Origin of the sequence: Vibrio atlanticus (genome assembly GCF_024347315.1) — a bacterium.
GTDB classification, from domain to species: Bacteria; Pseudomonadota; Gammaproteobacteria; order Enterobacterales; family Vibrionaceae; genus Vibrio; species Vibrio atlanticus.
This window is the reverse complement of record NZ_AP025460.1, coordinates 2,076,176-2,191,518: the sequence shown is the minus strand read 5'-3', so window position 1 is coordinate 2,191,518 and position 115,343 is coordinate 2,076,176. Positions and strand designations below refer to the sequence as shown.

Below are 115,343 nucleotides of genomic sequence, written 5' to 3'. Positions count from 1 at the left end.
AATCTATTCAAACGAATTAAAAATACAAAAATAATATTGACTCAAACGCTCGAATCCGTAGAATGCATCCCGTACCCAAGAGGATGGCAATAAGCGATTCGATTGGAGTTACTAAGGCGCCTTGGCAGAGTGGCTATGCAGCGGATTGCAAATCCGTGGACCTCGGTTCGACTCCGGGAGGCGCCTCCATTATCTCTTTCGTAGAGTAATGAAAATGCGATACTAGCTCAGTTGGTAGAGCGCAACCTTGCCAAGGTTGAGGTCATCGGTTCGAACCCGATGTATCGCTCCAAAATTTGTAATGTTGATTGGCGTCAGCATTAAGATGGTGTTTTACTTTTCAGTAATCGGCATTGCAATAAAGAATTGCGTGCCCTGGTGGTGGAATTGGTAGACACAAGGGATTTAAAATCCCTCGGCGTTCGCGCTGTGCCGGTTCAAGTCCGGCCCGGGGCACCATCTATTAAAGTCTACGTCTTAACGGATGTAGCAAATGCGATACTAGCTCAGTTGGTAGAGCGCAACCTTGCCAAGGTTGAGGTCATCGGTTCGAACCCGATGTATCGCTCCAAATTAAAAAGCCCGAACAGAAATGTTCGGGCTTTTTGGTTTCTGCTGTTCTGATTTTTATGCGTTATTCCTCTTTCTGTTTGAACACACCCAAACTTCCTTTTCTATCTCAAAATGTTGCTATCAAGTTCGTTTACATTACTTAGCTTTTAAAAGCGAGATTCCCTATGAACTCGTTCCTCGTGCTAGGGAATGACGGAAAGGCGCCACAGCCTCAAAGCCCTCACTAACACCGCCTGTATACCCATGTCGTCATCCTCGGGCGCGAGGAACGAGCGAACCGGGGATCTCCTTATCTAAAGATTAACTTGTCGATATTTTCAGCAATTTGTCAGTCACCGCTCCTATTTATCAAGCGATTATTAAAAACTATTGATCGTTCATTTCACTTTATGTTACTTTTCCGCGCAATCTCGGAATGAACAATGTTCAAGAAGAGCAACGATTGCTTCTGGGGGATACGCGTAGTGACCATTCTTGCTGATTGGGACATTACGTAGGGTAGGTATCAGCTAGCCTTTAGCTGATAGACGGGATACTTATGGCGCAATTCGCCATGCTAATGGGAAACCCAACATTGAACACACTAATAACAACATTGCTAATCAGCTCTGCATTTCCAAAAGGGTCAGTTCTTCATAGCTGTCCGATACTGCACAAATGTCCAATTCTTCAAAACAGTAGCATTACTGAACCTTGAGCTCACGCTAACTAATTTTTGCTGTCCTAAGACGGCCTAATTTCGTATTCGTCATTTGACTTATGCGAGCGTACAGCTATATCTCATTTCTAGACAATACGCGTGTTTCACTATGAATTCTCTCTAAATCAATAGAGGGACGGTGTGCAATTGCGTCTGATGGAGGTGAGTATGAACACATTCAAGGGGACTTTTATGACTACCGCCTTTGAAGTCGATATTAATACTATCGCAAATTCATTTTCAACTATGGTTCCTATCGTAGAGGGAACTTACGACCTAACACCCGACGCTATTTTGCTTGAGCAAGAACAGCATGAATCGGATGTTCGTTCATACCCAAGACGCCTACCGATTGCTATTAAACGAGCATGTGGTGTTTTAGTTGAAGATACTCGTGGCCAACTCTTTCTCGATTGCTTGGCCGGTGCAGGTACACTTTCTCTGGGTTACAACCACCCTGAGATTAACCAAGCACTTAAAGACCAACTCGATTCAGGTTTGCCATACCAGACTCTTGATATTACGACTCAAGCAAAAGAGACGTTTATCAAGCGAGTGAAAGCTTTTCTCCCTCAAGACTTTTCAACGAACTCGGTTCTTCAATTCTGTGGCCCGTCTGGCGCTGATGCTGTGGAAGCAGCGATCAAGCTCGCCAAGCAAACTACAGGTCGTAACACCATGTTTGCTTTCCGTGGTGCTTACCACGGCATGACTAACGGCACCATGGGCATGATGGGTAACCTTGGCACTAAAGAACGTCGTAGTGGCTTAATGTCTGACGTACATTTCATGCCTTTCCCATACAACCTTCGTTGCCCGTTTGGCATTGGTGGTGAAGCGGGTGCTAACGCGAGCATTCGTTACATCGAGCGTATGTTGAATGACGATGAATCTGGCATCATGAAACCTGCAGCGATGATCGTCGAGCCTGTACAAGGTGAGGGCGGTGTGATTCCAGCTCCTGCATCTTGGTTACAAGGCCTACGTCGCATCTGTGATGAGCATGGCATCCTACTGATTTTTGATGAAATTCAGTGTGGCGTGGGTAAAACGGGTCATCGATTCGCGTTTGAAGAGTCAGGCGTTAACCCTGATATCTTATGTTTATCTAAAGCGATTGGTGGCGGACTGCCTATGTCGCTGCTTGTGTTCGATAAGAGCATTGATACATGGAAAGCGGGTGAGCACACCGGTACATTCCGTGGCAACCAATTAGCAATGGTGTCTGGCGCTAAGGCACTGGAAATCATCGAGCGTGATGGCTTGGTTGAGCACGCGAACATCGCAGGTCAATACTTACGTCACGGGCTTGAGAAGATTCAATCACGCGTTGGCTGTATTGCTGAAGTTCGCGGTAAAGGCTTGATGCTTGGCGCTGAGATCAAGCAACCAAACGGTGAGCTCAATAAATTTGGCGAGCCGCAATCAAACGGCGAACTGACTCTAGCGATTCAACGAGCAGCATTAGAGCGCGGTTTGATGGTTGAAAAGGGTGGTCGTGATGGTTCGGTCATTCGTTTCCTTCCGCCAATGATTATCTCTTTCGAGCAGATCGACTTTGCACTGCGTGTCATGGAAGAAGCGATCATCGCAGCGGGTGGCGGTTTACAACAAGACCCAGCTTCAAGCGAGCAAACTAACCAAGAATGGAATAAGCATTTCATCCAGACAGGTTTAGGCGGTAGCGACGAATTTGCTAGCGTGATGAACCAAACCACTCAAGCGATGAAAGCCGTTTTTGAACAGGTTGAAACCCCTTATTCGGGTTTAGATCCAAAAGTGTTAGAAGCAGCTATCAAAGCTGTCGACCTAGACAACAACCAACACGCTTTGGTTGATGTTGTAGATAGCACTGCAGACCTTGTCGCTGCAAACTCCATCTTCGTGCAACACCCTGACTGTATTGCACACCTTCATACTCCTCCTTTAATGGCATCGGTAGCGGCGGAATCCATTATTGCGGCACTGAATCAGTCAATGGATTCATGGGACCAAGCATCTGCTGCGACTTATGTTGAGCAGCGTGTGGTGGATTGGATGTGCGACAAATACCAACTTGGCGACCAAGCGGACGGTGTTTTCACCAGTGGCGGCACGCAAAGCAACCTAATGGGCTTATTGTTAGCGAGAGATTGGATTGCTGATAAACATGATGGTCACTCAATCCAAAAGCTAGGCTTACCAGATTACGCGAGCAAGCTTCGTATTTTGTGTTCAAACAAATCTCACTTCACGGTTCAAAAGTCTGCCTCGCTACTAGGGCTAGGTGAAGCGGCAGTGTGCTGTGTTGATACCAATGCCAATGGCACCATAAAGCCAGATTTGCTAGACGCAGAAGTCAAAGCGCTTAAAGCTCAAGGGTTGATTCCTTTTGCTGTTGTCGGTACGGCGGGCACAACCGATCACGGTGCTATTGATGATCTTGACGCGATTGCTGACATCGCCAACCAACAAGGCCTTTGGTTCCATGTTGACAGTGCTTACGGTGGTGCACTTATTTTAAGTAGCCACAAAGCTCGTTTGCAAGGTATCGAAAAAGCAGACTCTGTGAGTGTCGACTTCCATAAGCTTTTCTATCAAACAATCAGCTGCGGTGCGGTGTTGTTGAAAGACAAGGCGAACTTTAAGTACCTTCTGCATCACGCAGATTACCTAAACCGTGAACACGATGAGCTGCCGAACTTAGTCGACAAGTCTATCGCAACGACCAAGCGTTTTGATGCATTGAAAGTCTTCATGACTATGCAAAATGTTGGTCCAAAGCTGTTGGGTGATATGTATGACCACCTTCTTGAGCAAACGCTAGAAGTGGCAGACCTGATTCAAAACCAAGTTGACTTAGAGCTACTCGCGGAGCCTTCACTATCAACAGTGCTGTTCCGATTTAAGCCGAACAATAAGCAGTCAGCAAACGGTGAGCTAGATTTAGACAAACTGAATCAAACGTTAAGACTGGAGGCGCTGACTCGTGGCGTTGCAGTACTTGGTGAAACGGTCGTGGATGGTAAGAGTGCGCTTAAATTCACTATCTTGAATCCGTGCCTAAAGACGTCAGATTTCAAATCTCTAATTAACAAAATTCAAACTCTAGCCATTGAGCTAGCAGAACAACAAGGGTAATTAATACTATGGCTATTCTACAAATTGGTGCAGGCGGCGTGGGTTGGGTTGTTGCACATAAAGCAGCACAAAATAACGAAGTACTGGGTGATATCACAATCGCTTCGCGCACAATCGCGAAGTGTGAAAAAATCATCGAATCGATTAAAGGTAAAAACAACCTTAAAGATTCAACTAAAAAACTAGAAGCTCGCGCGGTAAACGCTGACGATGTTGATGCACTTGTTGCTCTGATTAACGAAGTGAAACCAGATCTAGTCATCAACGCTGGTCCTCCTTGGGTAAACATGGCGATCATGGAAGCGTGTTACCAAGCAAAAGTATCTTACTTAGATACATCGGTAGCGGTTGACCTATGTTCTGAAGGCCAACAAGTACCACAAGCTTACGATTGGCAGTGGGGTTACCGTGAGAAGTTTGCTGAAGCAGGCATCACAGGTATTCTTGGTGCGGGTTTTGATCCAGGTGTGGTTTCAGTATTTGCAGCGCACGCGGTTAAGCACTTGTTCGATGAGATTGACTCAATTGACGTAATGGACGTGAATGCTGGCGACCACGGTAAGAAGTTTGCGACAAACTTTGACCCAGAAACCAACATGCTTGAGATTCAAGGCGATTCTTTCTACTGGGAAAATGAAGAGTGGAAACAAGTACCTTGTCACTCTCGTATGCTTGAGTTTGAATTCCCAAACTGTGGTTCTCACAAAGTTTACTCAATGGCGCACGATGAAGTTCGTTCAATGAAAGAGTTCATCCCAGCTAAGCGCATCGAATTTTGGATGGGCTTTGGTGATGCATACCTGAATTACTTCAACTGCATGCGTGATATCGGTCTTCTTAGCCCAGATCCGCTAACACTGCACGATGGTACTGTGGTTCAGCCTCTACATGTTCTTAAAGCGCTGCTACCAGATCCAACATCTTTGGCTCCGGGTTACACAGGTTTAACGTGTATCGGTACTTGGGTTCAAGGTAAGAAAGACGGCAAAGAGCGCAGCGTATTCATCTACAATAACGCAGACCACGAAGTGGCTTACGAAGACGTAGAACACCAAGCAATCTCTTACACTACGGGTGTTCCAGCGATTACGGCTGCACTTCAGTTCTTCCGTGGCGAATGGGCTGATAAAGGCGTGTTTAACATGGAACAGCTAAACCCAGACCCGTTCCTAGCAACCATGCCTGAAATCGGTCTAGATTGGCACGTTCAAGAGCTAGAGCCGACACAAGGACTGCCTGTGATTCACAAATTGAAGTAATACATAGTTAGGTTCTTACCTCGCTTTGAATTACTGGGGGAATGACGAAGCTGATGGTTACTTCTTCCATGAGATGACTAAGAACATTGTCATTCCCTAAAGTGAGGGACGAGTGTAATAGGGAATCTCTAATACACTAAATATTTCCAATGTACTTACTTATATCGAGCCGATGCATTAGCGTCGGCTTTGTTCGATTATCATGTGCCCTCGTGAACTCGAGGGCCGCAAGGTATTAACATGCAAAACAACGAACTAAAAACGCCTTATTTCATGATCAACGAAGAGAAGTTGATTGCGAATCTAGAGAAAGCCAAGCAACTGAAAGAGATTTCAGGTGTGAAGCTGGTATTGGCACTCAAGTGTTTCTCGACATGGGGTGTGTTTGACATCATCAAACCTTACCTCGATGGCACGACAAGCTCTGGTCCATACGAAGTGAAGCTTGGTCACGAAACCTTTGGTGGTGAAACGCACGCTTACAGTGTCGGTTACAGCGAAGATGACGTGAGAGAAGTTGCCGATATCTGCGACAAGATGATCTTCAACTCGCAAAGCCAATTCGCAGCGTACCGTCATATTGTTGAAGGCAAAGCGTCGCTGGGTTTACGTCTGAATCCGGGCGTAAGCTACGCAGGGCAAGACTTGGCAAACCCTGCGCGTCAATTCTCGCGTTTGGGTGTGCAAGCTGACCACATCAAACCAGAAATCTTCGATGAGATTAATGGTGTAATGTTCCACATGAACTGCGAGAACAAAGACGTTGATGCGTTTATCGGCCTACTTGATTCAATCTCAGAACAGTTTGGTGAGCATTTAGATAAATTGGACTGGGTGAGCATGGGCGGTGGTGTGTTCTTCACATGGCCGGGCTATGACATTGAAAAGCTTGGTCTTGCGCTAAAAGCCTTCTCTGAAAAGCACGGCGTGCAGATGTACCTTGAGCCGGGTGAAGCCATCATCACTAAAACAACTGACTTGGTTGTGACAGTGGTTGATATCGTAGAGAACGTGAAGAAAACCGCTATTGTGGATTCAGCTACCGAGGCACATCGCCTTGATACGCTTATCTATAATGAACCAGCATCGGTATTAGAAGCCTCTGAAAACGGTAGCCATGACTATGTGATTGGTTCATGCTCATGTCTTGCTGGCGATCAGTTCTGCGAAGCTAGCTTTGACGAGCCACTTAAGATTGGTCAAAAGCTGCACCTGCTAGACAGTGCAGGTTACACCATGGTGAAACTGAACTGGTTCAACGGCCTTAAAATGCCTTCAATCTACTGCGAGCGCGCCAATGGCGACGTTCAAAAGCTGAATGAGTTTGGCTATGAAGACTTTAAACGTTCTCTGTCACAGTGGTCAGTTAAGTAACTGAGTCATAAGCTTCAGAACAATAAAAAGAGCAGCCGGTGAGCTGCTCTTTTTGTTTTTAGATAACTGTTACCAGAGAAAAGAGTAACGATAGAAGTGAAATGCTATCCGTTAGCTCTCAATCATCACTCGAGTATCTTCGCTGAGCGTTTCTAATTCATTCACGACATCATCAATCAAGACTTCAATTGGCAACTTCACGGCGATCTTGGAAGTAAATAGACTTGAGCTAACACCGCCACCACCAGCGATAAATACTCGGTGGCAATCCATATCTAGAATGCTAATCCCTTGTCTGTCTAGTACATGTGTCACTTCGTTGACGATACCCGCTCTGTCGTTAGAGTCGAGTCGTAAGTGATGTATTGTGTCTTGTGCGTTGTGAGTGTGGTCTGAATCAACAAACTGCACGATCAAGTCAGCATTGGCACTGAAAGCATCCTTAACAATTGATTCGTTGATGGCAGGAAGTTGAATCTTTAATACGCCTGCAACTTGATCTTCAATAAAGTTAACTTTACTGATGAGCCATTTTCCGTCGTTTTCGTGAGTAACCGCAGCAAGTTGCTTGATTGTTGCTGGTGATGCTTGTCCGATAAAGTTTACGATAAATGTACTGTTCATATCAGCCCCCAAAGTCTCAATTGTTCGTTGCTAATTAAATGTTTGATATCACGTGATAAAGTTCTTTAATTTCAGTGTAGAAGGTTACATCGAACAATGTTTGACCTGTGTCAATTTTTGAAACTAAGCTGTGATGCAAAAAAAGAGAATGAAGAGTAGGGCACAAAAAAAGCGGCTAGAGAGCCGCTTTTAGAAGAGTTGTCGCTTTTATTTGAAATGCAACAACTTAGAGTTCAGAGACTGGAAGCCGGTTTAAAACGTTACTTTAAAGTTCATACCAACAAACTGAGAGTCATATGTTGCCCCTGCATCGTAGGCGAATCGGGCTGCGTCTTTGTTATCCCACCAAGGGTTAGTATTCAGATTAACTTCTGCGTCACCACCCCATGCATCACTTACCCAGTAGTGGATATGGCCAACAGGGTTGAGGAAGAACAACGAAACATCACCCATGGTTTGAGAGCCCATCACTTCGCCACCTGAAGCAACAATGTCTTGCTCTGCTTCTAGCATCATTTCACCGACAACAGCCCCAAAGAATGGTGTAATAAAGATATCTTGCCATGACGGTACTTCAGCAAACGCTTCTACGCCGTATTCCCAGAAAAATGTCGACATTGTCCAAGAGTATAAGAAAGACTCAAACTCGTCATAACCAGCATGTCGAGCTGCGGTGTAGTAAACACCACCGAAATACGGATGCATTACGTAGTTTAGGAAGTGCTCATCACGGTCCCATACAGGGCCTTCAGAAACGTTATCTTTCCATTTTTTACCTAGTGCACTGATATCACGTTGGTCATCATCCCACTTAGTGATACTTTCAGGTAAAAGTGTCATTAGGCCAACGGTTGCGACACTTAAACCAAGAATGGTATAAGTTTGTCCCATGAGGTAATCCCAATCTTTGCCATCGCTAACGGTAAGGTAGAGTGGTTGTTTTTCGATCGTTAAATCATATTGGTCGCTTGTTTCGCTTAGCGCATAATTGTTACTAGGCTTATAGGTGTACAAGCTTTCATTAACACAGTAATCTTGAGCGCATTCATCCGAATAAGAAAGGTTGATTGGTTGGTCGAAGTCGTATTGGCTTGCAACCGAGTTAACTGACATTAGCATTGTAAATACAGCAGTAACCTTCGTTAGTAACGGTGATTTGGCCACAAGGGTCTCCATGAGAAGTTAATAATTGATCCGAGTCACAATTATCTATTAAATGCTTAGTTTAGGGAACTAATAATTTATTGCTTTTCCTAAGAAAACCTTAGATTAAGCATTAGTAATATTTGTGAAAAGGTGAATGACTCAAACTCAACCTTAGACTAGTTTGTAAATAATGCCGTGTCTTTTAATGGCCACAAGGGATATAAATATGACGAAAATCGCAATGTTAAGCACTGGTGAAGAAGTTCTTCATGGGGACATTGTCGACACAAACGCAGCTTGGATGTCTGCTGAGTTTTATCAGCACGGCTTTGCTTTGGCAAAGCGTTCAACTGTGGGCGACCAAATGAACGCTCTGATCGAAGAACTGCTGATGCTGAGCTTCAACTATGATGTGGTTATCGTCAATGGTGGTTTGGGGCCGACAACTGATGATATGAGTGCGGCCGCTGCGGCTGCGGCCTCAGATCAAAAGCTTGTCATGTTCCCTGAGTGGCTGACTCGTATGGAAGAGATGTTCTCTGGACGTGGTATGCCGATGCCTGACAGTAACCTTAAGCAAGCTTTATTACCCGCGAGTTCAGAGATTGTTGATAATCCTGTGGGTACGGCTTGCGGCTTCAAGCTGAAAATCAACGATGCGACTTTCTATTTCACCCCTGGTGTACCGAGTGAATTCAAACGTATGGTTACGTTTGAGATTCTTCCTGACTTGTCGCGTACCTACCCTCAAGTGGTTGCCTCTGAATGCAGTCGATTGTTTACGTTTGGTTTGTCTGAATCGGGCATATCGGATGTGTTAGACCAGCTTAAGCTTCCAGCAGGCTATGAACTTGGCTACCGCTCTTATCTGCCTTTTATTGAGGTCAAACTGTTTGGTCCTAAGGCAGACTTAGAAACTCGCGTTAAACTTCTGCAAATGGTTTACAAGCTCCTAGAGAGTAATGTCGTGAGCGTTGATGAGCCAATGATTGACCATATTGGACACATCATGGCGGAAAGAAAGAAGACATTATCTGTCTCTGAAGTGTCGACCAAAGGCGCCCTATCAGCGTGGCTGCAATTGAATGAGCAGGTTGAAGACTGCTTTGGGCATTCATGGGTCATGGCTGAGCCAAAAGAGAGCGAACTTGAAAAGAGTGATCCATTAGCCGCAACCTTTGCACTGGCTGGCGCTACAAGAGAGAAGTGCGGTACAGAACTGGCTTTGGTTACTGGTAAGTTAGAAGGCAATACTTTCAGCGTCGCATTATCGACTGAAGCCGGAGAGTGGGGACAGGTGCTTGAGTTTTATCGTCAGTACTCACGCGAAGACCAGCGTAACGTGATTAAAACTGTTGCCGCCGATATGCTGAGAAGACACTTAGACAACAAACCGATGTTTGGTCAATTCGCTTCACTTAAGCGAGTTAAAGAGCTGTTCATCCCTAAATCGGAGCTATAAACCAACTTGGCGCTTAAAACCAGCCCTGTACTATAAAACTAATTCGGTGCTATCAGCGAGTTGTCTGATTGAGCCAGCATGAAATACAAAAAGGGCCTGATAATGAAGATTATCGGGCCCTTAAATTTTTAAGCTTTCTGTTAACGATTCAACATTGTACTAATCGCGCTAAGTAGCTAAGTAGCTAAGTATAAGATCTAAGTACAAGCATCTAAGCACTTTTTTGCTTATTTCTGTGAATAACGTTACTCAGCGATAGTTCTGTTTTTGCTTTACAGATACAAGGCAAAATTTCATCGCCTTGTGTGTAAGCCATAGCAAAACCAACGTACTCGACTTCACCTGAATCCAACGTGCACCGACAAGCGCCACAGTGCCCATCTCGGCAGTTGTATTCTGGCTCTAACCCTGCTTGTTCCATTGTTTCCAATAGAGTATTTGAAGGGTTAGATTCAATAGAAGTCAGCTTGTTGATTTTGATTGTTGGCATTACAGCTCAAATCCTTCAAAGTCGTCAGCTTTTACTTCGTTGTCGATTTGGCCAACTAGGTAAGAACTGATTTCAGCTTCTTGTGGAGCAACTTGAACGTTATCTGAAGACAACCAAGCGTTGATCCATGGAATTGGGTTCGACGTTGCTTCTGGGTAAGCGGTACCTAGACCAACAGCCTGCATACGGATGTTAGTAATGTACTCAACGTATTGGCAAAGAATGTCTTTGTTTAGACCAATCATAGAGCCATCTTTGAATAGGTATTCTGCCCACTCTTTCTCTTGCTCAGCCGCTTCTTTAAACAGGTCGAAACACTCCTGCTTACACTCTTCAGCAATCTGCATGAATGCGAAGTCATCTTGGCCGTTACGTAGCAAGTTGATCATGTGCTGTGTACCAGTAAGGTGAAGTGCTTCATCACGAGCGATGAGCTTGATGATCTTCGCGTTACCTTCCATTAGCTCACGCTCAGCGAATGCAAATGAACATGCAAAACTCACGTAGAAACGAATCGCTTCCAGTGCGTTTACAGACATTAGACATACGTAAAGCTTCTTCTTCAGGTCGTGAAGTGAAATCTTAACGTCTTCGCCGTTGATGTTGTGGTTGCCTTCACCGTAGCGGTGGTAGTCAGCCGTCAGCTTGATCAAATCGTCGTAGTAAAATGCGATGTCTTTCGCACGCTTCAGGATCTCTTCGTTTTCAACGATGTCGTCGAATACTACGCCTGGATCATTTACGATGTTACGGATGATGTGCGTGTAAGAACGAGAGTGAATCGTTTCAGAGAATGACCATGTCTCAATCCAAGTTTCTACTTCTGGTAGAGATACCAATGGAAGTAGGGCAACGTTAGGGCTGCGGCCTTGGATCGAATCTAGAAGTGTTTGATACTTCAAGTTAGAGATGAAGATGTGCTTTTCATGCTCAGGAAGCTTGTTGTAGTCGATACGGTCGCTAGACACGTCTACTTCTTCTGGACGCCAGAAGAACGAAAGCTGCTTCTCGATAAGTTTTTCGAAGATTTCGAATTTTTGTTGGTCGTAACGTGCAACGTTTACCGACTGACCCAAGAACATTGGTTCTTTTAGTTGGTCATTTTTTTGCTGAGAAAAAGTACTGTAAGCCATAAATGCCTCAAATCCTTTAAAGACCCGTAATAAAACGGACCCTGTTAATGCTTTAAACCCAGAGAAGATAACTCTTCTCTGGGGTCTTAATGTTTATTGCGGTTTAGATCTTACAACCGCCGCCTTCACAATCTTCTTCCGGCACTTGAACTGCATCGCCTTGGTCGTCTTTAGCACCATCACGCGTGTTATGGTAGTAAAGCGTCTTAACACCGTACTTGTAAGCTGTTAGCAAGTCTTTAAGCAGCTGCTTCATTGGTACCTTACCGCTGTCGTAAACACTTGGATCATAGTTAGTGTTTGCAGAGATAGCTTGGTCAACGAATTTTTGCATGATACCCACTAAGTGCAAGTAACCATCGTTATTACCAATATTCCAAAGTAGCTCGTAGTTCTCTTTAAGATTTAGGAAGTCAGGAACTACTTGCTTCAGGATGCCATCTTTCGATGCTTTCACTGATACGTAACCACGTGGTGGTTCGATACCGTTAGTCGCGTTCGAGATTTGAGACGAAGTCTCAGAAGGCATAAGTGCAGTCAGCGTAGAGTTACGTAGGCCGTGCTCCATGATCTCTTCACGTAGCGTGTCCCAATCATAATGCAGTGGCTCTTCACATACTAAGTCGATATCTTTCTTGTAAGTATCGATTGGCAGTAGGCCTTTCGCGTAGTTGGTTTCGTGGAAAGATGGGCAACGGCCTTGCTCTTTCGCTAGTTCAACGGACGCTTTTAGCAAGTGGTATTGAATTGCTTCAAAAGTACGGTGAGTCAGGCCATTTGCGCTGCCATCTGAGTACTTAACACCATTCTTCGCTAGGTAGTATGCGTAGTTGATGACACCCACACCTAGAGTACGACGGTTCATTGTCGACTTACGTGCTGCTGGAAGCGGGTAGTCTTGGTAATCAAGTAGTGCATCTAGAGCACGAACAACCAATTCAGAAAGTTCTGCTAAGTCGTCAAGCTCGTTGATTGCGCCTAGGTTGAACGCAGACAGCGTACATAGTGCAATCTCACCTTCGTCATCTTCTACGTTAGAAAGCGGCTTAGTTGGTAGCGCGATTTCTAGACATAGGTTCGATTGGCGAACAGGTGCTACTTCAGAATCAAATGGGCTGTGTGTATTACAGTGGTCAACGTTCTGAATGTAGATACGACCAGTAGAAGCACGTTCCTGCATTAGTAGAGAGAACAGTTCAACCGCTTTCACAGTTTCACGCTTCACTGAAGGATCGTTTTCGTACTTAACGTAAAGCGCTTCAAAACGTTCTTGGTTTTCGAAGAACGCGTCGTAAAGTCCAGGTACATCTGAAGGGGAGAACAGGCTGATGTTGCCACCTTGAACTAGGCGAGAGTACATAAGCTTGTTCAGTTGTACGCCGTAATCCATGTGACGAACACGGTTCTCTTCAACGCCGCGGTTGTTTTTCAGTACTAATAGAGACTGAACTTCACCGTGCCATAGTGGGTAGAACACTGTTGCTGCACCGCCACGAACACCACCTTGAGAACAACATTTTACTGCTGTCTGGAAGTATTTGTAGAAAGGGATACAGCCCGTGTGGAACGCTTCACCATTACGGATTTCAGAACCAAGCGCACGGATACGACCTGCGTTGATACCAATACCAGCACGTTGAGATACGTAACGAACAATTGAGCTTGCTGTTGCGTTGATTGAATCAAGGCTGTCACCACACTCGATCAGTACACAAGAACTGAATTGACGAGTAGGCGTACGTACACCAGACATGATCGGTGTAGGTAGAGAAATCTTAAACGTAGACGATGCGTCGTAAAAACGTTTGATGTAGTCAAGACGAGTCGATTTCGGGTATTTAGCGAATAGACACGCAGCAACTAAAATGTAAAGGAACTGAGCACTCTCGTAGATTTCTTTCGTTACACGGTTTTGCACGAAGTATTTACCTTCGAGCTGCTTAACCGCTGCGTAAGAGAAGTCTAAGTCACGTTTGTGGTCGATGTACTCGTCAAGCTCTTCGAATTCAGCTTTCGTGTAGTCTTCCATAAGGTGGCTATCGTATTTACCCATATCAACCAGTTTTGCAACGTGGTCATACAGTGCAGGCGGCTCGTATTCGCCGTACGCTTTTTTACGTAGGTGGAATACAGACAGACGTGCTGCTAGATATTGGTAATCAGGAGTCTCTTCAGAGATTAAATCCGCTGCTGACTTGATGATAGTTTCATGAATATCAGTAGTGGTGATGCCATCGTAAAACTGAATGTGAGCTTTCAATTCTACTTGTGATACAGAAACATTGTGCAAGCCTTCAGCTGCCCAAGTGATCACTCGATGGATTTTCTCTAAATCGATTGTTTCTTTGCGCCCGTTACGTTTGGTAACAGTAAGTTGTTGGTTCATTCTGCTTAATTTCCCTAACAAAACTGAACAAAGCCGTGTTTTTGTGTATTTCTGTGTAATTTTTGTAAATTACGTTTCGGCTTTGTGATCTTGGTCTACCCATACATTGTAGTTCAAACACAACATATAGGGGTCATTTGTTTGTTGGGTTACAAGATAGTGCTACAGCTTATATTTTTCAAGGTAAAGAAATGGGAGTGCTTGTGGATAAGTGGTGGATTGAAAAAAAACTGTAAGTGACCACTAACTGACGAGGTTCGATGTGACTTGATTGTATAAAAATAGCCTTTTAAGGTTGCTTTATTTTTGCGCACACATAAAAAAAAATCCCTTGATCTTTGAGCAAAATGGGCAATGGATTTTGGATGATTAAAATTAAATCTAGGTGGTCAAAATGGAAGCGAGCGCACGAAATTTAGACTGAAAAAAGTCGTAAAGTTATGTTAATTACAACTCTTTTCAATCGTCTTTTTCTAAAAGATTTTAAGCTGGGGATATTAATAGTTATTGGGTGAGATTTTGCGTGTGGACTATGTAGTTAACATCTACATTTGTGCCCAAACGATAAGTGTCCGTTAACGGGTTGTAGTGTAGCCCTGTAATCCCCAATTCTTGCAGCGGAGTGTTGTCTATCATCTTGATAAGTTCCGCTGGGCGAATGAACTTTTCGTGGTCGTGAGTACCTTCTGGGACAATCTTAAGTAGCTTTTCTGCACCTACTATAGCGAATAGGTAAGACTTAAAGTTACGGTTCAATGTCGAGAAGAACACATGGCCGCCCGGTTTAACTAACTTTGAACAAGCCGAGATAACCGACTGTGGGTCTGGTACGTGCTCTAGCATTTCCATGCAGGTCACCACATCGTAAGTTTGTGGGTTTTGCTCAGCATGATCTTCAATGGTGCTTTGAATGTAATCAAGCTTGGTGCCGGTTTCTAATGCATGCAGACGAGCGACTTCTAGCGGTTCTTTACCCATATCTAAACCAGTGACTAGCGCACCTTCAACGGCCATGCTCTCAGCCAAAATACCGCCACCGCAGCCAACATCGAGAACTTTCTTGCCAAATAGGCCTTCGGTTTTCTCTAGAACGTAATTTAGGCGCAGTGGGTTGATTTGATGTAGTGGCTTAAACTCGCCTTCTAGATCCCACCAGCGCGACGCCATGTCTTCGAATTTTTTGATTTCTGCTGGGTCTACGTTTTGTGATTTAGTCATAATCGGCATTTCCAAGTTAAATAATGCATCCATGAAATTGCAGGCATTATAACTTGCCTTTTCCTGCTGACCAGAAGATCTACAATTTTGCTAGTTTATTGAGTGTAAAGTGACCATGTTTCAGCAAGATATGACGCTGAGGTGCAATTTCTCATCAATAGATTGGCTACAAGGGTCACAAGATGGTAAAAGGAGAGGGAAAGTGATGCCTCCGTAGGTAAATTTGTGTTATATTTTTCGGTCTTATACGTATTCAAAAATACGATCTGACTATAGAGGGAAAATGGCTCTATGAGCGATCTAGCGAAAGAGATCACGCCCGTAAATATTGAAGATGAGCTTAGAGGTTCATACCTAGACTACGCGATGTCCGTCATCGTTGGTCGTGCCCTTCCAGATGTGCGTGATGGCCTAAAACCAGTACACCGCCGCGTTTTGTTCGCGATGAATGTATTAGGTAATGATTGGAACAAAGCATATAAAAAGTCTGCTCGTGTAGTAGGCGATGTAATCGGTAAATATCACCCACACGGTGATAGTGCGGTATACGAGTCAATTGTTCGTATGGCTCAGCCGTTTTCACTACGCTATATGTTAGTCGATGGCCAAGGTAACTTTGGTTCGGTTGACGGCGATTCAGCTGCGGCAATGCGTTATACCGAAGTTCGTATGTCAAAAATAGCTGGTGAGCTATTAACGGATCTTGATAAAGATACGGTTGACTTCGTTCCTAACTATGATGGAACCGAGCAAATACCAGCAGTTTTACCAACAAAAATACCAAACCTATTGGTTAACGGTGCTTCTGGTATCGCAGTAGGTATGGCTACCAACATCCCGCCGCATAACCTTGGCGAAGTTGTTGATGGCTGTTTAGCATTTATCAATAATGAAGACATCACTATTGATGAGCTAATGGACTACATCCCGGGTCCAGACTTCCCGACAGCAGCATTAATCAGTGGCCGTAAGGGCATTGTCGATGCATATAAGACTGGCCGAGGCAAAGTCTACATGCGCTCGAGAGCTGAAATTGAAACGGAAAAGAACGGTAAAGAAACTATTATCGTTACTGAAATTCCGTATCAAGTGAACAAAGCTCGTCTGATCGAGAAGATTGCAGAACTTGTAAAAGACAAGAAAGTTGAAGGCATCAGTGCACTGCGTGACGAATCTGATAAAGATGGTATGCGTATTGTTATTGAATGTAAGCGTGATGCTGTCGGTGAAGTTGTACTAAACAACCTTTACTCACAAACTCAACTGCAAACAACTTTCGGCATCAACATGGTTGCTCTGAACAACGGCCAACCACAACTTTTCAACATTAAAGATATGTTGAAGTGTTTTGTTGATCACCGTCGTGAAGTTGTGACACGTCGTACTATCTTCGAATTGAAGAAAGCGCGCGACCGTGCACATATCTTGGAAGCTCTATCTTTAGCGCTTGCAAACATTGATGAAATCATTGAACTGATCAAGAACGCACCAACACCAGCAGAAGCTAAAGTTGGTCTAGTATCTCGTGGTTGGGATCTTGGTAATGTTGCATCAATGCTTGAACGTGCTGGTACTGATGCAGCTCGTCCAGATTGGCTTGAAGACCAATACGGTATCCGTGATGGTCAATACTTCCTAACGGAAACTCAAGCGCAAGCTATTCTAGAACTTCGTCTTCACCGCCTAACTGGCCTTGAGCACGAGAAGATTCTAGACGAATACAAAGCACTTCTAGAAGAGATCGCTGAGCTAATGCATATCCTTGCAAGCACTGAGCGTTTGATGGAAGTGATCCGTGAAGAACTTGAAGCGGTACGTGATATCTATGGCGACGAACGTCGTACAGAAATCACAGCAGCGGTTCATGACATCGACATGGAAGAGCTAATCGCTCAAGAAGACGTTGTAGTAACGCTTTCTAACGCAGGTTACGTTAAGTACCAAATCCTAAGCGACTACGAAGCTCAGCGTCGTGGTGGTAAAGGTAAGAGTGCAACTAAGATGAAAGATGAGGATTACATTGAGCGTCTGCTTGTTGCTAATACTCACGATAACATCTTATGTTTCTCTACTCGTGGTAAAACGTACCGCCTGAAAGTTTACCAACTGCCTCAAGCAAGCCGCACCGCTCGTGGTAAGCCTATCGTTAACATTCTTCCTCTAGAAGAGGGTGAGCGTATTACGGCTATCCTGCCTGTTTCTGAGTTCTCTAACGAGAAATTCATCTTCATGGCAACAGGCGACGGTACCGTTAAGAAGACATCACTGGATCAATTCGCAAACGTACGTGCTAACGGCCTAATCGCAGTTAACCTACGTGACGATGATTCACTGATTGGCGTTGATATTACTGACGGTAATAGCGACATCATGCTGTTCTCGAAGTCGGGCAAAGTTGTTCGCTTTAACGAGGACAAAGTACGTCCAATGGGTCGTACTGCCTCTGGTGTACGTGGTATGAAGCTAGCGGGTGACGACCAAGTGGTTTCACTGATTGTTCCTGTAGCATCTGTACCACAACCGAATAAAGTGAGTAACTTTAGTGGCACTAATGCTTTACTTACTCCAGCATTTAGAACACGAGTTGAAGGTGATGTATTGACTGTGACTGAAAACGGTTACGGTAAGCGTACTGAGCTGGCTGAATACCCAACGAAAGGCCGTGCAACGCAAGGTGTAGTATCTATCAAAGTCTCTGATCGTAATGGCCCAGTAGTTGGTGCTGTTCAGGTTGAAGAAGGCGATGAAATGATGATGATCACCGACGCAGGTACACTTGTACGTACTCGCGTAGCGGAAGTAAGCCAAGTTGGTCGTAACACTCAAGGTGTAACACTGATTCGTACTGCTGAAGACGAGAATGTTGTAGGTCTACAACGTATCGACGAAGTAGAAGAAGCGGAGATTGTTGAAGGCGAAGAAACTGAAGAAGCAAATGCTGACGCAGTAAACGCTGAAACGGCTGATGTTTCTGAATCAAGTGAAGAGCAAGCATCTGATGCTTCTGACTCTGAAAGTGATAGCGAGCAAGACACTGAGTAATCTCGATTACGTTAAGTAATTAAGCTTACCAATGAAAAAACCGAGCCTAAGTGCTCGGTTTTTTATTGCCTGTCATTCCACTTCACTTCTCTTCTCATGTGGCTTATGGTTTATGGCTTATGGCTTATGGCTTATGGCTTATGGCTTATGGCTTATGGCTTATGGCTTATGGTTTAGGTCTGAACACCAACCTTAACCCGTCGCTTTTATGCGAAAGTTTGAGCACTAAATCTCGAACGCTAAACTTTGATCAATAACGAGGCAGGGCGAAAACGATAGAGTAGGGGCAGATCTAAATAAAAGGGATGCGGAATGGATATCTGGTTGTTGGTTGCGTTGGTACTAATGAGTCTGTTTTTGATTGTGGTCGTTATTGCCGCGAGCAATAATGGCAGCCATCTAAAAGGCAATGTGGTGATTTCTCTTACTGCGGTGGCTTTGAGCGTGCTGGTTTGGTCTCAACTGAAACAAGAGTTACCTCAACTTCCTTTGGATGATAGCAATAACTACACGGCAACAGATTTCGAAGATGAGCTTCAACAAAGCCTCAAACAAGACCCGAATCAATCCGACTTGTGGTTTAAGCTTGGTGGTGTGTACATGCAGAGAGGGGAGTTTGATGCGGCATTCACTTGCTACGATTATGCGATTCGCTTAGATCCTCAAGCGCCTTCTGGCCTCTATGCTGCCAAAGCAACCGCACTTTATTATCTGAGCTCTCAAGCGATGAGTGATGATGTTAATGCGCTGTTGGAGCACTCAATGCAGCTTGATCCCAATGATCGTACGGCATTGATGTTGATTGCGACCGATCACTTCATCAGCATGCGCTATCAACAAGCGATCGATGCGTGGACTCAAATCTTAGATTCCAATCAAAAGGGCATTGATCGTGTCTCTATTATTCATTCGATCAACCAAGCCAAACAGATGATCCGTTAAGCTTGGCTAATTGCTAAAGAGGCGACCTTACTTAAGATCTCATTTCGAAGACTATTGGTTTTCCTGCATTTCGATTAAGCCACCAGCATTGTGGATTCGAGTAAACCCTTGAGCGCGCAAGAATTGATAAGCTTGCCCTGAACGATTGCCACTGCGGCAGTACAACACGATGGGTTGGTCTTTATCTATCTTAGCAAAGTGAGTAGCCACTTCAGAAAGAGGGTAGTTGATGGCGTTGTCTAGATGCCCTTGTTCGAACTCTGCAGGTGTTCTGACATCAACCACTAATGCGCCTTTCTCTATTAATTCCCACCCAGTCTCAGCACGCTCAGAGGCGTGAACGCTTGAACTGAGTAGTGCAATACATAATGCCGAAAGCGAAAGTAAGATTTTCATTGTTTATTCCTCGAATTGGCGAGTGGATCGGGGGTTTGATATTGATGTGTATTCCCCCAAAACCTAAAAAAACCAGCCACACAACAATAGTGTGACTGGTTTTTACTTAATGGTCTAATTGAAGAAACTAGTATTCGTAGTTGGCTTCACGCTTTTCAGCTTGCTCTTCCCATTTAGGAACAACCGTGTCTAAGAAGTGTTGTTTCTCAGCGTTCATCTTATCCATGTCCATTCCAAGGGCTTTTTGAGCTGCTTCTTTTGTCGAGATATCTGGAATCTCGATTGGATCGGTGATGCCTTTCTTCGCCAGTAGACGAACAATCTTAGTACGAGCATCCGCTGCGCGGTCAACGGCAGTACCTAGCACTTCTAGAGCGATTTCAGGTGCGTGCATGTGAATACCGTGAGACGCGATAGCGTAGTCCCAACGCCATTGAGCGTGACGGATATCGAGTAAGATAGGTTCCATCTCTTGCTCTGTCGCCCCCGCTTCCCATGCTGCGCCTGCCTCAAAGTGAGCAGCAACGATTTGTTTCTCTGCTGTCAGCTTCATGTTCAGTACTTGCGCTTTACGGCTTGAAACGATGTTACGCATGGTTTCTTTCGATTGAGTGTGACAGTTTGCACACGTATCTTCGAAGCGGTCGAATGGGTTACCCACTTTATGGTCGGTATAAACGGTGCCATCTTCTTTGGTCACTTTCGGCATATGACAGTCAGCACAAACGACTTTGTTCTTACCGTGGATGCCTTCGCGCCATGTTTCGAAACCTGGGTGCTGTGCTTTCAGCATGGGTGCTTTCGATACTTTATGCGTCCAATCTTTAAAGTTGATTGCATCATAGTAACGTTCCATGTCGCCAACGGTTGTACCTTGGTCCCAAGGGAATTTCACACCTTTGGTTGGCCCTGTGAAGTAGTATTCCACGTGGCACTGAGCACAAACAGAAGCTTGTTGGTCTAAGCGGCTTTGTTCATCAAACTTTTTACCAATCGTTTCAAATGCACGTTCAACATAAGGACGAGTCACCTTCAGTGCTGGCTCACCATTCTTAAAGCCTTCGCTTTGGGTGTCGTGACAGTCTGAACAGCCAATAGGGTTTATGATCTCGTTGCCAAGACGCGCCCATTTACCTTCAAAGTAACCATCTTCACCACGCTCTTCGATAACACGGGCGACATCTGGGCTCTTACAACTCCAACATGCCATTGGCATTGGGCCAGAGCTTTCGTCCGTTGGGCCGCCAGTACGAAGTGTTTGTCTTACATCGTCAATGGCATAAAAGTGGCCGCGTGCTTTGTTGTAATCTTTTGCGAAGCCGTAGCCAGCCCACATGATGACCATGTTTGGATCTTCTTTTAGTGCGTCTTCAATAACTTCGCTTTCTGAAGTTTGTCTCCATGAATGATATTGATCTGGGTGGTTTTGCTCGAACTGGTCGTTACGAGGGTCGCCAATTTCTTTTTGTTCAGACGCAGCAAAACTGGTCGCGCTTGCTAGTGATGCGCTAACCATTAATAGTGCTGTGACCGAATTACGTATCCAATGCTTTTTCACAGTGATATCTCCAATATACTGATTCTTATACCAAGCGTTGTGAGTTTGCTATTCAAATTAAGAACTGGAGAATTCCTGTTTATATTAATTCATAAACAAACACATTTTGTTACGTGTTGGATGTAGCTTGTCTTAGATCAATTAACGGTAGTGACTTCAATCACGTTGAAGTTTATATACCCCTAAAGTGGTATTGGTGGTTAGTTTAATTAGAATTTAACTGAGAATTATTATCATATATAACAACCGATTACCTAAATTGACCATGATATAAATAGGGTGATAGCGTTCACAGATTAACCTATCGAAATTTCGCATTACCTAATTAGAGGTATATTCTGATTATAGAAAGCGTTGTGGCTTATCCAAAATAAGAATTGATATCATTTAAGCGGTAATAATATCGTTTAAGGGTACTTTTGTTTAACCGGAATATTATTTAGTTGAGAGTTAAATAATACCGGTATAAGGAAAGGATAAAATGGGCAATATTAAATTGGCCATAGTCATAATGCTTAAATCCCTTCTAGCATTCTGCCTCTATGGTTATTCCATTCATGCTGTTGCTGAGCCTGCTGTTACGCCAGTAGGAGAATCAACAAGACATGAAGTCGAATTAATCCGCGACAAAGACTACAAGTGTGTTCAATGCCATAAAGATTCAAAAGAAACGGTATTGGGTTCACATGGTGAAAGTGCACACGCTTTACTTGGCCGTGAAGTAAATTGTACCGATTGTCATAGTTCAATTAGCCCCGATCACCGTGAAGGTGCACCTGAAGTGGTGAAGTATCGCGCGGCTCAATCACAACCAGGAACCGAAAAGGTTTTCCTCGATCCTAGCTTAATTTTAGATGCCAATAGCCAATGTATCGATTGTCACAAACCTGATGATCTGCGTGAAGCTAGCTGGACCCACGATGTTCACGCGCAAAACTTAACGTGTTCAAACTGCCATGATGTTCATGCGACTGAAGCAAAGGTGTTGGGCTTAGATAAAAAGCAAACCATTAAGCTGTGTGTGGATTGCCATTCAGACTTCAACCAGAAGAAAGAAGGGGAGTAATCTATGAGCTGCTCAAGAAGAAACTTTTTAGCAGGCGCTGGTGCCGTTATTTTTACCACGGGTGTAGCGGGAACTGCGGCGGTGACAAGTCGTAAAACGTTGGCCAATGTTCAAGAAGATGGTGCTAAACGTTATGGAATGATTCATGACGAAACCGCGTGTATTGGTTGTACTGCTTGTACAGAAGCATGTCGTGAAGTGAATAAAGTACCTGAAGGCGTGTCGCGCTTAGAAATTATTAAGAGTGAACCCCAAGGCGAATATCCAAATGTTGATTACCGTTTTACTCGTAACTCTTGCCAACATTGTGATAACGCGCCGTGTGTGATGGTTTGCCCAACAGGTGCTGCCTACAAAGATGAAAAAACGGGCATTGTTGATGTCCACAAAGAGAAGTGTGTCGGTTGTGGTTACTGTTTATTAGCGTGTCCATATCAAGTGCGCTTTTTCCATCCAGAGAACAAGTCAGCCGATAAATGTAACTTCTGTCGTGATACTAATCTAGCACAAGGAAAGTTGCCTGCTTGTGTCGAATCTTGCCCAACTAAAGCGCTGACATTCGGCGATTTAAATGACCCTAAGAGTGAGATAAACCAAGTACTTCAATCCGAGGTGGTTTACAGAGATAAAGCCTATCTAGGCACTCAACCAAAACTCTATAAAGTGCCACACCAAAAAGGGGAGATTTGATTATGAGTGCATGGGACGCAGCTTTTCAGTCTGGTACCGTGGTATGGGACTGGATTATAGCAATCTATTTATTCCTCGCGGGGATGTCGGCGGGTGCCGTAATGATCTCCATTTATCTTAAGCGCAAGGTTATTGAAGGCGATCCTGCTCATAATGGTGTGTTAAAGGCGACAGCTTTTCTTGCGCCATTTGGGATCATCTCAGGCTTGCTGATCTTGGTTTTCCACCTGACAAAACCGTTGTCATTTTGGAAGATCATGATCTTCTATAATCCAACGTCTGTGATGTCGATGGGTGTGATCTTATTCCAAGTGTATATGGTGATCTTGTTCCTTTGGATCGGCATTATATTTAGAGATCAAATTGTCGTGTTCTTGAATGACCAAACATGGTTAAAAGGACGACTCGACTTTGTCGGGAACTGGATTGGCAAATTAGAAGTGTTTGAGAATGCTCTGGAAATATTCCTAGCTGTTCTTGCTTTGATGCTTGCCGCTTATACCGGATTCTTGCTGTCAGCTTTAAATACCTTCCCACTATTGAATAACCCAGTACTGCCGATTTTATTCTTGTTCTCGAGTTTATCTTCGGGTGCGGCGGCGTGTATTTTATTCGGTGTGTTGGTCTTTAAAGAATCACCTCATAGCCCGAGTATTTCATGGATCCACGGATTTGAACGCCCGGTAGTGATGTTTGAGTTGTTTGTTCTTATCACTTTCTTTACTGGGCTGATCTTCGCTGGTGGTCAAAGTGAACAAGCAGTATGGAACGCAATTGGCAGTGGTTTCTGGGCGAGTTGGTTCTGGTATGGCGTCATCGGTGTTGGTATGGTTTTACCGTTGTTGTTGAATGCCGTCACACCAACCTCAATCCGCCATAGCTCGGTGTATATTTTCTCCGTGACTTCGCTAAGCCTAATGGGCGTATTAATGCTGCGGACTTTTGTCCTTTATGCAGGGCAGTTAACGATAGCTTAATTTCGCGCAAGTTTATTAGTGAGCAGATGTTGGATACTAGACATCTGCTTATTAATGAACATGCTTTTAGTAAACATGAGATGCGTGTTCAGATCGGCTCTGCTCTAGCGGAGCCTTATTGAGGTGATATGGTCGGTTCTTTGGGGCTGTTTAGTTTAGTGTTGGTTGCTGTACTCAGTAGCATTATTGGTGTGCATTCGTTTTATCAAATGCTAAACAAACGGACGCAAAATATAAGTTTAATCCGCAGTTTCTCTCTTTCAAGTGCATTGTTTTCTCTCACTTCTGTCGCATTGCTTGGTTATGCTTTTGTCAGTGATGACTTCTCTATTCTCTATGTCGCTGAACATTCAAATACTCAATTACCCTCATTTTTTAAGCTAGCAGCCGTATGGGCAGGCCATGAAGGTTCCTTGTTATTTTGGGTACTGACGATCAGCGTCTGGTCTGGCGTGATTGCCTTACAAAAACACTATTCGAATGAATACCAAAGCCGCGTGTTGTGGGTAATGAATCTACTGCTCGCGATATTTGCTTGGTTCACCTTATTCGCATCAAACCCATTTGAAATGAATTCGATCTTGCCGCTAGAAGGGCGTGACCTTAACCCAATGTTGCAAGATGTCGGCCTGATCTTTCACCCTCCATTACTTTACCTTGGCTATGTTGGTTTTTCTGTGGTGCTGGCATTTGCCGTTGCCGCTTTGCTGGTTGATCCTATTGAGTTTGATTGGGTTGCCCATTGTCGCAGTTGGTGTCTAGTCGCTTGGATCTTTTTAACCGCAGGGATCATTCTTGGCTCTTGGTGGGCGTATTACGAATTAGGCTGGGGCGGCTGGTGGTTCTGGGATCCTGTTGAAAATGCCAGCTTGTTGCCGTGGCTCACTTCGACAGCCTTGCTGCATTGTTTAGGTGTTGCCAAGGGCAAACAACAGCTTTTGAAGTGGTCTTTAAGCCTTGCTTTCATTACATTTTGTTTGAGTATCTTAGGCACCTTTATTGTTCGTTCTGGCGTACTTACGTCGGTGCACGCTTTTGCTGTCGACCCGACCAAAGGTATCGCACTACTACTTATATTGATGTTGGTGCTAGTGAGCTCTTTCTCTCTTCTTATCATCAGAGGGGAGTCTTTTGAATCTAACCCGATTACTAGCTTCGCCAGTAAGAGTTTTTTAAGTCTGGTCGCGGTGCTCATTTTTGTATTAGCGACCGCTGTTGTGGTGTTTGGTACATTTTATCCAATGGTCTTTGAGCTGCTTGGGCTGGGTAACATATCGGTCGGTGCGCCATACTTTAATCTGTTGATTGCGCCTTTGGCTTTGCTCGCACTTAGCGTGGTTGGCTTAGCTCCATTGCTTAGCATTAAACCCCAAGCAACCAAAGACGTTATTGCCTCGTTAGCTGTGGTGTCATTTGTGCTTGGGTACATTTGTTATTCATGGCAAGTGGAACAAGTCCAACGACAAGTGATGGTTCTGATGACATGGTCACTCGCATTTTGGGTTTTACTCACTCATGTTTATGGCTTAGCGGTAACGCGCAGTTCCAAGTTCCAACGAAAAGTCTGGGTGATGACATTTGCCCATGTTGGTGTCGCGATATTAGCGGTAGGTGCGGCAATGAATAGCTACCACTCGTTTGAGCGCAGCTATAAACTGAGCCCAGGAGCACAAGTAGAGTTCATGGATTGGACGCTTGCTCATGAAGATACAGAGCTTTATGTCGCCTCAAACTTTACCGCAGAGAAGGCGATACTTAAGCTAGAAACTGGTGAGCAAAGTTTTTCCATTACACCTGAAAGAAGACATTATCAAGTTCGAGTGATGAACATGAGCGAGCCCGCAATGAAATGGTTCTGGCATGGCGATGTGTATATCACCGTGGGTGAGAAAGTTGACGCTACCGCTTACGCCCTTCGAGTTCAATACAAAGCGTATGCTCGTTGGATATGGTTCGGTGGGCTGTTCTCAATTCTAGGTGCTGTGCTTTCACTGACCAATCGTAAAAAGAAAACCGTTAAGGCTGCACAGTATGCATACCAGCGTTCGTAATAAACTCATTGCTCTATTTTCAGTGGCTGTTGCTTTGGTCGTTGCATTTTCATATGCGCTCGACAGTAAGCAACAAACGACCAGCGTTTCAGAGCAAAAAAGGGCTTTCCCTGAATTTACGGCAGCAAAGCTCGTTACAAATGAACCATTCGATTCTGAAGCATTAAGTTCTGAAATATTAAGCTCTGAAACGGCTAAGCTTACGCTCGCTGATATTACTCAACACCCTTATCAACTGGTCAATGTATGGGCTTCATGGTGTGGAATATGTAAAACCGAGCATGCTTTTTTACTCGAACTGAAGAAGAAAGACATTCCAATTGTTGGTCTCAATTATCGAGATAACCCCGGTGCTGCGCTCAATGTATTGTCCAACGATGGCAACCCATACTCAACTGTGATCAGTGATCCTCAAGGGAAGTTGGCTTTAGAGCTGGGCGTAATCGGTACTCCTGAGACGTATTTAGTCGATGCTGAAGGCCAAATAGTGAAGAAGTTGCTAGGTGTGATTAATGAATCGGTTTGGCGTAAAGAACTCGCTCACTATTTTAAAGGTACAAATGGATGATGAAGTTCCTACTCAACATAGTGCTCATACTTAGCGCTGCTATTGTCGTCAACTTCCCTGTATTAGCTGAGGATTTGTTTACGGCGAGTGATAAAGATACAAGCATTCAGGTAGAGTTATTTGAGTTTGAAAGCCTTAATCAACAACAGCGTGCTATTAGTTTGGCAAAATCGCTGCGCTGCCCACAATGTCAGAATCAAAATCTGATTGAGTCGAACTCTCCCATAGCAAAAGATTTACGCCTTGTTGTATTCAATATGGTGAAAGCAGGGAAGAGCAACAATGAAATCACTCAGTACATGACAGAAAGGTTTGGTGAATTTGTGCTTTATAAGCCAGCAATGAGTGTTTCAAACATATTACTTTGGGTGTTACCGAGTCTATTATTTCTTTTGTTTGTATATTTATCAGTAGCGAGTGTTAGGAATGACTCATAAAAATTGTGTATTACTGTTTACCAATTGAGCTGTATTTTGTAATATTAACGGATTATAAAGGCTAAGCACTGTTATATAAGGATGTGTTTGTGGATAACGTAATCTCAAATTTAAAAAAAGAGTTCTATACTCATGTCCGTTCTGATAAATGGGCAGAAAAATACAGTGCAAAGTCGAGCATCTCTACACTGACACAAGAAGAGTTAAGTGAATTAGAAAATGCTTGGGTGCAGCTTGTTATCTGGAAGCAAACTCAACTAAGCTGATCGTTCCGCAAAAAGTGTAGTCTTAGCCGCAATTGATTGATTTATAACCCCATGTTGGTCATCCCAACGTGGGGTTTTTTGTTACCTAGAAAATTAATTGTTATAATATAACAATTTGTACGTGGTCGACCTTGAAAAAAATTGTTAACAGCCTCATAGTGTCTATCATTAGATAGTTAGCTACAAAATATTGCCTAGACATATAGTGTAGTGTTGTTAAATACATCGAATTTTCAAGTGAGTATAGCTATGGCGGAAGTGCGTGCCAGAATAGATTTCAAAGTAGGGGTAACAAGCAGTATTGATGCTGAACTTCTGTCTTTTCATGGATTGAAAACAGATAAAGAGCATGTTGCTGTGATATTTAAATCAGCGGATAAGACACAAGACATACCTCTTGTTCGTATGCACTCTGAGTGCCTGACTGGTGATGTTTTTCATTCTTCTCGCTGTGACTGTGGTGAGCAGTTAGATGAAACCATCAGAATTATGGGTGAGACGGGGGGAGTGATTCTTTACTTACGCCAAGAAGGTCGTGGTATTGGTTTGTATAACAAAATCGATGCGTACCGTCTGCAAAGCGAAGGCATGAACACCTATGAAGCGAATAACCACCTAGGTTTTGGTGATGATTTACGCGACTTTACCGAAGCGGCAGAAATGCTTCGCGCTTTAGGAACCACAAAAATTCGTTTGGTTACTAACAACCCTAAGAAAATCAATGAGCTGAAATCTTTCGGTATTGAGATTGAAGAAGTGGTGAATACTTCTGCACATATCAAGTCGGGAAATGAGAGTTACCTGAAGGCGAAAGTCTCACACGGTAAGCATAATCTGGATATTTGATAAGCTTCCTTTTATTGCTATAGCACAAAAGTATTTAAAGACCTCACAAATGTGAGGTTTTTTTGTATTTATCTTGCAATAAAATTGTAAGTTTGTATTATTCAAATCTGTAGTGTAAATGATAATGGTTTGCACTATTACTACGAATAATAATTCAAAGCTCAACAAGGATGCTTCATGACCATTAAATCTTTAGTGACAAAAGCCGTAACTTCGTCACTCATTTTTGCCTCTGCTTCTTCTTTTGCAGCAGTAACTCAAGATCAAGTTGTAGAACATTACGCCGATATTGCTCATGCAGTGTTTGCAGATTCAGTAATTACAGCAAAAGCGTTGAACTCTTCTATTGATACCTTCTTAGCTTCTCCTTCTGCTGGCAATTTCGAACAAGTAAAGCAAGCTTGGCTAGACTCTCGTGTACCTTACCAACAGTCTGAAGTATTTCGCTTTGGTAACGTTGTTGTAGATGATTGGGAAGGCCAATTAAATGCATGGCCGCTAGATGAAGGCCTTATCGATTACGTTTCGACTGATTACCAATATGAGCTTGGTAACGAAGGCGCTAGCGCAAACATCGTTGCAAATAAGACTTTCCAAATTGGTCAAACAACAGTAGACGCAACTAACATTACTCCAGAGCTAATTGCAGACCTGAACGAGATCGGTGGTTCTGAAGCGAACGTAGCGTCTGGTTACCACGCGATTGAATTCCTACTTTGGGGTCAAGACTTAAATGGCACAAACAGCGGTGCAGGTGAGCGTGCTTACACTGATTTTGTTGTTGGCGCTGAGTGTACAAATGGCAACTGTGACCGTCGTGGCGCATACCTAAAAGCATCAGCTGAACTCCTTATCCAAGACCTAGAGTGGATGGAAAAACAGTGGGCTGAAGGCGAAAAAGGCAACTACCGTCAAGAGCTACTTTCTGAATCTAGCGAGAACGGCCTACGTAAAATGCTATTTGGTATGGGCTCACTATCTCTAGGCGAACTAGCGGGTGAGCGTATGAAAGTTGCATTAGAAGCAAACTCGACTGAAGACGAGCATGATTGTTTCTCTGATAACACGCATAACTCTCACTACTACAACGAGCAAGGTATCTACAACGTATACACTGGCTTGTACAAGCGTGAAGATGGTTCTCTACTTTCAGGTCCTAGCCTGTTTGACCTCGTTGAGCAAAAAGACGAGCAAGCGGCGAAAGAGATTCAAAAGCAGTTTGACCTAGCACGTGCGCAAGTTGGTCAACTTGTTGTGTCAGCAGAGAAAAATAACCAGCACTTCGATCAGCTAATTGCTGCTGACAACGCTGCAGGTAACGCGCTAGTAAACAAAACAATTGTTGCGCTAGTGTCTCAAACCGCTGCAATCGAGCGTGCTGCTGGTGTTATTGGCATTGATAGCCTAAACCCAGACACAGCAGATCACGAGTTTTAAGAACCCGTGACGAAAATCATAAAGGGCTCTCATTGAGCCCTTAATTGTTTGTTATTCAAAAAAGTTACTCCCTAATAAAAACTAAAATCAAAAACACAGCAAGGCAATGTATGAAGTCGTATCTCTCAGCCTCACTATTAACCGCACTGTTTTTCTTATCTCCATTGCACGCCCATGAAACCTACTCTGGTGGAAAAACCACAGTAAAGAAAGAGGGAGCGAACGCTTTTTCTCTTCCTGCAGCCAACCTTCCAATGAGCAAACGCTTGGATTTCAGCGTAGGTAACAGCTTCTTTAGAAACCCTTGGGTTCCTGCGCCGTCATCAACCGATGCGCGTGATGGGTTAGGCCCACTATTCAATACTAACGGTTGTCAAAACTGTCACATCAAAGATGGTCGTGGTCATGCGCCTGAAAAAGATGACCAGAACGCGGTTTCATTGTTGGTCCGCTTAAGTATCCCTGCTGAAACGCCAGAACAGAGACAAGCCTTTATTCGTGATGGTGGTATTCCTGAACCAACTTACGGCGGCCAGTTACAAGATTTCGCGCTTCAACGTGTAAAACCCGAGGGCAAAGTGAACATCAGCTACACCGATGTTCCTGTTGAATTCAAAGACGGTACAGTCGTTACTTTGCGTAAACCAATTTTAAAGATTACTGATCTTGCCTTTGGCGAGATGCATCCTAAAACTGAGTTTTCAGCTCGTGTTGCGCCGCCAATGATTGGCCTTGGTTTACTTGAAAGCATCCCGCAAGAAACGATTCTCGGATTTGCTAAACAGCAGTTGGCCGACAAGCAAGGTGTTTCAGGCAAAGCGAACTACGTTCTTGATGTTCAAACTAACGAAATGGCGTTGGGTCGATTCGGTTGGAAAGCTGGCCAGCCAAACCTAATGCAGCAAAATGCGGCGGCGTTTAACGGTGATTTGGGCTTAACGAGTCGCTTATTCCCGAATGAAAACTGCACATCAGCACAATCAACCTGTGATGATTTTCCGAATGGAGGCGAGCCAGAAGTCAGCGACAATATTCTAGATTTTGTTGAGTTCTATTCGCAGCATCTAGCGGTCCCTATTCGTCGTAACGTAGACAACCCAGCCGTCGTGCAAGGTAAAAAATTGTTCAAAGACGTTGGTTGCCAGAGTTGCCACCAAGCCGAAATTCGCACAGCAGAGCGTGAAGGGTTACCTGCGTTGTCTAAGCAATTAATCAGCCCGTATACCGATATGTTGTTGCACGATATGGGGGAAGGCTTAGCCGACAATCGCCCTGAATATCTTGCCAACGGCCAAGAGTGGCGTACGACGCCATTATGGGGATTAGGCTATACCAAAGAAGTGAATGGTCATACATTCCTGCTTCATGACGGTCGCGCAAGAAATGTTATGGAAGCAGTGCTTTGGCATGGCGGTGAAGCAGAAATGGCGAAACAAAACGTTCTGTCTTTGAATGCCACTGAGCGTGAAGCACTACTGGCGTTTTTGAATTCGCTATAGTCGGTCTGAGATTCAGTCGTTCAACGATCGAGTTAACCCAAAGAACACAACCGCTGAATTTGTAGGAATACGAGGCCAGCGGTCGTTTGGTATTTGATGAACTCATATAATTAAAAGAAAAACTAGCAAGTAAGGTAACAGCATGACACATAAATTTTTGTTAATGCCTTTGTCGGTATTAATCATGGCAGGCTGCCAATCATCGGGTGAGCAAGTGGCTTCCTCTGAGGTTAACGGTGTGTCTTATCAAGCAGACACAACTGACCACATCAGTCGCAGTGTCTATCAACAAGAGTTTGATTCTGCAGTCCTATTCGCCAAGCAAGCCAACGAGCTAGAAGTCTTGATGCAGGGTTACTGCCAAACCAATGATGTTGAGTTAGATGCCTTGAAAAATCAGTGGCAGCTCACCATGAATAGTTGGATGGCACTGCAAGGCCAAGAAAGAGGCCCAACAGCGGCACTTGAAGAGAGCTGGAATATTCAATTTTGGCCAGATAAGAAGAACACCACCGGTCTTAAAATGCGTCAATTGACTCAGCAGGATAAAGTATGGTCTCAAAACGAAATCGCGCAGCAGAGTGTGACAGTACAAGGGTTAGGTGCGTTGGAGTGGTCGCTTTATGACGAGCAATCGCCACTGCTTCAAGACAAAGCACTAGGCTGCCAATCATCACAAGCGATTACTGAAAACTTAGCGGTTAAGTCATCTTCGATTGCACAGGCATGGCAGGTTAACCCTTGGTTAGAGTTAGACGAGACTCGTTGGGAGTCTGAATACATCGCTTTATTGACCAACCAACTTGATTACAGCATGAAAAAGCTGAGTCGCCCAATGGCTAAAATCGGTCATCCGCGTCCTTACTTCTCAGAATCATGGCGTGCACAAACTTCGATGACTCAACTAAAAGCGAATGTAGCAGCACTTCAGAATTTGTACTTAGCCGATGGTAATGGTCTTGATGGCTTGTTAAGAGAGAAGGGCTTAAATGACCTTGCTGACCGTGTTGCTGGCCAGTTCACGCTAACACTAGATACTTGGCCTACAGACTCAAGTTTGTTCGAGTTGCTGCAGAGCAAAGAGGGCTACCGAAATGTGCTGACTCAATACAACAAACTAGAACGTTTGAAGTACTTGATTCATGAAGAAGTGGCGATAGAGCTTGGCGTGGTAATAGGATTTAATGCTACCGATGGTGACTGATACTACACGAAGAACGCTACTCAAGGCTGCACTGGGTTGTGCAGCTGTACCTGTACTTCCGTTTGGCTGCGCTAGTCGCTCTGGCGCCGCAAGCACATCTAATGATCCTCAACTGATCGGCTGTGCGCTTAATGGTCGTGGCCAATATTCAGCGGTTGTGGCTGACGAATATGGTATGCCGCTGAGTCAACTGCCGATCCCCGATCGTGGGCATGGCGTCGCGATTTGCCCAATATCATCACATGCCGTGGTTTTTGCTCGTCGTCCTGGTGACTATTTTATGGTGTTTGACTATAAAAGCGGTGAGCAAATCAAGTTAGTTGTGAAAGGGAAAAATCGCCACTTTTATGGTCATGGCGTTTACTCATTAGATGGCAAGTTACTGTATGCCACGGAAGGGAAAACCGACAGCAGCCAAGGTGTGATTGGTGTTTACGATGTCGCACAAGGCTATCGTAAGGTCGAGGAGTTCACTGGCTTTGGTATTGGCCCTCATGAAGTGATCATCATGCCGGATGGAAATCTCGCGATTGGTGTTGGCGGCGTTCATACTGACGGTAGAACACCGAAAAACTTGAATTCAATGCAACCGAGTTTAAGTTATGTCTCACCTGAAGGTGCGCTGCTTGATCAGGTTGAATTGCTAGACAAGAAGCTGAGCATTCGACACTTAGCCCATGATGGTGCTGAAACCGTACTATGTGGTCAGCAATATCGTGGTGAACCAGATGAGTACCCTTCACTTTTGGCGATGCATACCAAAGGCGGGCAGTTTGAATCACTGAACGCAGAGCCTGAACAATGGGCAAGGTTCAATCACTATATCGCCAGTATTGCGGCGTCAGATGATTGGATTATTGCGACTTCGCCAAGAGGCAACTGTTATGGTATTTGGTCTAAAGAGACTAAAGAACTGGTGGAACTCTCTGCGCTGTCTGATGCTTCTGGTGCGGTGCTGCTTGATGGTGAGTTTCGACTCAGCTCTGGAGCGGGCAGTGTGGTGAGCCAACACAAGCCTTATGAGAAATCAACCCAGCAATCATCGGTCCAGTGGGATAACCACTGGAGTGCAATCTAATTCATAAAACTCCTTAAAAAATAACATGCTTACTCCTATTTCTTTGCCATACTTATGAGATGATTGGTGATGGGGTTAAGCATGTTAGCAAAATACTTCTGTGGATTATTGGTGTTAGTTTCTGTGCATGCATGGAGCTATACGAGTTCTGACGAGAGCCGATTTATTCCGGCTGATTCAGAGCTCTCTTTTATGCTGATTTATCCAGAGCTAACCCAGAGCATTTATCAAGACTCTTCTCTTCCTATTCTTTGGGATTCGCCTGAACTTGTTAAGGCGTTTGAATTCCAGTTGTCGCTTCTCGAACAAGCGCAAATGGCCCCGCTTTTTGAACGACAACTTAAGCAAATCCGCCACTATCAAACTCGTGGGCAATGGCAAGAGTTGGACATCTTATTAACCGATACCTTTATTTATTACCTAAGCTACGTTGAGAATGCACCACTTGCCGGTAAAGAGTGGTATTTCTCGGGCAAGCTGCATTCCAAGTTGCCTGCGCCTTCTCCACATATCCTGATGAGATTGAAAAGCAGTGTCACCAACGATTACTTATTAGAAATGGTATTGTCCTATGCGCCGCCTGTTGGGGATTTTGACCAATTCAAGGCGACCTACTCCGTGCTAGAAACTGCGTCTGAACTCAATATAGAGCGATACAGACAGAAAGGATTGAAACGCTTAGGTGATGAGCTTTCAGACAAAACTATTCTTGTTGAGCGCATTGCTTTGGTTGGTGTTGATACCTCGATGATCGCGGTCGATTTCCCTGTATTTGACCAAGATCTGCAAACAGCGATTAAGTCTTTTCAGCGAATGCACGGCCTTACAGACGATGGGATCGTTGGGCCGGATACGATCAAATGGATCAACATGAGCTTTGATGAACGATTGACTTCGCTGGCTCTCAATGCCGAACGTGTTCGTTTGTGGCCAAGAGACAGAGACTCTCTCATCGTCGTCAATGTTCCTAGTTTTGATATGAAGTATTGGGAAGATGGTGAAGAGGTCTTTGAGTCCAAAGTTGTCGTGGGCAGAAAGTCGCGAAAAACACCGCTTTTAGAGATAAACCTAGATTCGGTTATCTTAAATCCTACTTGGAACGTACCATGGAAAATCATGGTCAAAGACATCTTGCCTAAAGTAAAAGCGGATGAAAGCTACCTAGAGACACACAACTTCCAAGTGATTGATGGTTGGCGCACCATGGAAACCGTCGACACCACAGATATCGATTGGCAGACCATCAATTTCAATTCGTTCCCATATCGAATGCGTCAACAGGCAGGCTCACGTAATGCACTAGGTTTGTACAAGTTCAACACACCCAACAAGCGAGCTATCTATCTGCACGATACGCCAAGTAAAGGCCTGTTTAATGATGACTTCCGTGCTTACAGTTCAGGTTGTATACGTGTCGAACATGCAGAGGAATTGGCTGAATTGTTGTTTGCCACCAAGGTAAGGAAAGTACCTAACCAAAGTAACGATCTTGCTCCTAATACTAAGGTTCGCCTCAAGAAGCGAATCCCCGTGCATATCATCTATCAAACCGTGCTGTTTGAAGAAGGGGGCATACAGTATCGTGGTGACATCTACCAATATGATAAAGAGGGTGGTTAACCATCATTGAAGCCAATAAGGGTGATCTTGACCAAAAAATGACAACCAAGCTTCTATTGATAAAATTATAATGTGGATCAATAACTAACCGTGCAAAGGTTACAATTACTAACCTTTTGGGCGGTTTTTGTACGTTGACGCAGCAATTTCCATTATGTATCGTGCATTTTTCGTTCGATCTAATTGGTTTTTTTGCTGTATGTCTCAAAGTTTATTTTCACGCCGTCAGTTTCTGACTTACGCTGGTGGTACTGCTGTTGTCGCCTCAATTACTCCTTCTATCGCTTTTGCTTCATACCCTGATCAACCAAGAACGATTAGCATGAACAATCTTCACACAGGTGAACGATTAGAGACCTGTTATTTCGATGGTACTAACTATGTTGGTGATGAAATGGCTCGTCTAAGCAAACTGTGCCGTGATTTCCGTCGTAATGAGATTCATCCAATGGATAAGAACCTGTTTGATCAGATCACTCAGATTCAAAATGTACTGGGTATTCAAAAAGAAGTTCAAATCATCTCTGGTTACCGTTCTCCAGCGACCAATGAAGCACTGCGCTCAAAGTCGAGTGGCGTAGCCAAGAAGAGCTACCACATGTTAGGTAAAGCGATCGATTTCCGTATTGATGGCGTTAACCTAAAAGAATTAAGAGACGTTGCTAAAAGCTTGAATGCGGGTGGCGTCGGTTATTATGCACGTAGCAACTTTATCCATATTGATACAGGTCCAGCACGCAGTTGGTAGTGTTAAGCTGAATTTACGAGCGAATGCTAGGTACTTGTCAAAGTAGACATCCAATGTCATAGTTTGCCCAAATTTCAGTTTGCCCTCTAAGGTTTGTATATGTCTCTTAAGTATCAAGTTGTCCCTGTTACCTCGTTCTCTCAAAACTGCTCAATTGTGTGGTGTGATGAGACAATGGAAGGCATCGTTGTCGATCCGGGCGGTGATGTTCAGCAACTGGCTGCTATCATCGAAGAGTTAGGTGTTAAAGTGGTGAATTTGGTATTGACTCACGGTCACCTAGACCATGTGGGCGGAACAGTACCGCTTGCTGAAATCTTGAACGTGAACATTGTTGGCCCACATAAAGACGATAACTTTTGGCTTCAAGGTTTAGAGAATCAAAGCCAGATGTTCGGCTTCCCACTGTGTAAAGCCTTTGAACCAAACACTTGGTTAGAAGAGGGCGACAAAGTGACTTTTGGTAACCAAGTGATCGATGTGATTCACACGCCGGGTCATACTCCGGGTCACGTAGTGCTATTCAGTGAGCAAGCGCGTATGGCGTTTGTTGGTGATGTTTTATTTAACGGTGCTATTGGTCGCACGGATTTCCCGCAAGGCGACTTCAACACGCTAATTGCTTCAATCAAGACTAAACTTTGGCCGCTAGGCAGTGACGTGACATTTGTACCGGGCCATGGTCCAGAGTCTACATTTGGTCGTGAGCGCGCATCAAATCCATTCGTTGCCGACGAGATGCCTCTTTATTAATTAAATCTTTGATTTAATATAAGAACGATTGAAAATGAAGCTTAGCTTTTGTTATGGAAGCTAAGCTTTTTTATTGTGTTCGGTTTTACTTTAAACCAGTTTAATTTTAATCAGAAAGACGTTCGGTTGCCGCCAAGTAGCGTCGAGCCAGTCCAACAAACTCCTCCCCACTGATATTCAGATCATTGGTTGATATGAAAATGTCATACCCGTGGAAGCCTCTTTGATATTTCATTCTGTTGGCAAGCATCGCCTGTAATCCAGAATAGTCTTTAATCACCGCGTTGTGATTATTTGCTTTATCGGATGAATCCGCATCCATTTGCGTTTGTTGAGCGCTGAAACTCACTTCGTCGGTATTCTTTGACTCTTTATATTGGCTTAATTCCACACACCCGCTTTCGGTACAACGAGTGTGGTAGTGTGATGAGTCTAAAACCATATCTTCAAAGTTCGATTCTTTACCCGCTTGCTTCGCTCCCAAGTACAAAAGTGCTCGTTGGCTGAGCAATAATTCGCAGGTTATTTTTGGGCAAATAGAGTCAAGGTAGGGCGAGTAATCTTTCATTTTAATGCCGACCCAAGGGAGAGGTTGATGCCAACCCTCTTGTTCGTAGGTACACATGCCAATCTTTTCAATATTGCTCCACTTTAAAACCCATCCACCTTTATAAAAATGCTGTTGAAAGTGAGTGGGGGTGAGCGTGAACATCACTCTGCTACGAAGCATCAAATAATAGCCCGTGCCCAAAAGTGCGCTAATGCAAAATGCACCCACGATCAGTAATTTTGAGTTATCAATGTATAACGCCATGATTAGGCAAGCGAATCCTAAAATGATGGCGATAATTCGATATGATGGCGATAATTCGATATGATTGCGTAAATGCAGGCAAAGAGAAATTTGTAAGGTGACGAGTGTCCATAGGCAACACCAAGTTTTCATATTTTTGTCTGGATGGATAACCAGTGTATATGACCCTGAATTGATAAGTCGATGATTAAATAATAGACGCTAGTAGACAATATCGGTATTTTTCGTCGACTTTCGACGCTTCACTCTACAAATAGCTCCGGTTTTTTGGTATAAATCGCGCTTCAAATTTTCACCACTGCGAAAAGAGCAGTGAACTGGAGAAATATTCAATGAGACTTGCTCATAAGCGTAAGGTGCAGGCTAAACTGCAGAAACGCACTAAAGCGGCTGTAGTTAAAGCAGTGGCAACGCCGAAAAAAGCGAAGCCTGTCGCAGAGAAAGTTGTAGCAGAAAAAACTGTAGCAGCAAAACCAGCGGTAGAGAAAGCAGTAGCAGCAACTAAAGAAGTTGCAGTAGCACTGACTCCTAAGCAACAACAAGTTCTAGACATCGTTGTTAGCAATGCTGAAGGCATTAACCCTAAAGGTATCGGCCTAGCAGCTGGTCAAGAAGACGCGAAAGCAGCTTCATGGGCAACAGGCGCATTGAAAAAACTTCTTGAAGAAAACCTAGTAGCGAAAGAGCAACTTGCAGGTAACAAGGTTATCTACAAAGCTATGTAATCCCGCGGGATGACATTCGCTTCGTTAAAGTTTTTAAGCCTCGATTATCGAGGCTTTTTTGTATCTGGCGGATCATGATAACCCTAACCCTAACCCTAACCCTAACCCCATACACACATTCAAACCTAGCCCCAGAAGCCTTTTCCCAATCGGCTGGCCCCTTCCGTTATTCACCTGTCTTTCGCGTGTCCCATGTTTCGAATCAGTAGGTACCAAAGTAGGACGTCTAATTCTCTGAAACTTTGATTTATATGGATAAATGCATTTAAGTGCGTATTTGATGTGTGGCGAGAATAGAGCTTCCTCACGAAATGGAAATCAATTGTTAATGCAGTTTCACTATAACTACTTAGGTATTTATCAATACTAATTACCCTAATGAATCTCCCAGATCCTTTAAAATCGACATCGCTAAATTATCTCCTACGTAGTTCTACGTAATCCTTTGGTCTAATACGCAGTTTATGTGAGTCCGTCGTGCGTGCTCTCCCTGATATCTTGTTGCTACATCACGGTGCACTCTTATGTTGAATCATAAAAAATGCTCATAGAAAGAGTGTTAACCCAACAAAGGACGTGAACATGAGTCTCATTTCTAACTCCCTCACACGAGTTTTTAAAAACGTTGCAGTTACTGCAGTGGCTTGTTTAGCTTTGGTCGCTACTGGTGCAACTGCTGCTGATAAGGTTTATCGCTTGAAGCTTGCTGAAACATGGGGACCAAACTTCCCTGTATTCGGTGACGCGACGAAGAACATGGCTGCGATGGCTGAGAAAATGTCGAACGGTCGACTGCAAATCAGAATCGATTCTGCGAACAAACACAAAGCACCGCTTGGCGTTTTTGACATGGTTAAGTCTGGTCAATACGACATGGGGCACTCAGGCTCTTACTACTGGAAAGGTAAAGTTCCAAACACGCTTTACTTCACTTCTATGCCTTTCGGTATGACGCCTGCTGAACAATATGCGTGGTTCTATCACGGTGGTGGTATGGAGTTGATGGAGCAGGTTTACTCTCCACATAATTTGATGTCGTTCCCAGGTGGTAATACGGATATCCAGATGGGCGGTTGGTTTCAAAAAGAGATCAACAGTGTGGAAGACCTACAAGGTCTGAAAATGCGTATCCCTGGCTTTGCTGGTGAGATTCTAGCGGAGCTAGGCGCTAAACCTACCAATATTGCCCCAGGTGAGCTTTACACGTCTCTAGAGCGTCGCACAATCGATGCACTAGAGTGGGTAGGCCCATCACTTGATCTGCGTATGGGCTTCCACAAGATCGCGCCTTACTACTACACAGGTTGGCATGAGCCGGGTTCAGAGCTTCAATTCCTAGTGAACAAGCGTACATGGAACAAGCTTCCTGAAGACCTACAAGAAATCTTGCGTGTTGCAATGCGTACAGCGGCTTACGACATGTACACACAAGCAACGCACGAAAGTGGAAAGAACTGGGTTTCAATGAAAACAGAATACCCAGACGTACAAGTTAAAGATTTCCCACCAGAGGTTATGTCTGCACTGAAAGAAGCGAACGATCGCCTACTTGCTAAGCACGCTGAGAAAGATGCATTGGCAAAAGAGATTCAAGCTTCACAAGCAAGCTACCTAGAGCAAGTACGTTCATGGACAGATATTTCACACAGAGCTTATTTAAATAGCCAAGCGAAATAATCGACTGTTGTTGAACTGAAGTGAAATGAACCCAAAGCTTTTCTTATTGAGTATTTAAGAGTGAATAAGCTGAGGGTTCATTTTAAATATAATAATTAAATGCCCAAGAACCCTTTCTACGTCGTGCCTATTGCTAGCTATAAACTGAATCGTTTTTAGTTTGGGTTAGTTGTGCTGCGCGATGTCTTTTCAAATTCCATGGAGTCGGGAATGCGAAGTCTAATTTATATTGAACGCCTGTTTAATCGTATCGGTGATGCACTGGGATGGCTTTCCAGTATGTTGTTTATTCTACTTATCGCTAACGTTGTGTATGACGTTGTCATGAGATATGCCTTCAATGATGTCTCAATCGCCTTCCAAGAGATGGAGTGGCACCTCTTCTCAGCCGTTTTCCTATTAGGTGTTCCTTATGCCATCAAGGCTGGTGGTCATGTGCGAGTGGATGTGTTCTACGAGCAACTAAGCTTCAAGGCACAAGCGATTATTGACTTGCTCGGCACACTGATCTTTCTGATGCCTTTTTGTTTGCTGGTTGCTTGGTTTGGAATCGATGTTGCGAAAGAAAGTTATAACCTTGGTGAAACGTCGGGCGATCCCGGAGGCCTTCCTTATCGATGGATCATTAAAGCGATGATTCCACTTTCATTTTTCTTGATGGCACTCAGCGGAGTCGGTTTGATCCTGCACTCGTTGAATAAGATTTTTAATCCCCATCTCATCCATGCAAACAATACTCATACAAAGAATAAGTAGAGGCTGAACATGATTGGAATAGTAATGTTTTTCGTAGCCTTGTTTGCACTTTTACTTGGCTTCCCAGTGGCGTTCACCTTTGGTGGTATCGCGTTAATCTTTGGTGTTTGGGCTGAAGGCATCGAAATGTTTGCCTTCATGCCATATCGAATTCAATCAATCATGGAAAACACGGTGCTGATGGCCGTTCCATTGTTTGTCTTCATGGGGCTTGTTCTACAAAAGACCAAGCTTGCTGAGCAGTTGCTTGAGTCAATGGGGCGACTGTTTGGTGGTGTGCGTGGTGGTATCGCAATCTCGACAGTACTCGTAGGTTCACTGCTTGCCGCTTCAACCGGTGTGGTAGGCGCTTCTGTAGTTGCAATGGGGCTTATCTCGTTGCCCGTCATGCTCAAGTACAACTACGACAAAGGTTTAGCCTGCGGTACCATCTGTGCGTCTGGTACGTTAGGGCAAATCATTCCGCCATCCATCGTCTTGATTCTATTGGGGGACGTATTGGGTGTTCCGGTAGGTGACTTGTTCCAAGCCGCGATTTGGCCGGGCGTGATGTTAGTGGGGGCTTATATCGTTTATATCTTAATATACGCGAAGCTTAACCCTGAAGCCGCTCAACCAATTGAGCGTGATGATTCCATCAGCCGTAAACAAGAAGTCATCAACGCATTGAAAGCAATCATACCGCCACTCGCGCTGATTATTGTCGTATTGGGCTCTATCTTTGCGGGTGTTGCTACGCCGACAGAGTCTGCTGCTCTGGGTGGTGCGGGTGCGATGGTACTCGCTTTGCTCTACGGTCAGTTTAGTTGGTCGATGGTGTATGACGCCTCTAAAGAGACGGTCAAAGTAACGGCAATGGTATTTGCTATCTTGTTGGGTGCAACGGCATTCTCAATGGCGTTTACTTATACTGGCGGTGATTATCTGGTTGAAGAATGGATGCTGCAGTTGCCGGGTGAGAAGTGGGGTTTCTTGATCATTACCATGTTGGTGATTTTGATTCTGGGTTTCTTCATCGACTTCGTAGAAATCTGTTTCATCATTGTGCCGATTATTGCGCCTGTTGCTGAACTGATGGGAATCAACATGACTTGGTTCGCAATCCTTATCGCGATGAACCTTCAAACCTCATTCTTGACGCCACCGTTTGGCTTCAGTTTGTTCTATCTAAAAGGGGTGGCACCAAAAGGTGTGACTACCAAGGATATCTACCGAGGCGTGATGCCTTTCATTTTGATTCAAATCCTCGTACTTGGATCACTTCTCGCTTTCCCATCTTTCTATGGAATGTGAGTGAAGCCTAGAATGTGAATGATATGTTTCAACGGCTATCCATAAATTGATAAAGTAAAACGGCTTATTGATGTTCAATAAGCCGTTTTTTGTGAGGAAAAGGAATGCCTCTAAAAGTTAAGCTGATTTTGCTGACGCTACTCCCGTTGCTGATTGTAACGGCGAGCATTAGTTGGATCTCGTTACACCAAACTAAGACGTTGGGTGAGAAAGAGGTCGAAATCTTCCGAGACAGCTTAATTAAGTCGCGTGAAAACGCCCTCAAAGACACTGTTGATCTCGCATTTGATGCCATCGAACATATCTACAATGATCCCGATATCCAAGAAGCACAAGCCAAAAGAGAAGTTCGAACCATATTGTCTAAACTAAGGTATGGCTCTGACGGTTACTTCTTTGCGTATGATCGCCACGGAACCAATTTGGTTCATCCAATCCAGCCAGAGTTGATAGGGCAAAACTTACTTCAACTGCAAGATGAAGATGGCGATTTCCTAATCGAAGCGTTGTTGAAAGAAGCGCAAACCGGAGGAGGGTTTCACCAATACCTGTGGCAAAAGCCCTCGACCGGAGAGGTGGTGTCTAAGTTGAGCTATGCGGCTTGGTTAGAACGTTGGGATTGGATGATTGGCACGGGTTTGTATATTGAAGACGTGCATCAAGAAGTGGCTTCGATGCAGGCTGCGATCAACAAAAATATTGAAACCACGTTCTTTTCCATTGTGGTCATTTTAAGCGTGACCGTGGCGGTGATCATCGTGTTGACCTTAGCCATCAACATGCACGAGCATCGAATCGCGGATAACAATTTAAAAGAGCTCGCCCATAAAACGGTGATGTTTCAAGAAGACGAAAAGAAGCATCTAGCGCGTGAGTTGCATGATGGTATTAACCAGTTATTAGTATCAAGTCGTTGCCATTTAGAACTGCTTGGTAATAAGTTACAAAATGAAGACCTCAAGGCGCATTTGAATAAGTCGCAGCATTCACTGATGCGGGCAATCGAAGAGGTGAGGCATATTTCGCATCAACTTCGACCAAGTTCATTGGATGATATCGGCTTAGAAGCGGCGTTGTCTTCGCTGTTATTAGACTTTCAGGCGCACTCGAGCATTGAAGTGGAAACCTTGTTTAATACGCAGCCGGGAAAGTTGAAATCAGAAGCTGCGACGACTTTATATCGAGTGGTGCAAGAGTCACTGAATAATATAGAGAAACACGCACAAGCGACCAAAGTAACGGTTATCGCACAGCAAATTGGAAATGTGTTGCAGTTGCTCATCCAAGACGATGGAGTCGGTTTCAATACCTATAAAGCAATGGAAAAGCGAGGTATTGGGTTACGTAACATGAGAGAACGGGTGGAGTTCATCGGTGGTGACTTTGAATTGATGAGTGAGGTTGGCTTTGGAACGGAAATTACAGTGTTACTGACACTAGAGGGATTAGTGAATGAGTGAAGTTATTCGAGTTGTGATTGCAGATGATCACCAAGTGGTACTGGATGGCTTTATGGCGAGATTAGAACTCGAGCCTGATATTAGCGTGATAGGTACAGCCAGCAATGGATTAGAAGCCGTTGAAGTGGTTAAAGACTTGCGCCCTGATGTGGTGTTGATGGATATCAGCATGCCTATCATGAATGGTATTGATGCCACTCACCTGATTAAAGAGGAAGATCCTCAAGCTAAGGTGCTGATGCTGACCATGCATAACAACCGTGAATACATCATGAAGGTGATGCAATCGGGTGCTGTCGGCTATATGTTGAAAGAAATTTCGGCTGAAAAAATGGTGCAGGCAATCAAGACGGTCAATCAAGGCTCAACCTATTTCTGTGAAAAAGTGACTCAGAACTTGTTTACTCAGCCTATTACTCCCACACAATCTGTGAAGAACCCATTGAGTAGGCGTGAGGAAGCTGTGTTGAAATTAGTGGCTAAAGGGGAGAGCAGTAAAGAGATCGCGAAGGGATTAAATATCAGTTACCGAACGGTTGAAACCCATAGACAAAATATCAAGCATAAGCTCGACATTCACTCTACGGCAGAGCTTGCCAAGTATGCTGTTAGCTCTGGGCTTGTTGAGTGATGTTACGCTAAATTACAGTGAATGTGTAATTTAATTACCAAATGTGCCGTTTACACCCGTTTTTTGATGGTTTTTTTAGTATTTTTGCGACGAGTTGTTATTCTTCCTTTCGAAATTTAAGTGCCAAATGCAATGTTGCAAATTGTGCGCTACTAATTAGAGAGGATGCATGGAGCCTGTAAAGGATAGGTATAGTATTGATAATACTGATTATACCGTAGGACAAGATAATGTTCAGAAATGGGGTTTTGATGTTCATAACCCTGTATTTGGAATCAGCGCTGGGGCGATAATTGCTTTCCTGATTGCGCTTTTGGTTGCAGAACCTGAAACAGCTAAAGCGGCACTTGATGGCGTTAAGTGGAAAGTCATCGGTAACTTCGATGGTTTCTTTATGTGGGCTGCGAACCTTTTCGTATTTTTCTGTTTTGTCCTCATTATCTCCCCTTACGGAAAGATACGTATAGGTGGCGATGATGCTAAAGCAGAGCACTCTAACCTATCTTGGATGTCGATGTTATTCGCCGCGGGAATGGGTATTGGTTTGATGTTCTGGGGTGTGGCAGAGCCAGTAGCTTACTTTACCGGTTGGTATGAAACACCGCTCGGTGTTGAAGCGTATTCTCCTGAAGCGGCTAAGTTGGCACTAGGTGCAACCATCTACAACTGGGGCTTGCACGGTTGGGCAATCTACGCCGTTGTTGCTTTGTCTCTTGCCTTCTTTACTTTCAATAAAGGCTTACCGCTTTCTATTCGCTCAATCTTTTACCCGCTACTCGGTGACAGAACTTGGGGGTGGTTTGGTCATATCGTTGACATTGTCGCAGTACTTGCAACATTGTTTGGCCTTGCAACATCACTTGGCCTAGGTGCACAGCAAGCCGCAAGCGGTATTAACCATGTATTTGGTACCCATGGCGGTATTGGTATGCAGCTTATTGTTATTGCAGTGGTAACACTGTTGGCAACAATGTCGGTGATTCGCGGTATTAACGGTGGTGTTAAGGTTCTCAGCAACGTCAACATGGTTGTTGCGTTAGGCTTGCTGATCTTCGTAACTATCGCGGGTGGCATGGCGGGTATTAAGGCGATACCAACCGCGCTAATGGGCTACATTGAGAACTTTATTCCTCTTAGCAACCCTCATGGTCGTGATGATGAAACATGGATGCAAGGTTGGACGGTATTTTACTGGGCTTGGTGGATTTCATGGTCACCATTCGTAGGCATGTTCATCGCTCGTATCTCTAAAGGTCGTACAATTCGTGAATTTATCGTTGCAGTCTTATTTATCCCGACGTCTGTCATTATCATTTGGATGGCTATTTTCGGTGGTATTGCGATTGACCAGGTGGCGAATAAAGTGGGTGAGATTGGTATAAATGGTCTGCAAGATATTACACTTTCTCTATTCCATACTTACGATGCGTTGCCAATGAGCTCAGTCCTTTCCGTGGTATCGATTGGTTTGATTATGGTGTTCTTCATCACCTCATCAGACTCAGGTTCATTGGTTATTGATAGCATTACTTCTGGCGGTAAAGTCGATGCACCTGTTCCACAGCGTGTATTTTGGGCATTGATGGGCGGTGCGATTGCGGCGGTTCTACTGTGGGTTGGTGGTACTGAATCTATTCAGGCATTACAAGCTGGAACAGTCTCAATGGCATTACCATTTGCCTTCATATTATTGCTTATGTGCCTAAGTTTGTTTCTTGGTTTACGTACAGAGAATCAATTGGTTAAGCAGCAAAGTGCTTTGAGCTAAAAGTATTTTTCAAATAGAGGCCGACTTAGTCGGCCTTTTTTTCGCCGCAAACATAAGTGATTATCTATATTTTGTTTGAAAATCCATCGAACTGATTCTAGTTTACTGAAAACAATAAGTTAACCTGCTAAACTTCAGACATCCAAGTATTTGAATTATCGTGACAACAGCTTGTACTACTTGGATCGTATGTTCGAGTTTGTGATTCAGTCACAGGAAAGTAAGGGATATGAGGTCAACAGACCTTATAAGTATTCCGTAGAGAGGAATAATGACTAAAGGTATAGATAAATACAGTATCGACAGTACGGATTACACTGTTGGTCAAGATAACGTCCAAAAATGGGGTTTTGACGTTCATAACCCAGTGTTTGGTATCAGTGCGGGACTCATCACTTTGTTCTTGATCGGTGTGCTGCTTACAGATACCGCTTCAGCGAAGTCAGCATTGGATGGTGTTAAATGGCAAATTATCAATTCATTTGATTGGTTGTTCATTTGGTCCGGTAATATTTTCGTTATTTTTTGCTTAGGCTTGATTGTTTCTCCGTTTGGTAAAATCCGCCTTGGTGGTGTTGATGCAACGGCAGATTACTCATTCATGTCTTGGTTATCGATGCTGTTTGCTGCAGGTATGGGTATTGGCTTGATGTTCTGGAGTGTTGCAGAACCAGCGGCTTACTACACAGGTTGGTATGAAACGCCACTTGGTGTAGAGGCAAATACACCAGAAGCTGCAAAATTAGCACTCGGTGCAACCATGTATCACTGGGGCCTACACCCTTGGGCGATTTATGGCGTAGTAGCGCTTTCACTGGCTTTCTTCTCTTACAACAAGGGATTACCGCTTTCTATTCGTTCTATCTTCTACCCAATTTTAGGTGATAGAGCGTGGGGCTGGGCTGGTCACATCGTTGATATTCTTGCTGTACTTGCAACCCTGTTTGGTTTGGCGACATCGCTTGGCCTTGGTGCGCAACAAGCGGCAAGTGGTATTCAGCATGTATTCGGCATTGAGGCAGGCTTAGGGTTACAAGTCATTGTTATTACCGTAGTAACTTTGCTAGCGGTCGTATCCGTACTTCGTGGTATTGATGGTGGCGTTAAAGTTATCAGTAACATCAACATGTTGGTTGCTTTCCTACTGCTTATCCTAGTAGCTCTAATCGGCTACGCAGTGACTCTAGGTTCAATCCCTACAACATTGATGGCATACATTGAGAACATCATTCCGTTGAGTAACCCTCACGGTCGTGAAGATGAAGCTTGGTTACATGGTTGGACTGTATTCTACTGGGCTTGGTGGATTTCATGGTCTCCATTTGTCGGTATGTTTATCGCGCGTGTTTCTAAAGGTCGTACTGTTCGTGAGTTCATTACAGCGGTACTGATTGTTCCAACGACAGTGACTATCATTTGGATGTCAGTGTTTGGTGGTATGGCAATTGATCAAATCGTGAATGAGGTTGGTACCCTAGGTCAAAATGGCTTAACTGATGTATCACTGGCAATGTTCCAGATGTTTGATGTATTGCCGTTTGGTACTCTGCTTTCAATCATCGCAGTTGTACTGGTTCTTGTATTCTTTATTACATCGTCTGACTCGGGCTCTTTAGTTATCGACAGCATTACTGCTGGTGGTAAAGTTGATACGCCTGTGCCTCAACGAGTGTTCTGGGCGTTCCTTGAAGGTGCGATTGCAGTAGCTTTATTGTGGGTTGGCGGTACTGAAGCCGTTCAAGCTCTGCAAGCGGGTGCAATCTCAACCGCATTGCCGTTCACCATCATCCTATTATTGATGTGTGTGAGCCTACTAATGGGTATGCGAACAGAGAAAAGATAGACTAGCTACTATTCGATTTTTCATTTTTTGATGTTGAATACAAAGTAAAACAAAAGGCAGAAGAGGAAACTCTCCTGTCTTTTTTTATCCATTTTACAGCCTGTAACACTGTATATATCGTAGGAATCGTCGTTGAAATGGCGCCTTGAATTTGGCGAAAAGCCAAGTAATTGGCGAAAGATAAGTTTTTGGTTTTATTGCAAATATAATGTGATGTGAAACTGTGAAATAGCTCGAATCGTTTACTTAAATTGGGTAGTATTCGCTAGATTTTCCATCACTCGTGAAACTTACTAATGAAATTAACACTTAAGCAGAAGTTGATAGGTGCTAGCCTATCTGCTGTTATCGTCATGGCAACAGCCTTGACTTGGTTATCAGCAAACCAATTATTTGAAGAGACTCGTAATGGTGTATACCAACGAGCTGAAAGCGTATCTGAAGCAGCATCTGAAGGGATTAAAAACTGGATTGATATTCGCACGGATATCGCATCAGCATTTAATGACTTTTCACGAGAGGATGATGTTGTTCCTTTCCTTAAGCAAGCTCGTGTAGCGGGTGGCTTTGACGATATCTTTTTAGGTACTCCAGAAGGCGGAATGTACCGTTCACATCCTGAACGTAATCGTGCAGATTACGACCCTCGTCAACGCCCTTGGTACCAGGAAGCAAACGCAGCCGGTAAGCAAATTATTACAACCGCTTATCAAGATGCGATTACCCAAGCGCTTCTAGTTACGATTGCTGAACCTGTTCGTCATAACGGTAAGCTTGTTGGTGTTGTTGGTGCGGATGTACTTATTGATCAACTAGTCAACGATGTTATCAGCTTAGATGTTGGTGACAACGCTTACGCAATGCTCATTGATGCCTCTGACGGCACATTCCTAGCACACCCAGACTCAGCACTGAGCCTTAAGCCTGTAAGTCAGCTTTCAAACGACATTTCTATGCCTATCATCGAAAACGCAGTGCGTACGGGTAGCATCGAGATCATCAAAGAGCGCGGTGCTGAGAAGCTGCTTTACTTCACTAATGTGCCTAACACGAACTGGATTTTCGCAGTTCAGATGGACAAAGCAACAGAAGAAGCGAATCACTCAATACTTCTTACGCAACTCATTACTACAGCGGTTGTAATTACTCTGATCGTTATCGTGTTGGTTTCTATGTTGGTTAGTTTCCTATTCCGCGACTTAAACCGCGTTTCAGCGGCACTTGAAGAAATTGCTTCAGGCGAGGGCGACTTGACTCAACGTCTTGAGCTTAAAAGTGATGACGAAATTGGTAAACTTGCGGCAAATTTCAATCATTTTGTGGGCAACATGCACACCATGGTACTCAAGCTAAGTGAAGTGTCTGCTGCATTGGGTAACCAAGCACGTCAAACAGCTTCTCAAGCTGAAGAGCGTAGTGCTCGCATTCAGATGCAACAAGACGAAATCAATATGGTAGCAACAGCCGTGAACGAAATGGCTGCAGCAACACAAGAGATTGCGGGTAACGCTGATCAAACTGCACAGAATTCATCTGAAGCTGTTGGCGCTTGTGAACACGGTACGGGTCAAGTTACACAGACTCAAAGCTCAATTCAAAATCTTGCACAAGAAGTTCAAATTGCAACAAACGTGATTCTTGAGCTGGAAGAGCACGGCAATAGCATCAACGCTATCTTGTCTAACATTCAAGGCATTGCTGAACAAACTAACTTACTTGCACTTAACGCGGCGATTGAAGCTGCCCGTGCTGGCGAACAAGGTCGCGGTTTTGCGGTTGTTGCTGATGAAGTGAGAGTTTTGAGCCAACGTACACACGGTTCAACTCAAGAAATTCAACAAACGATTGAATTACTGCAAGGTACAACGGGCAAAGCGGTAAGTATCATGAACGATAGCCGAACGCTTGCTGAAACCAGTGTTGATGACTCAAACTCAGCGGCCGCTAGCTTAACGCAAATTCATGCTGCTGTTGAACGTATCAGTGATATGGCGACTCAAATCGCTTCTGCTGCAGAAGAGCAAGCGTCAGTAACGTCTGAGATTACTCGTAACACTGAAGGAATCCGTGACGTATCTAACGAGCTAGCAGGTGAAGCGCACCAAGCTGCAGAACAAGCTGCTCAGCTTTCTGAACTGTCTAATGAACTAGAAAATGAAATCAGCCGTTTTAAGCTGTAATTATAGATAGTTAGTTAGATAGATAGATAGATAGAACGAAGCCCCAACTTAGGTTGGGGCTTTTTTATGTTCGCTTTTTAGAAGAAGCAAAATGTCGTGATCTAATCATGCTGGGCTATTGTTTATTGAAGGTTAAACAGCCCGAGCGTGACACCGAATATGTTTTATTATGGCTTCTAAACCTTGACTCCGACTGGCGCTAAGCTGAGATTTTAGGTCTAGCTGGCGGAACCAGTCTTTAATATCGAATTCTAGAACGCTCGCGGGTTGTTGGTTGTTATAGGCGATCAACACCAATGCCAGCAAACCTTTAACTAATGAAGAATCGCTGGTCGCTTGTATCGACATTTTGTTCTGTTGACTGATGGAAAGATCTAGCCATACATTACTTTGGCAGCCTGCGATAAGATGTGTTTTATTCATCTTTGTCACAGGGAAGGGCTCTAATCGGTCCCCCAATTCTATCAAATACATATAACGTTCTTCCCAGTCAGCGCATCGTTCGAAGTTTTTCTGGAGCTTTTCAGGGGACATAAGCTACCTTAACAGTTGGTGGATTCGTTTTAGTGATTGGCACAAGGCGTCTATGTCTTTGGGCCTTGTGTACATGCCAATCGATGCGCGACACAGCGAGTTTTGACCGAGTCGTTTTATAAGGGGCATTGCGCAGAGATGTCCGGTACGAATCGCAATACCATATCTATCTAAGAATGAACCCACATCAAAAGAGTGTTGATTTTTCATATTAAAAGCCAAAACGCCCGTGCGGTTATCATCATCGCCATAGAGCTCTATTTCTGGTATCTGTCTAATACTCTCCACCAAATAATTCATTACATTTTTTTCATAGTCAGAGATCTCTTTGAAGCCGATAGTTTCTATGTAGTCTAGAGCGGCGCCTAAACCTAAAATGCCTGCAATATTCGGAGTGCCCGCTTCGAACTTCCACGGAGCTTGGCCAAACGAGGTTCCCAAAGGCAGTGTCACTTGATCGATCATGGCTCCGCCGCCTTCCCATGGCACCATGTTGTCGAGGTGTGTTTTTTTTGCGTAAAGCACGCCGATGCCTGTCGGGCCATACAGTTTGTGCCCAGAGAAGGCGTAGAAATCACAATCGAGGTCCGTCACATTGACTTCATCGTGCATGACAGCTTGAGCACCGTCGACTAACACGGGGACTTTTGCTTTATGTGCAGCTTTGACTATCGTTTTAATTGGGTTTATGCGGCCTAGAACATTCGATACGTGGCTAATCGCCAGCAGTTTTGTCTTTGTATTCATTAACGAGACAAGGTCGTTGAGATTCAAATAGCCATTTTTTGCCATTGGCCAAACACGAATGTTGACATTATAAATTTCAGAAAGCATCTGCCAAGGAACAAGGTTGGCGTGATGCTCCATTTCCGTCACGATGATTTCGTCACCCGCTTTTAACCTAGGGCGCAAATAGCTATTCGCAACGAGATTGATGGCCTCTGTCGTCCCTTTGGTAAAAACAATAGTTTCTCTGGATTTAGCTGAAATGAACTGAGCAAGTTTTTCTCTTACTTGTTCCATTTCTTCGGTTGCTTTAGAGCTTAGGTAATGGACACCGCGATGAACACTCGCATAATCATGTTGATAAAACTGAGTCATGCGGTCGATAACGACTTGAGGGGTTTGGGCCGTTGCAGCACTGTCTAAATAGACCAAAGGCTTGTCGTAAACTTGAGTTCTTAGAGCTGGGAAGTCATTAAACCAAGGGCTTGTCTTTTCGCTCGAATCAATCATTTGGACATCCTTTATTGAGTGACGCATTGATTTTATCTATCGCAGATTGTCTTAGGGCGGGGTGTTTAATTCTCTCGGTAACGTCAATGACAAACGCAGAGGTAATCATGTGTTCGGCTCGTTCTTTTGGGATACCTCTAGAGCGTAAATAATTGATTTGGGTTGGGTCTATTTGCCCTGTTGTTGCACCATGGCTGCATTTGACATCATCGGCATAAATCTCTAATTGAGGTTTAGAGTTTACTTGGGCGTCATCGCCTAGAATCAGACTGTGGGTGTCCATTTGCCCGTCTGTTTTTTGCGCAGCAGGGTCAACATAGATCATGCCGTCGAAAACAGACTTAGATTGGTTTCGAGCGATGGTTTTATGATTTTGCTCACTTTGGCAGTGGGGAGAGTTGTGCTTCAAATAGGTGCGAGTATCAAAAACTGACTCACCTTGAGGTAGGGAAATACTGTCCATAGCGACAAAACCTTGTTCGCCAGTCAGTTCTGAACTTACTTGATGTCGTATCAATTGGCCGGAGTAGAGCAAGCAACAAGAGTAGGCGCTAGCATGCGCATTAACTATCAAATCGTTGTGACCGAAGTGATGTTGGTTTAAGGCCTCTTCGACAATTTTAGTGTGATGATAGTGAGCACCACAACCAACGTGTTGTGTTAAGCGAGATAATGTTACGCCTCTACCACTACCTTGTGAAACATGGTGTTCGATGACGGTGACTTCCGCATGATCTGCGACTTCAATATGGCTTCTGTAGCTTGATACATCACCTTGTTTTCCGGAATTGATATGCAGAAGATAAATAGGTTTCGATACCTGCGTATTCGCTTCGACTTCGATTAATATGCCACTTGAAGCGGTAGCATCAGTAATATAGGTAAAAGCGTCTGGCTTTATTGAACGAGACAGCTCATCGATTTCAATTGGAGAGAGCGCGCAGATGGGAGTCACTCGAACTTTTGGAATCCAGTCGGAGTATCGAGCTAAAAAGAAGCCGTCGACGAAGACTAATCGATAAGCATCAATGTCTAAACTGAATTTATTGTATGGCGTGTTAGCTGTCGACTGCTGTGGTGCGCTGCTTAGCTCTAGTTCGTTTAATCGGTCAAGAGACGTGTATTTCCAGTCCTCATGTTGAGGGGACGGTAGCTCAACCCCAAGCAATTTAGACCATTGTTTTTTTTGCCACTCATGCGGTCGAACAAGGGTTTCAAATGAATCAAGCAATGAATGTTTATTGTTCATCAATGATCCACCCATAGCCTTTCTCTTCTAATTCTTGAGCTAACGTGTGGTCACCAGATTTTACAATCTTTCCTTGGTACAACACGTGCACGAAATCTGGCTTGATGTAATTGAGGATACGTTGATAGTGCGTGACTAAAATGAAAGCTCGTTGTTCATTCTGGAGCGCGTTTACACCTTCAGAGACGGCTTTAAGGGCATCAATATCTAGACCTGAGTCAGTCTCGTCTAGTATACAAAGATCAGGTGAGAGCACCGCCATTTGTAGAATGTCATTGCGCTTTTTCTCTCCACCAGAGAATCCCTCATTGACAGAGCGTTGGAGTAAATTTGCTGGCATCTTCAACAATTGCGCTTTTTCTTCCAATAGATCTTCAAAGTCAAAACGATCGATCGGTTCTAATCCTCGATATTCACGAACCTCGTTGAGAGCTGTATTTAGAAAGAGTTTGTTACTGACACCTGGAATTTCGACAGGGTACTGAAAGGCTAAAAATACCCCTTCACCGGCTCTTTGTTCTGGATCTAGCTCTGTAAGATCTTGACCTTTGAAAACAATCTCACCACTGACGACCTCGTAATCATCCTTGCCTGCCAGTGTGGCGGATAGGGTACTTTTTCCTGAACCGTTCGGTCCCATAATTGCGTGAACTTCACCAGGTTTAACGGTTAGGTTAATACCTTTTAGGATAGTATTTTCTTCAACGCTGACATGTAAATTTTTAATTTCTAACATTTTATCCCACACTATGCTCGAGGCTGATTGATAGAAGTTTTTGCGCTTCAACAGCGAATTCGAGTGGTAATTCTGAAAATACGTCTTTACAAAAACCATTGACGATCATGGATATGGCGTTGTCTTCACTGATCCCTCTTTGGGTGCAGTAAAACAGTTGATCTTGGCCAATTCGAGAGGTCGTTGCTTCGTGTTCAACGTGAGCAGACGGGTTTTTGACTTCGATATAAGGAAAAGTGTGAGCCCCACATTCGGCGCCGATTAACATTGAATCGCACTGAGTGAAGTTTCTCGCACCTTCTGCGTTGGGGGTGACTTTAACCAGCCCTCGGTAACTGTTCTGGCTTTTGCCTGCTGAAATCCCTTTTGAAATGATGGTAGAGCGAGAGTGTTTTCCTATATGAACCATCTTAGTGCCGGTGTCGGCTTGTTGAGCGCCATTCGTTAAAGCGACGGAGAAAAACTCACCGACTGAGTAGTCTCCTTTGAGAATCACGCTTGGGTACTTCCACGTTATCGCAGAGCCTGTTTCTGATTGAGTCCAAGACATTTTGCTGTACTCGCCTTCGCAAACCGCACGTTTGGTTACGAAGTTGAGTATGCCGCCTTGTGAATCCTCTGCTCCCGAGAACCAGTTTTGCACAGTGGAATATTTAACTTCAGCACGCTTGTGAATGATGACTTCTACGACGGCGGCGTGAAGTTGATAAGTATCTCTCATCGGGGCAGAGCAACCTTCAATGTAGCTGACGTATGAGTCCTCATCAGCCACTAAGATTGTTCTTTCAAACTGGCCTGTTTTTGCTTGGTTTATTCGAAAGTAGGTAGAGAGTTCTCTTGGGCATCTCACACCTTTAGGGATGTAAACAAAAGTGCCATCAGAGGCAACAGAGGCATTCAAAGCCGCAAAGAAGTTATCTTCAGGTGGAACAACGGTGCCTAAGTATTGCTGCACAAGTTCAGGGTATTCTTGGATAGCTTCGCTGAATGAACAGAAGATGATCCCGAGTTCTTTCAGTTCGTTTTGATAGGTAGTGGTGACGGAAACTGAATCGAAGATTGCATCAACAGCAATTTCTGAACCTTCTCTAACTGGAATCCCCAGTGTTTCAAAGGCTGTCTCGACTTCTTCGGTTAAAAATTCATTCGAGCCATCATCACTATCTTTGTCACAACTATCTTTGTCGCAGCTAGAGCAACTTGGGGCGGAGTAGTAACTGTAATCTTGGTAATTCAGGTCTGGATAATCGGCTTTTAACCAATGCGGTTCCTCCATTGTTCGCCATTTACGGAATGCTTTGAGGCGAAACTCCAACATCCATTCGGGTTCGTTACGTTTTGCGGAGATTGCTCGAACGACTTGTTCGTTGATTCCCTTCGACAAAGTATCTGAAGATAACTCAGTGTAGAAACCTTCACGATAGTGATTGCTATGCAGTAACTCTGTAACTTCAGGCTGCGTGTCAATTTCAGGTCGCGTTTTAGCTTCAGACTGCATTTCTAATGCGCACATGGTTAAACTCCAAAACTCTCGCCACATCCACAAAGGTTCTTCACTTTGGGATTGTTGTATACAAAATTACTGTTTAAACCCTGACGCACAAAGTCGATCTCTGTGCCATCGATCATAGGTAGGGCTTTGAGCGCAATATAGAAAATGACGTCATGTGATTCGTACTTGATGTCGTCATCGGATGGCGAATCGATCAGCGCCACTTCATATGTAAACCCCGTACAGCCAGAGGACTTAACCGTGAGGTGGAAGTGCTTTTGCCCATGTGATAACTGGGAAATTCTGTTTGCGGCACTTTCACTTAACGTAACGCCTTGCCACTCCATATCATGTATGGATATGTCATTAGAACCGGAACTCGAAATACTCACCTTACTGCTCCATATTTGACTGGTGATAATAGATGATATTGATTATCATTTGCATATCAACCATGTATTGTCTATGGTCTTTAGATCGGGGATCAATATGTTGACAAAACATAAATCCCAAATACTATATGTGCCATTATTTATTAATAATGATTATCATTAAGATTTAGTTGAGGTTGTATAATATGGATGTCATCGTTTATTCCAAGCCACAGTGTGTGCAATGCACAGCAACGGTTAAGGCGTTACAGAGCAAAGGTATTGAGCATACAGTTGTTGATTTAACGTGCGACGAAATCGCAATGGAAAGAGTTCAATCAATGGGTTATCGACAAGCTCCCGTGGTTGTGGCCAATGACCGCCACTGGTCTGGTTTTAGACCTGACATGATCAGCGCGTTGGGTTAATGATTGTTTATTACTCTAGCGCTTCGGGGAATACGAAGCGGTTTGTCGAACAGCTAGGATTACCTGCGATTAGGCTTCCTACTGAGGCCAATGGAAGGACGCTAGAGATTGAGCAACCATTCGTACTCATATGCCCGACTTATGCCGATGGTGAGGGGCGAGGAGCTGTGCCTAACTCTGTTATAAGTCTATTGAATAACCCGAATAATCGAGCATTGATTAAAGGTGTGATTGCATCGGGAAATCGAAACTTTGGAGCTCTTTTTGCTCGCGGAGGTGCCATTGTCGCTGAAAAATGCAATGTGCCGCTGTTGTACCGTTTCGAACTATCTGGAATCCAGAGCGATATTGATATCGTGACAAATGGGTTAGAACAATTTTGGAAACATCATGAATAACCACTTTGAGAACGAGTCCCTTGACTACCATGCTTTAAACGCAATGTTGAATCTACTTGATGAACAAGGGACGATTCAGTTTGAGGCAGACAAGCAAGCGGCTCGACAGTTTTTCTTACAACACGTTAATCAAAATACCGTTTTCTTTCATAATTTAGACGAGAAGATCGACTATTTGCTCAGAGAGGGATATTACGAGGCTCAAGTTATTGAGCAATATGATCGCAGTTTTCTTCATCAAATCTGGGCAAACGCCTATCAAGCCAAATTTCGATTCCGAACGTTCTTAGGTGCTTATAAGTTTTTTACTTCCTATGCACTGAAAACTCGTGATGGTAAGCGATATTTAGAAAGGTTCGAAGACCGAGTGGTTATGACTGCACTGTTACTGGCTCGTGGTGACTGTGAATTTGCACTGGCACTAATGGAAGAAATCATTCATCAGCGCTTTCAACCGGCTACGCCCACTTTTATTAACTCCGGCAAAAAGAGCCGTGGTGAATTGATCTCCTGCTTTTTGTTGAGAATTGAAGACAATATGGAGAGCATCGGTCGTGCGATTAACTCATCGTTGCAACTCTCACGTCGTGGCGGTGGTGTAGCTTTACTTCTGACGAATTTAAGAGAGCAAGGTGCGCCCATTAAGGGGATCTTAAATCAAAGTTCAGGTGTCGTCCCTGTGATGAAATTGCTTGAAGACAGTTTCTCGTATGCAAACCAATTGGGGTCTAGGCAAGGCGCGGGTGCTGTCTATCTCAATGTTCACCATCCAGACATCATGCAATTTCTTGATACAAAAAGAGAAAATGCAGATGAAAAAATCAGAATTAAGACCTTGAGCCTTGGTGTTGTCATTCCCGATATTACTCTGGAATTAGCCAAGCAAAACAAAGATATGTACTTGTTTTCTCCCCATGATGTTGAGCGAGTGTATGGCGTACCTTTCTCTGAAATTAGCGTGACGGAGAAGTACCATGAAATGGTGGACGACCCGAGGATCCGCAAAGGGAAAATGAGTGCAAGAGGGCTTTTCCAAACGCTTGCCGAGATCCAATTTGAGTCGGGCTATCCATACATTATGTTCGAAGATACGGTTAATCAGGCTAACCCCATTCAGGGGCGTGTAAATATGTCTAACTTGTGTTCGGAAATATTGCAGGTCAACGAGGCGTCAAATTATGATGATGACTTGAACTATAGTCATGTAGGGCGAGATATTTCGTGCAATTTAGGCTCGATCAATATTGCTAAAGCCTTGGATGGAGGTCGACTATCTCAAACCGTTGATACCGCAATTCGAGCATTAAATGCAGTGTCAGAGATGAGCGCAATCAACAGTGTTCCTTCGATAAGAAAGGGCAACGATGAAAGTCATGCTATTGGTTTAGGTCAGATGAACTTGCATGGTTTTTTGGCTCGAGAACGCATTCACTATGATTCACCAGAGGCCATTGATTTCACCAGCAGTTATTTTGCCTGTGTTTTATATCACTGTCTCGTGGCTTCCAATAAGTTGGCACAAGAGAAAAAGAGTACGTTCAAAGGGTTCGAAGATTCTAGTTACAGTGATGGGTCTTTCTTCGACAAATATTTGCAGCAGGATTTCTCGCCAAAATTGGACGTGGTCCAAGATCTCTTTAGCCGTTTAGATATACGAATACCCACAGTGTCTGAGTGGAGCGAATTGAAACAACTCGTCATGAGCTCAGGGCTATACAACCGATACTTGCAGGCCATTCCTCCTACAGGCTCAATTAGCTATATCAACGACTCTACCGCTTCTATTCATCCCGTTACCGCTAAAGTGGAGATAAGAAAAGAGGGTAAAATTGGGCGAGTTTACTTCCCTGCGCCGTATTTGAATAACTCCAATTTAGAGTACTTCCGTGATGCCTTTTCCATAGGCCCTAAGGCAATAATCGATGTCTATGCGGCGGCCACTGAACATGTTGATCAAGGCCTTTCATTAACTTTGTTTTTTGACGATGAGGTAACGACGAGAGATATCAACAAAGCTCAGATCTACGCATGGAAAAAGAAAATTAAAACGCTTTACTACATCCGAATGCGACAGAAAGCATTAGAAGGTACTCAAGTCGAAGGGTGCGTGTCGTGCTCACTGTAATAAAGGGATAAACGCAATGAAAAAGATGGAATCCGGCCCCGTTCAAGCGATTAACTGGAATCGTATGATTGATGGCAAAGATCTAGAGATTTGGAATCGCCTGACGGTTAATTTTTGGCTGCCTGAAAAGGTACCTTTATCCAATGATATTCAAACATGGAAGCAACTAACTGAAGAAGAGCAAACGCTAACGATTAGAGTTTTTACCGGTTTAACGTTACTCGACACGATTCAGAATACGGTGGGTGCGCCAGCCTTGATGGAAGATGCGAGAACGCCTCATGAAGAAGCGGTATTAACCAATATCGCTTTTATGGAAGCCGTTCATGCTCGTAGTTACTCTTCTGTCTTCTCAACTTTGTGTACTACGCCGCAAATTGATGAAGCGTTTCGCTGGGCTGAAGAGAACCCTCTGTTACAGAAAAAAGCACAGATTATCCTCGACGATTATTTGGCTGAAGGCGACTCGTTAAAGAAAAAAGTGGCCAGTGTTTTTCTAGAGAGTTTCTTATTCTATTCTGGGTTTTATCTACCCATGCATTGGTCGAGTCGGGCAAAACTGACCAATACAGCGGATTTGATCCGTCTGATTATTCGTGATGAGGCGATTCATGGTTACTACATTGGATACAAATTTCAACTCGCTTACCAATCTCTTAGTGAGGAAGAACAGGCGAGAGTTAAGGATGAAGCTTATTCATTAATGTTCTCTCTTTATGAAATCGAAACACAATATACCGAATCGCTTTATGATCCTGTTGGCTTAACTGAAGATGTGAAGCATTTTCTACATTACAATGCCAACAAAGCATTGATGAATCTCGGGTTTGAAGCATTGTTCCCGGATGAGTTGTGTCAGGTTAACCCTGCTATCATGGCCGCCCTGTCGCCAAATGCTGACGAAAATCATGACTTCTTTTCTGGTTCTGGATCTTCTTATGTCATAGGTAAAGCTGTCGCGACCGAAGACGATGACTGGGATTTTTGAACGAATAGCCCGAGTATGAACTCGGGCTTGAAAGAGGATTACTTACCCTTGAATCGACATCATCGTTCTAAGGCTTGCCGTTTGAAAATTAGGTCACTCAGACGGCAGATTTTGCTTTAACTCTAAAAGCATTTTATAAGCACTTTCGCCAGACATTTCGTATGGGTTAAATTGATCCGAAGTCGAAAATTGTAAGTTCAACAGTTCAGTCAAATTAGACTGCGGAATGTCTCCCATTGACCAATCTCCAAACTCTCGACAATCAACTTCCTTAAAATACAGTATGGTCACTCTCTCGTGCCGCTTATCGTTTAGGATGTGATTGTAGGTATGGTTTACCGCCTCCCTAGAGCCTTCAATGCATTGAAGAAAGTACTTTTGATTATGACTGAGAAGCCCTGTTAGATGGCTCTGCCGATTGTGGTCTCGTGAGATAGTGAGTATTTCATCCAGTGCTTTGGAATCACAACATTCGGAAAGTGTACTGACATAAATTAACCGAGTTAGGAACATAGGCATCATTTCGAATTTTTGTTCAAAGGGTATTAATAAATATAAGCCAAGCTCATGGAATTGCGAGTTATTGGCCTAATTGTCACTCGGTGGCTTTTGGAAGAGAGGATGGTGATGAAGTAGCAAAGGACAGCTAGCAAGATGCGCTAAAATGAGCCGAATGTTGTTCATTCAATCATTCTAGCGACCTGCTTGCATCGAGTCTCTCGTTAGTCGTTAAGAACCGAAATCGATTCGACGTTGGAAGATGCATCGAATCGAACATTGACCAATACGCTTTCACGTTCAAAAGTCACATCATCAAAATCAGTGGCTGCGATCTTAAATCCATTCCTTGCGAATAAACTGGTCACTGTTGTTCGTTGTTTCTGTTCCATGGCGCTTGTCAGTAGTTCGTTCATTGTGATCTCCATTAAGTAACCGTGTGCATAGTGTAAGCGTACAGGGTCTAGGTTATGAGTTCAATTGCTTAATTAATAAGCTGTGTTGATGAGTTCAATTGAATGATTTTGGTATTCCAAAATGTGATAAATAAGAGGGTGGATGGCCGTATTACCTATGATAAGTATGGTGTAATGTGACCACCGTTCAGTAGACTTTTGGGTAGGGGTTTATTTAAAAAAATTCAATGTAATAAGTGGTTACAAATCGAACTAGTGTGGTTTGTGGTTTTACGTTTTTTCGAAATTACTTTGTATTGGTTCAGGTTATTGCGATGTCGCATCTTCGGCATCCTGTTTTAATCTTTAGCCATAAACGGACTTGATGACTTGATGGATTAGTAATTCTGCCGTTGCTTTTTGGATGTTGGGGTTTTTCAATTTAAGCGATAAGTCTTTGATCTAATGAGCAAGAAGGAACGTATTTCTGTTCATTTAATTGAAGATGAGTAGGCAAAGATGTTATCTAAAGAGACTGAATCAAGAATTATTGAAATGGCGTGGGAAGACAGAACGCCGTTTGAAGCAATAGAACTGCAATTTGGTTTAAATGAATCAGAGGTGATTCGCTTGATGCGCAGTCGTTTGAAGCTTGGCAGTTTCAAGTTGTGGCGTACTCGCGTTTCTGGTCGCTCTACCAAGCACGTAAAACTTCGTAGCTCAGATGTATCTAGAGGTTATTGCCCTACTCAGTATAAGCATCGTTAAATTGATACTTACGTAGATTTGTAGCCTCAATGGATATCCCTGTATGGAAAAGAAAGGAATAAAAGGAATGAAAAAGTTTATTACTCTATTTTTGGTATTGCTCTGCTTTGGTGTCAGCCATGTTCAGGCCAATGATGCGCGACTTAAGCAAGCTTACCAAAATCACCAAAGTGATGTTCAAGTACGTGGTTCGGGTTTAGTTTCACGATTGCTTCCAGACGATAATAAAGGCTCTCGACATCAGAAGTTTATCTTAAGACTCGACAGCGGACAAACTTTGCTGGTGGCACATAATATTGATTTAGCTCCTCGTATTCAGGGATTGAGAAAGGGCGATAGAGTTGAATTTTATGGGGAGTATGAATGGAACAAGAAAGGTGGGGTGATGCACTGGACCCACAAAGATCCTCGGAATCACCATGCTCATGGCTGGCTAAAGCATAATGGGAAAATATACGAGTAGACGCACTTGGCATGGCATCTCTGCCATTAAAGAGTATCTATAGAGTGTTAGAGATAGGCGGTGGAAAGCATGTCTCTCACTGGGTTTTGTTGTAACTTGGTTTTTAGTGATTTAATAATTTGAGGCTTTATGATTGAAGTGAATTATTTAGTTCAAGTCGTGAGTATTCCTGATGATCTCATTGAAGCATCACAGAAAGCGGGTTCAGACTTGTATATGACCTACAAGCTTTATCAGCTGCTTGTACAGTCTAATCTTTTTGTGGCGAGTTTGGTATATCGATGAATTTGGCAAAGTTTGGCTTGAAGTCAATTTGGTTAATGATGTGGGTGACCCAGAATTTCATACGATAGCTTTAGATCAAGGTACTTATCTGAAAATAGACACTGAATGCTATGAAGTGTTGGATGAGTTGAAATAGACGAAAAAGCCGATGGTTCGGCTTTATCATTGGCTCTCGATAGGTCTATTTGTAAGCTAACTTCGCTTGGTTATTTTTACATTAAACCCAACAGGAGACATCGTGAACGCAAACTGTTCAACCACAGCTTCAGGGGCTTGTTGTGGCTCGATGCTGAATTCTTTAAACAATGTATGAAAGGCGAGTTTTATTTCCATCATGGCCAATGAGCGTCCAGGGCATAGCCTTGCTCCTCCACCAAACGGCTGAAGGTTAGAGAAGGAAGCGCCATCTTTTTCTACCCAACGATTCGGGTTAAACGTTGTTGGATCTTCAAATAAATCAGGGTCAAAACCATTCGCGTGTAGCATTACAAAAACAGGTGTGTCTTTTTTTACTTCGATGTCACCAATCTGAGTGTCTCGTGTGGGTTCCAAATAAAGTTGTGGTGCTACCGGCTTTAATCGCATGGCTTCATACATCACCGCTGTCATATAAGGTGTTCGAGGAAGCGGCCATTCTAAGACCTTTCTCTTCCCTAGGGCGTCAAGTTCATCTTGTAAGGCCAACTCACTACTGCGATTGCCGCTGACTAAGAACGCCATCCATGCCAGTGTATTCGCTGTGGTATCTTCACCCGCTAATAGAAGGGTAATCGCATTAGCCATAATATCTTGGTCAGTTAATGAGGAATCTTGTTCTTGTTCCAATAACATGATTTGCAGCATGTTCTCTGGTGAATCTTTAAGGACTGGTTCGTGAACCAGACGAGCGCGTTGTTTTTCAATACACCCATAAACGAAATGCCCAATGTCTTCCAAACTGGTATCAAACAGCTTGTCTTTTTTCGTTTTGAAAAAACGCCACAATGGAATTGGAGAACTACAGCGTTGATTTATTACCGGAAATACGTTTTGTAAGCTTTTACTTAGTGGCACCGTTGTTTGTTCTATAGAGTTAAAGTCTTCCCCGAACGCTAGCAGAGATGTTACATCGACAGTGTATTTTTTAAATTCAGAGACTAATTCGACCACTTCTCCTGATTCCGCTAGCATTTCAAGGTGCTTTCCCAAACGCTCTGTAATCACGCTTAACTGAGGGTGAAAATGTTTAAGGTGACTCGGTTGAAACATCGGTTCTGTTAATTTTCGTTGATGCTTCCAACGTTCCTCTTCAGCAGAGAATACGCCATTAAGACCGATTTCATCAAAGACACTCTCGATATTCTTTAGGCGGCGAAACTCATCCGGTCTCGATTTCAACACTGATTTGATTTGAGCTGCATCAGACAATACAAGTACATCTTTCATGCCTAGTTTTAAACGAAAATGAGCACCGTACTCTTTAATCCAACACAACATTTGTTGATGAACATTGGACTTTTTTAAATAGCTCACATGTCCTAAAACACCAGAAGTGGGTGGCATTGGTAGTTGCTCAATTCGCTTCATTTGCATTTCCTTATGTATATCATTGATGGCGCGTAACAATACGGAAGTTACGGCTAGAGCGATAAGTAAAAGTCACCATTTAATTTAGCAAGTTTCCTGGTTTGTTAAGTAAAGGTATGTAAGTGAGTGGTTAGCCGCTAAGTTTACGAAACCTCGGAACCCGAGATTCCCCGACAATTACTTAACGAATATTCTTGATAGTGGACTAATTACGCCGTTGGCTCCTCTATCTATGATGTGAGTATATATTTGCGTTGTTTTTAGATCGGTATGTCCAAGCTGTTCTTGAACTGTTCTAATATCAGCACCGCTTTGAAGAAGGTGCGTCGCAAATGAATGCCTTAAAGTGTGGCAGGAAATGTTTTTCTCAATGTCGGATTTTTGGCTAGCGACCTTAATGTGTTTTTGTAGCGCTGTTGGATGAATATGATGCCTACGTAATTCACCTGTTCGTAAATCGGGGGCCAGACGAGCAGAAGGAAAAAGAAATTGCCAATTTAAGCTTCTTTCTGCACTCGGGTATTTTTTAGCTAGAGAGTCGGGCAGGTATACGCCAGAAAAAGCTTTATCATGTATATCTTGCTGATAGTATTCTGCGGATTTCTGTTGTTGTAACTTGATTGCGGGAAAAAGCTCGGGGGCTATTGTCACTATACGGTTCTTTCCTCCTTTTCCTTGCCACACTCGCACTGATTTGTAGTCATAGTCGATGTCTTGCATTCGTAAGCGTAGACACTCCATCAACCGTAGGCCTGACCCATACATTAATTGGTAAGGTAATTTGAAGTTAGGTGAGCAGTGGTTAAAGAACCTGCCAATTTCTTCTGGAGTCATAACCGTTGGCAACTTTCGGGATTTGTCTGAACGGCGAAACTGCATATCAAGTTCAATGGGTTCTTGGATGATTTCTTTGTATAAAAAGACTATCGCATTGAGGGCTAGGCTCTGCGTTTTCTGTGCTGACTTCCTATCAACAACTAAGTGCGTCAAGAAGTCTTCTACATGCCTTGAAGTCAAACTTCTGGGATGCTTTTTATTATGATAAAGAATGTACTGGTGAATCCAATAAATGTACGCCTGTGTAGTACGAAGAGCATAGTGTCTCCCCAACATATACTCTTGTATGTAGGCTAGAAATGGTGATTTTTGCATTTTAATTTTAACTGGTTATATATACATGAGTTTCAGTTTGGCACATCAATTCATTCTATATAGAAAAAATCTGTATTTTGGGATTCAGGCAGATGCTCGTAGTGCTTAAGTTGCTGTTAGTTTTCATAAAAACGGGGTATGGTTAACTTCATCAAGATACTAGATAGAAAAATTCTACATTTAAATGCAGAATTTTTCTGTCTAAGAGCTGTTAACTGGCATTAATAATTTTGAGGTGATTGTGAAACAAGCAGATCAAATAATAGAGTTATTGAGTGATACGTCTTTTCCTCAAGTAGTTTTGCTAGATGGAGGATGGGGTAGTGGCAAGACGCATTTTATACGTAATCACTTAATCGAAAGAATTGAACAAACCTTTTCACAAAAAGTTTATTTCTTTTCTCTGTATGGGATTTCAAGTATTGATGACTTTAGAGATAAAATAATTTCGTTGTCGCTGACAGATCAAGAAGAAGCGTCCGTATTTGCTAAATTCTTCGCCAAGGGGATTGATGGTGCGGCAAACAACTTAGGTGAAAGAGGTGTTGGAGCTGTTATAAGTGGTGCTGCAGGTGCATACAAGTATAAATTGTATGGTGAGCTTAATAATTGTGTCTTAATCTTAGATGATTTAGAGCGTGTAGCCGATGAGAAATTGGTTAAAAATATTTTAGGGGAGTGTTTAAGTTTAGCTGAGTCAAAAGACATCAGAGTTGTGTGTGTAGCTAATGAAGACAAACTAGATTGTAAAAGTGACGTAGAGAAAGTGTTTGCTGATAAGTACAAATTTAGTTTTACTCACGAAGAAGTGGTCGACATCCTAAAAAATACTTATGAAAGTATTGATGAACAATTAGCTAATGAACTTCTTTTAAATATAACATCTATTGATTCAAGAAATATTCGTGTTTTAAAACGAGCTATTGCAAAATTCACCCGTATTAAAAGCGAGATTGAAAATATTGATAATTTTATTTTAGACCAAGCACTATCGAGGGTATTGGGGGAGATCATTAGAATTTGTTGTGCGAAATTTGAATATGGATTTTCTAAAGAGCAAATTATTGATGCTATTGATACCCGAATTATTCGTCAAATGGCCGAAAATACTGAAGAATCTGAAAATAGTAAATATGAAAGGCTAGACAATATTTTTAGTGATAACTTCTATGGTGTAAATAAAAAATTAATTTCTTATTGTTGTGATGGGCTTTTTGAGTTTGATTCTTTAAAAGAAGAGCTTAATTTACCAATAAAACAAACACTTCTTGATTCAATGAAATCAATATGGGCACAAAATCAACTGTCAGTGGATGAATTTACAGCAGGTGTTACGTTACTTGAAGAGAATATGTCAACTGTAACTGATATTGATTCTTATCAGTGGTTTAGCATGTGTGATATATACCTTTATATGCTAGATAATAAAATTATAGAGTCGTCTAAATATTCTAAAGAAGAATTATTGGATATATGCAAAAGTGTCGAAATCAGTCGTTTTACTGTGCCAATTGAAAATGGCACATTCGATCATGATTACAGAACTAATTTTTATAATGAAGAAGTAAGTAAGGCATATTATGCAAAAAAAGATGAGATTGATATCTTATCTCGGAATAATAAGTACACAGATTTTTCTCAAAGATTTATTAAGTCGTGGTCTAGTGTTCAAAATGAAGCCCATCAAAGCTTAATGCATACAGCTATCTATCAAGATATTGGCGTTGAAGTAATTAGGGATGCCATCCTTTGTTGGTCTAATGAAGAGTTGTTCCAGTTCGTTAGGTTTAATCGACATCGGTACAGGTTTGCTAATATTCAAGACTTTTTTCAACTTGAGATTGAGACTCTTAAGGAGATATCTGCAATGCTTGTTGTCTTAAGTGGTGAGCTAGGTTTTGGGCTTAAGGTTGCTAGCATAGAAGAACTTCATACTTGTTTTGTAGACGCGTGTAGACGAATGGAAACTAATCTAGGTATAGCAACGGTTCAATCGTAGAAAATGCCAGTTAACAAATGCATCAACACGATTTACTACACTCGACAATCTCAGTTTGCCGAGTGTTTCTCGTTTTAAGCCGTCAATATTAAGTATAATTGCTTAGTAGTAAACGTGTTATGCAGGCGTTAGCACTCACAACAAATCGATAGTTTAGGAGCAAATTTAGAATGTATAAAAATTTGATGTGATATAATATTCTGATTTATAAGAAATTAAGAGTTGTTCCACAAAGGTTAGGTATTTTGAAAACAGATCAAGAATTAAAAGAGGCTGGTTTCACACTGTCAGGAGTTAAGCGATATCAGTCCACCGTAGGTGACTATGCAAATGTGCTCTATAAAAAATCACTTAATTTTGGTGATGCAGCAAAAGCAGAAGATATGCCAAGAGAAGTTACACATGATCACGTAAGGTCTTCAGCCAATGTCATAAGCAATACATTTGGAACAGAAAAGACGTCAAAATGGTGGATTTTGTGTCAAGTTTCAGAGTATGTCCTTACAGCTATTTCTGCCTACGCTGCTGCTAATTTGTCTAAAGATTGGGGAACTCCGGTTTTTGTCGTTGCAGTTGTCCTAGCTGGCGTTTTGGTAGCAACCCGTATTTCCAATGCAAAGTCGAAGTAGAGTAAATATAAAATGAAAGTTATTTATACAGAATCTGGCTCTCAAGCACTAGAAAACTATCAGTTATTACGTAAGCGAGAACTTGAAGAGTTTCTTCGAAAGAGGAAGTATGTGTTTGGTGACGACTTTGTTGAAATTACAGCGACGGATATCAAAAATGCTGAAAAGGAAATAACCTACGTTAAGCCAAATAGAAGAACATCTCTGCCAATGACTGCGACTTTGCTCAAGGTATATATGTTTGTAGGGCTTATCATGGTTGTTGTTGGTGTGTTTTATGAACAAATCATGGAGCTTATTTATGGTGGTGCTACCCAACAAATGTTGTTTATTTTTGGTGGTATAGCTTTAAGTTTAGTATCAGGGCTAGCTCACTATTATATTCAAAAAAGAGATGAAAGAAGAGCCATGCAAAAAGCTCTTGAAATTAAAGCTAAGAAGTTCGAAATATCGGAAGACTGAGTGCTAACTAATAAGGATTAAGGTGTTGCGTAGCCAACACTAAATCCCAAGTGTTGAACAAGCCCGAAGCCACTTTATTAAGTAAATTGTACGATTGAACTTGAAGGGCACATCGCTTTGAGGCTTTTCTCAAGGCGAGCGAGGTCAAGATAAGGTTGCGATAGCAATCTTATCAACCAGTTAGCTGTTTTTCGTTTCTTTCGTTGTCACATCTCCTCTGTTTTCGTCAATGCCATTCTCCTTATTATCAAATGCCTTTCGGCTACATGGGTCGGCTTACTCCAACGCACGCCATCTCATGTGCACAGCAAGGGCAGGTTCGTATCGCTTTGCTCCTTACCGGTGCTGGCACTGGCGGCATCCTATAGACCAAGTTCAACAGCAACAGCTGAATACGAACTCTTAAGGCTTGTGCTTGACCACGTAAAAATCCGTAGTCTCGAACTCGTTGTAGCCCTTTGGGGAGCGCGTGCTGCAAAATGAGCAGCAAGAACTTAAGGATGGGCAAAGTGCGCGTTCGCCATGCATTGGTCTGGCTCTCTTTATAGCGGAACGTGACCGTATCATCGGTGATATGGATGATGTCTTCATCAGGCAACACGCCACGATAGAGATAGCGAGCTAAATAACTCAGTGCAGCCTGACCATAACCAACCTGCCTACAATCGACCACCCATTGCTTGGGTATGCCACTCGGCAGCCACAACGTTGTATGCTGATTAATGGCCTCTAGCATTCTTGCTCGCCATACTTTGGCCAAAGCAAACGCGTTAAAAAGGTAATGCTTGTTGCCTTTGTGCCACGTTCGCCTTGATGGGTCGTATTGACCTGCCGCCACAATAATGTGCAGGTGTGGATGCAAGTTTCGTTGTCGGCTGTGGGTATGCAGCACGGCGGTAAAACCAAGTTCACCTTGCATCTGTCTTTTCGCAAAGTCCTTTAAAACCCCCGATGCCACCTTAAACATACCGTTATATGTCGCTCTAGGTTGATGTCTTGCTAAGACTCTTAGTTGATACGGCAAAGTGAAGGTCACCATGAAATAGTGAACAGGTAACCGCTTTTGCTGCTGACGTTGTAGCCAGTCAGAAGTGGTGCGTTGTTGGCATTGAGGGCAGTGTCGGTGACCACAAGAAAGCGGTAATCGGTCGTCGTGATGGCAGTGGCTGCAAAACCACTGTGACCGACCTTGTTGCTCTGTTTTGCAACGGAGCATCGCCGCAATGGCCCGATGCATATCGCCATTGAGCTGCGCATGATAGTGACGCTTAAGCGTAGAGTGGTGTTGGCGAAGCAGTTCAATAAAGGTACTCATGTAATGCTCCCCGTTAAGTCTAGAGCGTCAGTTAAATGGTTGATGGCCATCGCAGCATCGCGTTGTTTTAGCGCAGTCATTCGGGTGTAACGGGCTGTGGTATTAAGGCTTGCGTGACCCAGCAGCGTTTGCAGTGAACGCAGGTCAAGCCCTTGCTCAAGCAAGTGCGTTGCAAAGCAGTGTCTGAGAGAGTGGGGGCTGGCGTGTTTTTGGATGTCACACTCTTTGAGCACAAGCTTCATGGTTTTTTGAATACCGCCTCTGTCCATCGGTGCGTCGTCACCTTTTCCAAGCCCGGGAAACAGTAAGTGAGGGTGCTTGTGGCTGAGCCAGTGTGTGCGGAGTGCCTTAAGCGTTCGCAGAGGAAGCGGCACCATTCGGTCTTTGCCGCCTTTTCCTTCGCGTATGTGAACCCGCATCGTTTGGCTGTCGATATCGTGAACCGTGAGGTTGAGCCCTTCACCAAGGCGTAATCCCATGCTGTAAAGAGTTAAGAAGAAGACTTGATAACGGGCTTGTCGCGTGTGGTTAATCAGTGAGCTGACTTGTTGCGGTGTGAGTATGTCGGGCAGTCGTTTCACTTGTGGCGGCTTCACGATATTGAGCCACTCCCACTGTTTACCCAGTGTGTAGCGATAGAAAAACTGCAAGCCATTACGATCGAGTTTAATGGTGCTCCACGAGTGGGTTTGGATAAGAGACGCGAAGAACTGTTTGAGATCGGCCGTGGTTAATGTGTCAGGGACGCGATCGAAATGAGCGGTGATCCGACGAACCGCACGAGAATAGGCATCAATGGTCGCGGGTCGTTTACCTTGCAGCTTTAGGTTGGTAAGGTGTTGTTCATAAAGGGTGTTGTAGCGTTCTAAGTCGGTGGCATTCATAAGTTACTCCTGTCAACGACCATCAATATGATGGTGTTACAAGAGTATGGCTTGCACTCGCTTTACTCTGCCGCGCAGCGGCTTCGTTCAACAAATTGCTAAAGACGGACAGCCAACGCGTGGCATTTTCAGTTCCAATTGGATTTGTGTTTAAGGTGCGTTGCTTTAGGTTAAGTGTTGCGTTGTCTGCCACTTAGCAAAGCGTTATATTTTTCTGAGGTTTCGATGGAACAAATAATTTCTAGATCATTTGATGAAATGGTAGCGACTTACACCCGAACGCTAACAAATTTTTATCCAGCGCGAGGGAGTACTGGTTTCACAGAAGCCAACCAAGTTCATATCTACGTAAATGCCCTAATGAAATGTCTCGATGATGATCGAGCTGTATCATGGCTTGAGTTTCCGTGGGTTGAGAAAAAGCAGCACATTGATGGTTTTGTTTTTTCTCCTAAGCACAAAGCTGTTTTTTTCATTGAGGCAAAACGTTTATCTCACACAAAGAAAAAACAAGAAATTATAAACGATATTGAGCGTCTACATCATCGAGACAAAAAGTTCCTTCATGACAATGGGGTTACCGGTTTCGAAAGTGAATACGTAGTTGCTTTATCTGATGTCTGGCTTGAGACAAAGTGGAAACGTTCGATGCCTGAATGGTGGTGTGGACTAAACAATGTACCAGCGCAAGTTGTGGCACATGGTTCACTTAGTACTCCAGATAGTACAATTCACAATAGCTTGGTTGATCTAAATTGGCACCGAAGTACCCCATTTGCATACTGGATGGGTGAGCATTGTGAAAGCGTAAAAAACTACTGTTTACTGATGGCGGCATCAAAAATATAACAAATAAGGATTAAGGTGTTGCGTAGCCAACACTAAATCCCGAGTGTTGAACAAGCCCGAAGCCACTTTATTAAGTAAATTGTACGATTGCATTTGAAGGGCACATCGCTTTGAGGCTTTTCTCAATGCGAGCGAGGTCAAGGTAAGGTTGCGATAACAATCTTATCAACCAGTTAGCTGTTTTTCGTTTCTTTCGTCGTCACATCTCCTCTGTTTTCGTCAATGCCATTCTCCTTATTATCCAATGCCTTTCGACGAACCGCACGAGAATAGGCATCAATAGTTGCAGGTGGTTTACCTTGCAGTTTAAGGTTAGTAAGGTGTTGTTCATAAGGAGAGTTATAGCGTTACAAGAGTATGGATGGTAGCTGTTTTACTCTGCCGCGTAGCGGCTTCGTTCAGCAAACGAGTATGGCTCAGACGGGCAAGGATATTTTCGATCACATTGAATCAATATATTTTCTTCATATCTCGATAAAAATTTTCGTGCGAGCCGAGAGCTATTAGTTCGAGAGTTACAGTACCATCTTCATAGCTATAACCGAGCAATGTTAATTGCTTAACCATCTTAAATTTATGCACTCTCAAGAAAAACAGGTCACCTTTCTTCTGCTCACCAAGATGCGGATCTTCCATAAGGGCTCGAATAGCATTATCTAGATCCGTTTTTTGGTTCTTGTGTAATTTCTTGACCGCCTTCTTAAAAGTAGGTGTCTGAAGAATGTTGGTAATCTTAGTCAAAAGAGTAAGCCTCTAATTTACCTGCTTCCTTCTCAGCTTTTGCTATGACTGCTTGCTTTACGAACTCATAAGGTAGATCAGGGTTGTCTTCCATCATTTTCCCGATTTTAGCCCAGTGCTCAATTTGTTTTGGTGTAGTGCGGTTTAGTGCTTTAGCCATTATCGCAGCCTTATCAAAAAGATCTTGGTCAATACGTACACTTGCAGTAGCCATAATATGTCTCCTAATTTAGTTTGTATTTATATTGTAGTAAATCGCCACAGGTGTTGCAAATTGCGCCATGACAAGCATTTAAGCAGACTGTTACGCTTGTAATTTTCTACTAGGATTAGTTTCAGTGATTTCGGTCGTAGGTTTGAGTGTATAGGTAGTGTTGTCAGCGACTCAATTAGGCATTATGTGCTTCAGGCAAATTATCTTATGGAGGCAATAGTGAAAGATCCAGATGTCGAATTTTCCAAGTGGAAGCTAGAGAGGAAGAAAGGGAGTCTCAGATTTACTGCTCGTACATCATTTCCAGCAATCTTAGGCGTGATGGTAGGTCGAAGTATTGAACCGTTGTTTATGTCAGAAAGTGTTTGGGGCTGGGCGCAAACTACCGATGTATTGATGAGTGGTTTTTGGGGGTCGATAGGTGCTATCCCGTTAAGTTATGCAATATGGTGTTGGCGTGAGAAGAAGTATAAACATCATGTCGCTAATCTTCAGCAACGCAGATAACAAGCATTTAAGGCGGATTCTTATATGTACCTCTGGCCAAATTTTATGCCTGTATTTCTTAGCATCAAGTGAAATCGAAATTACCAGAACAAGGGTATTGGAAGTCGGCTACTAGTTACAGCTATTGAACACTCAGAGCTAACCTTTGCACTCAAATGAAAGAATAGATTTCGTGTTAACAGCGCTCTGTTTACTATTGGGTAATCGTGTCGTTCACGTTTTTTAAACGCCGTAATGTTCTACCCTAAGAAGTAACACTTTGTGGAGGTCTGTATGAATATCAAAGAGTCTGATTGGAAAATCTTTTGCGAGATAAAGAGTGAAGCTGCGCAACTATTTTGTACTCGTCAGCTAAATGAAGCCATCAAAACGATCACTGATGAATCAGAATCTGTAGGGGAAAGGTTTCACTTTATGTGCGAGTACTCTAAAGAATCTCAAAAGCAAATGAAGCTTATTTTTGATGGCCATTCTCGAAGCCGAGCATTTATCCAACTCATGCAAATGTGCGAGGAAGGTTTGGTTGTACCAAAACAATTCGAACGCCTTTCAGAGGAGCTCAAAAAAGACATTACGAACGCTCTAGAAAGAAGATCCTAAGGAAAGTCGGGTAATCAGGCCGCTTGACCTAGTAAATGTACGATAACCTTCCAAGATAAACTGCTACAACCATCCTAATATTACTCCTCTTTATTCGCTAATTCGGAATCGAATCCATGACTTTTGGCCAGGGAGGCTCAGTGTTATGTTTTGAAAAGTGAGTGTGCGAGCCTAGCGAAAAAGCGGTCTAGTCTTTGTGTTAGAAAAACTACTGTATAAGTCCACCTTTCGTCCACCCTTAATCCACCCAAGCAAGGCTGGGATAAAGTGGGGAGAGGAAAAGTTGATTATTTTCAGTGTATTGCGCGAGATTTGAGGCGTTTTTGAGGGCTCAGAAACGGTGAAACCCCGATGTTGGTAGCATCGGGGTTTCGAATTTCTAGATTTCTCGACTGGTAAGATCGATTATCTTTTCTATGCAGAAGGCTGGATTAATCCAATCTTATTCCTTGGTAGGGAACTAGATACGGATGAAGTCCATGTGCTCAACTTTAGGCTTGAACGCGTGACGTTGAACGTCTTGCGGCTTAACCTTAACTTCTGCGCCGTCAATCACTAGAGTGATTGTTTCGTAGAATTCAGGCTTATCCATTTGGTTGATCACGTCAGCGTGAACAAGTTCGATAGCTACAGCTGCTGCTTCGCCACCGTAGATTACAGCTGGGAATTTACCAGCGTGACGTAGGCGGCGGCTCGCACCTTTACCTAGTTCAGTACGTACTACTGCTTCAAATTTCATAGTTTTACTCTCAAATTAGTAAAAATTAACTTCACACCTCAATGCGACCTTGAGTATGTGGTAAAGCTTAGGCATAAACGAGTTCATGCTTAAGCGAGCGCGGATACTAACATCACATTCAAATCTGAGCAAGTCAGAAGCCCATCTCAAAGTGAATTTCCTTCGATAAATGATTCGTTTGGAGATAAAACGTTCACTAGCGCTTATTTACCCCATTTTATCGTCTTTTACATTGCCTATCTTATCTATTTATAGCGTTGCTAAATCATCAAGTTAATGAACGGAAAATGAATGTTTGCCTAAGACTTGGTTAAGGCTTGGTTGGTTAATCTTAGTGTTAATTAAACAGCAGAATGAATAGGTGAAAATATGGAACCGGTAAGCATTGTCGTAATTACGCTAAACGAAGAGAAACGCATCAGCCGCTTAATGGAAGAGTTGAGTGTGCAAACCCATCAAGAATTTGAGGTGATTGTTGTCGACTCGAACAGTGAAGACAACACAAGGGACGTTGCGCAAGCCTATGAAAACGCGTTGCCAAAATTAACGGTTCATCATATGGAAAATCGTGGTGTGAGCCTTGGACGAAACACAGGTGCTTCATTGGCGCAATACAACCGAATCCTTTTCTTAGATGCTGACGTGAGTTTGCCTCGAAACTTCCTTGCGAAAGCGCTTTATGAATTGGAGGAGAAGAAGCTTGAAGTGGCGGGTGTGTACATGAGTTCCAAAGGTCTGCCGCTTGTACACAAGTTTGGTTACGGGCTATTTAACGCAGGCTTATTTACTACCCAGTTCTTTTTCCCGACGGCGATTGGCGCCTGTATTTTTTCGACTAAACGAGCGCATGATGAGATCGGCGGTTTCGATGAAGAGATCGTCCTGTGTGAAGACTGTGACTACGTAAAACGTGCGAGCAAAACATGGCGATTTAGATTCCTGAATATGACCTTTGGTTTTGACCCACGTCGTTTAGACCAAGATGGCGTTGTGAAGACAGGCTCAACTTATCTTAAAGCCAATGTAAGACGCTTCTTCAAAGGCGAAATGCGTAACAACGAGATGAACTACAAGTTTGGTCACTACAAAGAACAGTAAGTATTGAGGTTGTTATGTTTGATGGACTAGGGCTGTTTCTGGGGGCATTGGGTGATGCTCTCATTGGCCCAAACCTATTTGTACCGGGAGAGCCCTTTTTTGTTGCAGCGGGCTTTCAACTGTATTCAGGAGCATGGATGGCGTTGGTTTTGGTCATGTTAGGTGGTTTGCTTGGTGACCAACTCAGTTATTTCATTGGCTATAAATACGGTGCGAAAGCACAGCGAAGGCTCATTAAGTTTCGTCCCAAAACCAAAAGATTAATTGCGCGCTGCCGTTACCTAATTGCTCGCAAAGGCACATACATCATTCTTTTTGCTCGCTTATTAGGGCCTATCGCTTGGGTTGTGCCATTTATAGCGGGCTCACATCGTGTACGGTGGCGCAATTTCAGTGTGTTGGCGTTTATCGGCTTGGCTCTTGGTGGTGGACAGTTCATTGCTTGGGGCATGTTACTGGCGCACGGCGTTGAAAACTTCCCGTGGCTTAATAGCCTTAAGATATTTATCTCTGAGCATAATAGTTTGATCGCCGGTGTGTTCACGGTATTGGTTTTCACCATTATTGGTTATCGAATGAAGTGGCGACGCTTGGTGCTTAAATCCAGTGCGTTGCTGTTGGCGTGGGTATTGTTTGCGAACTACGCACACTTTTTCTGGAAAGCGGATGATTTTAAGAATCAACCAGAGACGGCTCAAATTGACAAAGTCGACTGGAATTCGGTTACCTATAAAGCGTTCCCAGGCAAATCTTCATTCTACTCGGCACAAGCTATCAACGTACTATATGTTGGAGCAACCCCAAGAGACTTAATGAAACAATTGGGCTGGATAGAAAATCAAACTTTCTCTCGAAATGAGATTGAATGGGCTGGCTATCTCGCATTGCTTAGAGACAAAACGCCGCCAGTGTCCGATTTGTATTGGCGAGACAAGCCACAAGATATGGCGTTTCAGTTGCCGGGTAATTTGATGAAGCGCAGCCACATTCGCTGGTGGCGCGCTGGTGTTGATGTTCAAACTAACCAGCCTCAGTGGTTAGGTGCAATCAGCTATGATGATGGCCTTAAAGTCACCCCTTACTCAGGCATTGTGACCATACTGCATAACATTGACCCTAATGTTGATGAAGAACGAGATAGGCTTGCTAATCAGATACGAACGTCACTGCCAGATATTGATCTAGACAAGTACCCATTAGCTACGGTGGAAGTGATCGATGACGATCATGACTATTATACTGATGGCAGGATTTTGATGATCGGAGTAGCAACCTACCGCGATGATTCACAAGCTTTGGATGTTGCTGTGAACGATATATAGGGTCGTATGTAAGGTCGATTGAACTAAGCCCTAGCGTTGTGCTAGGGCTTATCGTGTTTACTTGGTTTACTTAGCGCGTTTAGCTTACTTAACCTTTGCTTAGTTTTAGCACCAGAGAGGCTCTTAATCCGCCCATTGAACTCTTGCTGAGCGTTAGGCTGCCTCGGTAGCTGTGCGCCATTTCATTCACGATGTTAAGCCCTAAGCCTGTTCCTGGCGTGGTTTCATCAAGTCGAACGCCACGTTTGGTCACTTGCTCAAGTTTCTCTTCAGGAATGCCTTGGCCATCATCTTCAATCACCAATTCAATGTTGCCATCGTCGAGTTCATTCGAATGGACTCGGATAATGCTGCTCGCCCATTTGTAACTGTTCTCGAGTAGGTTGCCGACCATTTCATCAAGGTCGGTTTTTTCTACTGCTACTTCAATCTCAGAGTCTAACTCGTTAATCATGGTGACTTCGTTGGCAGCGTAGACTTTATCAAACGCCATTGAGATAGCTTCAACACGCTCACAAGGTGATGACTTCACCGAAAGAATGTTCATTGCACCTGCCATGCGTGCACGGCCAAGATGATAATCTATTTGGTTCTGAATCTGATGAATGGGTTGTTGTAACAAGGTCTTATCATCATCTGGAAGTCGCTCTATCTCATTTTTCAAAACCGACAGCGGTGTTTTCAAAGCGTGAGATAAGTTTCCAGCGTGGTTACGCGCTCGCTCCAATAACTCTTGATAGTGGAAGAGTAGGGCATTGAGGTCAGAAACTAATGGAGAAACTTCTTTCGGGTAGTTGTCGCTTAACCCTTGTTGCTCGCCGTTTCTTAACATCACCAGTTCACGTTGCATCTTACTCAGTGGCAATAGTGACCAGCTGACTTGAATACCAATCAACATCAGCACCCCCACAAACAGCAACATCAGAATCAACCAGACTTGACCTGTAAGTTCGGTCAGTGTGGATTCTAATGGGTCTTCATCAATACCAATGGTGATCGTGACAGGATCGTTCAGTTCAGGCAGATAGATATCCTGCTCGATGTAAATCAGCTTTTCTTTCTCAGGCCCTTTGATTGAAGTATGAATCGGCGAACGCTTGATGGTGAGGTCTTTGTCCCATAGAGATCGAGATCGAATAATCTGGTCTTGGGTAGCAGCTCGCCAATAAATACCACTGTAGGGTTGGTTAAACCTAGGGTCAGACAGACGCTCTGCCATGATGAGGTTACCACTGTCGTTGGTTTCTATGTTGGCGGTTAACTCGTCCATGGTTAGGCTGAGCTGTTGCTTGACGTCATCGACCAAGTAATCGTTAACCAACTTAGGTATTCCGACGCCTGCCGCTAATATCATCGCACCTAGCCAAAAAGCCGCGGCGAGGAGCAAGCGGCTTTTTAGACTGACGTTTTTAAGTGTTCGTTTTTTTAGATTCATACGTTACCAGCCTGTCTTTGCTCATCTTGCTATGAGAACAACGACGATCAGCACAGGCTGTCCACTAATTGGAGATTGCTCTTAGCTTAATTAAATACAGCATTATTCAGCATTCAGTTGGTAGCCAAGGCCACGAACAGTTTTGATGATCTTTGGTGCGATTTTCTTACGAATACGACCGATGAACACTTCAACCGTGTTTGAGTCGCGGTCGAAGTCTTGCTTGTAGATGTGCTCGACCAACTCAGTGCGCGAGATAACCTTGTTTTGGTTATGCATGAAGTACGCGACAACTTTATATTCTAGCGCCGTGAGGCTAACCGCTTGACCTTGCCACAACACTTTAGAGCTGCGTGTGTCTAGGCTTAAATCACCAATTTGAAGTATAGGAGCAGCACTGCCTGACGCTCGGCGTAGTTGAGCACGAATGCGGGCTATCAGCTCGACCATTTCGAATGGTTTAGTTAGGTAATCATCAGCGCCTGCATTCAAGCCTTCTACACGTTGGGTCAGCGTGTCACGCGCACTTAATATAATCACTGGCGTGTTAATGTTTTCGTCTCGAATGCCTTTTAATACGGTTAGGCCGTCAAGCTTAGGTAGACCTAAATCGAGAACGATGGCATCCCACTCTTCTGATGTTGCACGGTAGAGTGCGTCGATACCGTCTTGAGAAAGTTCTGGAACCCAGTCGGCTCCCTCAAGGGTTTCTAGAATTTGTTGGCCCAAGCGAGGTTCGTCTTCAACGACTAAAATTTTCATAATTGTTCTTCTTAATTCTTGTAATGACTGTTCGTTGTGCTTAGCTCTTCGTCGTACGTAACTAGTCGCCGTGTTTAATTGCGTCTTTAAAGTTGCGGCCTTTAATCATGAGCATTTCTAACGTCTCAGCGTTGTATTCGACTTTGATGATGTTGTTTTGGTAATTGATTTTTAGTTCATACACCCAAATATCATCGTCTTCTTCTAGCTCTACTTTAATGATTCTGCCATGAAGATCGTTCTCAACGGCCGCATACATTTCTGAGAAAGGGCGAATATAGCCTTCGCGTACGGCTTCGTAGACTTCGTCTTGATCTTCTTCAAATTCGATACGGGTTCCCGCTTTATGGACATCTTGTACAAGATCATGACCGTTATGATCTGAGTCAGCCCACGCACTAGCGGCGACACATAAGCCTAAGCTTAAAGAAAACATAGAAATCATAACTTTACTAAACATAGCGAATCCTAGAGAAGGTTGATAGCGTTCAGTATAAAAAAGTAATTCTGAACAGAAAGTGAACCTGATGAATAATGAGATTTAGGTTCTCAAAAAATGAGATGTTAACGTTGCTGAAGCTCGTCTTCGAATATTTTGTCTCTCATTTTCCAAAAGCGCCCGACTTTACGTGCAATCACGAATTGAGGTGGGCGGAATCTATGTTGGTGAGCAACCACTTTCGTTGGTGAGGCTTCCTCAAAAGGGCGGTGTCTGTCGGCAAGGTGAGGGCGAACAAACTGGTCTTTAAAGTTCTGCTTTTGTTTCTTGGTGGTTAATGACCAAAACTCATGCACCTGTGCTTGGTTTTCACCACGGTAGGTTACTTTAAGTTGCGATTTGCCTTTGTCGTCCTTGAGAACGTTAAGGTCCATCTCTAAACACTCAAATACCAACGCATCTTTTAAGTTCAGTGCTTCTTTCAGTTTTTTATCTGGGTCGACTAAGGTGGCATCGCATTCGTGGCAAATACGTGCGGCAATGTCGTTGTCAGCGCCGCATTCACCGCAGTATTTGGCTCGGAAGCGATAATTACAGTGTTCGCGTTCGCCCGTGTCTTCATCGGTAAAGTAGCCTTGGCATTTACGGCCAAAGTGCTCTGCCAAGAAGCCATTGCTGTCTAGCTTGCCCCAGAAGTTATTGTTGAAGCCGCATGCTGGGCAGGGGATGGTGATGATTTCACTGTCTGAGTCGGGTTTAGGGTCGCCCACTTCAGGTTGGTAAAGATCATAACTGTTGCCAGCATAGTCGAGCACTAAACACTCTTTTTTACCCGGCGATAAGCGTAAGCCACGGCCAACGATTTGTTGATACAAACTGATGGACTCTGTCGGACGCAAAATCGCGATTAAATCGACATGAGGGGCATCAAAACCTGTGGTTAATACCGATACGTTAACCAAGAACTTGATTTTACGTTCTTTGAAGTCACTGATGATTTGGTCACGTTCGAGAGTTGGTGTGTCGCCAATTACGATTGACGATTCACCTTCAGGCAGTAAGCCAAGGATCTCTTGTGCGTGTCTAACAGTGGCAGCAAATACCATGATCCCTAACTTGTCTTTGGCCAGTTCAATGATCTGGTCGACAATTTGTGGGGTCGCACGTTTAGATTGCTCGATCACCATATCGAGTTCGGCTTCTTTGTAACGGCCTGTACTTGCAGGTTTTAGCTGTGAGAAGTCATAGCTCAATACTGGCGCATCGATCATGCGTGCTGGTGTTAGAAAGCCTTCGTCCAACAAGTAGCGAATCGGTAACTCGAAAATACAATCTCTGAAAAACCTAGGCTCTTCAGATCGTACTTGTCCACGCGTGTGATACTGATAAAGCCAACCCATACCAAGACGATAGGGGGTCGCGGTCAGTCCAAGCACCTTGATGCCCGAATTATTCTCGCGCAAGTGGGTGATCACTTTTTGGTAGCTACTGGTCTTTTCATCTGGCACACGGTGGCATTCGTCGATAACCAACAGTGAAAATTGGTTAGAGAATGAATCGAGGTTGCGAACCACAGATTGAACCGAAGCAAACACCACTTGTTGGTCTGTCTCTTTTCGCCCTAAACCCGCAGAGAAAATTGAGCCTTTTAGCCCATAACCTTCATACTTTTCATGGTTTTGTTCGACCAACTCCTTAACGTGAGCGAGTACCAGCACTCGACCTTTCGCAAGCCTTGCTAGCTCTGCAATCACAAGGCTTTTCCCTGCGCCTGTAGGCAACACAAGAACAGCCGGAGTTTGGTGTTTTCTGAAGTAATGAATCACTGATTTTACAGAATCAGCTTGGTACGGGCGGAGTGTATACATATCGCGTCTTGTAGGGTAGAAAACAAATAGTGTGAAATAGCTCAACTAATTGAGCAAAGGTGACTATAATACCCGACTTAGATTAGTTGAGGTATTCATGCGTTTAGATAAATTTCTGTGCGATGCGTTAGGCGTCACTCGAAGAGAAGCAACACACTTATTAAAATCCAAGGCAGTGACAGTAAATGATGTCATTCAAAAAAGCGGGTCACTCAAGGTAACTGAAGAGTGCGTTGTGGAATGGCAAGGCAATGAACTGAATGTTCACGGCCCGCGTTACATCATGCTTTACAAGCCAGAAGGCTTTGTTTGTTCGCATGAAGATGGTTCAAATCGCACTGCGTTTGAATTACTCGATGAAATCAAAATGGACAAGCTGCACTTTGCAGGTCGTTTAGATGTTGATACAACGGGTCTTGTCTTAATGACAGACGACGGTAAGTGGTCTCACCGCATCACATCGCCAAAGCACAAGTGCGAGAAGATGTACCGAGTGTGGTTGGTTGAACCTGTTGAAGACGATTACGTTGAAAAGTTCAAAGAGGGCATCCAGCTTAAGAGCGAAGACGGCCTAACACTTCCAGCACACCTTGAAGTACGTGCAGAGCGTGAAGTGTTGCTAACGATTCACGAAGGCAAATACCACCAAGTAAAACGCATGTTTGCAGCACTTGGTAACAAGGTAGAAGCACTGCACCGTGAACGTATTGGTGAAATTGAGATGGACGAGTCTTTAGAGTTGGGTGAATACCGTTACCTAACACAAGAAGAAGTAGACTCTATCTGGAAGTAATCTTTTCTACCGTAGATGTGGCCGACCAAGGATAGCGTCGGCTGATTATTTTGACTGGTACTAGGACAGTTTCAGCCATTATTACTATATGTTCATGTATGTGTGCGCATATTCGTGTATCACTGTGCGTATTCGTGTATTGCTATGTGTATATTCGTATATTGCTGCCTGCATGCTCGTGTTCACATAGAACTTAGTACTTAGTCGGAGAGTTATGCAAACGTCTACCTCACAGACCCCAAGCTCACAATCACAAACGCCTCAGTTAGGTTGGATGCTATTTTTGGTTCTGGGCGCTATTGGTGCTTTAACACCACTCGCCATCGATATGTACCTACCTGCAATGCCAACGATCGCCAAAGATCTTGGTGTGACAGCAGGGGAAGTGCAAATCACACTTACCGCGTACACCGCAGGTTTCGCTTTAGGTCAGTTGTTACATGGTCCGTTAGCCGACAGTTATGGTCGCAAGCCAGTTCTACTGATTGGTGTGCTCTTCTTTGCGATAGCGTCTGTCGTGAGTGCGACGACTCATGGTATTGAAGCGTTAACGTTAGTTCGTACGGCTCAAGGTTTTGCAGGTGCTGCCGCAGCGGTTATTATCCAAGCGGTTGTGCGCGATATGTTCGACCGTGAAGATTTCGCAAGAACCATGTCGTTCGTTACCTTAGTGATGACGGTTGCGCCATTAATTGCCCCTATGATTGGTGGTTATTTGGCATTGTGGTTCGGTTGGCGTTCAATCTTTTGGGTGTTGGCTATTTTTGCGGTTATCGTGATTCTTGCGGTTATCATTAAGATCCCTGAAACACTGCCTGTTGAAAATCGTCAGCCATTGCGCTTTAAAACCACGATTCGCAATTACGCTCGTTTATGTAAAAACTCGACCGCTATGGGCCTAATTTTCTCGGGTGCGTTCTCGTTCTCTGGGATGTTTGCATTCTTAACCGCAGGCTCTTTTGTCTACATTGATGTCTATGGAGTACGTCCTGACCTGTTTGGTTACCTGTTTGGTCTGAACATCGTTGCGATGATTCTGATGACGACAATTAATGGTCGAATTGTTAAGAAGGTTGGCTCTCATACCATGCTGAGAGCCGCGCTGGTCATTCAATTATTAGCTGGCGTCGGTTTACTGGTTGGTTGGTTATTGGATCTCGGGCTTTGGGGTATTGTGCCGTTTGTGATGCTATTTATTGGCACCATTTCTACTATCGGCAGTAACTCTATGGGTCTATTGCTCAGTGGTTATCCAAACATGGCCGGTACGGCTTCATCGCTTGCGGGAACGTTAAGATTTGGTACTGGTTCTGTCGTTGGAGCTATCGTTGCGATGCTGCCAAGTGACAGTGCTGGGTCTATGGCTATGGTAATGGCTGCGTGTGCAGTAATGTCAGCATTACTATATTGGACATTAGGAAAGAAGGCATAATGTCAAAATACTATATTGAAATTCAGAAGTTAGTGAATGATGCATTGGGAGAGCTTTACGCTCTGCACAAAGCAGGCAAAGCGATTGATGCGCCTATTGCGAACAACCTTTATTTAGTTCGTTGGGTAACGAAGGCGATTAAGGCTCAGTCTTATGATCGTGTGATTGTGCCTGACTTGGTTCGCTGGCAGAAACAGGGCCGTTCAAAGGGCAATAACTCTGATTTAACTTTTACCTTTAAACGTATCTCTGCGTTTTACGGACGTTTTTTCCCTGAAGGCGAAGAGCCTAAAGCGCTAAAAGACAGTGATGTTGAAGCGTTCATGGACAAAATGTACGAGATGGGTTGGAGTGTATCAAGTGAAGACGAGCTAACGACTGGCGGCAAAATTCAGTTCTTCACTGATGGTGAGCACTCTTTTGCACTTTGTGGCAAACAGTGTGATGACTCGTTCGACGGTGAGTTGATGGTAAAACCAATGAACTGGTTTGTTCGTGGTAACCACGCTGAGTTTATTCAAGCAGCGATGGAAGCGGGTTTCATGCTTCACAAAGTCACTGACTACAAGTCAGCGGTGAAGTATCACGGTGAATACATCGTGTATCCTGCTAACCAAGGCAACCAGCTTGCTGAGATCCCAATTAGCGTTATTGGCTAATCTCGTGACAGTTAAAAATATAAAGACCGCCTAAATGGCCAACACCTATCATTTAAGGTGTTTAGATCGCACAGTGTAGCGAGTCTTACTAAAACGAACGGTCCTATCTTTGGGCCGTTTTTGTTTTTCGGGCAAAATATAACGTTTCACTCGCTCTCTCATAGCTCGCAGCTTTTTGGGAACCGAACCTGGGGAGGCGATAGCACACCACATTAGCTCATCTTGAATATCTCGAAGTGCCATCGTAAAGCTTATCCTAAGTGGTGAGACTTCAGCCTCTTTTGCTATTCGGCTAATCTCCAGGCGGATTAAGTTATACGCGATAAGGATACCCCATATCTCTTGCTCTACACCCTCTACAGATTGACTGCGGAGCAGAATTTCATCGTCAAGCATGTCATGCTTAATCTCGCCATAACTATTCTCGATTTCCCACCTTTCGAAGTACACATCTAATAATGATTTTAAACTGTATTTTCTATCTGTTAGAGAAGTCAGCAGCCCTTGTATATGATTGGGTTGTTGTTCACCATCATCGGGGTATAGAGCCAGCCTAGCTTTCCACGTTTCCGGGAGGCTCGGGTCTTGCTTTCTAGCTTGTGGAGAGACTTTCATCTCTACAATCAGATCTCGCCCATCATCATCGAGTTGCTCGATGGTTTCATATTTCACATTCGACTTTATTGGCGTCATCCAGTGACTTGTCCCATGCTCTTGTTGCCAGTTAAGCATAAGTTCTGCGCTCAAGTAGCAACGGTCAAAAATGGTCAATGAATTCGGGACTGCTGATGAAATTAAATCTTTTGCATAGCTGATTTCACCTTTAGAACTTTCCCCAAAAGCCACATCATGAATAAGTCGACTCCGTAGTGATGTGAGTGCGCACATTCGAACGATTGGATATTCAGTGTGCCTGTCTTTTCGGTAGTAAACATATTGATAATGCTCAGCTAAGCTTGGATTGTCGTGAGTTCTAAACTGTGTGCCATCGATTGAAAATAGGCTCAAACCATTCCATTTATCACCCGCATCTTCCGACTGTGTCCAGTGCTTTGCTGTGATTGAGAATAATGACTTTAAAGGCTTAGCGGTGAGGCGTTTTCTTGCCTGAGGAATTGCACTAGGTGCAATTGTTTCACCCAATGAATTAGACAATTTGAGGTCGAGTTTATCGAGTACATCAGTAATCGGTCTATCTCGATATAGACCAATACCAACGACTAACCATACAACAAGTTCGGCAGGTAACTTTCTACGGCGCATGCTCGCTTTGTTCGTTTCAGATAAAGCTTGGTTTATCCAATCTAGCGGAAGGTCTTTTTGGAACAAAGAAAGAGATTCTGGATTAGCAAAATCGTCAACATCGATTAACCAGTGTGACAGCATAAAAAAATACCCTTAAACAAAAGTGCTTAAGGGTATTGTTAACCATCTGTAGGATCGTTCAACTGATCAGGAAAATGCTTAAATGATCAGTGTTAGCCTAAATGGCGGTCTTTTTCTAGCAAGAAGGTGTGGAGGGAGTCTCATCTATAGCTCTTAATTTCTTCGCATCTCGTTGCCCGAATCTCGAATCTGCTTTAATCCTTCATCTGATCTTTAGCTTGCTTCTCAATCGCCTTCACCATGCCTTTAAAGATAAATAGGTGAGCTGGCATCATCGCGAACCAATACAGTAAGCCTAAAAAGCCTTTTGGATGCCACCAAGCTGAAATGTTCAGTTCACGAGAATCACCGAGGTCAGAGACGGTAATCTCGAGTCGCCCTAAACCGGGGCCTTTCATACCGAAAAGCAGGGATAAAAACTGATTCTCTTCACAGCGAATGACCTTCCATGAATCGATTTTGTCACCGACTTTTAGGTTGGGCCCTTCTGGCATTTGTCGAACCGGTACACCTCCACCGAAAAGAACATCCAACCATTCGCGTGTGCGCCATAAAGTGTTAGCAAAGAAGTAACCTTGCTTCGGGCTTCCGATTTGCTGAGCAACATGCCAAAGCGATTCCAATGAAGCGCTTGAGGTGATACTTGCGCCTGTTTTCTTCGGGTAATAGCCATACCCAGCTTGCCAGCGTTTGAATGCGGTTTTGTCAAAGCCCCAAACATTACTTTTTACGAAGTTGCCTTCAGAATGAATCGCTTGCTCAACCATACTTTCGAATGAGATAAGTTTCTGAGGGTACTTTTCTCTAATGATGGTCGAACTGGAGATGAAGTCGTGCTTTAAGCCCGCGAGAAGCGCTCTGCCTATGTTGGACGGAACAGAAGTCACCACGCCCAACCAATAAGACGCCATTGAAGGTGTGAGAAGTGATGTCGCCCACAGCCTGAGTGGACGATCGGCTGTTTTGGCAATGTGAGCAAATTGATTTCGATAAGAGACAATATCTGGCCCGCCAACCTCGAAAGTTTGGCTTTCGCTAGGCGTGTCTTGTGCGAGTTTGAGCAAGTAGTGGTTCAGGTTCTGCAAGGCAATAGGGTTGGCTTTAGAGTCGACCCATTTTGGCGCAATCATAATAGGCAAGTTGTACACAAAGTCTCGCATGATCTCGAACGCTGCAGAGCCGGGGCCAATGATGACGCCTGCTTGAAGTTCGGTTACCGGTACTGGTCCTTTACGAAGCAGTTGTCCGGTTTGTTTTCTCGCTTGAAGGTGCTCTGAATCACCAGTTTGGGGCTGAAGCGAACTGAGGTAGATGACGTGTTGGTTTTTTGGCCCAAGAGCCGAAACAAAGTTACGAGCCAAGTTGAGTTCGTAATCAATGAAATCATGGCCTTCAGCCATTCCATGTACAAGAAAGAAAATAAGGTCAAAGTCAGGGACGAGCGCTTGTGTCGCAGCTTGATCGGCAAGATCTAGATACACGAGCGATAGGTTATCGTGAGGCTCTGTTCGTGCTTTTAAATAGTCGATATGCCTTGCTGCAGCTGTGACTTGATAGCCTTGCTCAAGCAAGAGAGGGAGGAGCTGCGAACCAACGTATCCAGAAGCGCCTAAAACCAGTACTTTCTTCATTGTTACTCCATTTATCTCTGTGGTTAAAAACCGAACATTGATATAATAGCGCGATATTTATCTTTATTCATCAATACGTTCCGTTTAGGTATCTCTATGTTGCTCTCTTCAATTATTCATCACACTCGAGGTGATTTTGTTCGTAGGCTTATTGCGATTGCTTTGCCTATTACTTTGCAGAGCATTATGTTTTCAAGCCGAGGCTTAGTGGATGTGTTGATGTTAGGTCAGCTTGGTGAAGCGGATATTGCGGCTGTAGGTGTTGCGAGCCGTGCGATGTTTGTGACGACCATTATGCTGGTGGGTGTCACCACGGGTGGTGCACTTCTTACTGCTCAATATTGGGGCGCAGGTAACAAACAAGGTGTGCGAGAAAGTACCGCGCTTACATGGTTGGTTTCGACACTATTTGCGTTACTAACCATTGTTTTCTTCGTTTCATTTCCCGCACAAATCATGGGTGTGACGACTGACTCCCAAGAAGTGATCAACCTTGGTGTTGACTACATTGTTATCACCTCGTTTAGCATGCTAGCAGTATCGTGCGTTAGCAGTATGGCTGTAGGTTTGAGAGCGATGCACAAACCCGGACTAAGCACCTTCTTCAGCGGTATCGGCATCCTGTCTAACGTGTTCTTAAACTGGGTGCTGATCTTCGGTAACTTAGGCTTTCCTGCGCTTGGAATCAAAGGTGCGGCGATTGCGACGGTACTGAGTGGTGCGATTGAAGTGGCAACTTTGTTTGGTTATCTCTATTTCTCTAAGCATTTATTAGCCTTTAAGTTCTGCGATATAAAAGCAGCAGCTTCGATTGAAAAAGTGGTTCGCTTCTTAAAGTTATCGCTGCCGACGACGTTTAACTTTTTGGCATGGGCGGGTGGCTTGTTTGCTTACCACGCGATCATGGGGCAATCGGGTGTCCAAGGTCTGGCTGCACTTTCAGTGATGACGCCGGTTGAATCTATTTCATTGAGTTTATTGATTGGGATGTCGAATGCGGCTTCTGTTTTGGTTGGAAATCAACTTGGCGCAAAGAATAATGAAGCGGTTTATTACCAAGCGTTAGGCTTAACGATTTTGTGTTTCTTGACCAGTATCGCTGTGGCCGTTTTTCTTTACTTCGTACAAACGCCAATACTGAATGCTTTTAGTGCACTGACGGAAGAAACCAGAGCCCTCTCAGAAAAGTTCATTCTAATTTTAAGCGTGGGTATTGTTATCCGATCGGTACCGATGACTGTGATCGTTGGTGTGTTGAGAGCGGGCGGTGATGTGAAGTTCTGCCTTTATCAAGACCTGATTGCCCAATGGGTGATCGGTATTCCGCTCGCCGCGATTGCCGCTATCTATCTGAAGTTTCCACCTGAGTGGATATATCTACTTTTCCTCACTGAAGAAGTGCTTAAGTGGGGTGGGTCGCTCTATCGCATGAAAACAAGAAAATGGATTAAAAACTTGATAGGAAATTGAAGTAGAGCGCATCAACCCCATCACTTTATCGTTGGTGTGTGATCTATCTTTCAAAATACTTCCTCCTAACAGGGAATTAGTGTAGATTCTCATTCCAAATTCTAACTAATGTGAGCTGTTTAATGTTAAAGCTGTCAGACCTGTGTAAAGGCTATGTTGATGGGGGGGAGTTTCACCCTGTTTTGCAAGGTGCTGAATTAACATTAAATCAAGGTGATCAGCTGGCATTAATGGGAGAAAGTGGCTCAGGTAAGAGTACTTTACTGAATCTTATCGCGGGTTTAGACCTCGCCGATTCAGGTGAAATCGCTTTCCCTCACTTCGATATGCACGACTCGACCGAGCGTGACCGCACCGCTTATCGTAGAAACAACATCGGTCATATCTTTCAGCAATTCAATTTGCTGCCGACGCTTAACATTGCCGACAACATCCGTTTTTGCCGCCAGTTAAAAGGTTTACCTGAAGATAAGGGACTCTGGAGACAGATTCTTTCTGCTTTAGACCTTATGCCTTTGCTTGGTCGTTACCCTGAAGAAGCGTCTGGTGGCCAGCAACAACGTGCTGCGATTGCTCGTGCCTTGTATATGGAACCGAAAATTTTGTTGGCCGATGAACCAACGGGAAGCCTTGATGAGCGTAATGCAGAAGCGGTAATGCGTTTGCTGACCTCTTTGGCCCGCCAGTTAGAATGTACCTTATTGCTGGTGACACACAGTGAGAAAGTTGCATTGCATATGGATGGCAGAATTCGCCTACAAGGAGGGCAACTGCATGTTATGGCCCGTAGTTAAAGCGCTACTTGGTCACTATCGACGTTACCCACTTCAGATTATCTTGGTATGGCTTGGTTTAACCCTAGGCGTATCGCTTTTGGTTGGTGTTACCGCTATCAACCAACACGCCAAGCAAAGTTATACGCATGGCGAAAAACTCTTTTCGAATCCTCTTCCTTACCGTATTCGACCAAAACATAACGCGAATAAGATCCCGCAAGGTTTTTACATTCAGCTTCGTCGTGAAGGCTTTCAGCAGTGTTCTCCTTTTGACCACCATAGTATCACTGATGAAAATGGTGCAAACTTTATGCTTATTGGCATAGACCCGGTTTCTATGCTTCAGCTTCAGCCTGGTGCTGCCCTAAAAGAACTCACCACGTTAGATCTTATGAAACCACCATATCCGATCCTAGTGAGTGATGATCTTGCTGAACATATGGAATGGAAGGATGGGGACTACATCCCACTTATGGATGGTTCTGAGCTTGGTCCTGTGGTAGTTGACCAAAATAACCTGATTAATGGTACAAGGTTGATTGCGGATATCTCCTTGCTCCGAATGCTTAAACGCAGTGCAGGGCTTTCCGTGATTGCGTGTTCAGACATGTCTCCCGAGAAGTTTGAACGTCTTAAAAACATGTTGCCCAATGGTTTGACAATCTCTCGCAGCTCTAAAGCTGAGCTTGAGTCATTGACTAGCGCTTTCCACTTAAATCTAAAAGCGATGGGCATGCTGTCGTTTGTCGTTGGCTTGTTTATTTTCTATCAAGCGATGTCGCTGTCTTTCATTCAGCGCCAACCACTCGTCGGAATCTTGAGACAAACAGGTGTGTCTGGTTGGCAACTGACTAAAGCGCTTTGCTTAGAGTTATTGTTATTGGTTCTACTGAGCTGGATCTGCGGCAATGTATTCGGTGTCATGTTGGCAAACCAGCTGTTACCTGCCGTTTCTTCGAGTTTAGGTGATCTTTACGATGCGAATGTGGGCTTAACCCTTAGCTGGAGTTGGCGTTGGAGTGGTTATAGCTTATTAATGGCGTTGCTTGGTGCATTCCTAGCGTGTGCATGGCCATTGGTTCGTTTGCTGAGGTCGCAACCGATTCGTTTGTCATCTCGTTTATCTTTGATGCGTTTTGCTGGCACTGAGTTTACTTGGCAAGCATTGATTGGTTGTGGTTTCTTGGTTGCAGCTGTCGCTGTGTATCAAGCCCCACAAACGCAAGAATCTGGTTTTGCGATTATTGCCCTGATGCTCGTCAGTGTGGCTTTGTTTACGCCTTTCTTGATGTGGAAGCTGTTCAACAGTTTGTCTTATTCACTGCGTTGGGTTCGTGCTCGCTGGTTCTTTGCGGATGCCGCTTCAAGCATGAGTTATCGTGGTGTGGCGACAATGGCGTTCATGCTAGCCTTAACAGCGAATATTGGTGTAGAAACCATGGTGGGCAGCTTTAGGGATACCACAGATAAATGGCTAACACAGCGTTTGGCTGCAGACCTGTACATCTACCCAACCAACAACGCCGCTGCTCGTATGAGTAATTGGCTGTCAGAACAGCCTGAAGTCGATTCAGTTTGGTGGCGTTGGGAGAAAGATGTCGCTTCCCCTGTCGGAAGTACCCAGGTGGTCAGTACTGGTCCTTCTGAAGGCGAATTAGAAGCGCTGACGATCAAGTTAGGTATTCCGAATTACTGGTACCACCTGCATCATTCGAAAGGTGTGTTGATCAGTGAATCGATGTCTCTCAAGTTAGGGATTCGCCCAGGCGACTATATAGACCTTTATGACAGTCTTGGCTCTGGTTGGCAGGTTGTCGGTGTTTATTACGATTATGGCAACCCTTACCATCAAGTCATGATGTCACATCGAAACTGGCTATCTGGGTTTGCTGGACGCGGAAATGTCGGTCTAGGCGTCATACTCAAAGATGATGTCAATTCGGTAGGACTTCGAAGTCGATTGGAAAGCGTATTCAGGCTTGGATCTGAGCGTATTTTTGATAATAACAATATTCACAGTCAGGCGATGAGAGTGTTTGATAGAACATTCGCGATAGCTGATACATTGGGTAACATCACTTTGGTCATCGCGGTCTTCGGCATCTTTTTCGCGACGGTTGCGGGTGAAGTGTCTCGACAAAGGCATATTTCATTGCAACGTTGCTTAGGGGTCTCGGCAAAAGAGCTGATTTTTACAGGCAGCTTGCAGTTGTTTGTGTTCGGACTTATTTCTTCCTTGATTGCTATCCCGCTCGGATTGGCGTTAGCCAGCTTGATCGTCGATATTGTCATTAAGCAGTCTTTTGGGTGGTCACTCGAATTACAAGTGATTCCTTGGGACTATTTGCAGACATTTGCGTGGGCCATGGCAGCATTAATGTTAGCTGGTGCATTGCCAGTGATGAGAATGATTCGGAACACACCGATGAAATCACTGAGGGATGCGCTTTAATATGCTTCAACGAAATGGCTCAAAAAAACTCAGACACCGATTTGTTTCTGCTCTATTACTGATTGGCTTCTTTGGCACTATTTTAGCTGTATGGGCTTACTATTCCTATTTTGTCGATGTTGGCGATAAGGGCGAGAATGAGGTTAATTCAGTACTTGTCAGTGAGCACTTCAATGTGTTTGAACCTGTATTGCCAGACCGAGGCGTTTCGTTGCCTCGTGATTTCCAGTTCCACCCAGAATTCCAGCATGAGTGGTGGCATTATTTTGCGTCTCTAAAAGGGGATGATGGGAAAAAGTACTCGGTACAGTGGAGCTTCTTTCGTATAGCAACTGACGAGAGAGAAACTCGGGGGTGGCAAAGCCCGCAGGTTTATATTTCAAATGTGGTAATTTCGTCTGAATCTAAGGTTTGGAAAGAGCAACGTTTGGCGCGTGGCGGCATTGGACAGGCGGGTATGACCAGTCATCCATTTAGAATTTGGATTGATAACTGGAACTGGCGTGCTCTGGGTAACACACCGTTTCCAGGTCGCCTTCAAGTACAAACCGATACGTTTGGCCTTGAACTCGACACTATTGCGAAAGGGCCATACGTGCTCAACGGCGATAACGGCTATCAGAAAAAGCACGACTTATTGCCTGTCGCGTCTTATAACTTCAGCGCTCCGTTTTTATCTTTGAGTGGGGTTTTGAATCTCGACGGTGTAACGAAAGAAGTCGAAGGTACTGCGTGGGTGCATAAAGAGTGGGGCAGTGGTTTACTCGGAGTCGGTCAGCAAGGCTGGGATTGGTTCGTGTTTAATCTCGATGACGGTACTGCACTGAGCATTAACCGCTATCGCCACAATCAACAATTGCCTTATGTTTTTGGAACATTAGCAACTCGTTCTGGCAAAGTGTATCAGCTAACGGACTCCAACATTTCTATCAAGCCATTACAGAATACGACGCTAATGAATGGTAGAAGAATGCCGCTCCAATGGATTATTAACGTGCCACAACACGATATCAATCTCACTACGCGTATCAAACGTAGGGATATGTGGCTGCCTTTTGTCATACCCTATTGGGAAGGGCCAATTATGGCGAGCGGAAGCCATGAAGCAACAGGCTTTATGCAGTTAACTGGCTACTAAAAAACACCTAAGGCTATCATTTGATAGCCTTTTTTTATGTTTGATATTCCGACAACCCTCGAATTATTTGTGCATACAGCCTTGGTGAACTCATCTATACTTAATTCATGGTGCATAACAACATTATGGAATATACGACGTATTGTTTAGTATTTGTAGGAAAAACCGAAGTTAAACATCCGAAGAAGTGATTATCTATCGATAGAGCTTGGATATAAACTCGTGGTTATTCTTTGTTATTCGTTTATTTAAATAATAAATATAAGGGCGAAATCATGACCGACGTCATCCGTGACTTCTTTAAATTGGAATCTGCTGGCGGCATCATACTAGTCATCGCTGCGGCGATCGCAATGTTTGTAGCAAACTCACCATTGAACGAAATGTACCAAGGGGTACTGCACAGCTATGTTCTTGGTATGTCTGTATCACACTGGATTAACGATGGCTTAATGGCTGTCTTCTTCCTTCTAATTGGCTTAGAAGTTAAGCGCGAACTGTTAGAAGGCGCATTAAAGTCTAAAGAGACAGCAATCTTCCCAGCTATCGCAGCGGTGGGTGGTATGCTAGCTCCTGCACTTATTTACGTGCTATTCAATTCAAGTAACCCTGAAGCGCTTCAAGGTTGGGCTATCCCAGCGGCAACTGATATCGCTTTCGCATTGGGCATCATGGCTCTTCTTGGTAACCGTGTACCGGTAAGCTTGAAGGTATTCCTACTAGCGTTGGCAATTATCGATGATCTAGGGGTTGTTGTTATCATTGCACTGTTCTACTCAGGTGATCTATCGACGCTTGCACTAACGGTTGGCTTCATTGCAACTGGTGTGCTGTTCATGCTAAACAACAAGCATGTAACTAAGCTGAGTGTTTACCTTATTGTTGGTGCAATTCTGTGGTTCGCAGTATTGAAGTCAGGTGTTCACGCAACATTGGCTGGTGTAGTCATTGGTTTTGCTATCCCACTGAAAGGCAATAAAGGAGAGCGTTCTCCGCTGAAACATCTAGAACATGCTCTGCACCCATACGTCGCTTTTGCAATTTTGCCAATCTTCGCATTTGCAAACGCAGGTATCTCACTAGAAGGCATCTCAATTTCAAACCTTACAGGCATGCTACCTCTTGGTATTGCTATGGGTCTATTGGTTGGTAAGCCTCTGGGTATCTTCCTATTCAGCTGGGGTGCTGTGAAAACGGGCATCGCTAAGCTTCCTGAAGGTGTGAACTTCATGAACATCTTCGCGGTATCTGTGTTGTGTGGTATTGGCTTTACGATGTCTATCTTTATTTCATCGCTAGCATTTGGTCCAACGAACGCAGATTTTGATACGCTTGCTCGATTAGGTATCCTGATGGGCTCAACGACCGCAGCTATCTTAGGTTACTTCCTGCTAAGTATTTCTCTACCGAAAACTAAGCATCAAGAAGTAAAGCTATAATTGGTAGGTAAAAGCATAATTGGTAGTAGGTTCGCTTAAGAGGGAGCCTACTCACTGAGTAACAAGTCAATTTCTGAGTAGCAAGAAGAGTCACAGAATCACCTTTACGATTCATGTGACGACAAAGAACAAAAAGCCGTGATGGGTAACCCTATCACGGCTTTATTGATCTTGAAGCTAAGCTGTATTTGTAAGCGAATTTACCTTACATCTTGCGCTTTCAGTGATGATGTCACGTTACTTTTCTAGTGTGGTAAAAATGGTCCACTCTTCAACGATCTGCTCACTTAACCCAACTACGGTCGCGGTTACCTTACGATTCAGTGCGTGTGAAGTAGGATCGTCACCATCGTTTTCTAAGCGTTCTTCACCATAGCCAACAATTCTCACGCGCTCTGGTTCTATACCATTCGAAAGTAACTCATCTTGTACATTGTTTGCTCGTTTCTTTGACAAGTCTAAGTTGTATTCGTTGGAGCCCACTTTACTGGCGTAACCTTGGATTTCAATTGAAGCGCTTTTGTAGTTTTCGAGAAACTCTGCCATGGTGCTAATTTGGCTAGAAAATATTGGGTTTACTTCAAATGAGTCATGAGCAAAGAGTATTTTTAGTTGTCGTACTTCTTCTGCTCGAATTGTTTCACCACAGCCATCATTGTCGACTTGTGATGTTTCTGGTGTACCAGGGCAGGTATCTCGCGCGTTTACTACACCATCTCTATCATCGTCTTGCAGATCGGAAATTTGTTCAGCTTCGGGCGTCTCGATGTAGGCTTCTCGTTGCTGGTTAGAGCAGGCAAATAAAGTCATCGTTAATACGGGAAGTAATAAGTAAGTTATTTTCATCATTAATACTCCACGGCCGTTGTCCACTCTTCCGGTATATCAACCAGCAGAGCATTCAATAAAGAACCTGTAGCGTTCATCACTCGGTATTTAGCGTACTGCTCCGAATAATGGGCATCCAAATAATCTTTGCGTGCTTCAAACAGTTCGTTTTCAGTATTGAGCAGGTCAAGCAGAGTACGTTTACCTATTCGGTATTGTTTTTCATAGGCGATAACGGTTTCTGAAGCTGAATCAACATGGTCGGACAAAAAGTTTTTCTGTTGCAGTGTGAGATCTAAGGCGCTCCATGAGAGGCGAAGTCCTTCTTCGACTTGGCGATAAGCACGATCTCTAAGATCTTTCGCTTTATTTAGTTGGTAAGCAGAAGCTTCTGAATTGGCGCTGTCTGTACCACCATTGTACAAGTTATACCGCATTCTCAGCATTGCGAGCGTTTCTTGACTTGAACCTTCATCGCCTCCTGCATCATCACGCCATGACTGAGACGCTTCTATAGAGAATGTAGGGTAGTTTACGCCTTTGGACTGTTTGTATTGAAAATGTGCTGCGTCGACATCTGCCGCCGCTATTTTAATCACAGGGTGTTTATCTAAAGCATCAACTAGGGCATCTGACAATGACAGTGGAATCCAAGATATATCGGCCCTTGGGTAAATCAGACCTAGCGGTTCTTGTCCTACAACTCTTCTAAATTGGGTATGTGTGTCGATCAAATTATTCTGGGCGGCCAATAAGTTACCATGAGCTTTTGCAATCCTAGCTTCTACTTGCGAAACGTCTGCGGTAGAACCTATGCCTGAACTCGCTCGTTTTTTTATGTCTTTATAGATTTTCTTGTGTATCGCAAGGTTACTTTCTGACAGCGCCAGTACCTCAGTCGCTTTTACTGCGTCGAGATATATTTGTGTTACCTCCAGTGCTTTGTCTTCGGCATCTGCTATCAATTGCAAACGAACTGATTCAGCTTCTGCAGCGGTACGGTCAATATCGTTCAGAGTCGAAGAACCATCCCACAGCAATTGAGTGAGGGAAATCGTTGCTTCCTTTCTTGTTAGATCCGTGTCCGGACCGTTATTTGGTGCAGGGTTTATACCTTCATAACCAATACCGGCATCAAGGTCGATACTCGGCCTGTATGCCCCACCAGAGGCGTCATTACGCTTTCTAACGCTCACATATTCGTTAAAGATGCTTTTTATCTCTGGATTCGTTGCCAGGGTAATAGCCACAGACTGTTCCAGAGTTTGAGCGGCGAGTGGTGCTGCAGCAACTAAGCAACACATTATGGATAATTTAAACAATTTCAAAGTAGCTCTCCTTCTACTTTCAATGCCTCATCCGCTTCCCAACCTACGTTTACCGTTGAATTGAGTGAATGGTATTAAACGAAGCTTAGGACATTTGCAAAAAAATGCGAAGTTTGTTGGTTTTTTTTTGAATGTAAGTCGCTATTGCCATTGACTAATTTAAAAAGCATCGCATTCCCATGCTTTTAGTGAGTTGATTATCAATAATGCCACTACTAAATTTATTGTAGGAAATAGCCACAGCGCAGAGTGGGATTGGATCCGCGTTTGGTGTGTTCTGGGCAGAAGTGGGAATATGGATATGGGAAATATCAACCTAAATATACTAGGTCTTGCGAACGGCGTTATAGTGCTCGACGCTCAAGGCCAAGTTAGACGTTTGTCTCCGGGCGAGCAACCAGCTGCTAGCGACGTCATTGTCACTGTCGAAACAACTGAAGAGAGCGTGCCAAACGTTTCTGCACGGTTTGTCGATGACCAAGGTCAGCAAAACGTGATAGACACTGATGATGCGATCGCTCAAGTTCAACGTGCTATTGAAGAAGGGTTTGATCCAACAGAATTGGGTGAAGAGTTTGATGCCGCCGCGGGTGAGCAAGGCTCAAGTCTAACCAACAGCGGTAGGATTGAACGTACAGGGGCTGAAACTCTGGCTTCAACAAACTTTGAAACTGACGGACTTGAATCTCAAGGGTTGTCCGAAACTCAAAGTATTGCTCTTTTCGATATCATTGCTCTTGCGCTTGTTTCAGGTGAAACCAACGTTATTGAGTTTGAACAGGATGAGCCTATTGAAACCGGGGGCGCTTTAACCATTGACGATCCGGACGTTACCTTTATCGCCAAAGATGCGGAAGGCGAAAATGGGTTCGGGTCTTTTGTTGTTAATGAGGATGGCTCGTGGACATTCGTGGCCAACAGTCCATTTGATGAACTTGCTGATGGCGAGCAAATTCAAGATACGACGACAGTGCAAACCTCTGACGGTGGCGAACAAGTCATCACCGTCACCATCATTGGTACTGATGATGCGGCAGTCGCAACCGATGACTCGGGCAGTGTGACTGAGGACATTGATGTAGATGACATCACCAATCAATTAGTGACGTCTGGTCAGATCGTAATTACAGATGTAGACAGCGACACTCCTACCTTTTCAGCTGACGGTGAGTTTAACCTCGTAGGTTCAACAAACGAATCACAGCTAGGCGTATTGAGCATCGACCCTGATGGTGCTTGGACTTACGTAGTTAACAACGACGATGTTCAGTACTTGGATGACGATGAATTCGTTACTGAGGTTTATACCGTGACAGCCAGTGACGGTACCACTAGCGAAGTGACTATCACTATTAACGGTGCCGATGATCCATCTGACATAACTGTTGGTGAAGGTGATTCAGACACAGGAGAAGTGACTGAGGATGTGGATGTTGATCAAGAGAGCAACAACTTAGCGACGTCAGGGACGCTAACCATCACCGATGTCGACGATAACGACGTCGCTGCTTTCGAACCAAACGGTGTGTTTAACCCAGAAGGTTCGACCAATGATACCGCGTTGGGTTTTTTGACCATTACCGATAGTGGCGAATGGACTTACGTCGTCAACAATGATGATGTGCAATACCTTGACGACGATGAGTTTGTCACCGAGGTTTACACCGTTACTGCGATTGATGGAACCACAAGTGAAGTAATCATCACCATCAACGGTGCTGATGATCCATCCGAAATTACTGTCGGGGAAGGTGACTCAGACATGGGTGAGGTGACGGAAGATGTAGATGTTGACCCGGAGAGTAACGACTTGATGGCGACGGGAACACTGACGATTACCGATGTTGATGCTAATGATGTGGCGGCTTTTCAACCTAACGGAACGTTTAATCCTGAAGGTTCGACCAATGATACCGCTCTGGGTTTTTTGACCATTACCGATGGTGGTGAATGGACTTACGTCGTAGACAACGACGATGTGCAATATCTCGATGACGATGAATTTGTCATCGAGGTTTACACGGTGACTGCGATTGACGGAACCACAAGTGAAGTAACTGTCACCATCAATGGTGCTGATGATCCATCCGAAATTACTGTCGGAGAAGGTGACTCAGACATGGGGGAGGTGACGGAAGATGTCGATGTTGACCCGGAGAGTAACGACTTGATGGCGACGGGAACACTGACGATTACCGATGTTGATGCTAACGATGTCGCGGCTTTTCAACCTAACGGAACGTTTAATCCTGAAGGTTCGACCAATGATACTGCGTTGGGTATGTTGACCATTACCGACGATGGCGAATGGACTTACGTCGTGGACAACGATGATGTGCAATATCTCGATGACGATGAATTTGTCACCGAGGTTTACACGGTTACTGCGATTGACGGAACCACAAGTGAAGTGACCATCACCATCAACGGTGCCGATGACCCATCTGAGATTACGGTTGGGGAAGGTGACTCTGACGTGGGAGAAGTGACAGAGGACGTCGATGTCAATGAAGATACCAACGAACTCTCGGTGTCTGGTACTTTAACGATTACTGACGTCGACACGAGTGACATGCCTGCATTTAAACCTAATGGCGTGTTTACCCCTGTTGGATCTACTTATGCACTTGCACTAGGAATGTTAACGATTACTCCTGAAGGGGCATGGAGTTATGTCGTTGATAACGATGCGGTTCAATACTTGAACGATGACGACACGGTTATTGAGCGATATGTAGTTACCGCCATCGATGGTGTAGAGCATGTTATCGAGATAACAATCAATGGTGTCAATGACGCCCCTGAAGCGACCAGCTTTACGGTCGTTAATGATGAGGACGCGATTATACCTATCCTCTTCGATTCTGAAGATGGCGGCATGCCAGATTATATCTCAGATATAGAAGATGATCATGACGACATTCCACTTAATATTCGGATAGAAAGTTTGCCAACCAACGGCAGCCTTTTGTATACCGATGAAAATGGCGTCACGCGAGAAATTTTGCAGTCTGACGTCGACAACGGTGTGTTGTTTGTCCCAAACAGTATCAGCTTCGTTGCCGGGCCAGGAGAAATGTTTGAAATGGGCTTCAGTGGTGACCCTGACGATATGCCAGAGCTCGTTGATGGTTTCTATAATTGGGGCGTCGCGGTGTCACCAACCGAGAGACTTATTACCCTAGATAACGGCAATACGATTACGGTTACGATTGAAGACAACAATAATAAACCTTTGAAACAGTATCAAGGTGAACAGTCTCATGTCGGTTTTGGTATTGGTGATACCGATGGTAGAGGTATGAACAAACAGGAGACCTTAGTCCTCGATTTTACGAATAATCCATTAGGGGTCGTTGATTTTGGTTTAGATGGTTTGGGTGGTTCATTTAACACCAATAGTAATGTTTATGTTGAAGTACTCTATACCTTTGCTGATGGTACAACGCATACAGAGCAGTATCAGAAAGACCCCGGAGACACCGGAAATAGCCAACTTCTTTATGATTTTAGTTATTCATCACCAGATAATCTGATCGTTGGAATGGAGTTGTCATCGACAGGGGGCAGTTGGGAGTTACGCTATGTCCAAGGTAACGAGGCGGTAACTGAAGACCCGCAGTTTGATTATGTCGCGGTCGACTCTAATGGCGCAGAAAGCACGGTAGAGACGGTCACCATAGATATCGAAGAACCGCAGCAATATAACGTTATTAGTGCAGCGAGTAATGAACCTTTGTATGCCGAGTCAGGCAACGATCTGCTGATTGGAGATAGCGGAGACAACATCTTCACTTGGCTAGACTCTACGCTCGACAATGGGACCGATATCATTAAAGACTTTGAGCTTTATACGGAGGGCGCCGGTGATCTGATTGACCTCAATGATCTACTTGAAGACACACAAGATGAAACTCAAATGGCCGAGCTGCTTGGCATGATTGAAGTGTCTGTTGATGGAGACGATATCGCACTATCGATTCCAATCAATGGCGGCAGTGATACTCAAACCATAGTGGTTGAAGGTATTGCAACGGAAATGGGAGCTTCGGTTGATCTCGGCAATGATCTTTCGGTGCTAGCCGAGTTAATCAAAAATGATGCTGCCTAGTAGGATCGTGAAATGCTTTGAACTTTAATGTAATGAAAGCCTTCGGTTTCGAGGGCTTTTTTGTGTCTACTATTAACCTAAAAAAAACACCGTGATCTTAGACAAAAAAAAGCCCAAACCAACGCGGTTTGGGCGGATACAAGTATAGGAGTTAATAAGGAAAATGCAGTAATTAAGAAAACAGTGAGAAACAAGTTTGACGGCCTGTTAAACATCTAAATACTCTGTTTTCTACTTAATTTATGACTCTCGATTACCATTTCAGTTCCCCAAAAATTCATTAATTTTCTCTTTTTAATTAAACGCGTCTCTATTCAATCGCTTAGAACGTAATGCTTATAACTGGTACGACCAATTTGTGAAAATGTGATGTTGCTTGCTTGTTAAATAAATGTTCTAAGCGTATATTTCAAACAGTTGTTTAATACGAGTGATTGAAATGGCACCAAGAAGTACAACCAAAGACAAAATCTTAGATGTGGCTGAAGGCTTATTTGCTGAGCACGGTTTTAATGACACCTCTTTACGCACGATTACGAGTAAAGCCAATGTCAATCTTGCTTCAGTGAACTACCACTTTGGCGATAAGAAGACTCTGGTTCGTGCGGTACTCAATCGTTACTTAGAAGCATTTATGCCAGCATTGCAAGATGCACTAGTGAACTTAAATTTGAACGAAACGTATTCTATGAGTGACGTGTTTGAGTCTTTAAGACAGCCACTAAGGGCACTCAATGATGTAAGGCCAAATGGTACGAGCCGATTTATGTTACTCATTGGTCGAGGCTATACAGATGTGCAAGGTCATTTGCGTTGGTTCATTACTACTCGTTATAGCGAAGTACTGACTTTGTTTACCAACTCAGTAATGAAAGCTAACCCAAACCTCACTCAAGAACAGTTATTTTGGCGATTGCACTTCACCCTAGGGACTTGTGTATTCACCATGGCATCTAGCCAGGCTCTAATAGAAATTGCAGAGAATGACTATGACAGAAAGATAGATGCTAAGGCAGTGGTCGATATTCTTATTCCATATCTGGCCGCTGGCATGTCAGCAAAAGAATAAAACAATAAAAAGCAAAATATTCACAAACAATATAGTGAACAAAAGGATCTGAACTATGAGCTCTCTAAGACAAAAATGGGTAAGTGACCCAGCTTTTAAACTCTTTAAAAAAGTACTACCACCCCTATCTAGCACCGAGAAAGAAGCGATGGAAGCGGGTAGCGTGTGGTGGGACGGAGAGCTGTTTTCTGGTAAACCAGATTTCACTAAGCTACACCAATATCCAAAGCCACAGCTGACAGCAGAAGAGCAATCGTTCATGGACAATGAACTTGAAACTCTACTCGCTATGCTTGATGACCACAAAATTGTGAAAGAAGACCGGGACCTTCCTGAAGAGGTGTGGAACTTCTTACGCAAAGAGCGTTTCTTCTCGCTAATTATCGCGAAAGGGTACGGCGGCCGTGAATTTTCGGCGCACGCCAACTCTACAATCGTAACTAAGATTGCAACGCGTAGTATCAGTACCGCGGTTTCGGTAATGGTTCCAAACTCTCTTGGCCCTGGTGAGCTACTGTCTCACTACGGAACTCAAGATCAAAAAGACTACTGGCTTCCACGTCTAGCTGACGGTACAGATATCCCTTGTTTCGCACTAACAGGCCCTGAAGCAGGTTCTGATGCGGGTGGTATCCCTGATGTCGGCACTGTGTGTATGGGCATGCACGAAGGTAAAGAGACACTAGGCATCAAGCTTAACTGGAACAAGCGTTACATTACGCTTGCACCAGTGGCAACGGTACTTGGTTTGGCTTTCAAACTGCACGATCCAGAAAAGCTACTGGGTGACAAAGAAGACATTGGTATCACTTGTGCGCTTATCCCGGCAGACCACGAAGGTGTTGTGATCGGTGAGCGTCATGATCCACTTGGTCTTGCGTTTATGAATGGCCCAACACGCGGTCACGATGTATTTATTCCTATGGAATGGCTAATCGGTGGCGCAGATTACGCAGGTAAAGGCTGGCGTATGCTGGTGGAATGTTTGTCTGCAGGTCGTGGTATCTCATTACCCGCACTTGGTACGGCGATGGGCCACCTAACAGCGAAAACGACCGGCGCATACGCTTATGTTCGTAAGCAGTTCGGTATGTCGATTGGTAAATTTGAAGGTGTTGCAGAGAGCTTAGGCCGTATTGGTGGTTTAACGTATCTATTAGAAGCGACTCGTACACTGACAACCACTTCACTTGATATGAAAGAGAAGCCGGGTATCGTAACGGCTATCGCGAAGTATCACATGACAGAGATGGCTCGTACTATTCTGAATGACTCAATGGATATCCATTCAGGTCGTGCAATTCAAGATGGCCCAATGAACTACTTGGCTGCGCCTTACCTAGGTATTCCAGTTGCTATCACAGTAGAAGGTGCGAACATTCTAACTCGTAACCTGATGATCTTCGGTCAAGGTGCGACACGTTGTCACCCATACGTATTGAGCGAAATGGAAGCGGCAGCGAACCCAGACGAGAAGCAAGGTGCAAAAGACTTTGATAGCTTGTTGTTCAAGCACATCTCTCACGCAACTAAGAACACGTTCGGCGCGTTTGGCGCAGCACTAACTGGCTCTAAGTTCATTAAAGCCGACATGAGCGGTCCAACTAAGCCTTACTACCAAGATTTGACTCGTTTGAGCCGTGCGCTTGCAGTGAGTGCGGATTTCGCAATGCTGACGCTAGGTGGTGAACTGAAACGTAAAGAGCTTATCTCTGCACGTTTAGGTGATGGTCTAAGTTACCTATACATGGCGTCTGCTGCGCTTAAGAAGTATGAAGACGAAGGTCGTCAACAAGCTGACCTAGACTACGTCCACTACGCGGTTCAACACTGTTTCCACAATGCGGCTAAGTCGTTACAAGAAGCGTACCGTAACTTCCCGAACAAGATGGTTGGTAAAGTACTTAAAGGTCTAGTTTTCCCTGTAGGTAACCACTTCGAAAAACCAAGTGATAACCTAACAGTTCAACTAGCAGAAAGCTTGATGACTCCGGGAGCACACCGTGAACGTCTGACTCACCTTTGCTACATCGGCAAGGAAGAGGATGATAGTGTTGGCCTTATGGAGAACGCGTTCAATGCGATGTACAGCATCAAGCCTCTGGAGCGTAAAATCTTCAAAGCAGTGAAAGAGGGCAAAGTGGCTCGTAAAGGCTTGTTGGCAGACAAACTGGCTCAAGCACTTGCTGCTGACGTTCTGACACAAGAAGAAGTCGACCAAATTGTTGCTGCTGATAAACTACGCTATACAGCGATTCAAGTTGACCACTTCAGTCATGATTTTAGCGAAACTTTGACGCGAAAAGAGTTAAAACCTAAGCTAAATAGCGTTGCTTAGATAAGGAAATGATAAAAGGCACCTAATAAGGCTGTCTCTTGATCACAAGTCTGGTTAATCAAGAGACTTAGCGAGTTCATACCCTTCAAGGATGGTTTGTAACCTAAGCCATCCTTGCCATAACGTCTTTATAGAAGCGCGACCTGTTCGCTTGGTATTCTTCCAACCACCTAACCGAGCAATACCGTTGTAAGCCCATGATATATTAGGCGCTTCTTTCGGTAGTTTTTTGCTCTCCAACTTGAGCCACATTAACTTCCACGCTTTGCCTTTTAATACCTGCTCACAACTGCTCTTAGATAACTCGTCTGATTCATTCATAAACCTCAACTGGAGTAACCGAGTCGCGATAAAAGCCAAAACGACGCTGAGCCTTTCTAAGTTATCCTTACTTTGCATTCTCAGTTGCTCAACTTCAGTCCCTTCACTTTTCCAGACTTTATGAAAATCTTCTATTAGCCAGCGCCGCTCATAATAACTGACGATTTTGAGTGCCTCTTCCTTGCTCGTTATCGGCTCTGAAGTCAGTAAGTGCCATGCGAGCTTATTACCACTCTCTCCTTGTTCTATACATCCCACGTAGTAAAGCGGAATGTTATCGAACTCTTTCTTGTTAGCAGGAGACTTGAGTGTCACGGGGGCATATTTGATATCTAAATGAGCCTTGCGAGCTTTACGACCGCCTTTTTGCGGTATTTCGAGCACTTTCTCTCCGGCTGATAACAGGGTAGAGGCATAGCTATAAAGACGATTATCATGCTCTTCAATACAGCGGCTTTGCATTGAGCGAACGAGGAACCTTTGTTGTTGCTCTCGCTTGTAAGTGAGGTATTCAAATAGGTCGGCTTCTCTATCGCACACAGAAATGACATCCGAAATTTTATCGCCAAGTCGCTCAGCGACATGGCGAGAGGCTTGTTCCCACTTATAACTTTCTTTCTCTTTGTATGGTCGAGTCGCATGCTGGTGCCTTTGACCTCGCTTTTCTATATCACGAGTCCAGCGCTGTTGTTCAATTAAACCAATAACAGATTGAGTGTCGGGAGCAAAAAGTAAGGTTGAGTGTACGAACATGGCGCGATGTCGATTGCCTTGATTGGAGTGCCCGAGTTCATCTCGAATGCTGCGATGGGAGTAACTGAGAGAAGTGGTGTCTTCTAAGGCAAGAAGTGTTTGTTGCTCTAATGCTTCTTGTGCGGTGACATAAAAACCCGCTTCTGCGATATCTTCTGCTTTGATTTGCTCATTACGGATGAAGCGATAAGCCCCTTCCATTTCAGCAGGGGAGATAATGAGTTTCGAGACGGGTACGCCAGGCTGCTCGGCCAGTGAGGCTGCGAGAGCAACGAGTCTTTGAGTGCGTCTAGGGTCATTAAGGTGGGCTTGACCGAACTGTTTTTGTGCCCAAAGGGTTGGCTCTATATAGGTCATGATAATCATCCTTGTCATTGCTTAGATGATCAGATCATGAAACCTAAAAATAGTTCAAAAAAAATCCCCAAGCGTGGCTTAGGGATTTGTGTATAAGAGACAGCCTAATAAGGTGCCTTTTTTAGTTTTTGTCGTAGAAGTCTCAATACATGCGTTAACAAATGGTGACTTAGTCAGCAAATATCAGTTGAGTGCTCCAACCACTTGCATTTTCACCACATTTTTACAGAAATTAGATGCCATTTGCGCACGAAACTCTTATCCTTAACCTGATTTTTTAAGGAAGTTGAATATGATCATCAAACCTCGAATTCGCGGATTCATCTGTACTACAACACATCCAGTCGGTTGTGAAGCTAATGTAAAAGAACAAATTGCTTACACAAAAGCTCAAGGCCCAATCGCAAATGCACCTAAACGTGTACTCGTTGTTGGCTCTTCAAGTGGCTACGGCTTGTCTTCACGTATTGCGGCTGCATTTGGTGGCGGCGCTTCAACTATCGGTGTTTTCTTCGAGAAAGCCGGTACTGAGAAAAAGCCGGGCACAGCTGGTTTTTACAACTCAGCAGCGTTCGATAAGCTAGCTAAAGAAGAAGGCCTGTATTCAAAAAGCCTTAACGGCGATGCTTTCTCTAACGAAGCTAAACAGAAAACAATTGACCTGATCAAAGAAGATCTAGGTCAAATCGATATGGTTGTGTACTCACTGGCATCTCCAGTGCGTAAAATGCCAGAGACTGGCGAAGTGATTCGTTCATCTCTTAAACCTATCGGTGAGACTTACACATCTACAGCGGTAGATACAAACAAAGATGCGATCATTGAAGCAAGCGTTGAGCCTGCTACTGAAGAAGAGATCAAAGACACTGTTACTGTAATGGGCGGTGAAGATTGGGAACTTTGGATCAACGCACTTTCTGAAGCGGGTGTTCTAGCTGACGGTTGTAAGACTGTTGCTTACAGCTACATCGGTACTGAGCTAACGTGGCCAATCTACTGGGATGGCGCGCTAGGTAAAGCTAAGATGGATCTAGACCGTGCAGCGTCAGCGCTTAACGAGAAACTAGGCCAAACTGGTGGTACTGCAAACGTTGCTGTTCTTAAGTCTGTTGTGACTCAAGCAAGTTCTGCAATCCCTGTTATGCCTCTTTACATCGCTATGGTGTTCAAGAAAATGCGTGAAGAAGGCATTCACGAAGGTTGTATGGAACAGATCTTCCGTATGTTCAGCCAACGTTTATACAAAGAAGATGGTAGCGCAGCAGAAGTTGACGAAGTGAACCGTCTACGTCTAGACGACCTAGAACTTCGTGACGACATTCAAGAGCATTGTCGTAACCTATGGCCTCAAATCACAACTGAAAACCTGAAAGAACTGACTGACTACGTAGAGTACAAAGAAGAGTTCTTGAAGTTGTTCGGTTTCGGTGTTGATGGTGTTGATTACGAAGCTGACGTTGAGACAGCTGTTGAATTTGATGTAGCTGACATCTAATTCAAACAATCGAATCAAAACGAAATAGGCGCTCATTGAGCGCCTATTTTTTTGTCTGTAGTTTGAGGGAAGTAGTATAGAGATGTGGGATGAGAAAAGAGATTAAGTAATAAAAAATGCACTAACTCAAAGATGAATTAGTGCATTTAAAATATCTAATCTAAAGCGTTATAACGCTGAATAAACTAGCTAATGATAATGATAAAGGTACCCGCTAAGGTCATCAATATATTGGCTATTGCGTACGTACCCGCGTACCCCAGTGCTGGGATAGTTGAACGAGCGTGGTCATTCACTATGTCCATCGCCGGAGCACAGGTTCGTGCGCCAATGATGGCTCCAAAAAGAAGAGCTCGATTCATTTTCAGTGCGTAAGCGCCGACTAAGTAAGCGAAGAATACCGGCAGTACACTCACGATAAGTGCTATCCCGATAACTTGCGGACCCACTTGGGTCAAATGCTCAAATATCTTACCCCCGGCGCTCAAGCCGATACCGACCATAAAGAACATCAAACCGAGATCTTTAACCATATTCAACGCCCCTTGAGGAACGTAACCGAAGGTAGGGTGGTTCGCTCGTAAGAAGCCAAGCATGATGCCTGATAAAAGAAGACCAACCGCATTACCTAAACCAAATGAGACTTGTCCGAATGTCATGGTGATCAAACCAAACAAAATACCCAGAATGAAGAAGCTACAGAAAGCCGTCAAATCGGCCATTTGGCTGTGAATCGAGATGAAACCAATTTTTTCTGCAAGGCCGTGAACACGGCTCTTTTCACCACTGACTTGTAGTACATCACCTTTAGAAAGTACGATGTTTAAGTCCATCGGCATTTCAATTTGAGCTCTTACTACGCGGTTAAGGAAACAGCCGTATTCGGATAAGTTTAAGTCAGATAAACGCTTACCCGCGATGTTGTCACTTTTAACGACGATCTCTTCTTCAACGATTCGTAGATCGAGAAGATTACGGTCAAAAACTTCTTTGCCGTTTCGGAAACTTGGATCAAGACGAGCGTGGCTGTCAGGGAAGCCAACTAATGCGATTTCATCACCTTCTTGCAGAATGGCATCGCCATCAGGGTGGGCAAGAATACCATTACGTCGGATCCGCTCGATGTAGCAACCAGTTTGGCGATAGATGCCAAGCTCACGAAGGTTCTTGCCATCAGTCCAGGTAATGAGTTCTGGTCCCACACGATAAGCTCGGATAATAGGTAAGTAAACCTTACGCTGGCCAGAGGTGCCTAGGCCACGCTCTTGAGCTATTTGTTCTGCAGAGTCGTGTAGGTTTACTTTCTGAAGCTTTGGAATAAGGCGGGCAAACATAATCATACTGATTAAGCCGACTAAATAAGCCATCGCGTAACCTACAGAGAGGTTTTCTATGACCAGACCCAGGTCCATGTTTCTTGGCACTTCAGCTAAACCTGAATTGAGTGCATCTTGCGCACCAACTAATATTGGTGTTGCAGTTAGTGCTCCCGCCATCATGCCGGCGGAAAGTCCGAAACCAAGACCTAAATATTCGCTGCAAAAATAAGTAAGGGCAATAGCCGTAGAAAGTACAACGAGGCTAAGAATGAGGTAATGCTTACCGTCTCTGAAGAATATACCGAAGAAGTTGGGGCCAGCTTCAATACCTACACAGTAAATGAAGAGCATGAAACCAATCGTGAGAGCGTCGGCGTTAAAGGAAAAGCCAAGATGTCCCATGATAAGAGAAGTAATCAGAACACCGATTGAATTTCCTAGTTGGAGACTACCGAAACGAATTTTACCAATGGCGAGGCCAATAGATAACACAACAAAAATGAGAAGGATGGGGTTTTGTTTTAACAGCAAGACAACGTCGATATTCACAGTGATTGCTCAATAATTAGCGTGAAACACAGGATCAGTTTGAGGAATGAATTGTATCTAAATATAAATAAATTATAAGTGCTATTTTCAATTTTATTCGATATTGACCTTAATCTTACTCCGGTTGAAAAATTGTCATAAAAAAGCCCGCTACAATGAGCGGGCTTTATATCAATCATACAGTCTAACTGTTTTATCTATCAGCTGTTTAGGCTTTAGCCTCGATTTTCGTTTGAGAAATCCCAGTTTAGTCGAAAAGACCTAGGTTTTCTTTTGCGTATGCTTCAAATTCTGTGCAGCCGCCAATGTGATCTTGGTCGATGAAGATTTGTGGAACTGTGTCTACAGGTTTACCAACAGTCTTCTCTAGGTCAGCTTTGCTGATGCCTTCAGCGTGGATGTCAACGTAACGGTAGTTGAAGTCATCGCGTTTAGCTTTAAGAGTTTCAGCATGCTCTTTTGCGCGAACACAGAATGGACAAGCAGGGCGACCAAAAATAACTACAAACATTTAATTTCTCCTAAATACGGGATGAGGCTCGTTAACTCATTTATGTTAACTATTCTATTATGAATGCCACTCAAAATTTCTTAAAACCAACTATGCCTCAATGGCATGGGGAAATAAAGATGGAATTGCCTCTTAATACGATAGGTTTTGCCTATCAGCGCAAATATTAATCATAAAAGGCTAGAGTCTTGTTTACTGGCCACTGTCATCGTGAATTCCCCTCAATATTAGTATGTGAATTCCCCCTAAGATTGCAACTTTAGTCGATATTTAGTGCGACAAGTTGCACCTTGTCAAAAAAATCAAACGCAGAACGAGGCATCCTTTATCTAGGTATGGAACCATATTCTGTAAGCTGTCTGAAGTAATGATGTTTTAGTGCATTCGTATTTTTTTTGGGGGGGGCGAGATTGTGTTGTAAATACGAAAATCAAATTCCAAATGTAAAATCCAAGAGACCAATTTCCAGAAATCAATTTTCTAAAAACCAAGAGTTCGCAGTTTTGTTCGGTCATAGGCGCAGGAGGCACCATGTTTCAATTTATGACATCTACAAAGATCATCTTTGGTGATGGAGCACTCTCCGCTTCATTGTCTCTCTTTAATCAATACGGTTACAGCGTGCTATTGGTGACTGGCAATACATTAGAGCGCACTTCAATAGTTACTGACTATCTCGATGCACAGAGTATGCGCTATCAACACATTGCCGTATCCGGTGAACCTAATATCAAAATGGTTGAGGAGGCTGCTATTTCTGCACGTCGATTTAAGCCAGATATGGTTGTCGCTATGGGGGGCGGTAGCGCCATCGATATGGGCAAAGCGTTAGCCGCGGTTTTACCTAACCAAGGTAGTTTGTATGACTATGTTGAAGTCGTTGGGCGTAATGTCCCTCTTAAAACCAAACCACTTCCGTTCATTGCGATTCCAACCACAGCGAGTACAGGTGCAGAAGTCACTAAAAACGCGGTGCTGAAATCAGGGCAAGACCAAGTGAAAATCAGCCTTAGAAACCCAGACATGCTGGCTGACGTTGCGATTGTTGACCCAACCCTAACTCATGGTACGAATCTGTATTTGTCGGGGCGAGGTGCTATGGACGCATTTACCCATCTAATGGAAGCCTATGTGTGCGGTGAACCGAACCCACTGACTGATATGATCTGTGAAGAAGGCTTACGTAAGCTGAGTGGCTCTGTCATTCAGGCGTGTATCTACGATGAACCTCAAGCGCGTTCTGATCTCGCGTTTTCCTCTATGTTAGGGGGAATAGCGATAACTAACGCCAAACTTGGTGCTGCGCATGGTTTGGCTTCTGCGTTAGGTGGCAAGATATCTGCACCACACAGTGTTATAACAGCGCGCATAGCGCCATTTGTGATGATGGAGAACATCGCTGTTGCGAAAGAACAGCAGAGGAGTGACATCCTAGCGCGTTATCAGCGAATTTCTCAGATAGTGACAGGTAACGTAGAAGCAACAGAGGAAGAGGCAATTTCTTGGTTGTCTGAAGTGTTGGATACGCTCAAGCTTCCAAGCTTACTGGAATTTGGTGTCTGTGAAGCCCAGTTTGATGAGGTGTCTGCCGACGCGCTCAAATCGGTGGCGATTAAAGGGAACCCTTTACCGCTGAACCAAGAACGACTCGTACGTATTCTGAAGAAGGTTTGCGAGAAGTGCGGTTGTGTAGAAGGGCGTCATGAGGGAGCTTCAATGAATCAAATTGAGCAAGAGCCTGCCGCCGAGTCGAACTTTACCATTATCAACTCTTATGCGTCCGAGAACAGCGTGGTTGAGAAGGGCAATAGCTGGACTATCTAACAGTCTTCAATCTGTTCTCGGCATAACCAGACACACTATAATCAATCACAGCACAAACCCATTTAAACAGACAAATAAAAACGGAGCTCTAGGCTCCGTTTTTCAATTGAATTTAATTCTTAAGCTCACATCTTAACAGATTAGAACTGAGAGTACTTTTCGTAACGTGAATCACGAAGTGACTCTTTTACTCGTTTCAGGTTCTCTCGGAAGCCAGAACCACGACGAAGCGTAAAGCCTGTTGCTAACACATCGATAACCGTCATCTGAACAACACGACTTGCCATTGGCATGTAAACGTCAGTGTCTTCCGGTACATCCAATGAGATAGACAGAGAACTCGCTTTATCTAGCGGAGAGTCTTTTGCTGTGATAGCGATAACTGTCGCGCCGTTTTCACGAGCTAAGTTCGCAATCTCTACTTGGCTTTTAGTGCGGCCAGTGTGAGAGATCAGAACAATAACATCGTTATCACTGCAGTTAATGCAGCTCATGCGTTGCATCACGATGTCTTCGAAACAAGTGATTGGGATATTGAAACGAATGAATTTGTTTTGAGCATCTTTGGCTACAGCAGAAGAGGCACCCAGTCCGAAGAACGAAATGCGTTTTGCTTGAGTCAGTAAGTCAACCGCTCGATTTACTTGCATCGCGTCTAAACTGTTTTTAGCAACATCTAGACAAGCCATAGTTGATTCAAAAATCTTATGCGTGTAAGCATCTGGGCCGTCATCTTCTTCAACATTACGGTTCACGTAAGGTGTACCGTTCGCCAAGCTTTGAGCTAGGTGAAGTTTAAAGTCAGGGAAGCCCTTTGTGTCTAAACGACGACAGAAGCGGTTAACTGTAGGCTCACTCACGTCAGCCATTTTCGCTAAGGTAGCAATGCTAGAATGAATTGCAGTTTGAGGGGAAGCCATGATTACTTCGGCTACCTTACGCTCAGACTTGCTGAAGTTTTCCAGGTTTTTTTGTATTTTTTCTAATGTATTCATAGTGTTCACAAGGGTATAGAGAACAACTTGCTAGTTAATATCTTTTACCAGGGGGTATGGCTGAAACAAATATAAGAAAATACAAAACCAAACTTATATTCGGTATTGTAAATTCTACTGCATCAAATAGATATCAAGCTAACTAGCACCATAGAGTCAGTATAAACCCAACATACTATTCACTAATACAAAAACACGGCATCAATGCTTAAGAATATGACAAACCTCAACAAAATTTTAGAAAACTACAGAATTGGAAGAGGGTTTGAGCAAAAAGAATGCAAATTGAGTATGAACTGACAGCTAAGTTACATCAAAAAGAAAGAAATTTTCAATTTGATGCAACTAAAATTGAATGGCTAGGCGTTGATTAGCTTAACCAATTTGGTGATTTTACTCATCAAGTTGGGTGCTAGTTTAGAGATTTCACGCTGTTCTTCAAGCACTGAAGAGAGAATATCGTTGCCCGTCAGTGGGTTTGCTAATACTACACGGAAAACGATGATTGGCTGATGCGCCCATATTTCGGGGTTTAAGCGGGTGCGCGATACGAAAGACTTGCCCGTTTCACGTTGCTTCTTCTGAATAAACTTGGTCAGTTCATTCAGTAGCTCATTCAGTTCAACACGCTCTGGTGCTTTAGCCTTGAGTAGTGCTGCTTTGACTGATTCAGGCACATAGCGATAGGTCAGTAGGCAAAGCTCAGGCTCTGAAACCAGTTCGAAGTCGTTTTGATCTTTAATCAGGTCAGCAAAGTAGCGCGCTTTATTGATGCTCTGGTCGATCAGCAGTTCATACCCAGGGCGACTGATGATGTGCATTGAGGCGTAGACTAACATTGCCATACCTGAACGAGAGCCTTCTAACGTATGGCTACCTAAGTCTTTTGAGCCTTTGCGAAGGATGTATTGAGCATGATGTTCGATTGCGGTCATCGCATCTGGCTTCTTAAACAAAACCATGCCAGCACCCATAGGGATATAAAGCTGTTTATGTGCATCAATCGTAACTGAATCAGCCAATTCAATACCATCAAGTAGGTGACGATGGTTGTTCGACATTAGAGTCGCACCGCCCCAAGCGGCATCAACATGGAAATGACAATCGGATTCAGCACACACTTCTGCAATGTCTCTTAGAGGGTCGATATTACCGGTTTCGGTTGTACCAGCCACACCAATGACAGCGAAAGGCTTTATCTTATTCTGCTTGAGCTGTTCAATCTTGAGTCTTAGATCGTCAGTACAAATGCGGTTGTCGTTATCCGTTTTAACAGACACTAGACCTTCTTGACCAATACCAAGGACATCCGCTGCTTTTTTCAGAGAGTAGTGACCACGTTCAGAAACCAAGATAGCAAGGCCTTCGTAGCCGTAGTGCTTCATGGCTTTAAATAAGCCTTCTTTTTCCACACCTTTGAACGAACCTTGTGCTTTTAGCGCATTGTTACGAGCAACCCAAAGCGCAGTAATATTCGCGATGGTACCGCCAGAACAAAACGCTCCTAAAGAGTGGTTGGCACTGTGCATCCAGCGAGAATAAAACTGGTCGCTATCCTGATAAATCAGGCGATGTAACATACCCAGAACTTGACGTTCTAGGGGAGTGAAAGCTTTTGAGGTCTCGATTTTTACTAGATTCTGATTTAGCGCAATCATGATTTTAGACAGCGGCATCAGGAAATAGGGTAGCGCAGACGTCATGTGACCAATAAAACTTGGCGACGACGTATGTACAGAATGAGATACAAGAGAATCGAGGAGATGCTCGGTATGTTCTGAAACAAACTCAGGCTGCTCTGGGATATGAGCATTCGAAAAATCTTTCTCAATCTCACGTAATGGCTTTTCTTCAGCCACAATGTGTTCACGTAAGAATTGATTCAGGTTTCGTGAAAGTTTGTCTTCGATTTGAGTGAGTGTTGAGTCTGGGCCTTCTGGTACTGTAAAGATACGTAGAAGACTGTCAAAGCTAACATCTGCTGTTTTTTGTTCCGTAACCATAGCAAGCGAGTTATTTTTCTTATATTGACGCGAGCGGGATAATCTAAACGAAAACGGGAACAATGTCCCGTCTTAATTATGAAATCCAACTTCCCATAAAAGCATAGTAAATTAAGGGTTATTTACACTTGATCGCTTCTAGTTTGGCGATCGACTGGTTGTAACGCTGCAGTGCTGTATCGATTTGCTTAGGGTGACTAAGCAGCTCAGCAAAGGCGGAACGTAGCTCGTAGTTTTGAGCGTGAGGTGTTGATTGGCGGTCGTCGAACGTTGTTTTCGCAATTCTACCAAGCTCATCATCACGTGTTGATAACGTCTTAATGTCGTGTTGTTCCAGTTGCAGCCAGCCTTCTACCGGTTGCTCTGTTGCCACTTTGCTTGAATCGTTCACAAGGTAGTAGTTTACCGCAGCGCGATTAAGCTCGAAGTGGTGCTTACGACCTTCTAGGAACCACTCGCTTACTTCTGTCAATTCTGGGTATTGCTCAGAAGTTAATGTAGCGAGGTCAGCATACCAACCTAAAGAGGCGTCGATGTACGCATCATATTTTTTTGCTTGGCACTGATTTGTCTCAGACATTGAATCTGCTGCAAAAGAGAAAGTCGAAGTTGAAGCTAGCAGTAATGCGACGCAAAGGCGTTTCATAGCGGTTCCTTTTGTAAGTTTATTCTTTTTATAACGGTGTCGTTACAGATTACCGTGATCATTATTTGTTGAGCAATGACACTTAGTGTCTTTTTATTTCGGTAACTGTATCGGTGTCTTGGGCATCGGTATTCGAGTTGCATTCTAATCTAAAACAAACGCTATTCCTGCGATCTAGTTAGCAAGAGATACAAAGAACAACATCAATATCGGGACAAGCAAGCTGAGGATAAAGCCACTGACTATGGCGACTGGCACGCACCGAACGCCACCTGTGGTTTGAATGACAGGTAATGTGAAATCCATCGCTGTTGCGCCTGCATAACCAATCGATGTGCATGGGTAGCTTCGGATCAGCACAGGAATAAGTATTAAAGCAACTAACTCCCTCAGCAGTTCGAGCATGAACGAAGCACCACCATAAATAGGACCAAAGGCGTCGCCCATCAAGATACCGGCTAAAGAATACCAGCCAAACCCTGAAGACATTGCCAAGGCTCTGAACAAAGGAATATCAAGGATATAAGCCGCAATAATACCACCAAGCATTGAGGTGGTGATGATTGCGATTGCGATTACCATACCGTGCTTGTTGAGTAAGATTTGACGAAGTGTTAGTCCGCTATTGCGTAACTGAATGCCAATAAAGAACAGTAGAACAAACAGAATCCATTCACTCGCGGTATCAACCCAATCAAGTCCAATAGGCAGAACTAAACCCGCAATAAGGCCGGAACCGACCACTAAGATGAGTTTGGCAGACTCCATCGCCATAGAAGACAGGGGGAGTTTCTTATTACAGCTGTCTGTCTGGAGTGGCAGTAACTTATCAATAGCAGGTAGCGCCATTAGATTACAAACGCTTAAGCAGACGAAGAAAGTGGCCGTGTATAGAAGAATTGTCTGCAGGTTACTGCCTAGGTTATCGAGTGCGGCTAAGCTAAGTCCCATTAACGCGAGAATCACGTAGATCAACCGCGAAGTAGAGCGGTTGATAAATTCTAGCGTCTGAGCGTTCGAAATTGAAAAAAGATACCCCACGACGAGTGGCGCAAATATAAAGATCACCCCTGTAAACATGCTTTCCCCATTGCATTGACTTCATATTGCATTTACTAGCAATTTAACAGTAACTTAGAAGCCGCTAGTATTGATCACGTCACTTAGCTTTGCATTAAAATCCTGTTTGCTCAAGTTGCTTAATTTATAAAGTACTTCCGCTCCTGTCACGTTTAGTTCTACTTCGTGCTCATCAATGTTCTCATCCTTGTTTCTAAACATCAGTAGGTGGTTAGCTATTCGCGCAATATCAAGGTAAGACACCTCGCGCTCTTCGTGATTATTAATGGTGTTGCTGCACACA

Annotated in this window: 97 protein-coding genes, 4 tRNA genes and 2 pseudogenes (1 of these 103 cut by a window edge); 62 read left to right on the top strand and 41 right to left on the bottom strand. The window is 43.8% G+C overall.

The features are described from left to right. Nucleotides 1-115: 115 nt before the first annotated feature. The 7 genes from OCV30_RS09735 (at nucleotide 116) to nspC (ending at nucleotide 7,026) form a co-directional block, all read left to right on the top strand. Nucleotides 116-189 (top strand) — tRNA-Cys (locus OCV30_RS09735). Between the two features lie 27 nt (nucleotides 190-216). Then, a tRNA-Gly gene (locus OCV30_RS09730) sits at nucleotides 217-292 on the top strand. Between the two features lie 80 nt (nucleotides 293-372). Continuing rightward, nucleotides 373-459, top strand: a tRNA-Leu gene (locus OCV30_RS09725). Between the two features lie 36 nt (nucleotides 460-495). Next, nucleotides 496-571 (top strand) — tRNA-Gly (locus OCV30_RS09720). Nucleotides 572-1,441: 870 nt separating this feature from the next. Next, the gene (locus tag OCV30_RS09715) at nucleotides 1,442-4,393 is read left to right on the top strand and encodes a pyridoxal phosphate-dependent class III aminotransferase (RefSeq protein WP_209439713.1); all 2,952 of its coding nucleotides are present in this window, start codon (nucleotides 1,442-1,444) and stop codon (nucleotides 4,391-4,393) included. An 8-nt stretch (nucleotides 4,394-4,401) separates the two neighbouring features. Then, entirely contained in the window at nucleotides 4,402-5,652 is a 1,251-nt protein-coding gene (locus OCV30_RS09710) for a carboxynorspermidine synthase (RefSeq protein ID WP_065680464.1), read from the top strand. A 240-nt stretch (nucleotides 5,653-5,892) separates the two neighbouring features. Then, on the top strand, nucleotides 5,893-7,026 hold the full coding sequence (nspC, locus tag OCV30_RS09705) for a carboxynorspermidine decarboxylase (protein WP_065680463.1): 1,134 nt from the start codon (nucleotides 5,893-5,895) through the stop codon (nucleotides 7,024-7,026). A gap of 111 nt (nucleotides 7,027-7,137) precedes the next feature. Here nspC and OCV30_RS09700 read toward each other — a convergent pair whose 3' ends face one another. Beyond that, a complete protein-coding gene (locus OCV30_RS09700) occupies nucleotides 7,138-7,650 on the bottom strand; it encodes a glycine cleavage system transcriptional repressor (RefSeq protein ID WP_009848853.1) in 513 nt (170 codons plus the stop codon). 252 nt (nucleotides 7,651-7,902) lie between these two features. Then, on the bottom strand, nucleotides 7,903-8,814 hold the full coding sequence (locus OCV30_RS09695) for a DUF3943 domain-containing protein (RefSeq protein ID WP_065680462.1): 912 nt from the start codon (nucleotides 8,812-8,814) through the stop codon (nucleotides 7,903-7,905). Between the two features lie 208 nt (nucleotides 8,815-9,022). Here OCV30_RS09695 and OCV30_RS09690 point away from each other — a divergent pair, with 208 nt between their 5' ends. Then, a complete protein-coding gene (locus OCV30_RS09690) occupies nucleotides 9,023-10,258 on the top strand; it encodes a CinA family nicotinamide mononucleotide deamidase-related protein (RefSeq protein ID WP_065680461.1) in 1,236 nt (411 codons plus the stop codon). A gap of 211 nt (nucleotides 10,259-10,469) precedes the next feature. Here the strand turns inward: OCV30_RS09690 and yfaE are convergent, their stop codons facing one another. The 4 genes from yfaE to ubiG form a co-directional block, all read right to left on the bottom strand. Beyond that, complete coding sequence (gene yfaE, locus OCV30_RS09685; RefSeq protein WP_012604325.1) at nucleotides 10,470-10,748, bottom strand: class I ribonucleotide reductase maintenance protein YfaE; 279 nt, start codon at nucleotides 10,746-10,748, stop codon at nucleotides 10,470-10,472. Further along, nucleotides 10,748-11,881 (bottom strand): class Ia ribonucleoside-diphosphate reductase subunit beta, encoded by a 1,134-nt coding sequence (gene nrdB / locus OCV30_RS09680; protein ID WP_065680460.1) that lies wholly within the window; start codon nucleotides 11,879-11,881, stop codon nucleotides 10,748-10,750. Before nrdB ends, yfaE begins: the two co-directional genes overlap by 1 nt. Before the next feature lie 103 nt (nucleotides 11,882-11,984). Beyond that, nucleotides 11,985-14,267 carry a class 1a ribonucleoside-diphosphate reductase subunit alpha gene (gene nrdA / locus OCV30_RS09675; protein WP_065680459.1) on the bottom strand — a complete coding sequence of 761 codons (2,283 nt, stop codon included), beginning with the start codon at nucleotides 14,265-14,267 and terminating at the stop codon, nucleotides 11,985-11,987. A gap of 504 nt (nucleotides 14,268-14,771) precedes the next feature. Continuing rightward, nucleotides 14,772-15,518, bottom strand: a complete 747-nt coding sequence (gene ubiG / locus OCV30_RS09670; protein ID WP_065680458.1) for a bifunctional 2-polyprenyl-6-hydroxyphenol methylase/3-demethylubiquinol 3-O-methyltransferase UbiG — start codon at nucleotides 15,516-15,518, stop codon at nucleotides 14,772-14,774. A gap of 258 nt (nucleotides 15,519-15,776) precedes the next feature. Between ubiG and gyrA the strand changes: the two genes are divergently transcribed. Further along, the gene (gene gyrA / locus OCV30_RS09665) at nucleotides 15,777-18,527 is read left to right on the top strand and encodes a DNA gyrase subunit A (protein WP_065680457.1); all 2,751 of its coding nucleotides are present in this window, start codon (nucleotides 15,777-15,779) and stop codon (nucleotides 18,525-18,527) included. Between the two features lie 312 nt (nucleotides 18,528-18,839). After that, nucleotides 18,840-19,469, top strand: coding sequence for a TPR domain-containing protein (locus OCV30_RS09660; RefSeq protein ID WP_012604320.1), 630 nt, complete (start codon nucleotides 18,840-18,842; stop codon nucleotides 19,467-19,469). A gap of 51 nt (nucleotides 19,470-19,520) precedes the next feature. Here the strand turns inward: OCV30_RS09660 and OCV30_RS09655 are convergent, their stop codons facing one another. Then, nucleotides 19,521-19,865, bottom strand: a complete 345-nt coding sequence (locus tag OCV30_RS09655) for a rhodanese-like domain-containing protein (RefSeq protein ID WP_065680455.1) — start codon at nucleotides 19,863-19,865, stop codon at nucleotides 19,521-19,523. Nucleotides 19,866-19,992: 127 nt separating this feature from the next. Next, entirely contained in the window at nucleotides 19,993-21,423 is a 1,431-nt protein-coding gene (gene nrfA, locus OCV30_RS09650; RefSeq protein ID WP_017101428.1) for an ammonia-forming nitrite reductase cytochrome c552 subunit, read from the bottom strand. A gap of 481 nt (nucleotides 21,424-21,904) precedes the next feature. Here nrfA and nrfB point away from each other — a divergent pair, with 481 nt between their 5' ends. The 15 genes from nrfB (at nucleotide 21,905) to OCV30_RS09575 (ending at nucleotide 36,663) form a co-directional block, all read left to right on the top strand. Further along, nucleotides 21,905-22,489: a cytochrome c nitrite reductase pentaheme subunit gene (gene nrfB, locus OCV30_RS09645; protein ID WP_009848843.1), complete on the top strand. Its 585-nt coding sequence runs from the start codon at nucleotides 21,905-21,907 to the stop codon at nucleotides 22,487-22,489. A 3-nt stretch (nucleotides 22,490-22,492) separates the two neighbouring features. Beyond that, nucleotides 22,493-23,179, top strand: coding sequence for a cytochrome c nitrite reductase Fe-S protein (gene nrfC, locus OCV30_RS09640; RefSeq protein ID WP_009848842.1), 687 nt, complete (start codon nucleotides 22,493-22,495; stop codon nucleotides 23,177-23,179). Between the two features lie 2 nt (nucleotides 23,180-23,181). After that, complete coding sequence (gene nrfD / locus OCV30_RS09635) at nucleotides 23,182-24,156, top strand: cytochrome c nitrite reductase subunit NrfD (protein WP_029223547.1); 975 nt, start codon at nucleotides 23,182-23,184, stop codon at nucleotides 24,154-24,156. Between the two features lie 128 nt (nucleotides 24,157-24,284). Continuing rightward, on the top strand, nucleotides 24,285-26,207 hold the full coding sequence (locus OCV30_RS09630; protein ID WP_065680454.1) for a heme lyase CcmF/NrfE family subunit: 1,923 nt from the start codon (nucleotides 24,285-24,287) through the stop codon (nucleotides 26,205-26,207). Then, entirely contained in the window at nucleotides 26,188-26,775 is a 588-nt protein-coding gene (locus OCV30_RS09625; protein ID WP_065680453.1) for a DsbE family thiol:disulfide interchange protein, read from the top strand. The genes OCV30_RS09630 and OCV30_RS09625 overlap by 20 nt, the downstream gene beginning before the upstream one ends. Next, complete coding sequence (locus OCV30_RS09620; protein ID WP_065680452.1) at nucleotides 26,772-27,212, top strand: cytochrome c-type biogenesis protein CcmH; 441 nt, start codon at nucleotides 26,772-26,774, stop codon at nucleotides 27,210-27,212. Before OCV30_RS09625 ends, OCV30_RS09620 begins: the two co-directional genes overlap by 4 nt. Nucleotides 27,213-27,301: 89 nt before the next feature. Beyond that, nucleotides 27,302-27,478 (top strand): hypothetical protein, encoded by a 177-nt coding sequence (locus OCV30_RS09615; RefSeq protein ID WP_009848837.1) that lies wholly within the window; start codon nucleotides 27,302-27,304, stop codon nucleotides 27,476-27,478. 249 nt (nucleotides 27,479-27,727) lie between these two features. Then, nucleotides 27,728-28,324, top strand: a complete 597-nt coding sequence (locus OCV30_RS09610; RefSeq protein ID WP_009848836.1) for a GTP cyclohydrolase II — start codon at nucleotides 27,728-27,730, stop codon at nucleotides 28,322-28,324. Between the two features lie 177 nt (nucleotides 28,325-28,501). Next, nucleotides 28,502-29,761 carry an imelysin family protein gene (locus OCV30_RS09605; protein WP_009848835.1) on the top strand — a complete coding sequence of 420 codons (1,260 nt, stop codon included), beginning with the start codon at nucleotides 28,502-28,504 and terminating at the stop codon, nucleotides 29,759-29,761. A gap of 110 nt (nucleotides 29,762-29,871) precedes the next feature. Further along, nucleotides 29,872-31,260, top strand: coding sequence for a di-heme oxidoreductase family protein (locus OCV30_RS09600; RefSeq protein WP_065680451.1), 1,389 nt, complete (start codon nucleotides 29,872-29,874; stop codon nucleotides 31,258-31,260). A 142-nt stretch (nucleotides 31,261-31,402) separates the two neighbouring features. Next, the gene (locus OCV30_RS09595; protein WP_065680450.1) at nucleotides 31,403-32,464 is read left to right on the top strand and encodes an imelysin family protein; all 1,062 of its coding nucleotides are present in this window, start codon (nucleotides 31,403-31,405) and stop codon (nucleotides 32,462-32,464) included. Further along, nucleotides 32,454-33,542, top strand: a complete 1,089-nt coding sequence (locus tag OCV30_RS09590; RefSeq protein WP_065680449.1) for a DUF1513 domain-containing protein — start codon at nucleotides 32,454-32,456, stop codon at nucleotides 33,540-33,542. Before OCV30_RS09595 ends, OCV30_RS09590 begins: the two co-directional genes overlap by 11 nt. Before the next feature lie 81 nt (nucleotides 33,543-33,623). Further along, nucleotides 33,624-35,162, top strand: a complete 1,539-nt coding sequence (locus OCV30_RS09585; RefSeq protein ID WP_065680448.1) for a L,D-transpeptidase family protein — start codon at nucleotides 33,624-33,626, stop codon at nucleotides 35,160-35,162. Between the two features lie 199 nt (nucleotides 35,163-35,361). Continuing rightward, entirely contained in the window at nucleotides 35,362-35,910 is a 549-nt protein-coding gene (mepK, locus tag OCV30_RS09580) for a peptidoglycan L,D-endopeptidase MepK (protein ID WP_009848830.1), read from the top strand. Between the two features lie 99 nt (nucleotides 35,911-36,009). After that, a complete protein-coding gene (locus tag OCV30_RS09575) occupies nucleotides 36,010-36,663 on the top strand; it encodes an MBL fold metallo-hydrolase (protein WP_065680447.1) in 654 nt (217 codons plus the stop codon). A 106-nt stretch (nucleotides 36,664-36,769) separates the two neighbouring features. On the opposite strand, the pseudogene OCV30_RS09570 reads toward OCV30_RS09575, so the two are convergent. Beyond that, nucleotides 36,770-37,589 (bottom strand): annotated as a pseudogene (locus OCV30_RS09570) (DUF2982 domain-containing protein). A gap of 220 nt (nucleotides 37,590-37,809) precedes the next feature. Here OCV30_RS09570 and OCV30_RS09565 point away from each other — a divergent pair. The 9 genes from OCV30_RS09565 to OCV30_RS09525 all read left to right on the top strand — a co-directional run bounded on the left by OCV30_RS09565 (nucleotide 37,810) and on the right by OCV30_RS09525 (nucleotide 49,810). Then, nucleotides 37,810-38,202: a hypothetical protein gene (locus OCV30_RS09565; RefSeq protein WP_012604302.1), complete on the top strand. Its 393-nt coding sequence runs from the start codon at nucleotides 37,810-37,812 to the stop codon at nucleotides 38,200-38,202. A 582-nt stretch (nucleotides 38,203-38,784) separates the two neighbouring features. Next, nucleotides 38,785-39,879: a TRAP transporter substrate-binding protein gene (locus OCV30_RS09560; RefSeq protein ID WP_065680446.1), complete on the top strand. Its 1,095-nt coding sequence runs from the start codon at nucleotides 38,785-38,787 to the stop codon at nucleotides 39,877-39,879. A gap of 210 nt (nucleotides 39,880-40,089) precedes the next feature. Continuing rightward, a complete protein-coding gene (locus OCV30_RS09555) occupies nucleotides 40,090-40,635 on the top strand; it encodes a TRAP transporter small permease subunit (RefSeq protein ID WP_052879091.1) in 546 nt (181 codons plus the stop codon). Between the two features lie 9 nt (nucleotides 40,636-40,644). Beyond that, complete coding sequence (locus OCV30_RS09550) at nucleotides 40,645-41,928, top strand: TRAP transporter large permease (protein ID WP_009847136.1); 1,284 nt, start codon at nucleotides 40,645-40,647, stop codon at nucleotides 41,926-41,928. Nucleotides 41,929-42,032: 104 nt separating this feature from the next. Continuing rightward, nucleotides 42,033-43,388, top strand: a complete 1,356-nt coding sequence (locus tag OCV30_RS09545; RefSeq protein WP_065680444.1) for a cache domain-containing protein — start codon at nucleotides 42,033-42,035, stop codon at nucleotides 43,386-43,388. Then, nucleotides 43,381-44,019: a response regulator transcription factor gene (locus tag OCV30_RS09540; protein WP_012604298.1), complete on the top strand. Its 639-nt coding sequence runs from the start codon at nucleotides 43,381-43,383 to the stop codon at nucleotides 44,017-44,019. Before OCV30_RS09545 ends, OCV30_RS09540 begins: the two co-directional genes overlap by 8 nt. A gap of 169 nt (nucleotides 44,020-44,188) precedes the next feature. After that, nucleotides 44,189-45,787 (top strand): BCCT family transporter, encoded by a 1,599-nt coding sequence (locus OCV30_RS09535; protein WP_065680443.1) that lies wholly within the window; start codon nucleotides 44,189-44,191, stop codon nucleotides 45,785-45,787. Between the two features lie 271 nt (nucleotides 45,788-46,058). Then, a complete protein-coding gene (locus tag OCV30_RS09530) occupies nucleotides 46,059-47,630 on the top strand; it encodes a BCCT family transporter (RefSeq protein ID WP_065680442.1) in 1,572 nt (523 codons plus the stop codon). Between the two features lie 296 nt (nucleotides 47,631-47,926). Beyond that, nucleotides 47,927-49,810, top strand: a complete 1,884-nt coding sequence (locus OCV30_RS09525) for a methyl-accepting chemotaxis protein (RefSeq protein WP_065680441.1) — start codon at nucleotides 47,927-47,929, stop codon at nucleotides 49,808-49,810. A gap of 132 nt (nucleotides 49,811-49,942) precedes the next feature. On the opposite strand, the gene OCV30_RS09520 is transcribed toward OCV30_RS09525, so the two are convergent. The 6 genes from OCV30_RS09520 to OCV30_RS09495 are packed head-to-tail and all read right to left on the bottom strand — an operon-like array spanning nucleotide 49,943 to nucleotide 55,449. After that, complete coding sequence (locus tag OCV30_RS09520; RefSeq protein ID WP_012604295.1) at nucleotides 49,943-50,344, bottom strand: SufE family protein; 402 nt, start codon at nucleotides 50,342-50,344, stop codon at nucleotides 49,943-49,945. A gap of 3 nt (nucleotides 50,345-50,347) precedes the next feature. Further along, complete coding sequence (locus tag OCV30_RS09515; protein ID WP_065680440.1) at nucleotides 50,348-51,580, bottom strand: SufS family cysteine desulfurase; 1,233 nt, start codon at nucleotides 51,578-51,580, stop codon at nucleotides 50,348-50,350. Further along, nucleotides 51,573-52,829: a Fe-S cluster assembly protein SufD gene (gene sufD / locus OCV30_RS09510; protein WP_244499068.1), complete on the bottom strand. Its 1,257-nt coding sequence runs from the start codon at nucleotides 52,827-52,829 to the stop codon at nucleotides 51,573-51,575. Before sufD ends, OCV30_RS09515 begins: the two co-directional genes overlap by 8 nt. After that, nucleotides 52,819-53,565: a Fe-S cluster assembly ATPase SufC gene (gene sufC / locus OCV30_RS09505; protein WP_065680438.1), complete on the bottom strand. Its 747-nt coding sequence runs from the start codon at nucleotides 53,563-53,565 to the stop codon at nucleotides 52,819-52,821. Before sufC ends, sufD begins: the two co-directional genes overlap by 11 nt. Nucleotide 53,566: 1 nt before the next feature. Further along, entirely contained in the window at nucleotides 53,567-55,078 is a 1,512-nt protein-coding gene (gene sufB, locus OCV30_RS09500) for a Fe-S cluster assembly protein SufB (protein ID WP_065680437.1), read from the bottom strand. 2 nt (nucleotides 55,079-55,080) lie between these two features. Further along, nucleotides 55,081-55,449: an iron-sulfur cluster assembly accessory protein gene (locus OCV30_RS09495; protein WP_083994649.1), complete on the bottom strand. Its 369-nt coding sequence runs from the start codon at nucleotides 55,447-55,449 to the stop codon at nucleotides 55,081-55,083. 185 nt (nucleotides 55,450-55,634) lie between these two features. Here OCV30_RS09495 and nrdH point away from each other — a divergent pair, with 185 nt between their 5' ends. The 4 genes from nrdH to nrdF are packed head-to-tail and all read left to right on the top strand — an operon-like array spanning nucleotide 55,635 to nucleotide 59,367. Beyond that, on the top strand, nucleotides 55,635-55,856 hold the full coding sequence (nrdH, locus tag OCV30_RS09490) for a glutaredoxin-like protein NrdH (RefSeq protein ID WP_009847124.1): 222 nt from the start codon (nucleotides 55,635-55,637) through the stop codon (nucleotides 55,854-55,856). Next, nucleotides 55,856-56,254, top strand: coding sequence for a class Ib ribonucleoside-diphosphate reductase assembly flavoprotein NrdI (nrdI, locus tag OCV30_RS09485; RefSeq protein ID WP_065680436.1), 399 nt, complete (start codon nucleotides 55,856-55,858; stop codon nucleotides 56,252-56,254). The genes nrdH and nrdI overlap by 1 nt, the downstream gene beginning before the upstream one ends. A gap of 43 nt (nucleotides 56,255-56,297) precedes the next feature. After that, complete coding sequence (gene nrdE, locus OCV30_RS09480; RefSeq protein WP_338115227.1) at nucleotides 56,298-58,379, top strand: class 1b ribonucleoside-diphosphate reductase subunit alpha; 2,082 nt, start codon at nucleotides 56,298-56,300, stop codon at nucleotides 58,377-58,379. A gap of 16 nt (nucleotides 58,380-58,395) precedes the next feature. Then, nucleotides 58,396-59,367, top strand: a complete 972-nt coding sequence (gene nrdF / locus OCV30_RS09475; protein WP_065680434.1) for a class 1b ribonucleoside-diphosphate reductase subunit beta — start codon at nucleotides 58,396-58,398, stop codon at nucleotides 59,365-59,367. Nucleotides 59,368-59,460: 93 nt separating this feature from the next. Here nrdF and OCV30_RS09470 read toward each other — a convergent pair whose 3' ends face one another. Together OCV30_RS09470 and OCV30_RS09465 are read right to left on the bottom strand one after the other, a co-directional pair. Further along, on the bottom strand, nucleotides 59,461-59,880 hold the full coding sequence (locus OCV30_RS09470) for a BLUF domain-containing protein (RefSeq protein ID WP_017097344.1): 420 nt from the start codon (nucleotides 59,878-59,880) through the stop codon (nucleotides 59,461-59,463). Nucleotides 59,881-60,089: 209 nt separating this feature from the next. Further along, a complete protein-coding gene (locus OCV30_RS09465) occupies nucleotides 60,090-60,281 on the bottom strand; it encodes a hypothetical protein (protein WP_009847119.1) in 192 nt (63 codons plus the stop codon). 498 nt (nucleotides 60,282-60,779) lie between these two features. Between OCV30_RS09465 and OCV30_RS09460 the strand changes: the two genes are divergently transcribed. From OCV30_RS09460 to OCV30_RS09450, 3 genes are all read left to right on the top strand, one after another. Further along, the gene (locus OCV30_RS09460; protein WP_009847118.1) at nucleotides 60,780-61,028 is read left to right on the top strand and encodes a TIGR03643 family protein; all 249 of its coding nucleotides are present in this window, start codon (nucleotides 60,780-60,782) and stop codon (nucleotides 61,026-61,028) included. Between the two features lie 67 nt (nucleotides 61,029-61,095). Beyond that, nucleotides 61,096-61,491, top strand: coding sequence for a DUF3465 domain-containing protein (locus OCV30_RS09455; protein WP_029222999.1), 396 nt, complete (start codon nucleotides 61,096-61,098; stop codon nucleotides 61,489-61,491). Between the two features lie 129 nt (nucleotides 61,492-61,620). Beyond that, a complete protein-coding gene (locus OCV30_RS09450) occupies nucleotides 61,621-61,776 on the top strand; it encodes a hypothetical protein (protein WP_244499067.1) in 156 nt (51 codons plus the stop codon). A 192-nt stretch (nucleotides 61,777-61,968) separates the two neighbouring features. Here OCV30_RS09450 and OCV30_RS09445 read toward each other — a convergent pair whose 3' ends face one another. Both OCV30_RS09445 and OCV30_RS09440 read right to left on the bottom strand, forming a co-directional pair. Further along, nucleotides 61,969-63,342, bottom strand: a complete 1,374-nt coding sequence (locus OCV30_RS09445) for a cytochrome P450 (protein WP_065680433.1) — start codon at nucleotides 63,340-63,342, stop codon at nucleotides 61,969-61,971. 177 nt (nucleotides 63,343-63,519) lie between these two features. Then, complete coding sequence (locus OCV30_RS09440; RefSeq protein ID WP_065680432.1) at nucleotides 63,520-64,494, bottom strand: integron integrase; 975 nt, start codon at nucleotides 64,492-64,494, stop codon at nucleotides 63,520-63,522. 241 nt (nucleotides 64,495-64,735) lie between these two features. On the opposite strand from OCV30_RS09440, the gene OCV30_RS09435 reads away from it, so the two are divergent. The 3 genes from OCV30_RS09435 (at nucleotide 64,736) to OCV30_RS09425 (ending at nucleotide 67,584) form a co-directional block, all read left to right on the top strand. Next, nucleotides 64,736-66,493 carry a P-loop NTPase fold protein gene (locus tag OCV30_RS09435; RefSeq protein ID WP_065680431.1) on the top strand — a complete coding sequence of 586 codons (1,758 nt, stop codon included), beginning with the start codon at nucleotides 64,736-64,738 and terminating at the stop codon, nucleotides 66,491-66,493. A gap of 245 nt (nucleotides 66,494-66,738) precedes the next feature. Next, nucleotides 66,739-67,122, top strand: coding sequence for a hypothetical protein (locus OCV30_RS09430; RefSeq protein WP_065680430.1), 384 nt, complete (start codon nucleotides 66,739-66,741; stop codon nucleotides 67,120-67,122). 12 nt (nucleotides 67,123-67,134) lie between these two features. Beyond that, nucleotides 67,135-67,584 carry a hypothetical protein gene (locus OCV30_RS09425; RefSeq protein ID WP_065680429.1) on the top strand — a complete coding sequence of 150 codons (450 nt, stop codon included), beginning with the start codon at nucleotides 67,135-67,137 and terminating at the stop codon, nucleotides 67,582-67,584. Between the two features lie 262 nt (nucleotides 67,585-67,846). Here OCV30_RS09425 and OCV30_RS09420 read toward each other — a convergent pair whose 3' ends face one another. Together OCV30_RS09420 and OCV30_RS09415 are read right to left on the bottom strand one after the other, a co-directional pair. Beyond that, nucleotides 67,847-68,899: an IS91 family transposase gene (locus tag OCV30_RS09420; RefSeq protein ID WP_065680428.1), complete on the bottom strand. Its 1,053-nt coding sequence runs from the start codon at nucleotides 68,897-68,899 to the stop codon at nucleotides 67,847-67,849. Beyond that, entirely contained in the window at nucleotides 68,896-69,783 is an 888-nt protein-coding gene (locus OCV30_RS09415; RefSeq protein ID WP_065680427.1) for a site-specific integrase, read from the bottom strand. Before OCV30_RS09415 ends, OCV30_RS09420 begins: the two co-directional genes overlap by 4 nt. 225 nt (nucleotides 69,784-70,008) lie before the next feature. On the opposite strand from OCV30_RS09415, the gene OCV30_RS09410 reads away from it, so the two are divergent. Beyond that, nucleotides 70,009-70,632, top strand: coding sequence for a hypothetical protein (locus tag OCV30_RS09410; RefSeq protein ID WP_065680426.1), 624 nt, complete (start codon nucleotides 70,009-70,011; stop codon nucleotides 70,630-70,632). Between the two features lie 251 nt (nucleotides 70,633-70,883). Here the strand turns inward: OCV30_RS09410 and OCV30_RS09405 are convergent. The 3 genes and pseudogenes from OCV30_RS09405 to OCV30_RS09395 all read right to left on the bottom strand — a co-directional run. Next, nucleotides 70,884-70,979, bottom strand: a pseudogene (locus OCV30_RS09405) (integrase); the annotation flags it as partial. Nucleotides 70,980-71,082: 103 nt separating this feature from the next. Beyond that, the gene (locus OCV30_RS09400; RefSeq protein WP_009847097.1) at nucleotides 71,083-71,373 is read right to left on the bottom strand and encodes a type II toxin-antitoxin system RelE/ParE family toxin; all 291 of its coding nucleotides are present in this window, start codon (nucleotides 71,371-71,373) and stop codon (nucleotides 71,083-71,085) included. Further along, nucleotides 71,366-71,587 carry a TA system antitoxin ParD family protein gene (locus tag OCV30_RS09395; RefSeq protein ID WP_009847096.1) on the bottom strand — a complete coding sequence of 74 codons (222 nt, stop codon included), beginning with the start codon at nucleotides 71,585-71,587 and terminating at the stop codon, nucleotides 71,366-71,368. The genes OCV30_RS09400 and OCV30_RS09395 overlap by 8 nt, the downstream gene beginning before the upstream one ends. A gap of 186 nt (nucleotides 71,588-71,773) precedes the next feature. Here OCV30_RS09395 and OCV30_RS09390 point away from each other — a divergent pair, with 186 nt between their 5' ends. Together OCV30_RS09390 and OCV30_RS09385 are read left to right on the top strand one after the other, a co-directional pair. Then, a complete protein-coding gene (locus OCV30_RS09390; RefSeq protein WP_065680425.1) occupies nucleotides 71,774-72,094 on the top strand; it encodes a hypothetical protein in 321 nt (106 codons plus the stop codon). Nucleotides 72,095-72,367: 273 nt separating this feature from the next. After that, nucleotides 72,368-72,694, top strand: coding sequence for a hypothetical protein (locus OCV30_RS09385; RefSeq protein ID WP_065680424.1), 327 nt, complete (start codon nucleotides 72,368-72,370; stop codon nucleotides 72,692-72,694). A 460-nt stretch (nucleotides 72,695-73,154) separates the two neighbouring features. Here OCV30_RS09385 and rplY read toward each other — a convergent pair whose 3' ends face one another. Then, nucleotides 73,155-73,433, bottom strand: coding sequence for a 50S ribosomal protein L25 (gene rplY, locus OCV30_RS09380; RefSeq protein ID WP_009847093.1), 279 nt, complete (start codon nucleotides 73,431-73,433; stop codon nucleotides 73,155-73,157). A gap of 369 nt (nucleotides 73,434-73,802) precedes the next feature. On the opposite strand from rplY, the gene OCV30_RS09375 reads away from it, so the two are divergent. Both OCV30_RS09375 and OCV30_RS09370 read left to right on the top strand, forming a co-directional pair. Next, nucleotides 73,803-74,531 (top strand): glycosyltransferase family 2 protein, encoded by a 729-nt coding sequence (locus OCV30_RS09375; protein WP_054540994.1) that lies wholly within the window; start codon nucleotides 73,803-73,805, stop codon nucleotides 74,529-74,531. 14 nt (nucleotides 74,532-74,545) lie between these two features. Then, nucleotides 74,546-75,853 carry an LssY C-terminal domain-containing protein gene (locus OCV30_RS09370; RefSeq protein WP_065680423.1) on the top strand — a complete coding sequence of 436 codons (1,308 nt, stop codon included), beginning with the start codon at nucleotides 74,546-74,548 and terminating at the stop codon, nucleotides 75,851-75,853. An 88-nt stretch (nucleotides 75,854-75,941) separates the two neighbouring features. Here OCV30_RS09370 and OCV30_RS09365 read toward each other — a convergent pair whose 3' ends face one another. The 4 genes from OCV30_RS09365 to radD form a co-directional block, all read right to left on the bottom strand. Further along, entirely contained in the window at nucleotides 75,942-77,288 is a 1,347-nt protein-coding gene (locus OCV30_RS09365; protein WP_065680422.1) for an ATP-binding protein, read from the bottom strand. Nucleotides 77,289-77,390: 102 nt separating this feature from the next. Continuing rightward, nucleotides 77,391-78,050, bottom strand: a complete 660-nt coding sequence (locus OCV30_RS09360) for a response regulator transcription factor (protein ID WP_004734666.1) — start codon at nucleotides 78,048-78,050, stop codon at nucleotides 77,391-77,393. A 61-nt stretch (nucleotides 78,051-78,111) separates the two neighbouring features. Beyond that, nucleotides 78,112-78,510, bottom strand: coding sequence for a PepSY domain-containing protein (locus tag OCV30_RS09355; RefSeq protein WP_017060378.1), 399 nt, complete (start codon nucleotides 78,508-78,510; stop codon nucleotides 78,112-78,114). A gap of 104 nt (nucleotides 78,511-78,614) precedes the next feature. Beyond that, on the bottom strand, nucleotides 78,615-80,357 hold the full coding sequence (gene radD / locus OCV30_RS09350; RefSeq protein WP_065680421.1) for a DNA repair helicase RadD: 1,743 nt from the start codon (nucleotides 80,355-80,357) through the stop codon (nucleotides 78,615-78,617). A 97-nt stretch (nucleotides 80,358-80,454) separates the two neighbouring features. Between radD and rsuA the strand changes: the two genes are divergently transcribed. The 3 genes from rsuA (at nucleotide 80,455) to OCV30_RS09335 (ending at nucleotide 83,241) form a co-directional block, all read left to right on the top strand. After that, nucleotides 80,455-81,150, top strand: coding sequence for a 16S rRNA pseudouridine(516) synthase RsuA (gene rsuA, locus OCV30_RS09345; RefSeq protein ID WP_009847085.1), 696 nt, complete (start codon nucleotides 80,455-80,457; stop codon nucleotides 81,148-81,150). Between the two features lie 214 nt (nucleotides 81,151-81,364). Next, nucleotides 81,365-82,582, top strand: coding sequence for a Bcr/CflA family multidrug efflux MFS transporter (locus OCV30_RS09340; RefSeq protein ID WP_065680420.1), 1,218 nt, complete (start codon nucleotides 81,365-81,367; stop codon nucleotides 82,580-82,582). After that, the gene (locus OCV30_RS09335) at nucleotides 82,582-83,241 is read left to right on the top strand and encodes a DUF2913 family protein (protein WP_009847083.1); all 660 of its coding nucleotides are present in this window, start codon (nucleotides 82,582-82,584) and stop codon (nucleotides 83,239-83,241) included. Before OCV30_RS09340 ends, OCV30_RS09335 begins: the two co-directional genes overlap by 1 nt. A 48-nt stretch (nucleotides 83,242-83,289) precedes the next feature. Here the strand turns inward: OCV30_RS09335 and OCV30_RS09330 are convergent, their stop codons facing one another. Together OCV30_RS09330 and OCV30_RS09325 are read right to left on the bottom strand one after the other, a co-directional pair. Beyond that, nucleotides 83,290-84,627: an IS4 family transposase gene (locus OCV30_RS09330; protein ID WP_065680110.1), complete on the bottom strand. Its 1,338-nt coding sequence runs from the start codon at nucleotides 84,625-84,627 to the stop codon at nucleotides 83,290-83,292. 194 nt (nucleotides 84,628-84,821) lie between these two features. Further along, a complete protein-coding gene (locus OCV30_RS09325) occupies nucleotides 84,822-86,258 on the bottom strand; it encodes a DUF2867 domain-containing protein (protein ID WP_065680195.1) in 1,437 nt (478 codons plus the stop codon). Between the two features lie 96 nt (nucleotides 86,259-86,354). On the opposite strand from OCV30_RS09325, the gene OCV30_RS09320 reads away from it, so the two are divergent. The 5 genes from OCV30_RS09320 (at nucleotide 86,355) to nhaA (ending at nucleotide 93,533) form a co-directional block, all read left to right on the top strand. Beyond that, nucleotides 86,355-87,728: an MATE family efflux transporter gene (locus OCV30_RS09320; protein WP_065680194.1), complete on the top strand. Its 1,374-nt coding sequence runs from the start codon at nucleotides 86,355-86,357 to the stop codon at nucleotides 87,726-87,728. Nucleotides 87,729-87,850: 122 nt separating this feature from the next. Next, complete coding sequence (locus OCV30_RS09315; RefSeq protein ID WP_009847080.1) at nucleotides 87,851-88,522, top strand: ABC transporter ATP-binding protein; 672 nt, start codon at nucleotides 87,851-87,853, stop codon at nucleotides 88,520-88,522. After that, nucleotides 88,503-90,956 (top strand): ABC transporter permease, encoded by a 2,454-nt coding sequence (locus OCV30_RS09310; RefSeq protein WP_009847079.1) that lies wholly within the window; start codon nucleotides 88,503-88,505, stop codon nucleotides 90,954-90,956. The genes OCV30_RS09315 and OCV30_RS09310 overlap by 20 nt, the downstream gene beginning before the upstream one ends. Further along, entirely contained in the window at nucleotides 90,946-92,094 is a 1,149-nt protein-coding gene (locus OCV30_RS09305) for a lipocalin-like domain-containing protein (protein ID WP_065680193.1), read from the top strand. The genes OCV30_RS09310 and OCV30_RS09305 overlap by 11 nt, the downstream gene beginning before the upstream one ends. A gap of 275 nt (nucleotides 92,095-92,369) precedes the next feature. Then, nucleotides 92,370-93,533, top strand: a complete 1,164-nt coding sequence (gene nhaA, locus OCV30_RS09300; RefSeq protein WP_029222855.1) for a Na+/H+ antiporter NhaA — start codon at nucleotides 92,370-92,372, stop codon at nucleotides 93,531-93,533. A 237-nt stretch (nucleotides 93,534-93,770) separates the two neighbouring features. Here nhaA and OCV30_RS09295 read toward each other — a convergent pair whose 3' ends face one another. After that, on the bottom strand, nucleotides 93,771-94,382 hold the full coding sequence (locus tag OCV30_RS09295; RefSeq protein WP_065680192.1) for an OmpA family protein: 612 nt from the start codon (nucleotides 94,380-94,382) through the stop codon (nucleotides 93,771-93,773). Then, a complete protein-coding gene (locus tag OCV30_RS09290) occupies nucleotides 94,382-95,689 on the bottom strand; it encodes a TolC family outer membrane protein (protein ID WP_065680191.1) in 1,308 nt (435 codons plus the stop codon). The genes OCV30_RS09295 and OCV30_RS09290 overlap by 1 nt, the downstream gene beginning before the upstream one ends. A gap of 301 nt (nucleotides 95,690-95,990) precedes the next feature. Here OCV30_RS09290 and OCV30_RS09285 point away from each other — a divergent pair, with 301 nt between their 5' ends. The 3 genes from OCV30_RS09285 (at nucleotide 95,991) to OCV30_RS09275 (ending at nucleotide 103,207) form a co-directional block, all read left to right on the top strand. Beyond that, entirely contained in the window at nucleotides 95,991-99,800 is a 3,810-nt protein-coding gene (locus tag OCV30_RS09285; RefSeq protein ID WP_065680190.1) for a VCBS domain-containing protein, read from the top strand. A 439-nt stretch (nucleotides 99,801-100,239) separates the two neighbouring features. Further along, complete coding sequence (gene psrA, locus OCV30_RS09280; RefSeq protein ID WP_009847073.1) at nucleotides 100,240-100,869, top strand: TetR family transcriptional repressor PsrA; 630 nt, start codon at nucleotides 100,240-100,242, stop codon at nucleotides 100,867-100,869. 55 nt (nucleotides 100,870-100,924) lie between these two features. Beyond that, nucleotides 100,925-103,207 carry an acyl-CoA dehydrogenase gene (locus tag OCV30_RS09275; RefSeq protein ID WP_004734682.1) on the top strand — a complete coding sequence of 761 codons (2,283 nt, stop codon included), beginning with the start codon at nucleotides 100,925-100,927 and terminating at the stop codon, nucleotides 103,205-103,207. Between the two features lie 54 nt (nucleotides 103,208-103,261). Here the strand turns inward: OCV30_RS09275 and OCV30_RS09270 are convergent, their stop codons facing one another. Then, nucleotides 103,262-104,638, bottom strand: a complete 1,377-nt coding sequence (locus OCV30_RS09270) for an IS4 family transposase (protein WP_102265919.1) — start codon at nucleotides 104,636-104,638, stop codon at nucleotides 103,262-103,264. A gap of 292 nt (nucleotides 104,639-104,930) precedes the next feature. Between OCV30_RS09270 and fabV the strand changes: the two genes are divergently transcribed. After that, on the top strand, nucleotides 104,931-106,133 hold the full coding sequence (gene fabV, locus OCV30_RS09265; RefSeq protein WP_065680225.1) for an enoyl-ACP reductase FabV: 1,203 nt from the start codon (nucleotides 104,931-104,933) through the stop codon (nucleotides 106,131-106,133). Between the two features lie 185 nt (nucleotides 106,134-106,318). On the opposite strand, the gene OCV30_RS09260 is transcribed toward fabV, so the two are convergent. Further along, on the bottom strand, nucleotides 106,319-108,001 hold the full coding sequence (locus OCV30_RS09260; RefSeq protein ID WP_012604238.1) for an aspartate:alanine antiporter: 1,683 nt from the start codon (nucleotides 107,999-108,001) through the stop codon (nucleotides 106,319-106,321). A 247-nt stretch (nucleotides 108,002-108,248) separates the two neighbouring features. Then, nucleotides 108,249-108,512 (bottom strand): GrxA family glutaredoxin, encoded by a 264-nt coding sequence (locus tag OCV30_RS09255; protein WP_009847069.1) that lies wholly within the window; start codon nucleotides 108,510-108,512, stop codon nucleotides 108,249-108,251. 531 nt (nucleotides 108,513-109,043) lie between these two features. Here OCV30_RS09255 and OCV30_RS09250 point away from each other — a divergent pair. Then, entirely contained in the window at nucleotides 109,044-110,336 is a 1,293-nt protein-coding gene (locus tag OCV30_RS09250; RefSeq protein ID WP_065680226.1) for an iron-containing alcohol dehydrogenase, read from the top strand. 140 nt (nucleotides 110,337-110,476) lie between these two features. Here the strand turns inward: OCV30_RS09250 and OCV30_RS09245 are convergent, their stop codons facing one another. The 5 genes from OCV30_RS09245 to OCV30_RS09225 form a co-directional block, all read right to left on the bottom strand. Next, entirely contained in the window at nucleotides 110,477-111,331 is an 855-nt protein-coding gene (locus OCV30_RS09245; RefSeq protein WP_004734686.1) for a MurR/RpiR family transcriptional regulator, read from the bottom strand. Between the two features lie 359 nt (nucleotides 111,332-111,690). Further along, nucleotides 111,691-113,334 carry a pyridoxal-dependent aspartate 1-decarboxylase PanP gene (panP, locus tag OCV30_RS09240; RefSeq protein ID WP_017101464.1) on the bottom strand — a complete coding sequence of 548 codons (1,644 nt, stop codon included), beginning with the start codon at nucleotides 113,332-113,334 and terminating at the stop codon, nucleotides 111,691-111,693. 118 nt (nucleotides 113,335-113,452) lie between these two features. Further along, nucleotides 113,453-113,980, bottom strand: coding sequence for a hypothetical protein (locus OCV30_RS09235; RefSeq protein ID WP_009847065.1), 528 nt, complete (start codon nucleotides 113,978-113,980; stop codon nucleotides 113,453-113,455). A 174-nt stretch (nucleotides 113,981-114,154) separates the two neighbouring features. Then, the gene (locus tag OCV30_RS09230; RefSeq protein ID WP_065680227.1) at nucleotides 114,155-115,060 is read right to left on the bottom strand and encodes a LysO family transporter; all 906 of its coding nucleotides are present in this window, start codon (nucleotides 115,058-115,060) and stop codon (nucleotides 114,155-114,157) included. A gap of 54 nt (nucleotides 115,061-115,114) precedes the next feature. Beyond that, on the bottom strand, nucleotides 115,115-115,343 hold the end of the coding sequence (locus OCV30_RS09225) for an HDOD domain-containing protein (protein WP_017096721.1). Its footprint extends 692 nt past the window's final position; 229 of the gene's 921 nt are visible here — the last part of the coding sequence; its start codon lies beyond the right edge, outside the window — the gene reads right to left on this strand; the stop codon is at nucleotides 115,115-115,117.

Bases quoted from the DNA above. Each gene is read 5' to 3' on its own strand.
- OCV30_RS09715 (WP_209439713.1), top strand. From the start codon at position 1,442: ATGAACACATTCAAGGGGACTTTTATGACTACCGCCTTTGAAGTCGAT.
- OCV30_RS09710 (WP_065680464.1), top strand. From the start codon at position 4,402: ATGGCTATTCTACAAATTGGTGCAGGCGGCGTGGGTTGGGTTGTTGCA.
- nspC (WP_065680463.1), top strand. From the start codon at position 5,893: ATGCAAAACAACGAACTAAAAACGCCTTATTTCATGATCAACGAAGAG.
- OCV30_RS09700 (WP_009848853.1), bottom strand. From the start codon at position 7,650: ATGAACAGTACATTTATCGTAAACTTTATCGGACAAGCATCACCAGCA.
- OCV30_RS09690 (WP_065680461.1), top strand. From the start codon at position 9,023: ATGACGAAAATCGCAATGTTAAGCACTGGTGAAGAAGTTCTTCATGGG.
- yfaE (WP_012604325.1), bottom strand. From the start codon at position 10,748: ATGCCAACAATCAAAATCAACAAGCTGACTTCTATTGAATCTAACCCT.
- nrdB (WP_065680460.1), bottom strand. From the start codon at position 11,881: ATGGCTTACAGTACTTTTTCTCAGCAAAAAAATGACCAACTAAAAGAA.
- nrdA (WP_065680459.1), bottom strand. From the start codon at position 14,267: ATGAACCAACAACTTACTGTTACCAAACGTAACGGGCGCAAAGAAACA.
- ubiG (WP_065680458.1), bottom strand. From the start codon at position 15,518: ATGGATGCATTATTTAACTTGGAAATGCCGATTATGACTAAATCACAA.
- gyrA (WP_065680457.1), top strand. From the start codon at position 15,777: ATGAGCGATCTAGCGAAAGAGATCACGCCCGTAAATATTGAAGATGAG.
- OCV30_RS09660 (WP_012604320.1), top strand. From the start codon at position 18,840: ATGGATATCTGGTTGTTGGTTGCGTTGGTACTAATGAGTCTGTTTTTG.
- OCV30_RS09655 (WP_065680455.1), bottom strand. From the start codon at position 19,865: ATGAAAATCTTACTTTCGCTTTCGGCATTATGTATTGCACTACTCAGT.
- nrfB (WP_009848843.1), top strand. From the start codon at position 21,905: ATGGGCAATATTAAATTGGCCATAGTCATAATGCTTAAATCCCTTCTA.
- nrfC (WP_009848842.1), top strand. From the start codon at position 22,493: ATGAGCTGCTCAAGAAGAAACTTTTTAGCAGGCGCTGGTGCCGTTATT.
- nrfD (WP_029223547.1), top strand. From the start codon at position 23,182: ATGAGTGCATGGGACGCAGCTTTTCAGTCTGGTACCGTGGTATGGGAC.
- OCV30_RS09630 (WP_065680454.1), top strand. From the start codon at position 24,285: ATGGTCGGTTCTTTGGGGCTGTTTAGTTTAGTGTTGGTTGCTGTACTC.
- OCV30_RS09625 (WP_065680453.1), top strand. From the start codon at position 26,188: ATGCATACCAGCGTTCGTAATAAACTCATTGCTCTATTTTCAGTGGCT.
- OCV30_RS09620 (WP_065680452.1), top strand. From the start codon at position 26,772: ATGATGAAGTTCCTACTCAACATAGTGCTCATACTTAGCGCTGCTATT.
- OCV30_RS09610 (WP_009848836.1), top strand. From the start codon at position 27,728: ATGGCGGAAGTGCGTGCCAGAATAGATTTCAAAGTAGGGGTAACAAGC.
- OCV30_RS09605 (WP_009848835.1), top strand. From the start codon at position 28,502: ATGACCATTAAATCTTTAGTGACAAAAGCCGTAACTTCGTCACTCATT.
- OCV30_RS09600 (WP_065680451.1), top strand. From the start codon at position 29,872: ATGAAGTCGTATCTCTCAGCCTCACTATTAACCGCACTGTTTTTCTTA.
- OCV30_RS09595 (WP_065680450.1), top strand. From the start codon at position 31,403: ATGACACATAAATTTTTGTTAATGCCTTTGTCGGTATTAATCATGGCA.
- OCV30_RS09590 (WP_065680449.1), top strand. From the start codon at position 32,454: ATGGTGACTGATACTACACGAAGAACGCTACTCAAGGCTGCACTGGGT.
- OCV30_RS09585 (WP_065680448.1), top strand. From the start codon at position 33,624: ATGTTAGCAAAATACTTCTGTGGATTATTGGTGTTAGTTTCTGTGCAT.
- mepK (WP_009848830.1), top strand. From the start codon at position 35,362: ATGTCTCAAAGTTTATTTTCACGCCGTCAGTTTCTGACTTACGCTGGT.
- OCV30_RS09575 (WP_065680447.1), top strand. From the start codon at position 36,010: ATGTCTCTTAAGTATCAAGTTGTCCCTGTTACCTCGTTCTCTCAAAAC.
- OCV30_RS09565 (WP_012604302.1), top strand. From the start codon at position 37,810: ATGAGACTTGCTCATAAGCGTAAGGTGCAGGCTAAACTGCAGAAACGC.
- OCV30_RS09560 (WP_065680446.1), top strand. From the start codon at position 38,785: ATGAGTCTCATTTCTAACTCCCTCACACGAGTTTTTAAAAACGTTGCA.
- OCV30_RS09555 (WP_052879091.1), top strand. From the start codon at position 40,090: ATGCGAAGTCTAATTTATATTGAACGCCTGTTTAATCGTATCGGTGAT.
- OCV30_RS09550 (WP_009847136.1), top strand. From the start codon at position 40,645: ATGATTGGAATAGTAATGTTTTTCGTAGCCTTGTTTGCACTTTTACTT.
- OCV30_RS09545 (WP_065680444.1), top strand. From the start codon at position 42,033: ATGCCTCTAAAAGTTAAGCTGATTTTGCTGACGCTACTCCCGTTGCTG.
- OCV30_RS09540 (WP_012604298.1), top strand. From the start codon at position 43,381: ATGAGTGAAGTTATTCGAGTTGTGATTGCAGATGATCACCAAGTGGTA.
- OCV30_RS09535 (WP_065680443.1), top strand. From the start codon at position 44,189: ATGGAGCCTGTAAAGGATAGGTATAGTATTGATAATACTGATTATACC.
- OCV30_RS09530 (WP_065680442.1), top strand. From the start codon at position 46,059: ATGACTAAAGGTATAGATAAATACAGTATCGACAGTACGGATTACACT.
- OCV30_RS09525 (WP_065680441.1), top strand. From the start codon at position 47,927: ATGAAATTAACACTTAAGCAGAAGTTGATAGGTGCTAGCCTATCTGCT.
- OCV30_RS09520 (WP_012604295.1), bottom strand. From the start codon at position 50,344: ATGTCCCCTGAAAAGCTCCAGAAAAACTTCGAACGATGCGCTGACTGG.
- OCV30_RS09515 (WP_065680440.1), bottom strand. From the start codon at position 51,580: ATGATTGATTCGAGCGAAAAGACAAGCCCTTGGTTTAATGACTTCCCA.
- sufD (WP_244499068.1), bottom strand. From the start codon at position 52,829: ATGAACAATAAACATTCATTGCTTGATTCATTTGAAACCCTTGTTCGA.
- sufC (WP_065680438.1), bottom strand. From the start codon at position 53,565: ATGTTAGAAATTAAAAATTTACATGTCAGCGTTGAAGAAAATACTATC.
- sufB (WP_065680437.1), bottom strand. From the start codon at position 55,078: ATGTGCGCATTAGAAATGCAGTCTGAAGCTAAAACGCGACCTGAAATT.
- nrdH (WP_009847124.1), top strand. From the start codon at position 55,635: ATGGATGTCATCGTTTATTCCAAGCCACAGTGTGTGCAATGCACAGCA.
- nrdI (WP_065680436.1), top strand. From the start codon at position 55,856: ATGATTGTTTATTACTCTAGCGCTTCGGGGAATACGAAGCGGTTTGTC.
- nrdE (WP_338115227.1), top strand. From the start codon at position 56,298: ATGTTGAATCTACTTGATGAACAAGGGACGATTCAGTTTGAGGCAGAC.
- nrdF (WP_065680434.1), top strand. From the start codon at position 58,396: ATGAAAAAGATGGAATCCGGCCCCGTTCAAGCGATTAACTGGAATCGT.
- OCV30_RS09470 (WP_017097344.1), bottom strand. From the start codon at position 59,880: ATGTTCCTAACTCGGTTAATTTATGTCAGTACACTTTCCGAATGTTGT.
- OCV30_RS09465 (WP_009847119.1), bottom strand. From the start codon at position 60,281: ATGAACGAACTACTGACAAGCGCCATGGAACAGAAACAACGAACAACA.
- OCV30_RS09460 (WP_009847118.1), top strand. From the start codon at position 60,780: ATGTTATCTAAAGAGACTGAATCAAGAATTATTGAAATGGCGTGGGAA.
- OCV30_RS09455 (WP_029222999.1), top strand. From the start codon at position 61,096: ATGAAAAAGTTTATTACTCTATTTTTGGTATTGCTCTGCTTTGGTGTC.
- OCV30_RS09450 (WP_244499067.1), top strand. From the start codon at position 61,621: ATGATTGAAGTGAATTATTTAGTTCAAGTCGTGAGTATTCCTGATGAT.
- OCV30_RS09445 (WP_065680433.1), bottom strand. From the start codon at position 63,342: ATGAAGCGAATTGAGCAACTACCAATGCCACCCACTTCTGGTGTTTTA.
- OCV30_RS09440 (WP_065680432.1), bottom strand. From the start codon at position 64,494: ATGCAAAAATCACCATTTCTAGCCTACATACAAGAGTATATGTTGGGG.
- OCV30_RS09425 (WP_065680429.1), top strand. From the start codon at position 67,135: ATGAAAGTTATTTATACAGAATCTGGCTCTCAAGCACTAGAAAACTAT.
- OCV30_RS09420 (WP_065680428.1), bottom strand. From the start codon at position 68,899: ATGAGTACCTTTATTGAACTGCTTCGCCAACACCACTCTACGCTTAAG.
- OCV30_RS09415 (WP_065680427.1), bottom strand. From the start codon at position 69,783: ATGAATGCCACCGACTTAGAACGCTACAACACCCTTTATGAACAACAC.
- OCV30_RS09410 (WP_065680426.1), top strand. From the start codon at position 70,009: ATGGAACAAATAATTTCTAGATCATTTGATGAAATGGTAGCGACTTAC.
- OCV30_RS09395 (WP_009847096.1), bottom strand. From the start codon at position 71,587: ATGGCTACTGCAAGTGTACGTATTGACCAAGATCTTTTTGATAAGGCT.
- OCV30_RS09385 (WP_065680424.1), top strand. From the start codon at position 72,368: ATGAATATCAAAGAGTCTGATTGGAAAATCTTTTGCGAGATAAAGAGT.
- rplY (WP_009847093.1), bottom strand. From the start codon at position 73,433: ATGAAATTTGAAGCAGTAGTACGTACTGAACTAGGTAAAGGTGCGAGC.
- OCV30_RS09375 (WP_054540994.1), top strand. From the start codon at position 73,803: ATGGAACCGGTAAGCATTGTCGTAATTACGCTAAACGAAGAGAAACGC.
- OCV30_RS09370 (WP_065680423.1), top strand. From the start codon at position 74,546: ATGTTTGATGGACTAGGGCTGTTTCTGGGGGCATTGGGTGATGCTCTC.
- OCV30_RS09365 (WP_065680422.1), bottom strand. From the start codon at position 77,288: ATGAATCTAAAAAAACGAACACTTAAAAACGTCAGTCTAAAAAGCCGC.
- OCV30_RS09360 (WP_004734666.1), bottom strand. From the start codon at position 78,050: ATGAAAATTTTAGTCGTTGAAGACGAACCTCGCTTGGGCCAACAAATT.
- OCV30_RS09355 (WP_017060378.1), bottom strand. From the start codon at position 78,510: ATGTTTAGTAAAGTTATGATTTCTATGTTTTCTTTAAGCTTAGGCTTA.
- radD (WP_065680421.1), bottom strand. From the start codon at position 80,357: ATGTATACACTCCGCCCGTACCAAGCTGATTCTGTAAAATCAGTGATT.
- rsuA (WP_009847085.1), top strand. From the start codon at position 80,455: ATGCGTTTAGATAAATTTCTGTGCGATGCGTTAGGCGTCACTCGAAGA.
- OCV30_RS09340 (WP_065680420.1), top strand. From the start codon at position 81,365: ATGCAAACGTCTACCTCACAGACCCCAAGCTCACAATCACAAACGCCT.
- OCV30_RS09335 (WP_009847083.1), top strand. From the start codon at position 82,582: ATGTCAAAATACTATATTGAAATTCAGAAGTTAGTGAATGATGCATTG.
- OCV30_RS09330 (WP_065680110.1), bottom strand. From the start codon at position 84,627: ATGCTGTCACACTGGTTAATCGATGTTGACGATTTTGCTAATCCAGAA.
- OCV30_RS09325 (WP_065680195.1), bottom strand. From the start codon at position 86,258: ATGAAGAAAGTACTGGTTTTAGGCGCTTCTGGATACGTTGGTTCGCAG.
- OCV30_RS09320 (WP_065680194.1), top strand. From the start codon at position 86,355: ATGTTGCTCTCTTCAATTATTCATCACACTCGAGGTGATTTTGTTCGT.
- OCV30_RS09315 (WP_009847080.1), top strand. From the start codon at position 87,851: ATGTTAAAGCTGTCAGACCTGTGTAAAGGCTATGTTGATGGGGGGGAG.
- OCV30_RS09310 (WP_009847079.1), top strand. From the start codon at position 88,503: ATGTTATGGCCCGTAGTTAAAGCGCTACTTGGTCACTATCGACGTTAC.
- OCV30_RS09305 (WP_065680193.1), top strand. From the start codon at position 90,946: ATGCGCTTTAATATGCTTCAACGAAATGGCTCAAAAAAACTCAGACAC.
- nhaA (WP_029222855.1), top strand. From the start codon at position 92,370: ATGACCGACGTCATCCGTGACTTCTTTAAATTGGAATCTGCTGGCGGC.
- OCV30_RS09295 (WP_065680192.1), bottom strand. From the start codon at position 94,382: ATGATGAAAATAACTTACTTATTACTTCCCGTATTAACGATGACTTTA.
- OCV30_RS09285 (WP_065680190.1), top strand. From the start codon at position 95,991: ATGGGAAATATCAACCTAAATATACTAGGTCTTGCGAACGGCGTTATA.
- psrA (WP_009847073.1), top strand. From the start codon at position 100,240: ATGGCACCAAGAAGTACAACCAAAGACAAAATCTTAGATGTGGCTGAA.
- OCV30_RS09275 (WP_004734682.1), top strand. From the start codon at position 100,925: ATGAGCTCTCTAAGACAAAAATGGGTAAGTGACCCAGCTTTTAAACTC.
- OCV30_RS09270 (WP_102265919.1), bottom strand. From the start codon at position 104,638: ATGACCTATATAGAGCCAACCCTTTGGGCACAAAAACAGTTCGGTCAA.
- fabV (WP_065680225.1), top strand. From the start codon at position 104,931: ATGATCATCAAACCTCGAATTCGCGGATTCATCTGTACTACAACACAT.
- OCV30_RS09255 (WP_009847069.1), bottom strand. From the start codon at position 108,512: ATGTTTGTAGTTATTTTTGGTCGCCCTGCTTGTCCATTCTGTGTTCGC.
- OCV30_RS09250 (WP_065680226.1), top strand. From the start codon at position 109,044: ATGTTTCAATTTATGACATCTACAAAGATCATCTTTGGTGATGGAGCA.
- OCV30_RS09245 (WP_004734686.1), bottom strand. From the start codon at position 111,331: ATGAATACATTAGAAAAAATACAAAAAAACCTGGAAAACTTCAGCAAG.
- panP (WP_017101464.1), bottom strand. From the start codon at position 113,334: ATGGTTACGGAACAAAAAACAGCAGATGTTAGCTTTGACAGTCTTCTA.
- OCV30_RS09235 (WP_009847065.1), bottom strand. From the start codon at position 113,980: ATGAAACGCCTTTGCGTCGCATTACTGCTAGCTTCAACTTCGACTTTC.
- OCV30_RS09230 (WP_065680227.1), bottom strand. From the start codon at position 115,060: ATGTTTACAGGGGTGATCTTTATATTTGCGCCACTCGTCGTGGGGTAT.